This window comes from Kosakonia sp. S57, assembly GCF_016516575.1.
Classification (GTDB): Bacteria; Pseudomonadota; Gammaproteobacteria; order Enterobacterales; family Enterobacteriaceae; genus Kosakonia; species Kosakonia cowanii.
In genome coordinates this window covers 171743-285124 of sequence record NZ_JACVUL010000002.1, presented here as the reverse complement: position 1 = coordinate 285124, position 113382 = coordinate 171743, and the positions used below count along the sequence as shown (strand labels likewise).

Here is a 113382-nt window from a genome sequence, read left to right as displayed (position 1 = left end):
GTGCCGCGCTTCCTTGATTTCTTCACCGCATCCGGTTTTCGCGGCGGCTTCGAAGATAAAGGGCGCTTCAAAGCCTATGTGCAGGATATTCCGGTCTACCTGATTGTTCACGATAACCCAGGCCTGCTGGGCTCCGGCGCACATTTGCGCCAGACGCTGGGTTATGTCCTCTAAAGATTCATCAGTTGCCTGAATTCTTTTACCTTGCTGCGGCTGACGGGCACCTGAAAGTCCAGGTCCCGCAGTCGCAGAATATAGGTGTTGTTAAACCAGGGTTCGATCTCGCGGATCTTGTCCAGATTAACGCAGTATGAGCGGTGGCAGCGGAAGAAGTGCGCCGTTGGCAGCTTGCTGCAAAACTCGGTAATATTCATCGGCATCACGTACGATTCCCGCCTGGTATAGACAAACGTCATCTTCTCGTGCGCTTCTGCGTAATAGATGTCGTGAATACTGGTGACAATAATCCGCTCATCTTTTACCAGGTTAATGGTGGCGTTTTCCCGCGATTGCGGGCTGCTCGCGGTACCAGCCTGCTGCTGCCAGGCGCTCTCCAGCTTCTGCAACATATTGACGATGCGTGACTCCTGATAGGGTTTCAGGATGTAGTCAAACGCTTCCAGTTCAAACGCCTCCACCGCATGCTCTTTCCACGCGGTGATAAAGACAATAAAGGGTTTATGAGCGAACTGGCTGATATTCTGCGCCAGTAACACGCCATCCAGCGACGGGATGTTGATATCGAGAAAAATGGCGTCCACGCGGTTGTGCTGTAAATACTTCAGCACGTCGAGACCATCATCGAACGTGCCGACAATCTCCATCTGGCTGTGTTCACGAATAAGCCAGCTTAGCTCCTGCTGCGCCAGGAATTCATCTTCTACAATGATGACTTTCATCTTCTCTCCGGTCAGGGCAACAGCGTCGCGCGCGACGTCTGGCGGGGCACATAAAAGGCGATTTCGGTGCCCGGCGTCAGGCGGCGAATATGCAGCCCTTCGCCATACAGTAGTTTCACCCGCTGATGAACATTCAGCAGACCAATTTTATTCCCCGGCATTTCGTCTGCTTCGACGCGGGCGATCATTTCAGGGGCAATGCCGTTGCCGGTATCGCGCACCGCAATGCGCACCCGGTTGCCGCACTCTTCCACGCTAATGGTGACTACGCCTTTGCCTTTGCAGGGCTGAATACCGTGAACAATCGCATTCTCTACCAGCGGCTGGATCAGCAGGCTCGGGATCACGCAGCTCACCTCTTCATCGATATCGTAGATAACCGTCAGCTTATCGCCGAAGCGCGCCTGCTCAATGGCGATATAGTCCTTGATTTGGTAAAGCTCTTTTTTAATGTCGATCTGCTCATCATCTTTTAATTCAATGTTATAGCGCAGATAGCGCGACAGATTGTAAATCAGCTGGCGCGCGGTATCGGGATTGAGGCGAATGGATGAGGAGATAGCATTCAGGGCGTTAAAGAGAAAGTGGGGGTTAATTTTACTTTGCAGTGCGCGCAGCTCCGCTTTATTGGCCATCTCGCGCAGCTGTTCGGCGCGGGAGACTTCTAACTGCGTTGAGATAATCTGCGATAAGCCGACCGCCATATCCTGCAACGCCGAGGTAATCTGATGCGCGTGGCAGTAGTAGATTTTCAGCGTTCCGGTGACGATGCCCTGTTCGCGCAGCGGGATCACCAGCATGGAGTGGATCTCCGGCGTGCGGTGCGCTTCATCATTGTTTTTAATGATAATTTCACCGGTGGTAATCGCCTGCTGGGTGGTCGGGCTAATAATATCATCGTTGTCGAGGTAGTTATTTTCGCCCACCCCGACATACGCCAGCACGTGATCAACGTTGGTGATCGCCACCGCATCGGCGTCAATATCGCGGCGAATGATGTCGCACACCTGGCGCAATGACTCGCTGTTCACATTGCGAAATAGCGGCAGCGTTTTATTGGCAATATCCAGCGCCAGCCGCGCCTGCCGCCCGGCAATTGCCTCTTTTTCCCCCTCGACGCTCTGCACCAGCAGCACAATAAAGCCGATACAGACGGTGCCGAAGATCATCGGCGCACCGATTTTCGCCACAATATCCAGCCCCAGCGCGGTAGAAGGCGCCCAGATCACCACCAGCAGCATGGTCAGGCTTTCGCAAATCATCCCGCCGATGATCCCGGCGCGCCAGTGCTGGGCTTTGGGAAACTTTCGGTTAATCAGCCCCGACATCACGCCGGCGATAATACTGGTGATAAAACAGGGCACGGCGGTCACCCCGCCGATATCAATCAGGTAGCGGTGTGTACCGGCGATAATGCCGGTAATAATGCCGACCCAGGGCCCGAAGAGGATGCCGCCGGACATCACGGCAATAATGCGCACGTTGACCAGCGATCCCTCCACCGGCACGCCGGACCAGGTGCTGAACAGCGCAAACAGAGAGAAGATCGCCGTTACGCCGAGCAGCTCTTTCGGTGAGTGGGCGGTTTTATGCAGCAGCTCGCGAAACAGGCGGATGCGGATCAGAAAGAAGAGGCAGATCAGCATCAACGCCGCGCGGTCAAAAACCGCCAGCAACATGTCGAATATTTCGTGCACGGGGGACTCATGTGATAGAGGTCAAAGGGCTATGATAAAAAACCCGGCGGCAGATCACCAGTTAACCATTGATTAGATGAATGGGGAAAAACCATTTTTTAAAAAGGGGATTAAAAGATATCCGACGCAGGGCCGGAATTACGATAACCCGGCTGGGTGTAAGGTAATTTTCTTTTTATCATCTTGTTAATGAGAAGCTACTCTCATGCTTTTAAGCGGCAATCACTTTTCGGTTGCTCAAATTGCGTTTCCTCTTTTTTCGCTCCCTCACTATTTTTTCGTTTCCCTCTCGACAGCGGGAATTTAATCAGGCTATGTTCTGAACAGGCTGCACATGCAGCGACGTCGCTCGGACGGTCCGGGCGCTAACGTAACTTCGAGGAATCTATGGCTGACTCCAGTCCTGAACGCCGTTTCACGCGTATCGATCGTCTTCCCCCCTATGTTTTCAATATCACTGCTGAACTGAAAATGGCTGCGCGACGCCGCGGCGAGGACATTATCGATTTCAGTATGGGCAACCCGGATGGCGCCACTCCGCCGCATATCGTGGAAAAACTCTGCACCGTGGCGCAGCGCCCCGATACGCACGGGTACTCCACCTCGCGCGGTATTCCGCGACTGCGCCGGGCTATTTCACGCTGGTATCAGGATCGCTACCAGGTGGATATCGACCCCGAAACGGAGGCGATTGTCACCATTGGCTCGAAAGAAGGGCTGGCGCACCTGATGCTGGCAACGCTGGATCACGGTGATACCGTGCTGGTGCCCAACCCGAGCTATCCGATCCATATCTACGGCGCGGTGATCGCCGGTGCGCAGGTGCGATCGGTGCCGCTAGTGGAAGGGGTCGACTTCTTTAACGAGCTGGAGCGGGCGATCCGCGAAAGTTACCCGAAGCCGAAGATGATGATTTTAGGCTTCCCGTCGAACCCGACCGCGCAGTGCGTTGAGCTGGAGTTTTTCGAGAAAGTGGTGGCGCTGGCGAAGCGTTACGATGTGCTGGTGGTGCACGATCTGGCCTACGCCGATATCGTGTTTGATGGCTGGAAAGCGCCGTCTATTATGCAGGTACCCGGCGCGCGGGATGTCGCCGTTGAGTTCTTCACCCTGTCGAAAAGTTACAATATGGCGGGCTGGCGCATTGGCTTTATGGTCGGTAACCCGACGCTGGTCAACGCGCTGGCGCGTATCAAAAGCTACCACGATTACGGCACCTTCACGCCGCTACAGGTTGCGGCAATTGCCGCGCTGGAAGGGGATCAGCAGTGCGTGCGCGATATCGCCGCGCAGTATAAGCGCCGCCGCGATGTGCTGGTCAAAGGGCTGCATGAAGCGGGCTGGATGGTGGAGATGCCGAAAGCATCGATGTACGTCTGGGCGAAAATCCCGGAGCAGTATGCGGCGATGGGCTCGCTGGAGTTTGCGAAAAAGCTGCTGAAAGAGGCGAAAGTGTGCGTCTCGCCCGGCGTCGGCTTTGGTGATTATGGCGATACCCATGTGCGCTTTGCGCTGATTGAGAACCGCGATCGTATCCGCCAGGCGGTGCGCGGCATCAAAGCGATGTTCCGCGCTGACGGCCTGCTTCCCGTAACGCCAAAAGGGGCAGCGGAAGAGACCCAGCCATAACAATCAGCCATAAAAAAAGGAGCCGCATGGCTCCTTATTTTTTTCTGCGCTATGGCTCAGGCTAGATCATCAGGGCGAATGTGCCGGCCCACACGATAACCATCACCGATATGCCCATAAAGAAATATTTCACGTTCATCGCTCCGCACACAAAGTATGCATTAATGATCTGTCAGGACTGAGTATAGAGAGGTGAAACTACGCCAAAACGAAAATGAGAATTTTCTCCCTTTCGGCCACAGCGCCATCTCAGAATTTCGGGTGATTTCATCACCAAACGGGGGCTAATGTACGCTTAATTTTTTGCCCTTACAAGAGCCTTTTTTCTATTTAATTTTAGCAACTTACAGAGTGTCGGGCTTTGGCGACACAATACTTTCACTGCTAAATAAATTGCCCTTGGGCGACGATTTTTTTGCCCTGCTGAAACGCTTCATTTGCGGTTGAAATATAAGGCGAATTTTATGTGGTGCGTCACAGTTTGCTGCTTGCAGCCATGTTATTGGCGGCACTGCCCGCAGCAAACGCGCCGCAGAGTTGACAAGCGAATCATTATGCAAATAAATGTCTATACAACACATGACAAGAGAACCATATGATTGAGCTGACCTCTGACGATCGTCTGTGGCGTAACGCAACGCTTGCGACCATGGATCCCACGCGAGCAGAACCCTATGGCCTGCTTGAGCGCCATGCCATCGTGGTGCGCAACGGGCAGATCCGGGCAATCGTGCCGGAGAGTGAATTGCCCGCGCACGCGCCGCAGAGCAGCGATCTGCAGGGCCGTCTGGTGACGCCCGGTTTAATCGACTGTCATACTCATCTTGTTTTTGCCGGAAACCGCGCCCAGGAGTGGGAGCAGCGGTTAAACGGTGTTTCGTATCAACAGATTAGCGCCGAAGGCGGCGGGATCAGCTCAACTGTGCGGGCGACGCGAGAGTGTCACGAAGACGAACTGCTTAATCTTGCGCAGTCACGGCTTGTGCGGCTGATGCGCGAAGGCGTCACCACGATTGAGATCAAATCGGGCTACGGGCTGGATGTCGCCAGCGAAGAGAAGATGCTGCGCGTGGCCGGTACGCTGGCGCAAAACAACGCGGTGGAGGTGAGCCGCACGCTGCTCGCCGCGCACGCTGCGCCGCCGGAGTATAAAACGGACCCGCAGGCCTACATTGATTTGGTCTGCAACACCATTTTGCCCACCCTGGCGGACAAAGGGCTGTTTGAAGCGGTAGATGCGTTTTGTGAAAACGTCGGCTTTACTCCGTCGCAAACCGAGCAGGTGTTTCGCGCCGCGCAGGCGCTCGGTATTCCGGTGAAAGGTCATGTTGAGCAGCTCTCCTCGTTGGGCGGCGCGGAGCTGGTCAGCCGCTTTAAGGGCTTATCTGCCGATCATATTGAGTACCTGAGCGAATCGGGCGTGATGGCGATGCGCGCCAGCGGGACCGTTGCTGTTCTGCTGCCCGGTGCCTTCTATTTTCTTAATGAAACGCAAAAACCGCCGGTCGCCCTGCTGCGCCAGCAGGGGGTGCCGATGGCGGTGGCGACGGATTTCAACCCTGGCACCAGCCCGTTTGCCAGCCTGCATCTGGCGATGAATATGGCCTGCGTGAAGTTTGGCCTGACGCCGGAAGAGGCCTGGGCGGGCGTCACGCGTCATGCCGCGCAGGCGCTTGGTCGTAAGCAAACCCATGGTCAGTTGGCCGCCGGGTTTGTCGCCAATTTTGTCGTATGGGACGCTAATCATCCGGTGGAGATGATCTACGAACCGGGACGTAATCCGCTTTATCAACGTATTTTCCGTGGCGAGGTCACTGCATGAATTTATGGAAGCCGGTAGCGCCTGCGTGCTGGCAGGGCAGGGATGACAGCGGCGAAGCGGCAAATGCCCTGCGCCTGTTTCAGACCGTCACTCAGGCGGCGATGTTTGCGCCCGAGCAGCACTGCGGCAAGACGGCGCTGCTCGGCTTTGCCTGTGATGAGGGCGTGAAGCGCAATCAGGGACGCGCGGGGGCCGCGAAGGGGCCGTTTGCCCTGCGTACAGCACTGGCGAATATGGCCAGCCACGCCGGGCATCAACATCTTGTTGATCTGGGGAATATTGTCGCCAGGCCGGAGGCGCTGGAGCAGGCGCAGCAGGCGCTGCATGATGCGGTACTCGCCTGCCAGCAGGCGCAGATGCGCACGCTGGTGTTTGGCGGCGGGCATGAAACGGCGTTTGGTCACGGCTCGGCAATCCTTGATGCTTTCCCCGATGAGCAGGTTGCGATTATCAATCTCGATGCGCACCTCGATTTACGCCACGCGGCGCGCGCCAGCTCCGGCACGCCGTTTCGCCAGCTGGCCCAGCAGTGCGACACTCAGCAGCGCGGCTTTCACTACACCTGTTTCGGTGCCAGCCTGGCGGCCAATACCCAGGCGCTGTGGGATGAGGCAACGCGCCGTAACGTGACGGTAGTTGAGGATCTGGCGCTGTTAAACGCCTTTGAAACCGAAGCGCTACCCGAAATTAAACGCATCATTGAGCAGTACGACAGGATCTATCTGACCATCGATCTCGACGTGCTGCCCGCCTGGGAGATGCCCGCCGTCTCCGCGCCAGCGGCGCTGGGTGTGCCGATGCATCTGCTGCTGCGCATTATCGAACCGCTGTGTCGCAGCGGCAAAGTGCAGGCGGTGGATTTAGTGGAGTTTAATCCGACGTTTGATCACGCAGGGCAGGGCGCGAAAGCCGCTGCCCGGCTGGCCTGGCAAATCCTGCACTGGTGGCAGTGATATACTCGCCTGACAAATAACAATAAGGAATTGCCGCGCTATGTATTCCCCCCGCCCCCGGGTGGCTCCGGCCACCGCGCCCGTGCCCTTTTACGAGAAGGTTAAGCAGGCCATCAGCGAGAAGATCGCCGCCGGTATCTGGCGCCCGCACGATCGCATCCCCTCTGAAGCGGAGCTGGTGGCGCAGTTTGGTTTTAGCCGCATGACCATCAACCGCGCGGTGCGCGCCCTGACCGATGAGGGGTTACTGGTACGCTTGCAGGGCGTCGGCACCTTTGTTGCCGAGCCGAAAGGGCAATCGGCGCTGTTCGAGGTGCGCAGCATTGCCGATGAGATTGCCGATCGCCACCATCAGCACCGCTGCGAAGTGCTGCTGCTGGAGGCGCGCGCCGCCGACGCAACTCAGGCCGCGGCGTTAAACGTGGCGGAAGGGACACGCATTTTTCACTCGCGCATGGTGCATTTTGAGAATGGCACCCCGGTGCAGATTGAGGAGCGCTGGGTCAATGCCGATGTGGTGCCGGAGTATCTGCAACAGGATTACACGCAGACCACCGCTCATGCTTATCTGTCGCTGATTGCGCCGCTCACTGAAGGGGAGCACATTGTGGAAGCGGTGCACGCATCGGCTGAAGAGTGCCGCTTGTTGCAAATCCAGGAGCACGATCCCTGCCTGTTGATCCGCCGCCGCACCTGGTCGACATCGCAGATTGTCTCCCACGCCAGCCTGCTTTACCCCGGCTCCCGCTACCGTTTACAGGGCCATTTCGGCTCCTGAGCGCTGTCAGCAGCAAAAGCGTGATTGTTAGCGCACTATCAGAAAAATGTATCTTAAGTGTTAAATCCTGCCTTGCGCGCAATTGTATAGACAAGTATATGTGTTTACACACTCATCGCGTGATTTCAGGAGAACAACGATGTCGCATACCCCCTCTCGCCCGCAGGCGATCCGCGCCCCGCGAGGCACGGCGCTGACGGCCAAAAGCTGGCTGACCGAAGCGCCGCTGCGCATGTTAATGAACAACCTCGACCCGGAGGTGGCGGAAAACCCGCAGGCGCTGGTGGTGTATGGCGGTATCGGGCGCGCGGCGCGCAACTGGGAGTGCTACGACGCCATCGTTCAGGCGCTGACGAATCTGGAGAACGATGAAACGCTGCTGGTGCAGTCCGGCAAGCCGGTCGGCGTGTTTAAAACCCATGAAAATGCACCGCGCGTACTGATTGCCAACTCTAACCTCGTGCCGCACTGGGCCACCTGGGAGCACTTTAACGAACTGGATGCGAAAGGGCTGGCGATGTATGGCCAGATGACCGCCGGGAGCTGGATCTATATCGGCAGCCAGGGGATCATCCAGGGCACCTATGAAACCTTTGTTGAAGCCGGGCGTCAGCACTACGGCGGTGATTTAACCGGGCGTTGGGTGTTAACCGCCGGGCTGGGCGGCATGGGCGGCGCACAGCCGCTGGCGGCGACGCTGGCCGGTGCCTGCTCGCTGGTGATTGAGTGCCAGCAGAGCCGCATCGATTTCCGCCTGCGCACCTGCTATATCGACGAGCAGGCCAGCTCCCTCGACGACGCGCTGGCGAGAATTAAACGCTACACCGCCGAGGGCAGGGCGGTTTCCGTGGCGCTCTGCGCCAACGCCGCCGACGTGTTGCCGCAGCTGGCGCAGCGCGGCGTGCGCCCGGACATGGTCACCGATCAAACCAGCGCCCACGATCCGCTGCATGGCTACCTGCCGAAGGGCTGGACATGGGAAGAGTATCAACGCAAAGCCGAATCCGATCCGCAGCAGACCGTGCAGGCAGCAAAAGCGAGCATGGCGGAACACGTCAACGCGATGCTGGCGTTTCAGCAGATGGGCGTGCCGACTTTTGATTACGGCAATAACATTCGCCAGATGGCGAAAGAGATGGGCGTCACCAACGCCTTTGATTTCCCCGGATTTGTCCCGGCGTATATTCGCCCGCTCTTCTGCCGCGGCATTGGCCCGTTCCGCTGGGTGGCGCTCTCCGGCGATGCCGAGGATATCTACAAAACCGATGCCAAAGTGAAAGCGATGATTAACGATCCGCACCTGCACCGCTGGCTCGATATGGCGCGCGAGCGCATCAGCTTCCAGGGCTTACCGGCGCGCATCTGCTGGGTGGGGCTGGAGTGGCGGCAAAAACTGGGTCTGGCGTTTAACGAAATGGTACGCAGCGGCGAGGTCTCCGCGCCGATTGTGATTGGCCGTGACCACCTTGATTCCGGCTCGGTTGCCAGCCCGAACCGCGAAACCGAAGCGATGCGCGACGGCTCTGATGCCGTCTCTGACTGGCCTTTGCTCAACGCGCTTCTTAACACCGCCAGCGGCGCCACCTGGGTCTCGCTGCACCACGGAGGCGGCGTCGGCATGGGCTTTTCACAGCATGCGGGGATGGTGATTGTCTGCGACGGCAGCGATGAAGCGGCGGCGCGAATTGCCCGCGTACTGCATAACGATCCGGCCACCGGCGTAATGCGCCACGCCGATGCCGGGTATGAGAGCGCCATTGAGTGCGCGGTTGAACAGGGGCTTAACTTACCGATGGTGGCCGCCACCCAGGGGAAACGTTCATGAACATCACGCTACACCTTATTCCCGGCCAGTTGACGCTGGCGCAGCTGCGCGACGCCTGGTGTCAGCCGCTGCACGTCACCCTGGATGAAAGCGCTTTTGCTGATATTGCGCAGAGCGTCGCCTGCGTAAACGCCATTATGGCTGAGGGGCGCACGGCCTACGGTATCAACACCGGCTTCGGCCTGCTGGCGCAGACGCGTATCGCCACCGAAGACCTGGAAAACCTGCAACGCTCGCTGGTGCTCTCCCATGCTGCGGGCGTTGGCGAGCCGCTGGATGAGGCGATGGTGCGCCTGATAATGCTGCTGAAAATCAACAGCCTCGCGCGCGGCTTCTCTGGCATCCGTTTGCGGGTGATCCAACTGCTTATAGATATGCTCAACGCCGGTGTTTATCCGTGGATCCCGACGAAAGGCTCCGTGGGTGCCTCCGGCGATCTCGCGCCGCTGGCGCATCTCTCCCTGACGCTGCTCGGCGAAGGTAAAGCGCGTTTTCAGGGGGAATGGCTGCCCTCCGGCGAGGCGCTGAACCGCGCCGGTCTGGTGCCGCTGAAGCTGGCGGCAAAAGAGGGGCTTGCCCTGCTGAACGGCACGCAAACGTCGACCGCTTTTGCGCTGCGCGGGCTGTTTGAAGCCGAAGATCTCTTCGCTTCGGCGGTAGTATGTGGGGCGCTGACCACCGAAGCGGCGCTCGGCTCCCGTCGGCCTTTCGATGCGCGTATTCACGACGTGCGCGGGCAGCGCGGGCAGATAGACGCCGCTGCGCTCTACCGCCATCTGCTTACCGATGACAGCGCGATTGCGCAGTCCCATCACAACTGCAATAAGGTGCAGGATCCCTACTCATTACGCTGCCAGCCGCAGGTGATGGGCGCCTGTTTAACGCAACTGCGCTTTGCCGCTGAAGTGCTGTTAACCGAAGCAAACGCCGTTTCCGATAATCCGCTGGTCTTCGCTGCACAAAATGACGTTATCTCCGGCGGCAACTTCCATGCTGAGCCGGTAGCGATGGCGGCCGATAACCTCGCGCTGGCGATTGCCGAAATTGGTGCGCTGGCAGAGCGGCGCATTGCGCTGCTGATGGACAGCCATATGTCGCAACTGCCGCCCTTCCTGGTGAAAAACGGCGGCGTCAACTCCGGGTTTATGATTGCCCAGGTGACGGCGGCGGCGCTGGCAAGTGAAAACAAAGCGCTGGCGCACCCGCACAGCGTCGACAGCCTGCCGACCTCCGCTAATCAGGAGGATCACGTCTCGATGGCACCCGCCGCCGGTCGCCGCCTGTGGGAGATGGCAGCCAATACCCGCGGCGTGATTGCCGTCGAGTGGCTGGCCGCCTGTCAGGGGTTGGATCTGCGCGAAGGTTTAACCACCAGCCCGCTGCTGGAGCAGGCCCGTAGCCTGCTGCGCGAGCAGGTCACGCACTATGCGCAGGACCGCTTCTTCGCCCCCGATATCGAGGCCGCCATGACGCTGCTCAGCGCAGGCCATCTGCGGCGACTGCTGCCGAAAATACTTTCACCTGCAAATTGAAAACCAGGCCCGGCACCTACGCCGGGCTTTTTATTGCATTGCTTAAGAGAGCTAATTTGAAGCGTGAGTGGAGGCTGGTTTTCTGATAAATAGGATTTTTTTTAATATTCACCGCTAGAGTGAAAAGCCATCACCCTTTAATGTGCCTGGTCAGTATTGTTAAAGGAGAACAGACGGAAGCAGAGGAATGCGGGATACAAAGAGGGCACGTTACGGCTGATGACGTTGGGTGAAATTGCAATGGCTCGGCGGATCTTCGGCGACAGCATCGTTTATAGCCGTGTATGGGTTCATTGCGACAGTTATTTCCCTTTTGGATTGCAGACACCAGGCACAGCGATGGCACCAAATGGCGAACTCTCGTTTCGTAAAGAGGACTATCACGCAGACTTCTCACGTGCAGATGTTTCGGTGGAAGACAAACATATTTTTATTCATGAGCTGGGGCATGTGTGGCAACACCAGCATGGACAATGGGTAAGAGTGCGGGGGCTGGTGAGCAAATTTGCGAATTACTATTATCAGCTCGATAGGGAAAAATTGACGGATTACCCTCTGGAACAGCAAGCATCTATTATCGCTGATTATTGGCTTCTTCTGGTGTATGGGTTAAATAAATGGATATCTTTTCTTTCTTCGGATAGTCAGGGTAAATACAGCGGGAAGGATCCTATAAGTGAAATTCCGCGCTTATATCGCAAAATTGTTACCGGGCGGGAATAAATGATGAATAAAACGCTGTGGTTAATCCCTCTGTTTCTTCTCACTGGTTGCCCGGGTCCTGGCGATCGTATGGTTAAGAAAATACCGGCTGAGGTAACGACAAAAGAGAATCATCTCTGTATTACCTATGCGGTAAAGCCGGGCGATCGCATCACCTCCCTGCAAATTGGCAGTGAAAGCGGGGAGACATGGTATGAGGTGTTTAATGACAAGCCGGTGCTGCCGCGCAGCGGCGAATGTTTGCCGACCTGGAATTATCCTTTCGCTAAGAGTAAAACCTATACGCTATTTTATGGCCTGAGCAATGACAGCCAGCCCCATAAACAGCTTATCCAGGCCTCATTCACCTTCGCGCCATGACGGCTATCACGGCGCGGTGATAGCGGCTTCCGGTTAGGTCACGGAGTTGGTAAATTGAGCCACGGAGAGTGACTTCATACAGAAGGGAAGGCCGGGTGAGCGGAAAAATTGATTATCAGATTGAGAAATATAGCTTTGCCGACGTCGCCGGTACGCCGCGTCTGGCGCAGCAGTGGCGTGATGTGCTGGATGAGTGCCGCCAGCTTAACGCCGGAGCCGAAGAGCGGCTGCGCATTGCGCTGCTCAATGTTGATTATGTCACCAGCTTTGAGCTTCCCTTCCGTTTACTGCTGACCCGCGCGCCGCAGCTGATTGCTGCGCTGCGCGATGAATTCAGCCTGGCGCAGAAAAATGTCGTGTTTAATGGCAAGCGTTTTGGCTGCGTCTACAGTCTGAAAACTGATTTAAACGACATTCCCGATACCTTCCAGTACCGTCTTGCGACGCGTATCCGGCGCACCGATCCGAGCGGTGCGACGGCCGCGCCCTACCAGCAGATCGCCAAAGAGATAAAAGCCCCGCGCGAGCGGCTGAAACAGGCGCTGGAGTCTGGTTTGCAGGTCACCGCGCTGGATGGGCTGTTCTGGTTTGGGCTACAGCGCATAGCGGCAGATGTGCTGCGGCTGCGCAAAAGCGGGATGGCGATCGCCACCGCTGAAACCGAAGTGTTCGACGATCTCACCGGCACCACGCGGCTGATGCCCATTTACCGCCTCGTCGATAAATAACCTCCGTCGGCGATGAATTTATCAAAGTGATACTCCTTTTCCCGGCTTGATAAGGGCCGGGCGCGCATCTGCCTGCTTTTTATCCGTTATTGCCGCTTTTCGCCCTGTTTCGTCTGTTTTTTACCCAAATTGAAAGTGGCATAGCCATTGCTTATAGCAATCATCCTTTTGCTAGTGGAGAGCGCATAACAATGGAGACGGTGCTGGTTGGCAGTGAAGTAGCCCGCGTAGACGGGCTGGCCAAAGTCAGGGGAACAGCGATTTATGGCGACGATATCCGGCTGAAAAACATGCTTTACGGCGTCTGTCGCTATGTTGATATCGCTGCGGGACGCGTTGATTCAGTCGATATCAGTGAAGCGGAAAAGGTGCCTGGCGTGGTGCGTATCGCCACCTGGAAAGATATCCCCGGCCAGCGCAAGCTGGGAGTGATCATCCCCGATTACCCGCCGATTATCGACAATGAGGTGGCCTATCGCGGCGACGTGATTGCCGTTGTGGCCGCCGAGAGCTATCAGGCCGCCTGCCTGGCGGTAGACAAAATTAAGCTTACCTACTCGCCCTGCGAGCCGATCACCTCCCCGGAAGAGGCCCTGAAACCGGGCGCGCGGCTGATCCACAGCGCGCTTGAGAGCAATGTGATCAACCGCCATCACACGGTAAAAGGGGATATTGAGGCCGGGTTTGCCGCCTCGACCAAGATCATTGAGCGCGACTATGAGGTAGGGTTCCAGGAGCACGCCTATATCGAGCCGGAGTCGATCACCGCGTGGCTGAATGATGACCAGCAGATTATGACCATCGCCGGATCGATTCAGAATGCCCACCGTATTCGCGGCATTGTCGCTAAATACCTCGATCTGCCGCAGAGCAAGGTGAATGTAAAACGCTCGGTGCTCGGCGGCTCGTTTGGCGGCAAAGATGACATTATTGATAATCTCGCCTGCCGCGCGGCGCTACTGGTACAGCTGACGGGGCGTCCGGTCAAGATGACCTATAACCGCGAGCAGTCGATGCGCGAGAGCTATAAGCGCCACCCCTATAAATTGCATTACCGCATTGGCCTTGATGATGATGCCCGCATTCAGGCGATGCAGATCAATATCATCGCCGACGGCGGCAGCTACGCCGGGCAGACGATGTTCGTCACCTGGCGCAGCTCGGTGCAGGCGGCGGGCCCCTATAACATTCCCAACGTGCGCGTCGATATCACCGGCGTCTACACCAACAATAATTACACCTCGGCTTATCGCGGTTACGGCGCGCCGCAAATCATCTTCGCCAATGAATCCCTGATGGATGAAGTGGCAGAGATAGTGGGTCTCTCACCGGTGGAGTTGCGGCTGCGCAATATTCTGCGCCAGGGCGATACCAGCATGGCCGGTCAACGGATGTGCGATCACACCGTCTCGGCGCAGGAGGTGCTGGAAACCTCGGTGCTGAAAGCCGAATTCGAGGCACGGCGGGCGCACTACCAGCAACTGAATGCCGAGGGTGGCCCGGTGCGTTACGGTATCGGCCTGGCGCTCAGCCACCGCGGCTGCTCGCTCGGTGCGGAGGGGCTGGATGCGTCATCCGCGCTGATGCAGGTCAATGCCGACGGCAGTATTAACATCTCCACTTCAGTCTCGGAGAACGGGCAGGGGTTGCAGACCACCATGTCGTTGCTGGCGGCGGAAGCTTTCGGCATTCCGCTTGCGCACGTCACCTTTAGCGAACCGGCGACGGCGATGATTGCCGATGGCGGCTCTACCGTCGCCTCGCGCGGCACGTTGATGGGCGGGCAGGCAATCCTCAGCGCCGCCAACACCATTAAAAATCGGATGGCCGCCGCCATCCTGGCAACCCTGCACGCCAGTGAGATAGCGGATCTGGTATGGCGCGACGGGCACGTCTACAACCGCCATCAGCCGCAACGCCGTCTCACCTTTCAGCAGGTGGTCGATATGACCCGCGCCACTGGCGCGAACTTATCCGCCTACGGCTGGCATGTGGCACCGCCGATTCACTGGGATGAGGAGAAGGGGAGCGGCAGCCCCTATTTCACCTGGGTCTACGGCTGCCAGATTGCCGATGTGGCAGTCGATCTGCGCACCGGCAAAGTGACGGTTAACAGCGTGGTTGCGACCCACGATGTCGGCAAAGTGATCAACCCGGTCGGCTTTAATGGCCAGGTTTACGGCGGCGTGCTGCAAGGGATGATTGGCTACGGCATGCTGGAGGACTTCAATACCGAGCAGGGGGTGGTGAAGTCGGAGAATTTCGACACCTACTTGCTGCCGACCATCAAAGATATGCCGCCAATTATCATCAACGCCATCGAAAATGCCGATAAAGCAGGCCCAATGGGAGGGAAAGTGATTGGCGAGCCGGTGCTTGAACTTGGCGCTGCGGCGCTCAATAACGCGGTCAGTTTCGCCATCGGCCGCTTTAACCGCACGCTACCGCTGACCCTTGAGCAGGTCAGGCTTGGTTATAACCTGAAAAAACCGGCGCGCCAGAGCGAGCGGCTGTTCGATTGCGGCCCTAAAAAAGAGGTGCACCGGCTCAATACGGTGTCGCTGAAAGTGGCGCATACCTTAAAAGAAGCGTTAACCCTGATGGCGGAAAACGCAGCGCAGCCGATTGCCGGCGGCACAGATGTGCTGGTGCAGGCGCGCCTGCGCTGTGACGCGGTGCCGCTGGTCAATATTGCCGGGCTGGCTGAACTGAAAGAGATCTTCGATCTCGACGGCGGGCTGTCGATTGGTGCCGGGGTCTGCTTCAGCGATTTGATTAAACATCCGCTGGTGCAGCAGCGCTATCCCTTGCTTATCACTGCCTGCAAAACCATCGGCTCGTTACAGCTTCGCAACCGCGCCACGCTCGGCGGCAATGTAGTCAATGCCGCGCCCTGCGCCGACTCCCTGCCGCCGCTGATTATCTATGACGCACAGGTGGAACTGCGCAGCCTGCGCGGTACGCGCCGTCTGCCGGTGAGCGAGTTTGTCACCGATGGCTATCGCACCGGTATCGCTGCCGATGAACTGGTCACGCGCTTTATTCTGCCGGTGCCGATGACCCAGCCGCTGGTGGAGTGCTACCTGCAACTGGGGCGGCGCAATGCGCTCAACATCACCAGGCAAAGCCTGAGCGGACAATTTCATGTCGATAGGCGAGGCACCATCCGCATCTGTCGGCTGGTCGACGGCGCGCTGATGCGAAAACCGCAGCGCCTAAGCCCGGTAGAAGAGGCCTTAGTCGGCCAGCCGCTGAACGCCGCCTCGATTGATAAAGCGGCGCAGGTGCTGAAAGGGCTGGTGGATGAAGCCATCGGCGGGCGCTGGTCTGCACCGTACAAAATCCCGGTATTTGTCGATATGTTCCGCCTGATGATGCAGGACGTAATAACCGAGCAGAGCAACTAAGGAGCGCGAAGATGCACCCAATCGAACTGAAAGTGAATGGCATCCGTATTCGCCGCGAGGTGGACGATAACCTGCGGCTTATCGATCTGCTGCGCGACGACTTACGCCTGACCGGCACCAAAGAGGGGTGTTCCGTGGGTGAGTGCGGTGCCTGTACCGTAATGCTTGATGGCAAGGCGGTCTGCTCATGCCTGCTGCTCGCCGCCCAGTGTCACGGTGCGGAGGTGACCACTATCGAAGCCCTGCATCACGACCCGGTGGGCAAACGGCTGCAAAATGCGTTTGTGCGCCACGGCGGCGTCCAGTGCGGCTTCTGCACGCCGGGCGTGTTGATGAGCACTAAAGCACTTTTAGCGGTGAACCACACGCCGGATGACGACGCACTGAAAGAGGCGCTGGAGGGGAATTTGTGCCGCTGTACCGGCTATCAGCCGATCATCACCTCCATCAAAGCGGTGCTGAAGGGCGAGGCGTGAAGAGGGGCAAGCGATGAGTGAAAAGGCGTTGATTGAGTGCGTAATGCTGGCGGCCGGGTTATCCAGCCGGATGGGTGACTGGAAAATGATGCTGCCCTGGGGGGCGGGCACGCTGCTCGACAGTGCGCTTCGCAGCGCCTTCTCGCTCTGCGACCGGGTGATCCTGGTTACCGGGCATCGTGGCGATGAGCTGGCGCGCTACTATCACGGTCAGCCCGCCATTACGCTTGTCCACAACCCTGATTACGCCTCAGGGATGTTCTCTTCAGTAAAGTGTGGCGCGGCGGCGGTCACCTCGCGGCGTTTTTTTCTGGCGCTGGGCGATATGCCAGAAGTGTCGCCCTCGGTTTACAGCGCGTTATGGCAGCATGCGGATCATGACCACTGCCTGGTTCCCGGTTATGACCAGGGCCAGGGCCATCCGGTGCTGCTCCCGGCGCAGGCGCTTGCGCTTATCAGCAACGCGCCCGCCAACAGCAGCTTAAAGACGATTGTTCGCCAGATCGGCACCTGTACGGTTGCCGTCGATGAGCCGGGGATCCACTGCGATATCGATACGCCAGCGCAGTATCGCCAGCGAACCGAGCTTAACCGCTTGCTTGATACGCTGCCGCGGCGGCGCATAAACCCGCGTGGCGGCGAGTAATGTTCTTCAGGCCATGTTTGCCCGGGCGAGGAGAGTCATTAAAAATTCCGCCACCGCTTTGATGCGTGCCGAGGCGATAAGATCGGCATGGGTCACCAGCCAGAGATCTTCGCTCAGCACCTGGCCGGGTGGGATCACTTCGACTAATCCCGGCTGCTGCGCGGCGATAAAGCAGGGCAGCACTGCCAGCCCAAGCCCGGCGTTGACGGCAGAGAGCTGAGTCACCAGGCTGGTGGTGGCAAGCGCAGAGGTTTTATCTTCAACCTGCTCATTAAACCAACGGGCGGCGGGAAGATGGCTGAACGAACTGTCCCAGGTAATAAAGCGCCGTCCGCTCAAGGGGGCATCTTCTGGCGCAGGGTGAGTGCGCAGATAGCGCTCTGCTGCGTAGACCGCCGAGGCCATCACCCCGGCTTTGCGGATCTTCAGCGTGTTTTGCTCCGGGCGCACCAGGCGCAGCGCGATATCGGCATCGTTTCGTACCACCGAGACGGTGTTGACCCCGGTAATCAGCTCGAGGTGGATCGCCGGGTAATCGGCCTGGAACTGCGGCAGGGCCGGGATAATCAGGTGGTTGGCAAGTGTCTCTGCCGTCGCCAGGCGCACGGTTCCCGCCGCTTCGCCATCGCCTCCGGCAAAGGCGTGCTCCAGCGCGCCAATCCGGCTCTCCACCTCTTCGGCATAACTCAGCAGCGCCTGCCCGGCATCGGTAAGAAAGTAGCCGGTCTGATGATGCAGAAACAGGCTGGTCCGCAGGCTGCTTTCCAGTGCGCTAATTCTGCGCGACACCGTCGACTGGCTCACCTTTAGCGTGGCCGCAGTTTTAGTCAGGCTGTTGGTGCGCGCAACGGCCAAAAAGAAGCGTAAATCGTTCCAGTCCATGCTCTCTGTTTTCTGTTTATGCAAAATGATTCGCCGATTTTATCCGTAGTTTTCAAAATATGGAAAAAATAGACTTCTGTTACGGCATTACTATTCGAAAAACAGGAGTGAGCAGATGGAAGTCACAGCGAAGCAGGTCGTGGAAACCTACCTTGCGGCGTTCGCCGCGGGCAGGGTGGATGAGATTGTCAGCCTGCTGGCCGACGATGTGGTGTGGCATATTGACGGCGAGCCAGGCGTCTCGACAGTTGGATTGTTGCAGGGGCCTGAGCAGGTCCGGCGCTGGTTAATGGCTTTCCCGCAGAACTTCAGGCCGCGGGAATTTGTCATTAATGAGATTATCGCGCAGCACGACAGCGTGCTGGTGCTGGGGCGTTTTCGCCACACGGTGGTGAGCACGCAGCACACCGTTGGCAGCGATATGATCATTCACTTCACGGTCACGAACGGGAAGATTCGCCGTTATCAAATCTTTGAAGATTCGGCGCTGCTGGCAAGAGCCTTTAACGAGGATGATGAGTGGTCGCTGCAGCAGGTACGCATCAATGGCACGCTCTACCGTTACCGCGATATCGGCGAAGGGCCAGTGCTGCTTTTTGCCCACTGGCTTTTCGCCAGCCATCACATTTTCGCCGCACAGGTTCAGGCCCTGAGCCACGCTTATCGCTGCATCGTTGTTGATATGCCGGGACACGGCCTGAGCGGGTACGATCCCACCGGCTGGATGCTTGATGATCTGAGCCGCGATCTGGCGCTGATGATTGAGGAACTGGCGCTCGGCAAGGTCACCATCGTTGGGCAGAGCCAGGGCGCGATGGTGGCGCTGCGGCTGGCGGCGAATTATCCGCAGCTTCTGGCAGGCCTTGTGCTGATTGGCACCAGCGCGCGTGCGGAGTTGCCTGAACGGCTGGAGATGTGGCGCAGGCAGCGCGAAATCCTGCTCAGTGGTTCCGATGCGGCGCGGGAGGCGCTTTTTACCACCCTTCAGGCCTATGTAAACAGTGAGGAATGGCTGCAAAACCACCCTCATGAGGCCGCCGAAGAGCGTGCCATGATGCATGCTCACAACCGCGAAGGATTAGCGCTGGCGCTGGATGCCGCCGTGTTTGACCGGGGCGATATCACCCACCTTTTGCCGACGATCGCTGCGCCGACGCTGGTGATTGTCGGGGAAGAGGACAGGGCAACCCCGGTTGAGTTAAGCAAAGAGATCGCCGCGCTTCTGCCCAATGCTCAACTGCTCACGCTGGCAAAAACTGGCCACCATCCGCCAACGGAAGCCGCCGATGCGGTGACGGCGGCGATTGCCGGGTTTATTGCAGCTAAATAGCGGAGATAAAAAAGCCCCATCAGGGGCTTTTTATGCGGTGTCATATCGCGGGTTTAGAAGCGATATTGCAGACCGGCGGTGATGGTGTAGTTTTTGTTGGCAATACCCGCAGCATCGCCACCGATGAATTCCGATCCGCCGTTGGTGGTGTCAATAACCTGCGTCCCGCCTTTGCCCTCTTTATATTTGCTGTAAGTGAACTCAGCAAACACTTTCGCGTGTGGCGTGACGTAGTAGCCGGCATCAAGTGACGCACCGTAATAGCGCGAGTTACTGGTCTTCTCACGGAAGGTGAGGTCGCGCATATAGTGTTCATCGTTATCATGCGCGCGCACCCAGTCACTGAACTTCAGCAGCGCATTGAATTCGAAGTTATCAATGCGGTACTGACCCGCCAGCCCAACATAGGGCATGGTGAAGCGCTGGCTGTAACCAATCCCGCGTTCGCCTGCCGGGAAGTTACCCACTGAGGCGCCGTTGTCATAATCGTAAGCGCCGCCGAGCGCCGTCCAGCTGAATCGCGTCTCCTGATAGCCTGCCACCACGCCCGCTTTATAATTCGCGTCCTGGAAAATCCAGCCTTTCAGGTTGAGATCGAACTCATTGGCGTAATTGACATCCGAGTCAGGATGGGTGGAGTGATCGGTCCAGCCTGACTGGCTTTCATTCAGCCAGTCGTAATCATCCATATGGCCTGCCCCGGAGGCGAGTGACGTCCAGCCGCGGGCGTTGAGGGTTAAAAAGGAGTAGGGGGTCCAGGAGAGATCGCCTTTCACAATGGCGACATTCTTTATCTTCCAGTTAAGCTGGCTGATTTTTCTCCCTGTTATTTCGTCATAGACTAGCTCATTCGATTTACCGCTCAGCATCCCGGCAGAGGCGGAGGCGGAAAAGCTTTCGGGGGAAAAATCGGGGATTAACTGCTCTGAGTCTGCGTACGCGGTACCTGAAATAGCGCCTATCATCATCACTACAATACGAGTTTTTTTCATTTTTCTTTGCTCATATCACAACGGTAATAATGATTTTTGCTACGGGTATAAAGTTCCGCAATGGAAAGGGGTTTTTCTTTTTTTATTTTTTGATAAAGATCCTAAGTGTGAAATATATCTTTTTTTGTCCTTTTCTTTTTTTGTTTATGAATTACGCGCATGCACATTGCGTCGGGAAAATATATTTTCCCGACGCAATGTGTGATGTTTATCTGAGGTAAGGCGCGGGAGGTGACCCGCGCTGCTGTGACCCGCTAAGCTTGTCAGCCTTCGCTGGATGGCGCGCTTTTCTCTATCGCGTGCTGCTGCGATAAACGCCAGAAATCGTGGCCGGCGGGATACTGATATAAGCGCAGGGAGAATTGTCCTGCTACCGCGGTGATATATTCAAATATCGCCGATTGCGTATTCTCATAATCTGCCCACAGAGTTGACGTGGTGAAGCAGTAAATTTCCAGTGGAATACCGGCCGGTGACGGCTTTAGTGTCCTGACGACAATGTACATCTCTTTGACAATATCCTGCCGCTCGGCGAGATAAGCCATTAAGTAGTGGCGGAAAAGCGTCAAATTCGTCAGGCCATTATCAATAAACCAGCTGTCCGCCACGCCCATCGGATCGCGGCCATCAAGCAGTTTTGACAGCGGTTCACTCACGCCGCGTATTGCCAGCATGGGAGCCAGCATCTCCTGTGAGAGAAAGGTCACCGAGTGCTGATCGATATTGGTGCTGCGCATAATGCGGCGCGCGCCGGAGGAAAACATCGCCTGCCAGTTGGTATAGGTTTCGGTGAGGAAGTTTTTTGTCGGAATACGGGAGATGGTGTTATCCCAGTTCCGGATAGTAATGGTGTGCAGCGCGATATCGGTCACTTCACCGCTGAGGTTTTTATCCGGCATCTCAATCCAGTCTCCGAGTTGCAGGACATCATTTGAGGAGACCTGCACGTTGGCGACCAGCGAAAGCAGGGTGTGTTGAAACACTAGCATCAGCACCGCCGCCACCGCACCGAGGCTGGAGATAATAATGGCTGGTGATTTGTTCGACATCACCGCGAGGATCATGATCGCGGCAATAACGTGAATTAAGATTTTACCTATCTGGATATAGCCCTTAATCGAGTGATTTTTACGCTTCGTCTTGCGCAAATAGGAGCTATTAACGATATCCAGCATCTCGTTGAAGAATACCGACAGAAAAATAAAGAACAAAATTCCACAGATGGTATTTATTGCCGTTACCAGCGAGGCTGGCATATTTTCCATAAATTGCAGCAGGTAATAGACCGTAAGAACCGGTACGAAGTTGGATAACTTTTCAGCGATACGGCGATCTTTTTCCAGCGGCACATCTTTTTTATGGCTGGCAAAGAAGACTTTACGCACCACCTTAATCAGCAGGAATTTGCACATCAGGTGCGCAAACATGCCAGAGACGATCAGCAGAATAATATTTAAAACAATGGCCAGCGCCGGCCTGCCTTCGATAAACGTCAATAAAGAATTCAAATACGCCATTACTTATCGCCTGAACGAGTATGCCATCTGTATAAGCCCTGGCTGGCGGGCATATATACAAAAATTTAACCAATTAGCATCATGGCATAACAAGGGGATATAAGTCCACGCCGGGGGCGGTGTGTGCCGGGTCACAAAAACGCTCGCCTTTAACAAAGTGATCCTATGATTTAGGCTGGTTAACGCAAATTTACGCTGTAACAGGAGAAGCATGATGAAAGCAGTCACACTTAACGCGCCGGGCGGCCTGGAAAACATTACCGTCTCAGATATCGCCGATCCGGGCAGACCCGGCAAGGGTGAAATTCGGGTTGCGATTAAAGCCAGCTCGCTGAACTTTCATGATTTGATTGTTGCTAGCGGCCAGTTCCCGACTGAGTATGGCCGTATTCTGCTCTCCGACGGCGCGGGCGTGGTCGAAGAGGTGGGCGAGGGCGTTGAGGAGTTTGCCGTCGGCGATAATGTAGTCTCTACCTTTTTCCCCATCTGGCTGGCAGGTAAGCCAGGCCCTGAGGTGAGCGGCTTTGCTCATACCCCCGGTGACGGCGTTGATGGTATGGCAAGTGAGTACGTTGTGCGCTCGCAAAATGCCTTTACCCATGCGCCGCAGGGATGGAGCCACAAAGAGGCCGCGACCATCACTACCTCAGCACTGACCGCCTGGCGGGCGCTGGTGGTGGATGGCAACCTGAAAGCGGGCGAAACGGTGCTGGTCCAGGGCACTGGCGGTGTCTCCATCGCGGCGCTGCAAATTGCGAAAGCGATGGGCGCGAAAGTTATCGCCACCTCCTCTTCCGATAAGAAGCTCGACGTTGTGCGCGAGCTGGGCGCGGATGAGACCATCAACTACAAAACCACGCCGGAATGGGGAGATAAAGTGCTTGAACTGACCCAGGGGTTCGGCGTCGATCACGTCGTGGAAGTGGGCGGCCCGGCTACCCTGAAAGAGTCGCTGAAAGCGGTGAAAGTCGGCGGGCATATCGCGCAGATTGGTATCCTGTCTGGCGATGAAGCCAGCGTATCGGTGCTCTCCCTGCTGGCGAAACAGGTGCAGATCAAAGGGGTGATTGTGGCAAGCCGCCAGGATCAGATCGATTTTGTGAAAGCGCTGGAAGTAATGAAGCAGAAGCCAGTCATCGATCGCACCTTCAGCTATGAGGCGCTGAGCGAAGCCTTTGCTCATCTGCAAAGCGGTTCCCACTTGGGGAAAATCTGCGTCGAGTGGTAACAGGCACGGCGGTAGGGGCGTGCGCCCTTACCGCCACGTTTTAACGCGCTGTGGCGCTTTTCTTCAGCCGAGCAGGCTTTCCAGCGTCACCGATGCTCCGCCGCAGACAATTACCAGCACATTATCGCTGGGAGCAAAGCGGAGTTTGTTGTCATAGAGCAGCGAGAGCGACACGCCGCAGGCAGGCTCGGTCAGTACGCGATGATCGTCCAGCAACAGGCGGCAGGCGCGCACGGCCTCAGCGTCAGAAACAACCTGGCTTCTCACCTCAAAACGGCTGGCGACGTTAAACGCATTTTCACACACCTGGCTTGCGGCAAGGGTCGTTGCGATGCCGCTCAGCTTCTCCAGACGCACCAGCTTACCGGCATTAACCGAGGCGTTCAGCGACGCGGTGCCCTCGGTTTCAACGGCATAGATCGGGATATGGCTCAACTGATGTTTTTCCAGCCCCTGAGCGATGCCGGAGAGCAGGCTGCCGCCGCCGACCGAGAGGATCACGGCATCCGGGATCACGCCTGCGGCGATCACCTCATCCACCAGCGTGCTGATGCCCGCCCACAGAAGTGGGTTATCAAAGGGGTGAATATAAATGACCTCATCGGTGGCTAAAGAGAGGGCATAGTCGTTCGCCTCACTCCAGACGTTGCCGTGCACCACAAGAGTGGCTCCCTCCTGCTCAATCAGCTCTCTCGCCCGCAGGGAGGTGGTTTCAGGCACTACGACGGTGACCGGCAGGCCGAGTTTGCGACAGCTGTGCGCCACCGCGATGCCCGCATTGCCGCCCGACGAACTGATAAAGCCTTTTGCGCTCTGTTCTGCATAATAGCGGCAGGCATGTGCCGCGCTGCGAAGTTTGAACGAGCCGGTGGGCTGGGCAGACTCCATTTTCAGCCACACATTGCATCCGCTGCGCTGGCTTAACGGCAGTGAGTGCAGCAGTGGGGTCTGAATGCTGATTTCCATGACATCGAATCCTTATGCATAAGCCCTTAGGATAAAGGCCGTTCTGGACAGGTTTTTAAGCCTGACCAGTAATAACACAAGAACTATCAGGTTGGGTTATCTATTTCCGGGTGCCACGGATGGCATACGCAGGCCAGCTTGTGCCCCTCTGGATCCCGCAAATAGGCGACATAGAAATCCGGCCCGTAGTCTTCTCTGAGACCAGGCGCACCCTCATCGCTGCCGCCATTTTCCAGCCCTGCGGCATGAAATTGCCTTACTTGCTCTGCGCTGCTTGCCCGGAAGGAGAACATCGTCCCGTTACCCGGCGTCGCCCTTTTTTTATCGAACGGCGGGCAGATGCAAAAACTGAATCCCTGGTCTGGCGGCTCGCCCCACATCGCCCAGGACTCACTCCACGCAGGAGTGCGCGGCACGCCCAGCACCGTGAAAATCGCGTCATAGAAACGCGTCATCGACGGTAAATCGTTGCTGCCTATGGTGGTGTACATCAGCATGGTTTGGCTCCTTAAATGCTCGATATTGTATGGATCTGCCTTGAAATGCGAACCTAATACATCAGCCTTAACTATTAGTCAGTTTCTCTCTTCTACATCTCCATAGGAACACACCGCTTTTAATCCGCAGGGCGTTTTTCTGATTTTATTTTCCTTCCGGGAGGGCGCGCAGTTTGCCTCTTCGTGAACGGTATTATGCAGGGATCGTTTTAAATATCGCGGTGACGATATTGGCTGAGCAACATGTTAACAATCACGAGTACAAGATTAGGCGAAAGATTATGAGCAAACGGACTGACATAATTGATCCTGCAACAGAACTGAGCGCACCTGTTGGTTTGGTCTATTCGCAAATATTGGGTTGGATAGATCTGGGGCATGCTCTGGGTCGGGATATCAAAAGGATTCTGGAACAGATGGCTGAGGGGGAAAAGGGGAGTGCACCTTACTATGAGGTGGTTTATTCACAATCGATGTACCAGCGAAACCATACGCTAGGCACCGGCGTCTATCTTCTTTGGATGGTAAAAAAGGGAACCCCTCTGCATGTCAGGCATAGTATCGTATTGGCGATGATGATGATTACAGCTGGCCGTTTTGAAAGCCGGCAGGCGTCGGTACCTTTTTCATGGGCTACCAACAGTGGATTTAGCGCAGAGGATCTTGTATCAGATTTGCTTGGTTTCTACCGGGTGATACGTCCTATGAATTACTTCGCTCAGCTAAAACTCGTTAGTAAGGCGGAGGCGCTTAAACGATGGGATCACTACGGGGAAATTGGGCGCTACAAAAATCGGCTATTCCAGCCGCTTCTGTTCCCTGATCCTGATAAGAATAAAGGTGCCCGCCCCTGGTACGGTGAACTGCCGGGCTTTATGAAGTGTGTTCAGCCCTGGAGTGATTTTTCGCGTGATACCGTGCGGGTAATTTCAAACAATGGTGTGCTTATGAATGTTGGTCGAAAGCCTCAGGACAAATTCCGATGAGCAGAGTGACTAAATATGCATTGGTATTGATCGTTCTGCTGTTGTCAGCCGTTTGTTATAAATTCGCGTCGGTCTATATGTCTGACAGTGTGGATTACACGTCATCAGACTGGCTGGCATACCGACTGTTGACCCCTGATGAGATAAAAAATGCCCCTCATTTCGGTAAAGTGGTCATGCTCCATTTCAGAGCGGCAGACGGTCCGGCACCTCAGACAAATCAGATTGAGTACGATGGGCAGGCTGATGTTGATGCTATCAAGCATTATCTGGTCTCGCTTGGCTATCGCGAAGCCACCGACCCTGTAATGGGCAAAATGTGGATCGAGGATAACAGTGGCAGAGGTGCTTTTATCACCCACTCTGACGATGCTACTAAGCTGACTTTTGTAGAGTAAAACCCTTTCAGGAGTACGCGCAGGTCGCTGCGCGTACTTATTATGCTTAATGGCGGCTGAATGCCCTGCAAACCTTCAGACAAGTTAGTGATTATGATCGCGCAGAAAAACCGTCAGCACATCCTTCGGCGCGACGCTGCCGCACTCTGAAATCATCCAGCCGACCGCGCCGCGATGATAGGTGCCATGAAACAGTACATGGTTGAGCATATCGATGGCGCGCATCTCGCCGTGACCACCGTCGACAAAACGGAAGGTGATGACTTTTTCCAGATCGCTCGAGGAGAGGGCGTCAACATGCTGGATATACCACGCGGCGCAGTCGGCCATCTTCACTTCAAGCTCTTCAAGCGTAGGTGTTTCCGGGGTATTTAGCGCGGTGTAACCATGCTGCTGACCGGTGAGATTGGCTCTGAAAATCATGTCGACGACATAAATATGGTTCATCAACCTTATCATCAGGTGGCGCTTTTGCGGGTGCGCCGGTTCGTCGATCGCCTTGATGGCTTTCAGGGTTTCGCCATCCATCCAACGCTTAAATTTCACCAGGGTAACCAGTGTATCCTTATCCATCTTCTGCTCCGCATGTGACTGAAGCGATATCATACCTCGCGTCGGCTGTTTAGCTGAGTAGATCCTTAAGCAAAAACCAGGGGGGTGGCATCGGCATATTTCAGCGAGCGGCGCTGGTTAACATCTCGAAAAAGGCCGGGGCGTTAAGGTTTTTCTAAGCTTTCTCCGTCACACTGGGATTATAAAGCGCACAAGGTTACGGTGCCGTTGTCGGATTATAGTCGGCAGGAGATGATGTCCCCTGCCACTTTTTTAACGTCTGATGGCCCGCCAGATTATTTTCATAAAACCCCTTTTCATTTTTTATTGTCATAAAACCTTCAGCAGTATCAATATCTAACATCTTCTTTAAAATCGAAAAAATATTTAACTCACCTTCAGACAATCCTCATAAAACAGTGATGATTTTGCGGGTAAATTACTTTATAAATATATCGGACAACATCGACATACCTTGCTCACTTAACTGCTCGGGCAGCGAGTAATTACGGGTGTGGCATCTACGCGGGAGGGAAGTGAATGGATATCATAAGTTCAGAACGTGTAAGTGAAGTCTATATGGTTATCGGGCACGCGGTATCCTCATTAATTACAGCGGGGAAACGCGTTGAAAAAGAGGGGATTCTCGAGCAGTTGAAAAAGGGGAAAGCGCAGGCGGTGGATGGGATGAACGAAGTTTATGAATCCGCTATCAGCCTCGTTGCGCGTGAGGGCGTTGCCGTCAGCGAGCAGTAACTGGCGCCAATGCTTCTTTCCTCACATTTCCCGCTCGCCTCAGGTAGAGAACCAGCCAGCGGGATAGTATTCGCAGATAAACTCTACAAAGGCCTTCACTTTAGGGCTCTGAAGCCGACGTGAGGTGTGCAGCACCCACAGCTCGGTAAGCGTATCGGCCTCTCCCCAGCTCATCAGTTCCCCACTCGCAAGATAAGCGCTGACGATCGACTTCGGCACCATCGCCGCACCAGCACCGGACAACACTGCATCGCGGACGGTCAGCAGTGAGGAGAGGCGCATCACCGGCTGCGGAGTAAAGCGGCGCTGCCCCTTATCTACGATCCAGTCACTCCCTTCGATATGCGTTGACATCACTACCGCCGGGATCGACGGCACGCTTTGCCCATCCACTTCGGGCAGGCTGATAGCAGGCGCGGCGACCAGCACTAGCGTGTCCCTGGCGAAGCATCGGCCAACCAGCGAACTGTTTGCCTGCGGGTTGATGCGGATCGCCACATCAAACTGCTCCTCCACTAAATCGCTCATGCGGTTTTCCGAGACAATCTCAATATGGATCTGCGGATAGCGCTGGCGAAATTCCGCCATCAGCCGCCCCAGCGCCAGCTGCGAAAAGAGCAGCGGGGCAGCAACGCGCAGCCACCCTGCGGGCGCGGCGTTATCTTCCCGCGCCGCTTCAGCCGCTTCATCAATTTCACGGATCGCGCCCAGCGTGCGCGCCAATAGACGTTCGCCCGCTTCGGTGATCTTCAGCTTCTGGCCGCCGCGCTCCACCAGCCGCACGCCCAGCGCCTCTTCGAGATCGGTCAGCCTGCGAGAAAGGGTGGCTTTAGGTTTACCGCTGGCACGGCTGGCAGCGCCAATCCCGCCCGCTGCCGCGATAAGGTGAAACTCTCTTAAAGCGTTGATATCCATTAGCTGTCTCATTTTTGGAACGGAGTGTGCAAATAATAGCCTCTTCCGGGCAAAAATGGATCGGCATAGTCTCTGGTTACACCCACCAGAAAGTACGGAGTAAACATCATGACCATTCTTGTTACCGGAGCGACCGGCCGCGTTGGCCGCCACGTTGTTGACCAGCTGCTTCGCCGCGGCGCTGATGTCCGCGTATTGACCCGCGATCCCGCAAAAGCCGGTTTTGCTGACAATGTGGAGGTAGTTAAGGGCGATCTGCTGGATATCGACGCCCTGCGCGCTGCTTTTAGCGGCATCAGGACCCTGTTTTTACTCAATGCGGTTGCCGCCGATGAATTTACCCAGACGCTGATTACGCTCAACATCGCACGGGAAGCGGGCGTTGAGCGCGTGGTTTATCTCTCGGTTTTTGGCGCGGATGCCGCCGTCAATGTGCCGCATTTCGCGGTTAAATATGGCGCCGAGCGCATGCTTACCGAGATGAACTTCAGCGCCACCATTCTGCGCCCTACCTACTTTATCGATAATGAGGCGATGATTAAGGAGGTGGTCGTTAACCACGGCGTTTACCCGATGCCGATTGGCAGCCGCGGGCTGGCGATGGTGGATACGCGTGATATCGCCGAGGTAGCGGCTATTGAGCTGCTTCGGCGCGACCAGGCGAGCGAGAAGCTGCCCGTCGAGACCATTAATCTCGTTGGCCCCGATACGCTGACGGGTAATGATGCGGCGGCAATCTGGCGCGATGTGCTCGGGCGCGAGGTGATGTATGGCGGTGACAGCCCGGACGCCTTTGAAGCTGGCATGACGGAATTTATGCCGAAATGGATGGCCTATGAAATGCGCCTGATGGCCGAGCGCTACGTCAGCCACGGCATGATCCCAAATGGGGGCGATCGGGAGCGGCTGGTGGCACTGCTTGGGCGCCCGCTGCACACCTACCGCGACTTTGTGGCGGCACTTGCCGCACAGTAAAAACAATAAGGCCGGTGCATCAGCACCGGCCTTACTGGTTAGCGCTTAAAGCGCAACGGCGCGCAACATGCTCGGTGTCAGATCGGTAAAGTGCGGTACATCGCCCGTCACTTCCGGCGCTTCTGGCGAGTTAAACGCCGCTTTCATCGCCTCCTCATCGCGGAAAACGCACTCGGCGATGGCGACGGTTCCCGTCTGCTCAACGGCCGGGAAGAGGGCGGCTGCGCTGAGCAGGCCATAGGGCTGGAACGCTTTGATCACCAGCGGAATATGACTGTTGACGTAATAGTCCCGGTCAAAACGGCTCTGCGGATCGCCGTAATAGGTGACGTATAGCGTGACGGTTGAAGTGCTCATTGTGTGACCTCTTTAATAACTGGTTTCTATTCGTTTAAGCCGCTGAAAGTGTAGCTGGCATTCGAGGCTGCTAATATGCATTCCGCGCTGTTAAGCCATTACGGAGAGGAAGATGATGATAACGATTGAAGCGGGCAGGCCCGCTCACTACGCGACATTACTGGACATCTGGGAGTCATCGGTGCGTGCCACCCACGAGTTCTTACCGGAGGAGGATATTGAGGCGCTGCGCCCGCTGTTAGAAAATCTCTATTTCCCTGCCGTCACGCTGTCGATTGCCCGGCTGGTTGAAGATGGCTCCATCGTCGGCTTTGTCGGTGTCAGTGACAACAGGATCGAGATGCTGTTTGTCGATGCCGCCCGGCGCGGAAAAGGCACCGGCAAAGTGCTCCTGCAACACGCCATCGCGCAGGGCGCGGATGAGCTGGACGTCAATGAACAGAATCCGCAAGCGGTGGGGTTTTATCAACAGCAGGGCTTTGAGGTGGTGGGCCGCTCTGAGCATGATGGCCAGAGGCGGCCCTATCCGCTTTTGCATATGAAATTGCAGAAAACCTGATGCTGCCCATTTTTATATTTGCGCCAGGTATTGTGCCCCGGCTGTCGCGCAAAATTTCTGCAATTTATCGGTGTTACTTAATCCTCGCTTAAGAATACTCCGATAATGTAAGTGCTACGCTAGCCCATCCCGGGCTATTCCGGAGCCTCCCTTATGCAAAATAAGTCCGCACATCAAACCGTCGCCAGCAAAGTTCCCGCTGTGACGCTGACGTTCTGGTTAACCAAGATTGCTGCGACAACGCTGGGTGAGACCGGTGGTGATGCAGTGACCATGTCGATGAATCTGGGCTACCTCACCGGGACGCTGATTTTCGCCATCATCTTTTTGATTGCCGTGGTGGTGCAGATTGAACGCCACAGCTTTAATAAGTGGATCTATTGGTTTACGGTAGTTGCCACCACGACCGTTGGCACGACGCTTGCGGACTTTGCCGATCGCTCACTCGGGATAGGTTATCTGGGCGGCACGCTGCTGCTGAGTTCGCTGCTGTTGCTTTCACTGCTTGTCTGGCGCCTGACCTGCGGCACCATCGCTGTCAGCTCAGTCAACAATGGCGTCACGGAGAGCTTTTACTGGGTCACCATTATGTTTTCACAGACTCTCGGCACCGCGCTGGGTGACTGGACCGCAGACAGCGAAGGGCTGGGCTATGATGGCGGCATCCTGCTGTTTGTCGGCGCGCTGGCGATTATCTGGGCCGCCAGCCGCTTTACCTCGCTGTCGCGCACCGCACTCTTCTGGGCCGCGTTTATTCTGACTCGCCCACTGGGTGCGGTAGTCGGTGATTTCCTCGATAAACCTGTCGCAGATGGCGGCCTTGCGTTGAGCCGCTATAGCGCGTCACTGACGCTGGCGCTGATTATCATGGCGTTTCTCTGGCTACTGCCGCAGCGCCCGGCAATGAAAGTTGCGGTGACGAACTAAGCGTGTGGTAACCGCAAAGGGGGAGCAGGCCAGGCGTGGCTGCTCCCTCTCGCTGCAGAAGTTATGCCCGCCCGGACGCTTGAGGATTACTGACAAAATTCAGGATCGCACTCAGGGTGGCACTCGCTGGATGGTTCACTTCACTCAGGTGATCACCTTTACCGGCGAAAAGCGGTATATCATAGCGCGTGGCTAACGCAGCCATTGCGGCGTAATAGGGGTCATCAGCGCCCGCCCAAAACCGCAGCGGGACAGGGCTGGGGAAAAAGCCCTCCGCGTCCTGAGCATGTTTTCTCAGTTCATTGAAAAAGTGCTCCGCCCCTTTTTCATCCTCAGGGGTGAGCGAGGCGGTGAGTTCCGGCGCGACTTGCCGGGCATAAGCAATAAACATCTCAAACGTCAGCTTGCCAACAGGCGTTTCAGGCAGGCCAGCTTCACAATCCCATCCCCCCAACACCACAGAGTGCAGGCGATCTGCGTGAGCGTTTATCAGCTCCATCGCCAGCCAGGAACCGGCAGAGTAGCCGATGATATGCGCTTTTTCAGACCCCAGTTCATCCATCAGATTGACGATGGCTAACGCCTGGCGCTGTTGGGTGTAGGCAGCCTGATTATCAGGTTTATCGCTCGCCCCGTGGCCGGGCAGATCCGGACACACCACCTGAAAATGGGGACTCAACGCAGAGATGAAGCCGTTATCCACCCAGCATCTGCTATCCATCAACAGACCATGAAGCATGATGACTAACGGGCCTTCTCCCTGCGTGCGGTAAAAGAGCCGCGGCGTTGCTGATGTATATGGCATAGCGATTCCTGTAATTTGAGCATTTGTTCAATCAATGATTAACGCTATGTTCTAACATGGATAATCCTTTGAAGGACAACAACAGGCGCGCAACCCCTAATATTGGCGAGGCCATTGATCTGCAAACAGGGAGTAATGATGGCAAGACGACGTGAGCTTAAGGGCATCGCTAATGCGCTCAATTCGAGCTTTGTGAGCCGCAATAATGATTTTCATGGCTACTGGTCTCTGGGGCTGCTAAAGCACTTTGCGATCAGGCACCGATTCACCTCCGTAGGGATTGCATTGCCCGAAACCCGGCTCGAGGCGCGCGAGGCATTGATAAATCATCTGGTGCGCTATTACATGAGTATGCTGACAAAGCTGCTGAACAGACAGCGTATTCGACCGGATTGGGTGAATAACGTCGAGATCATCGTCGATTTTAGTCCCCGGGGAGTCGATACGGCATTAATTGAAGGCGCTGCCTCCGTTGAGCCTTTTGCCTGCCACTGCAAGATTACTGACGATCGCGGTCGCCACTACGCGTCAACCCTCTATGGCCGCTGCTGGATGCACTCGGCTAAGAAGGAGAGTCGCTCGACCCGCTATCATGATGAGTAATGCATTTGCGTTGACGTTATTTGCGCGCGATCAGCCGCAGCCCTCGGCTCACCAGTTTTTTGAACGACGCACACTCGGTATGCTCCGGGGCCGGGCAGCGGGCGGCATGCTTTAGCCCCTCGCTGAATAACTGCAACTTACAAATCGTCTCGTCAATTGCCTGCGCGCGCTGCTGAAGTTGCTCGCGGTTGATAGCGACCCTGCCCTGCGGGTTTAACATTGCCGCCATCTCATCCAGCGAGAAGCCTGCCGCCTGGCCGAGCACGATCAGCTGCAACTTATTCAGCACGCTTTGCGGATACTGCCTTCGCAGCCCGTTGCGGCCAATCGGTTTGATTAAGCCCCTCTTTTCGTAAAACCGCAGCGCGGAGGGCTTTATGCCGGAAAGCGCCGCCACTTCCCCAATATCCAGCTCTTTCACCGTTGACTTAAACCTCACTTCACGTTGCACACTCGCCGACACCTTAGCATCTCTTTATCAGGGGAAGGAAAAATGGATAACACTCTTGTGCTTCAGATTATCGTCACCGGCACTGGCGCAACGCTGCTGATGGATGGCTGGTCGATGTGTCAGAAAAAGCTGCTTCGCGTGCCGCCGCTGAACTATGGGCTGGTGGGGCGCTGGCTGTTGTGGCTCATGCGGGGAAAGGGGCGGCATAACACCATCCTCTCAACGCCTTATATCAGAGGCGAGGGTTTTACCGGCTGGGCATTCCATTACCTCACCGGCATCCTGTTTGCGGCGATCCCATTTTTGCTCCAGGGTTCGTCATGGCTGCGCGAACCGCTTCTGCTGACGGGGGTGCTGACAGGCGTGTTTACGCTGCCTGCACCCTGGCTGATTATGCAGCCGGCGCTGGGTTTTGGCATTGCGGCCTCGCGCACGCCCAGGCCATGGCGGGCGCGGGTATTCAGCCTGCTGACGCATCTGGCCTATGGCCTCGGGCTGTATGGCGCGGCGCTGCTTTACCCTGTTTAATGCTATTTGCGCGACGGGTCAGGCGGGCAAACGCAGGCCGAAAATGTTCTTGCCCTGCGCGTGGCGATAATAGGCGCTGCCGCCGTGTAGCGCGGCGATGGCGCTCACCAGCGATAACCCCAGCCCGCTGCCGGCGGTGTGACGGACATTATCTCCCCGCCAGAAGCGCTCGAAGGCTTTCTCCGGCTCGGCAAGCGGCTCCCCGTCGTTCGCCACTTCAATTTCAACCGAGTTACCGCCCTGAATTGTGCTGACGGCAATGGTGCCGTTTCCTGGCGCATAGCGAATGGCGTTGGTCAGCAGGTTGGTTATCGCCCGCTGAAACAACATTTTATCGGCGGTGAGGCTGCCCTGCGCATTCAGCTCGATCGCCATTTCACGCTCTTCCGCCAGCGGTTCGAGAAAATCGACCACCATCTCCAGCGCCTCACTGAGCGAGAAGGTTTCCTGATTGAGCCTGATATTGTGATGCGTGGCGCGCGCAAGGAAGAGAATGTTTTCCGTCAGCCGCGACAGCGCTTCCAGCTCCTCAATGTTCCCTTCGAGCAGCGCCTGGTACTCGGCAACGGAACGCTGATGACCCAGCGCCACCTGATTCTGGCCTAACATAACGTTGATCGGGGTGCGGATCTCATGGGCCAGATCGTCAGCAAACTGGGTGAGGCGGATAAAGTCTGTCGACAGGCTCTGACGCATAGCGTTAAGCGCCTTGCCAAGGGGGAGCAACTCCTGCGGGATCGCCTGCAATGGCACGGGCTGATTTAACCGGTCACTGGCGGTCTCGGCCACAATCTGGCTTAAGCGGCCAATGGCCCGCAGCCCACGGCGAATCAGCAGCGGGCTAAGGGCGGCGCAGAGCAGAATGGCCGCCAGTGACACCAGAATGCTTTGCTGGCGGTAGCGCTCAAGCATCATCGCCCGCTCGCGCGCCACACGGGCAAGCGTGACGGTGACAGTCCCGTGCGGCGAGTTGGCCTGCAGGCTGAGCGCTGAGGCGTCCATATCATCCGCGCTGCGCCAGCGGTGCAGCTGCTGCGCGCTGGGCGGAGTGTTAACCGGGGTTGGTGCGATATCCGGCAACGCGACGCCGGTATGGTTAATGGTGACGTTTTGCGCCTGCTGCGGGTGGATGCTGAGAATATCCTGGCGAATATCGACCATGCGGTTGAAGTAGAGCGGCAGCGACTCCGGCTGAGCGCCATCTTGCAGCAGCTGGCGCAGCTGCGCGGCGCGGTTGATCAGCGTCTGGTCGTCGCGCCACACCAGCTCACTGCGCAGGGCGTTATAGAGGATCAGGCTGATGCCGCCGCAGGCCAGCGCCATGATCAGCGTAAAAATCGCCGTCAACCTGAGCGTCAGGGAGGGGCTATGCATCGCCTGGCTCCTGCACGGAGAGGCAGTACCCCATGCCCCGGACGGTGGTGATCAGCTTTTGCGCAAATGGATCATCGACTTTGCGGCGCAGGCGGCGAATGGCGACATCAACAATGTTGGTTTCGCTATCAAAATTGACGCCCCAAATCTCACTTGCCAGCAGCGTGCGCGGCAGGATCTCGCCGTGACGGCTGGCGAGTAGCCACAGCAGCATAAACTCTTTGCGCGTCAGCGCGATGGGCATGCCATCTCGTGTCACCTGAAAACGCGCCGAATCCATCACCAGATCGGCGACGCGTAGCGTCGTGCTGTGCGGCTGGTGCTGACGAAGCTGATTCTTGACGCGCGCCAGCAGTTCGGCAAAGGAGAAGGGTTTGACCAGGTAATCGTTCGCACCCAGCTCCAGCCCTTTAACCCGATCCTCTACCGAGTCGCGGGCGGTAAGGCAGATCACCGGCATCTGACTTGCGGTACGCAGGGTTTTCAGCACCTGCCAGCCATCCATGCCCGGCAGCATAATATCGAGGATCACCAGGCTATACGGGTGCGCCAGCGCCAGATGCAGGCCATCGCGCCCGTCCGCTGCGTAATCGACGATATAGCCCGCCTCTTCAAGCCCTTTGCGCACCCAGGCGCTGGCTTTCAGGTTGTCTTCAATCAGTAACAGTTTCATCGGCGCAGTGTGCCACGAAATATTGAGACGCCCCAGCCTTTCAGCGCCAGATGACAATATGGTCATCTTTCTGACAGGCAATTGCGGCAAGCGTGAAGGTATAAATACCGGGTCATCAACACAGGAGAATCCAACATGAAAAAGTCTATCGCTGCGTTAACCCTGGCTGCACTGCTTGCCGCGCCCGCTCTCACTTTCGCGGCCGATAAAAACCCGCTGAGCGTCCATGTGCTGAATCAGCAAACCGGGCTGCCGGCCGCCAATGTTACGGTGACGCTTGAGCAGAAGCAGGGGGATAACTGGACGGTGCTCAACACCGCCAGCACCAATCAGGACGGGCGCATCAGTGCTCTGTGGCCGGAAAAACCGTTTGCCGCGGGCGACTATCGGGTGATCTTCAAAACCGGTAAATACTTCGCCGACCAGAAACAGCCGAGCTTCTTCCCGGAAATTCCGGTCGAGTTCCATATCGATAATACAAAGACCACCTATCACGTTCCGCTGCTGCTGAGCCAGTATGGCTACTCCACCTACCGTGGGAGCTAACAGCAGATGAAACGTCTTATGCTCGCGCTGCTGCTGGCGGCAGGTCCCGCGACGACGCTGGCTGCGACGCCCGCCACCGTTTATGAGATGACGCAGGCGCTTGCCACGCAGCTGGCAACCGAAGCGTTATCGGTTTGTCATGACATGCATCGCCAGGGCGTGGTGGCAGTGGTCGATCGCGGTGGCAATCTTGTCACGCTGATACGCGATGACAACATCGGGCCGCACAATACGCAGGCTGCCTGGCGCAAAGCGTTTACGGCGCTGTCGACCAAAACGCCGACCCGGCAGTTTGCGAAGCAAGCGCAGGCTTCGCCAGAGACCGCCAACCTCAACACGGTGCATGAGTTATTGCTGCTCGGCGGCGGCGTGCCGGTGAAATATCAAGGTCAGTTGATCGGTGCTATCGGCATGGCGGGCACCGGCGGTGCAGAGTCCGACGAACGTTGTGGGATGGAAGCGATCAATAAGTTTCCCGATCTCAGTGCCGCATTGGCAACGACTAAAACAGCCTCAGATGAGGGGACAGGAAAAATGCAGAGCCGTTGAAGTCGTCTGATGGCCGGATCGGCTCATAGCTGATTTAGCCGCCGCAAGCAGGAAACTACCTGTGGTTTTTACATACTGATTAAATGTCTGGCGAACGTCCCGGTCGCCAGACAGATTTTATTATTTTCGTCGTGCGTCAGATTTATTTATTCAGAATCTCGCGGCGAATAATATCCGCGCCTGCGCTTAAAGCATTAAGCTTGCCGGTGGCGACCTGACGCGACAACGGAGCCATTCCGCAGTTGGTGGAGGGATAGAGCTTATCGGCATCGACGAACTGCAGCGCCTTACGCAGCGTCTCAGCAACCTCCTCTGGGGTTTCAACCGTACTGGTCGCCACATCAATGGCCCCAACCATCACTTTTTTGCCACGAATCAGTTCAAGGAGATCCATCGGTACACGGGAGTTATGGCACTCCAGCGAGATAATATCGATACCTGAAGTTTGCAGTTTCGGGAACGCCTGTTCGTACTGACGCCATTCTGAACCCAGCGTCTTTTTCCAGTCGGTGTTAGCTTTGATCCCGTAGCCATAGCAGATGTGCACGGCGGTTTCGCACTTAAGCCCTTCGATAGCTCTTTCCAGAGCGGCAATACCCCAGTCGTTGACCTCATCGAAAAAGACATTAAACGCCGGTTCGTCAAACTGGATAATATCCACGCCTGCCGCCTCTAATTCACGGGCTTCTTGATTGAGAATTTTAGCAAACTCCCAGGCGAGCTTTTCACGGCTTTTATAGTGATTATCGTAAAGCGTATCGATCATCGTCATCGGTCCCGGTAGCGCCCATTTGATTGGCTGCTTCGTCAACTGACGTAAATAGCGGGCATCTTCAACAAATACCGGTTTCTGACGCTCCACGGCACCCACAACGGTCGGGACGCTGGCATCGTAACGGTTACGAATTCTCACGGTTTCGCGTTTCTCGAAATCGACGCCGCTCAGATGTTCGATAAAAGTGGTGACAAAGTGCTGACGGGTTTGCTCACCGTCGCTGACAATATCAATTCCGGCCCGTAACTGTTCGTCGAGGGACAAGCGCAGCGCATCCTGTTTCCCGGCGATAAGTTCTGCGTCCTGCAGTTTCCACGGCGACCAGAGCGTTTCAGGCTGGGCCAGCCAGGATGGTTTAGGCAAGCTACCGGCGGTAGAAGTGGGGAGCAATGTTTTCATAGCAGGTGACCTTATATTTTAATAAATCAAAGCGGGTAGCGGGCAGACCATTGCTCAAGAATATCCCTGTAGGGTTCGATAAAATGTTTTTCCGTAAACTTCCCCTGCTCAATCGCCAGCTGGCTACGCTCTTCGCGATCGTAAATAATTTTGGTTAATGAGTGATCCTGATTATTCAGGTCGGGCTGATAATGCAGGCCCGCTGCGGCATTTGCGTTGTAAATCTCCGGGCGATAGATCTTCTGGAACGTCTCCATGGTGCTGATAGTGCTAATGAGTTCCAGATTGCTGTAATCACTCAGCAGATCGCCAATAAAAAAGAAGGCGAACGGCGCAACGCTACCTGACGGCATGAAGTACCGGACCTGCAGGCCCATTTTTTTGAAATAGGTTTCAGTCAGCGATGTGCCATCCTGCTGGTATTCGTATCCTAAAACAGGGTGCTGATTGCCGGTGCGATAATAGGCGTTTTTATTGGACACACTCAGGCAGATCACCGGTGGTTTTTTAAATGCATTTTTGTATTCATCGGAGCGGACAAAATGCTTAAAAATATTGCCGTGCAGTTCGCCAAAATCATCCGGAATAGTGAATGCTGACTGGTTTTTATTGTGGTCCAACAGACGCACGCTAAAGTCATAATCGCGCACGTATGAGGAGAAATTATTACCGGTAATTCCGGCGATGCGTCGATCGGTTTTTTTATCGATGATCGTGGTGTTTAATATTTCTATTGCCGGAAAGGCATTACCACTGCCGTCGATATTCATCGTCACAGAAATAATATCCAGTTCAACGGCATAACGATCGCCTTCAGGATTATCCCAACAGGCTAAGCTGTTAAAACGATTGTTGATCATCGCCAGAGTATTACGCAGATTCTGCTGGCGGTTCTCACCTCTTGCCAGATTGGCAAAGTTAGTAGTAATACGCGTACTTTCGGAGGGGTTATAATGTTCGTCAAAACGCCCGCTCTTAATCGTGAAGGTAAATTGTGTAGTCATAGAAACCGCATCCGACGTCTGATATGAAATTTTATCGCCTCTGTACTCTACATAATTCGAGTTGCGCAAAGGCGGCAAGTAAGCGGATCCCCGGTGCGTACAGGAGTACGTGACCGGAGGGGAGCGAGCGCTGCTAATGCATGTGCAACCTGAAGTGTTACCGTTACAGTTCCGCTATAGTTTTGCCAGAAACGCGGAGCAAGAGGAAGTGACCATATCTCACGGTAATATGAATCCCTTTCATGATCGGGTGCAGTGCAGGTCAGACGTTGAGTTCTATCCATGTCGAACAGAATCTGATTAGCACTCTGGTCATGTTGTATGCGGCTGCGGATGATAAAGATACCCCCCAGACTTTTCGCTAGCGGTCAATCTCCGCTGTTCGCTCAACGCAGATCTTCTTTGAATTGTTATCTGCTTTCATTGCGTAAATCCTGCACCCGTTGTTTACGCGGGAAAATTACCCCTCTTCTTCCGTGGCACGCCGCGCGTCGTAAACCTCTTGTGCCTGCTCAATCGCCACGCCGTATTGCCTCGCCCAGCTCACCAAGGCCACAAATGGGTCCTGTAAAGAGCGGCCCAGGGGGGTGATGGAGTATTCGACCGCCACCGGTGATGAGGCGATGACGCGGCGGTTAACCAGCCCGTTACGCTCAAGGCGGCGCAGCGCCTCAGTCAATGCTTTATGGGTAATGGGATCGAGCCGGCGTTTAATGGCGTTAAAGCGCGAGGGTTCGCTGCACAGCACGGTCAGGATCAATACCGACCATTTGTTGGCAACCTGTTCAAGGATCGGGCGTGTGCTGTTGATTTCAGCCAGCAGGGCAGGGATATCGGTCGACATAAGGTTACCTTCTCTATATCTGGTGTATATCAGGTGCGTAATTGACGGTAAATATACGAAATGTATCATCAGGCGTCCATCCCACGTTCTGGAGTAGCCATGTTGAAACTTGAAGGTAAGACCGCCCTGGTGACCGGCGGTAACAGCGGTATCGGCCTTGCGATTGCTCAGCGATTTGCGCAAGAGGGCGCCCATGTTTTCATCACCGGCCGACGCGAAGCGCAGCTGGCAGAAGCGGTGACGCGTATTGGCGGTAACGTTGAAGCGATTGCGGCGGACATCACAAATACCCAGGACCGCACCCGGCTGTTTGACGCCATTCATGCCAAAGCCGGAGGCCTCGACATTCTCGTCTACTCGTCAGGTGTTTCCGAACCGGCGAGCCTTGAGGAGAGCACGGAAGAGCATATCGACCGCGCTTTTGGCCTTAACGTGCGCGCAATGGTGCTCACGGTGCAGCAGGCCATCACGCAGATGGGTGAGGGCGGCACCATCGTGCTGCTTGGCTCGATTGCCGGCAGCATGGCGGTTTCCGGGTATGGCACTTACGCCGCCAGCAAAGCCGCGGTGCGATCTTATGCGCGAACCTGGACCAGCGAGCTGGCTCCGCGCGGCATCCGAGTCAACACCCTCAGCCCTGGACCCACGGATACGCCGATGTTCAGCCAGGCGAGCGATGAGGTCAGGCAGACGCTGAGCGCGCAGATCCCGGCGAAGCGGCTGGGACACCCTGATGAAGTGGCGGCGGCGGCGTTGTTCCTCGCCTCGGACGAAAGCAGTTACGTCAGCGGTGCTGAACTGGTGATTGATGGCGGCATGTCTGCATAAGCGGCGTTTTTAATATCACCCGGCGCTGGCACTGGCGGCGGCCGGGTGCGTGCTTTTCGCTCGCAGGAAAGAAAAACGCCTCATAACAACTCATTGCGCGGTGAATTATTTCAGGTGTGACATTGCAGTTCTGAATGAGTGGGACTATAGTAGCAACTTGTACAAGTTTGCATGGGTAAGTTGTACAACTTACCTCGCTACCAGGCTGCCGGCCCAACCATGCGTAATCCGGGCCCACTTAATGAGTGAATAAAATGAATAATCCGACCGCAACACTCCCGCAGACCCTCCAGTCAGTTTTTTCGGTCTTTGAGGCAGAAAAAGAGATCATTGACGAGGTGACTCGTGAGCTTCAGGCCGTGAAAGCGACGGTAGCGAATAAAGACATCATGCTGGCGCTTATCGCCCGCGTAGAGACTGAAACGGATGTGATCCGTAAAGATGTCCTGCGTAACGCCCTTGAGCTGGTGGTGCTTCGCACGCTGGACGTTTAATTTTTGCCAGCGCCTCTGCTCAGCCACAGGCGCTTGTATTGCTCAAATCAGTGACAAGCGCGCCTCGTTCAACCCATGACGCAGCCATAAAACTCGCTGCCATTCCAATGCCTGCGCCTGCCGCTACGGTGGTCAGCACACCTTCGCTGGCATCAACGACGAGTGCGGCGGGGAGCACTGACTCAATCTCCCGATCCCCTACGTTGAACGACCAGCGAAACAGCTGCCCGCTGCTTTTATAGCGCAGATTCACCGTCTCATGATCCACCCGTTCATCGGGATGCTGCGGCATACCGTGCTTGTCCAGATAGTCAGGCGAGGCGTAACAACAGAGACGATAGGGCGAGAGGCGGCAACCCGCACGCTTTTCGCGCGGGTGATGAGAGGTGAGATTTCCGCAGGATCTGATGAAAGGCAGCGGAGCTTATGCCGAGTACATCGCGGTGCCTGCCGCCGCGCATCAGCGCGCTTCGCAGGGCGGTATTCAGGGCAAGATTGTGCTTCGCATTAACTGAGGGGATTCACATTGCCAGGCGCTTTTATGCTGACAGCGTTCACCAGGCGCTTTATTGTGAATGCCGATAACTCAGGGCGGCGATGCGTATCCCGCTTTAATAAAAGGAATACCGATGATTACATTGCGTCCCATGCGTGAGGATGAATACCCGGCTTATCTGGACTATTTCATTGCGGATTATGCGCAAGAGATTGCCGCAAACTATCGCCTTTCTGAGGCAGAGGCGCTGGCCAGAGCCACGCAGGAGATCGCAGACGATCTCCCCGCAGGCGTTAATACGCCGGGCCACGTTCTGGTCTGCCTGCTGGCGGAGGGCGAGAAGCATGTCGGTTACCTCTGGTATAAACCCGATGCTTCGATGCAAACCGTCTTTATTTATGATTTTCATATCTTCGACGCCTGTCAGGGGCAGGGCCTTGGGAAAGGCGCACTGCGGGCTTTTGAGGATGAGATGCGGGCGAAAGGCGTTGAGCAGATCCGCCTTCGCGTGGCGGGTGATAACGCGCGGGCGCGCCATGTTTATGAAGCCATCGGCTTTGGCGTAACCGGCATCAATATGAGTAAGAACTTAAAAGACGAGTAGGGTACGGTGCGTCAGCCGAAGGCAAAGAAAATCCACGCAAGCGCGTGGATTTTAGAGAGTGGCTTTTCTTCTGTTTAGTCAGGTTTATCAGGCGGTGACGGTCACCACTGACGTGTTGGTTGTCACCTGGTTGGTGGTTACAGAGGAGTCCACTGCCCCAACTTGCCCTTTGATCACGCAGCGATACTGTCCTGCATCGCCCGAGGCAACAGCATCCTTACTGTATGTCGCCTTGTTCGCACCGGAGATATTGCTCCAGCTGGTGCCGTTGGGGGATTTCTGCCACTGATAGCTGGCGGCATCATTGGCGTCCACGGTCAGGCTCAGCGTAGCGCCTGTGGCAACAGAAACGGTTGCCGCCGGCTGGGTCTTAATCTGCGGCGTAAAGGCGTAGTAAGGCATCGCATACTCAACGCCGTTGATATTTACCCGCATCCACTGGCGCGGCTTGGACTGCTCAACCGGTACGCTGGATGAGGCCTGCGAACGGGTACTGATTGCCGCGACATCTCTTTGCGCACCGAAGCCCGCTTTACCGTTGTGCATTGACGCGCGGGGTTCGGCATCCACGCCGTTCGGTGCTTCAGCCTGCACTTGACCATCCGGCGTAAAGATTGCCCATTGCCCGGCATTCTGGCGGGTTTCACCGGTGCCGCGAACGTGCACCGCATACTCGCCAATGGTCGCCGGAAGTTTGATCCACAGGCCCGGTAGTACCTTGTTGAACTCCTGAGCAATATACTTCACCTCGGTAATGCCCGGCGCACCCTCCATCCAGTAGGTCACGGCCGGAACATCCGCAGCACCGCGCGCAACGTGAATATGCAGCGTTCCCGCCGAGCGATCGTTATTTACCGGCATTGGGCCGCTTCCGCCCAGGCTGCCGTAACTGCTGCGGCAATCGACCTCAATCTTCCAGTGGGTGCCGGTTTGCGGCATCTGGAACGAACCGATATTTAGCCACAGTTTTTTGCTGTCGATGGTGCCGCGCAGCACGCCGCTCAGCCACTTAGCGCGTAGCGGGTTGTCCAGATAAGTGCCGCTGTTCTGAAACAGCGACATGCCCATTTCATAGCCGGAAAGCTTGGCGGTGATCGCACTGCCGTCCGGGTTTTTCGGGTAGCTGAACCACTTATCGCTGCCAGGCTCGGTAGTACGGTCATAATTGACGCCGGTTGGGTTTGACCATTGCGACATCACCACGCGTGAGTTGAAGAACACGGCGTCATACGTCGATGATTCAATGCTCAGCGCCTCAATCAGCCACTGACCATTGTTGATATCCATCGGCACCGCGCTGTGCTCAATCCAGCCGTTGCGGATCAGCCCCTGGCCGTGACGCGGGATCCAGATTGCCGGTGCATAGCAGTACTGGAAGTTAAATTCAGAAAGCTCAATCGCCGTGGAGTGATCCCAGGAGCCTGCTGGGCGGTTACTCCAGCCAACTTTGATCACCGGGCCCGCCACCTTGCTGCAGTAGATCTGGTTAAATTTACTGTCGAGGCTGTCGAGATAGTAAATCGCCGCTTCGCCGGTATTGCTGGCCTTGAAATAAGAGACGTTAGCAAAGGTGCCGCCTACGCATTCGTTGGTAATAAACGGCTGCTTGTTGGAAGCGGTATCGTTGAACACCCCAAGCGTGGCGCCAATCAGCAGGTTACTCTTCTCATCCTGCTTGACGGTTTGCTGCCCCTCCCACTCAATGCCGTAAATGGAGAAATAACGGTGGTTGAGCGCCAGCACGGCTGAATTCGATTTATCGGAAACAATGCGGGTCGCAATCTGTTTACCGAAACTGGTGGTCACACCGCGCAGGACAAAGTCGCCCGCGGCAAAGTAACCGCTTGGGTTATAAGGCAGTTCAGCGTCGTTGGCTGCGATCTTGTTGCCGTAACGGCGCATATCGAGCGGCTTAATCAGATAGGTGCCTGCACCGAAACGGACGCCAACTTTGCTGGAGAGATTGTTGGTTGCGCCACGGGCAAAAGCGCCATTCATAAATTCGTACATCGCTTTGACGGCAGGAGCACAGTCAACGGTGCCGCCCGGTACGGCACCAAAATCGTGAACGGTGAGTGCGTCAATATCCGCATCGCGTCGCCAGTGGTATGCCCCGCCGTTGCTGGCGATAAAACCGCCATCGTCACTGCCCGCCACCAGGTTTCCGATAAACCATCCGTCGCCATAATTGATCGATCGATCGGTGGCTGCCCGCGCATTCCATGAGGTCAGAAAAACACGTTCACCCTCGGTGGCAGGTTTACGTGCACGCAGTGCTGCAAAAGAGGCGACTTCCGTAATGGCGGTGCTGTTTTCATTAGTAGCCATGATATGTGATCTCCTTTAAGTGATGTTTAATACTGTATTTATATACAGTGTTTTTACTGTACGCCGACACCTCAGGCATTTCAATAGCGATTTTTACTTTTAAATCAGTTGCATTTTTGTAGTGGTTCGTAATAAGGAAATCGCGCTCCGCCTATTAAAACATAAGAAAAATTAATCTATTTTTTGTTAAGGGAAAAAGGTAAACGAAGCGGGTGTTAACGCTGGAGAGAGGCAGAAACGCGCCAACGGAACCGTGCGCGCGACATAAAAACCGGCAATGTTAGCTCGCCGAAGTGACATTGAATTTGTCACTGAAAGCGCGGGCATTCATAAGGCTGTCTCGTGATAGCTTTTTGCGAAAAGGTCGAGACAGGGAGTGATAAAAAAGAGAATGGGTAGCGAATTTTTATCCCTCGTTAGCTTCAGAGGGTGAGGAAGGAGAAGATAAATGCCTGGCGCAGCGGCATAACGTCCCTGCCCGCCAGCCAGGCAATCTACTTATTTTTCAGCGTAATCAATACGGTAGCCACTCCCATCCCGGAAAACGCGGGCAAACCCTGTCTGATTTAAATGCATACCTGCAATAAGCAGTTTCTCGCTGGCCGCTTGTTCCATTATTTTTTTCCGGGTTTCCTCGGCCTGCGCGGGATCGACGTCGAACAGAATAGAAACAGCCGGTTGCGCTGACTGAATATGCGGGTAATGGACAATATCGCCCCATATCAATAAGCATTCACTCTCTGAATCGATACGAAAACCGCTATGCCCGGGGGTATGGCCCGGCAACCATACTGGAAGAATGTCTTCAGCTATCTTCTCGCCGTTGAAAAAACGTGTTTTCGGGGCATAAGCGTCTAAGGTTTGCCGCGCCAGCAAAAAATTACGCTGCCCGCGCTCATTCGCCATTTCGCGTTTTTGATCATCCCGCCAGTGCTGCGCTTCGAGAGGGTGCAGGATAATTTCAGCGCGTTTCAAAACCGGCTTTTGTTCCGCGTCGAGCAGGCCTCCAATATGATCCGGATGGCAGTGCGTTAATAAAACGGTATCGACCTCGTCAGGGCTGACACCCGCTGCGGCAAGATTGGCGGTGAGCTGCCCCGGCGCGCCTGCGCCAGCATCGACCAGAATAACCCGCCCCCGGCCGCGAATAAGGTAACTGTTTATATGAATATCGCCGGGCTTATCGATGCCGGCACCGCACTGAATAGCATCCGCATCAGCGGTTTCAATACCTGATAACAGTTCCAGACTGGCTGACATTGTGCCGTCACTCAGCGCGGTTATCTGGAAATCGCCAATCTGGCGGAACGGAAAAGGGTGGCTCATTACGACCTCGGGGTTAGTTGCGGGCAAAAAGGTGTTCTGCTTGCGATCCAAAGCAGCGAATACGGGTCGTCAGGCCCGAGGCCTGTTGCGTGGCAAGATCCAGTTCACGCATAAACTTCTCCATCACTTCGGGGCTTCGCAATGGGGTGAGACGGAAAAATAGCTCGGCATAGACCGGTTGCCCGCAGCCCGGCTTTACATTGATGAAAATGATATGCACATTTTTACGTTCTGCGCCGAGGATGTCACAGCAGAGGGCGCTGCATCTGTCGGTTAACGCATCAAGGTTTTGAAACTTGTCAGCATGATTTTCAGAAAGATAAAAAGTCAGATTAGGCATGACGTTATGGCGTTCTTTTTTCAGTGCTCCGCAACTGCGGTGTAAAAGCCTCGTAGAGCCAGACACCGGGCATATCCGTAAAGGGCGAAGCAACTTCAGCAGGCAAAACATAGGCAACGCGCCGGGCAGGGCTTTTATCCAGCGCCACCGCAGCCATTTTCAGGCCTCGATATCCCAGTTCTGATTCTAAAAAGCCGATTGGTGTTGCGCTCAATAGCAAAATTTCATTGCAAGCGAGGGCTGGAGCAAGGCCGTCACCGGTATAGAGGTTACGGTGCCAGTCAGTAATGCAGGCCTGCCAACGGGAAAAATTACCGCCTCCTTTTAAACGGTACTCCTCACTGCTGAGCACATCCGCATCATCGACGGTGTGAATGGCAAGATAAGTCGGGCAGCCAGATTGAAGAGCACGAAAGCGTTGAGAGGTGGTAAAGCCAGTAACAGATATTAACGCGGGTAGCTTTTGCTGGCTGTAAAACGCATTCCATTCAGCCTCGCTTTCAGCATCGGTATAGGAGCACTCCACGGTATAAAACATCAGCCCATCTCCACATGAGTCATAAACGCAAGCAAACAGGTTTGCTCAATGATTTTTCATCATGCTACAAGCTGGTTTAACCGCTTGAAATCGATAATATGTCACGTATCAGTGACATTTAGTCATTAAAGGCGAGAGCAAGGAGCCTCTTCTATGCGCAGAAAAATACCCAGTAGTGCATCGCTGCAGGCTTTTGATGCCGCCGCGCGGCACGGAAATTTTGCCCGGGCGGCAGAGGAGCTATCGTTAACGGAAGGGGCGATTAGCCGCCAGATTGCGCGCCTTGAAGCGCTACTGAACTGTAAACTCTTTGACCGCGTGGGAAGCCGGGTAAAGCTTAATCCGGTCGGCACGCGCTACGCGCATCATGTGCGTGAAACCCTCGATCGGCTGGAAAGAGACACGCAATACATAATGGGCATGCCGCAAGGCAGTAAAAGCCTCGATATCGCTGTCCTGCCGACCTTTTCCAGCCGCTGGCTGATTCCCCGCCTGAACAGCTTTAACGCGTTGTTCCCGCATATAACCTTAAATATTGCCGCCCGAACGGATCCTTTTATTTTGCCGGGCAGCGGTTTTGACGCCGTTATTCATTTTGAACACTCCGCGTGGGCAGGCATGCGGATGCAGTTTCTGTTTCAGGAAAATCTGCTGCCGGTTTGCCATCCTGCACTCTTGACTCATGATGACGTTAATCAGCAGTTAAACGCACTTCCGCGTATTCACCGCCGACAGAATCCCGATGCATGGCATCGCTATGCGCAGGAGAGCGGAATAGATCTCTATAACCCGGCGCAGGGCGCGCGCTATGATCTGCATGAAATGGCCATCGCGGCCGTGATGGCGGGGCAGGGCGTCGCATTGGTTCCGCGTATGTATATCGAGAATGAGTTGCGCTGCGGTACGCTTGTTTCACCGTGGCCTGCATCAGAAAGCCTGAGCAAAAGATTCTGTTTAGTAAAACCGACGGAGACGGGAATCAATGAAGCCGCGCTGGAGAGTTTTGAAGGCTGGTTGCTGGCGGAAATGAAGACGCTCGGCAGCAGCGATTGAGAATGAACTGAAACATTACATTTGTTGTTTTTACTGAAATTAATTGCACTTTTTATTACCGGCGAAGATCCTACCGCCAAAACTCTGGAGAAGAGTATGCGCGAAGTTTTATCTGTTTTAGTGGGGCTCATTCCTTTCATTCTGCTTTTAACTTTGATGAGATATTTCTATAGAGCGCTACGTCATCCGAAAAAAATTATTACCGAGAGCAACGGGCTAAGAAAAATTTCCACGCCACCGTCATTGTTCGGTTTATTCGCATCCCGCACGCTCTATTACTACGACGATGCGTTTTTTTATCAGATTAAGGAAACGGTGAAGCTTAAAGTTCCGCTTGCAAAAATAGTACGGGTGAAGCCGGGCTACATGAGAGTCAATAACAGACGAAACTGGGTGGTGACATGGCAGAGCGATGGCGCGGAAAAACAGGTCAGCTTTTATCACAACATTACCCTCTTCAACCATAATTTCGCTGATTTTTTACGCGCGGTTAAAGAAGCGAATCCTCAAGCAGAAGTGAAAGAAATCTCCTCTTCTTCTCTCTGAATAAATATCCGCTTTCTCTGTTCCTGGCGGGCATTACGCCCGCTTTGCTTGAGGCTCGACAGATTATTGCTTTGCAGTGTTTAGTCCGGTTTCAGCCAGGTATTTTGCCAGCCCTGCAATTACCTCAGGGAAGTCTGCGCTGATGCCTTCGCCGAAAGCCTGCGCATTCGGGCCTTCTGTGCTGATGGCATAGACAACCCGGCTCTGGTCGCCGCTTAAGGGTTCAATACGGTGTTCCACAACGACGCGGGTTTGATCCACCCAGGTCTCATCAATAAAGTATTTTTCGTCGCAGACATCCACGAGCTGGCTGCGGATGCTGTCACCTTCCGGCAGTTCCATCGTGAACCAGCTTCCTGTTACAAATGGCCCCTCGACGTGAATGGCTTTCACGCCTGGATTCCAGCGCTTCCAGTTCGCTGTATCGGTAAATGCCTGCCATATCGCTTCAGGGCTGCTGTCGATGGTGAGCGTATAGGCGTGGTTCCAGACATTATCTGTGCTCATATTTTTCTCGTTAGATTCAGGAAATGAATAGTACCCGCTATACCTATAATCCAGTGCCGCTCACCAGGTCAAACCACCTGTCGCTGTCAGGCGCTGTTATCACAAAAATCACCGCAGCGGAGTGAGACTTTATGTCCGTCACGCTGCTGCGGTATGCGCCATTTATTCAGCAAACTTCAGTAGCGCGTCGCCATCAAGGCGGTAGCGTACCCATTCAGATTGCGGCAGCGCGCCGATGCTCAGGTAGAAATCAATGGCCGGCTGGTTCCAGTCGAGCACGCTCCACTCAAGGCGGCCGCAGCGGCGCTGCACGGCATATTGCGCAATCTGTTTCAGCATCGCTCTGCCCGCGCCCTGGCCGCGATAATCCGGGGAGATATAGAGATCTTCCATATAGATACCGTTGCGGCCAAGCCAGGTGGAGTAGCTGGTGAAGAAGACGGCATAACCGATGGTTTTACCCGCGATTTCACAGATTAACGCTTCGGTATTGCTGCCCGCGCCAAAAAGCGTCTCGCGGATCTCATCGGGGGTGGTGACCACCTCTTGCGGCGCTTTTTCATACACGGCCAGCTCATAAATCATGTCGTAAATAGCGGATGCGTCTTCCGGGCAGGCCGGGCGAATGGTAAGGCTCATCGGTTTTCCTGTTGGTTTGGTCAAGAGGTGAGATTGCTGGCGCTAAGCATAAGGGGTATCGTCAGAAGAATTAAGTGCAATGAAATCACACAATGATGAATATTATGCATCCGGCGCTACGGCGTCTTGATCTCAATCTGCTGCCGGTTTTTGATGCCGTGTACCGTTACCGTTCGGTGCGCCTTGCGGCGGATGAACTGGCGATGAGCACCTCGGCGCTAAGCCATGCGCTCTCACGGCTGCGCACCGCGCTCAACGATCCGCTCTTTTACCGGGAAGGGCACCGCATGTGCCCCAGCGTCTATGCCACCCAGCTCGCGCCCTCGATCGCCTCGGCGCTGAAATTCCTTAATCAGGAGCTGACGCCGCAGCCGGAGTTCTCACCCGCTACTACGACGGAGCGTTTGCAGATCGCCATCACCGATTTCACCGCCTTCTGCATCTTCCCCGCGCTGATGGAAAAACTGCAATACGACGCGCCCGGTCTCGGTTTTGACCTGATCTATCTCCCGCACAGCCCGGCGCTCACTGAATTACTGGCCGGAGAGATCGATCTGGCGCTGGGCTTCAGCACGCCGGATGAGGTTCGCCATCCCGAGCTGGATGAGATCGACTGGTTCAGGGATGAGTATGTCGTCATCAGTAATAAGAGCCGCTCCGCGCTGACCCTTGAGGATTATCTTGCGGCGCGGCATCTGGTGGTGACGCCGTGGAATGAGAAGCAGGGGGTGATTGATTTACAGCTTGAGCAGATGGGGTACACGCGGCAGATAGCGCTTAAAACGCCGTCGATGCTGAGCGCGCCGTTTATCGTCGCCCGGAGCGACTTGCTGATGGCGATCCCGCGTTTTGCCGCCGAGAAAGTGATGCCCGCCGTGGATATCACGCTCTTTGCCCTACCTTTCGACATCGCGCCGTTTGAAGTGAAGATTTACTCCCATAAACGCAGCGGCAAGCGAGGCGCGACAAGCTGGTTGCAGGCGACGCTGCAAACCCTGGCGCAGGAGATAAAAAGCGGGCGGTGAAACAGGAGGAGGAGAGGACGCCGCCAGGCGATGCGGGCGGCGTCGGAGTCGACGGCTCAGAACGGGTTCATTCTGAGCAGCAGACGGTTACTGCGTTTTGAAGACGGCAACCAGCTGGCGCAGGCGCGCCGCGCGCTCGGCGAGATCGTCTGCCGAAGAGGCTGACTGCTGAACCAGCCCGGCGTTCTGTTGCGTCACCTGATCCATCTGGCTTACCGCGATATTAATCTGCGACACCCCGGAGCTCTGTTCGGCAGAAGAGGCGGAGACTTCGTTGATCAGCATTGAGGTCTGCTCGATTGCGCTGACGCTCTGCTTCACTTTGTCACCGGCGTTTTCCGCCATCTTAATGCCCGACTGCGCATCGCTCACCGAGTTTTCAATCAGCTCTTTGATCTCTTTTGCTGCCACAGCCGAACGCTGCGCCAGGGCTCTCACCTCGGAGGCGACAACGGCAAACCCTTTACCGTGCTCGCCCGCGCGGGCCGCTTCAACTGCGGCGTTCAGCGCCAGGATATTGGTCTGGAAGGCGATACCATCAATCACCGCGATGATCTCTTCAATCTGACCGGCGCTGTTGCTGATCTTGTGCATCGAGGCCAGCACAGACTCCATCGCTTCACCGCCAAGCAGCGCGGCACTGGTCGCCGAGCCTGCCATCGACGCGGCATGGCGGGTGTTGTCCGCATTCTGCTGAATAATCGAGGCGAGTTGCTCCATACTGGCGGCAGTCTGCGCCAGCGAAGCGGCCTGCTCCTCGGTGCGTGAGGAGAGATCGCTGTTGCCGCTGGCGATCTCTTCAGAGGAGGTCGCAATGGTCACGGCGTTGTTCTTAATATCATTTACCAGCGATGAGAGGTGTTCGCTCATCTTCATCAGGGACTGCAACAGCGCGCTCATCTCATTACTGCCGGTGACGGCAATACGGGAGGTGAGATCGCCCGTTGCCACTTCCTGCGCGATGCGCGCCGCTTCATTAACCGGGCCAGTAATCGAGCGAATGATAAATACCGTCAGGGCAATACCCAGCAGAGCGCTAAAGATCAGCACCGCCAGCAGGGTGATCTGTGCGCTACGCTGCGCCGAAATCTGTTTAGTTAACTGCTGCGAGAGCTCATCGCTCATGCCGTTACCCAGCACGGTGAAGTTGTTAATGGCTTCGGTAAAGATCGCCACATACTCCGTCGGTGCCATCGCCGGGCGCGAATGGGTAATAAAGATTTCGCGGGCAGTAGAGAGCGCCTGCGCAGCGCCCTGAACGGCACCTTCCGTTTTACGGCCAAACAGGTTGCGAATCTCTTCGTTACCGCCCAGGTATTTCTTCATGCCGACGTCAAACAGCTGCAGCGCTTTTTCGCCGTTGCCAATCTGAAACTCCATACGGGCATTGTCGGTCTCGCTGATGCCATCTTTCTTCGCCAGCAGGGAGGTGCCGCTGGCGCGGATTTGGCCCAGGGTCTCGGTCAGCTCCGGCAGGTGAAAGAGCGCCGCCGTAATCAGTTGCGAGGTATCTAAATCAGGATCCAGCGACAGGCCATAAAAATCCAGCACGTCGATATTAAAGTCCAGCAGGCTGCGGATAAGCGCAGCATGAGAGACCAGGCTTTCCGGCGCGGTCAGGCTGCGGCTGTCGATCTGGTTTTGCAGCGCCTGCCACTGCTGATTGACCTTATCGAGCTGCTGTAAAGGGTGTGCCTCCGGGCTTTCAGCGGCGATATCTTTTCTGATCTCATCAGCCAGCACATTGATCTGGTCACGCAGCGCAATACGCGGCGGATAAGCAGGGTTCCCTTGCGTAACCGCAATAGCGGACTCGGCGCGGTGGCGCTGGATCAGGTTAAGCAGCTTCAACAGTTTTTTCTCAACCGGAATCGCCTTCAATTCAACCTGTTTGGCCTGCACTTTCTGGCTGCTTTCATTTACAAATAAAGCAGTCGGCAGTGCAAAGAGGAGAAGCGAAATGATACCCAGCACCATAAACTTCGTGGAGAGGTTAATTTTATTTAAGAGGTTTTTCATTTTTACCCTGGTGATTGTAATGTTTTAAATGGCATCAATAAAATGGTTAATGCGCTCACGATAAAAATTACCCCCCTATATTTCGGGGGTTTTAATTTAAAGAAATCTGGCGACAGGTGAATTATAGGTACACATTGTTAATTGTCCATGAAGTAAATTGTTTAAATTTTCTAATTAAAATGAATATTTAATTTTTATTAAAATCAGTTAGTTGTGCCTGTTGATTGGCAAGGGTTGACCGAAAGGGTTCACTTCGCTTAATGGTTTATTTTTATTTGGCAAAAAGCATAAAGTTTTCATTTCTCTTGCCGATAATCATCCCTTTAATTTTATTTTCTGGGTTTTAATAATTGAATAATAAGCCGGGTGGTGATTATATTTATGATAATGAGTCGCAATTAGAAAATAAGCTTACGCAAAGTAATGCTATTTAATAATAATTACTAAATTATTTTTCTATATTAGCCACAATAAATTATAGCCCCATTATTAATGGGGCTATAGAGTGTGTAAAAGATTTTATGGCGGTAGATTAAGTAAACGCCGCGCAATGCGGCGTCATTCAAACACACTCAACGACTTCAAACTCTTCCGCCACCAGCTCCATCTCTTCAGAGAAGATCCCGGCTGCGCTGAAAAAGCGCTGATGCTCTTTGCGCCAGTATTCGAGGCTTAAGTCGCCTTCACCCTCTTTACGGGCAAACGCTTCGGTGACATCACAAAAGCGCGTCAGGCGCAGCGAGATGATGCGGATCACGCACACCGGCTCATCCTGGCCGTTAAGAATAATATTGTAACTGCCCAGTTTGGGCGCGGGATCTTCTGCCTGCCAGCAAGAGAATGCACCGCAGGAGGCGGTTTTGATGCCGCTGGCGACTAACGTTGCCAGTTCATCAGCCAGCGCCGGGCTGTCGCCGATCTGCCACGCCTGCGCGCCGGGGTACTTTGCTTTTAATTGTTCGAGCGTGCTCATCATAAAACCTTTTTTAACAGTCTGTTAACGGTTGACGATAGCACGTCTTGATGCGCAATGAATGCGCCGAAAATTGGGGGGGGCAGGGAACGCGCCGACGGATTAAGCCAGCGCGTTCAGGAAAGAGAGAAGAGTGAAGTTATTTCAGCTCAGCCCAAGAAAATACTGGGCAATTTTGAAGTAGATAATCAGGCCGGTGCCGTCTATCAGCGTGGCAATAAACGGCGCGGAGACCACCGCCGGATCGATACCGACGCGTTTAATCACCATCGGGATCACGGAGGAGACTACCGCGCTCCAGAGCGTAATGCATAGCAGCGTCAGGCTGACAATTAAGGTGATCTCCGGGCCGATGCCCATCATCCATGCGCGCAGGCATCCGGCAGCGGCAAGGGTGACGGCAATCATCAGCGCGGTAGTCATCTCTTTACGGATCACCCGGCCCATGTCGGCCATCCTGACTTCGCCCAGCGCCATCGCACGCACCAGCGTAGAGGTGATTTGCGTTCCGCTATTGCCCCCCGTACCGATCAGCAGCGGAATGAAGAACGCCAGCGCAATCGCCGACTCCAGCGCCTCTTCAAAGTGCTGGATCACGCTGCTGGTATAGGCTTCCGCGACAAACAGCAGTAACAGCCAGAGCGCGCGTTTTTTCCATAATCCGACCGGGCTTATCTCCAGATACGACTTTTCCAGCGGCAAGGTTGCACCCTGGCGCTGGGCATCCTCTGTCGCTTCATCGGCGAGCAGGTGCGCAATCTCTTTCTCTGCCAGACAGCCAACCAGCCTGCCGTGCTCTGTGACCGGAATCAGTGTCATCCCCCGGCTTTCGATCAGCCGGGCGGTTTCATGGCGCGTATCATCAGGCGCGGCGTGAACCAGATCGCTGGTCATTAAAGAGGTGATGGGCTTCGCGACATTCTCCTCCTGCAATAACGCTCTGATGGGCAGAGCGCCGCGCAGCATCGCACCGCATACGATAAACACGTATGTCGGAAAATAGTCATCGCTAATCTGTTGCAGAAATGTCGAGCGACCCTCTTCAACGGTCAAATCGTCAGAGAGTGCAATAAAGTCGGCAGACATATAGTGGGCAAGCTTATCGCTAGCCTGATGCGCCTCTGGATAGTGTGCGCCGTGAGTATAAATATGTGACATACAACGTTCCCTATAGAAAACTGCTTACAGGGCGAACAAAACAGGAAGATATAGAAGAAGATCCCTACGTCCCGGTTTTAGCACTGAGCAACGTATCCGCGATAAACACGCCGGAAGTTACCTTGGCAACACCTTGATTCGATGGATGCCTGTATTTCCCTGTGTGGTCTCTCTCGACACCATCAGGGCGGTAACTTGTTTTTGCTCAGGAGCCTCGCCATAACAAGATCGAACTGCGGGCGGGAGTATACCCCTATATTTAAGGGGGGATAATGTGAACATGCAGATGATTGAGGGAGCGTTTAAGTTCGCAAAAACGTTCCTGAATGAGACGATAAATACCAAAAGTTTGCCGTTTGGCTTAAGCGGCTGAAGCCGCGCCACTCAAGCCTTCCGGCTCCTGCAGACAGCCGTCCAGGTGTGTAAGCGTTTAAAATAATTAAACTTAAACGTTGCCAAAAGAAATTTGCTGTGTCTTAATAGCGCCATCGGTTTGGAAGACAGACCTTATGAAAGCAGTTTTAGTAAAGCAGTCCTCAGTTCAAGAGTTATCCAAAGATACCCTTCTTCGTGAGCCTCCTCCTAAGTGCCAAATAAGATACTCTCTAATTACAGGCCATTATCGCCGCGCTAAGTGGCTCATCTATCAAGGAATTATCTATGTCTAATAAAATGACTGGTTTAGTAAAATGGTTCAACTCTGATAAAGGTTTTGGCTTTATCACTCCGGACGACGGCAGCAAAGATGTATTCGTACACTTCTCTGCAATCCAGAGCGACAGCTACAAAACCCTGGATGAAGGTCAGAAAGTTTCCTTCACCATCGAAAACGGCGCTAAAGGCCCTGCAGCTGGCAACGTTACTGCCCTGTAAGCCGCGCTGATTATCAGCAAGCCTTACAACCGCGATGACGGCGATAGCCTGAGCAGTAAGCGCAACTGATAATGAAAAAAACCCGCCATGTGCGGGTTTTTTTATGCCTTCGTTTTACTCAACCTTACTTCTTCTTGCCCAGCATCGACTTTAAATCCGCAAACGGATTGTAGGTCGCCGCGCCCACATCTTTTTGCGCATCCTCTCCCGCAATTACGTTAGTGCCATACTGATCCGCTTCGGTGTATTTCGAGTGCTCATGATCGTGGCAAAACAGACACAACAGCTCCCAGTTGCTGCCATCTTCCGGGTTATTGGTGTGATCGTGATCGATATGATGAACCGTCAATTCACGCAGGTTGGAGTAAACAAACTCCCGCGAGCAGCGCCCGCATACCCACGGATAGATTTTGAGTGCTTTCTCACGATAGCCGCTTTCCAGCCGCGCGTAGTTTTTAGGGATTAAAGCCATTACCGACATTACCTGTGTTTTAGAAGAGGGTATTTGTTGACGCAGGCTAGCCTGCCAGGCCTGCGAGTTCAACCTATTCTCTTCGCCTGGGCGCAACCTTCTTACCCGCGATAGCTTCCGCCATACTCTACCGGCACCAGATCGCCGCGCGCCGCGCCGCTTTTTATCAGCGCCAGGATCTCGTGGGCGACCTGTTCCGGCGCGTGGATAAACGACGCGCTCTGCGCTTCCTGCGCGCTGGCCTGCCCTTGGCCCGTCTTCACCGCGTGGTAAAATTCGCTGCGCGTCATAAAGGGTAGCAGGGTGGAAACGGCGATCCCCGCGTCTGCTAGCTCAAGGCGCGCAACGTCGGAGAGCATATTGAGCGCCGCTTTCGAACTGGTGTAGGCCGCTGAACCAGGCCATGCCGCCAGCGTTGCGCCGGAACTGATATTAATAATGCTGCCCGCGCCCTGCTGGCGCATAGCAGGGATCACGGCCTGCATCATCATCAGCGGGGCGACGAGATTGAGATCCAGCAGTGCCTTAAAATCCGTCTCCGTAATCTCATCAATCGCGGCGTACAATCCTTGCCCGGCGTTATTCACCAGCACATCAATTCTGCCGAAAGTGGCAAGCGTGCTCTCAATTGCCCGCTTTACCTCCTCCGGGCGCGTTACGTCACACGCCACAGCGAGCGCATTACCGCACTCCGCCGCCAGCGCATCTAATCGCGATTTGCGCCGCGCGAGCAGCACCATGCGGGCACCCGCCTGCGCCGCAGCGCACGCGGTCGCTTCACCAATCCCGGAGGATGCGCCGGTAATAACCACAACTGCGTTCTTAATCTCCATCGATCCCGTCCTCTTTTGCGAACATTGCCAAAAGAGTAGCCACTCAGCGTTTGCCCTGCGGCCACAATCCTGTCTACTATTTGCCTGATTATGCTTTTATGCTGCCAGTCTCAGGGTGCGGAAAATGAAGAGGGGTGAGATGAACGCGTTACTCAATGCGCTGCGCCATCAGGTGGCAGAGCAAGCAGGGGAGGGGATGACAAGCACCCTGATTCCCCGTGTCGACCTCTTTAAAGTCACGCGGCCTTCAGCGCTGCCCGCCGAGGTCTATCCCCCCTTTATTAGCCTGATTGTGCAGGGAGAAAAAACGCTGCGCGTAGGTGATCGGCTTCTTACTTATTCAGCCGGGCAGGCCTTTAGCGCCTCTTTTGATCTGCCCGCAACGGGTTATATCCCTGCGGCAAGTGAGGCAGAGCCCTATCTGGCGGTGCGCCTGACCCTCGATTTCACTCTTCTTGGCGACCTGCTGCACCAGATGCCGCTTAGCGCAGAAGTTCCTACCGCCCCGGCATTTGCTATCGGCACAGTTAGTGAGGCACTGTTAGATGCCTGGCTGCGCATGGTGCGCCTCAGCGATCGGCCAGAGGAGATAAAGGTGATGGCCCCGTTGCTGGAGCGCGAAATCCTTTTTCGCACTCTGAAAGGGCCGCAGGGAGAGAGCCTGCGCCAGGCGGTGGATATTCAGAGCCATTTCTCGAAGCTGCGTGCGGCAATCGCTTTTATACGAGCCCACTCTGCTTCGCCGCTGCGTATTGCCGAGCTGGCGCGTCTTGCGGGAATGAGTCTTTCTGTTTTTCACCGGCGCTTCAAAGCCAGCACCGGCCTGACGCCGTTGCAGTACCAGAAGCAGCTACGGCTATATGAAGCGCGGAGCTTGCTGTTATACCGACCCGGCAACGTCGCCGCAGTTGCCGCGCAGGTTGGCTATCAAAGCCTGACGCAGTTTACCCGTGAATACGCGCGCCTTTTCGGCAAGCCGCCAGCGCGCGATAGCAAAAATCTCAGGCAAGCAGCAGGGGCAAATTAGCGCCTTCCCGGGGGATGAGAAGGCGCTTGCCGTTACTTAAACACTTTCTGCACAAACTCGGCGTAGGCCGGGCGCCAGACATCCATCTCATGATTGAGGCCCGGGTACATTTTGTAGTCGAAGTGGACGCCTTTGCTCTCCAGCTCCGTTTTCAGCCCGGCGATATCCTTGCCGGTAACGGAGTCTTTTTCGCCGACCACCACGGTGAAGTTGTGCAGCTGCTTATTCACCGCCTGCGCGTTATCAAGCTGGCGGGTAATTCCGGCATCCGGCACCGTTGCGGTGGTCACGCCGCTGAAGGTTGCCAGCCAGCCAAAGTGCTCAAGATGGTGCATACCGGAGTAGAGCGCCTGGAAACCGCCCTGCGATAAGCCCGCCAGCGCGCGCCCGTCGGCATCTTTGCGCACGTTAAAGCGGCTATCAACCAGCGGAATAATGTCCTGCATCAGTTCACGGTCAGCGGCCTGCGCATTCAACGGATAGAACGCCTTACGCCGCTCTTTCGGCGGGAAGTTCTCCGGGATCGCCGCAGCAATATCCGTCTCCGTATCCGGCACTACCACCAGCATCGGTTTGATTTTCCCCTCCGCCAGCAGGTTATCCATGATTTGCGGCAGGCGACCCTGGTCAATCGCCGACAGGCCGGTATCACCAAAGCCATGATAGAAGTAGAGCACCGGCAGCGGCTCGCCTTTGCCGTCATAACCCGGCGGTGTCCAGACATACATCCGGCGCTCGGCCCCCAGCGCTTTCGCGTGGTAGGTAACCGTCCGCAAATCGCCATGCGCCACCGCGCGATCGTCAAGCATCGAGCCCGGCACCAGAATCAAACTGGTGTTTACCTGGCGCTGTGGCTTCTGAAAACGGCTGCCGGTATCCACCGAGCGGAAGCCGTCAACGTCGAAGTAATACTCATAGAGGTTGGGTGTCAGCACCTCGCTTTTCCACGACCAGACGCCGCGCTCATCTTTACGCATATCATGTGAAACATAGCTGTCCGGGCTGGAGCCGGTTACCACCGAGACGCGCTTTGCGCCCGGTGCAAAAAGGCGAAAGGTGACGCTCTTATCAGCGTTGAGCTGCGTAATGTAGTGACTGACCGGCACCGATTGATCCGGCGTGACCGGAAGCGGCGCAGCCAACGCGGGCAGCGTCGAGGCACCGAGCAGGGCGGAAATAGCGAGTGTCAGGCAGGCGAGGTTTCGTTGCATTGTTGATCCTTTTTATCGTTATAGGGAGCATTCACCGGGCATCATGCGCTAAGCCCGGCGAACATCCGGTAAGGGATAAAAACAATACCATCTCCTGGGGCTGCGAACAGCCCGCTTAATCCGGAATGCAAACCCGGATGCGGTGGCCGTCCGGATCGCGGGCGACAAAGGTCCGGCCGAAAACCGCCTGCGCGGGCGGCAGCTCGATCTCAACGCCCAGCGCCAGCCACTGCTGGTAAAGCGCATCAACTGCCGCGCTATCCTGCACCATAAAACTCATCTCCATGCGGTTGCCTTCGCCACCGGAGAGAAAATCCGCGGCGTGGGTGGACCACAATCCGAGATTCAGCCCGTTGGCAAAAGAGAACGCCGCCCAGGTGGGCAGCACCACATCGGGCGCTTGCTGGAACAGCGTCTGGTAAAAATCGCTGCTGCGCTGTGGGTCGGAAACATAGAGGATGAATAAATTCGGTATCATTGGGCACTTCTCTCCTCAAGGTAATGGGGAGATGACTATCGCAGGGAGGAGTGACAAAACATGTCAGCATCAGGACCCGCGCGTGCCGGAAGATTGCTCGCGCTTTTGCAAATCCTTGCCCGCCACCGCTATCCGGTGAGCGGCGCAAGCCTGGCGGAGGAGCTGTCCATCAGCCTGCGCACGCTCTATCGCGATATCGCCTCGCTGCGCGCGCAGGGTGCGGATATTCAGGGCGAAGCGGGCACCGGTTATGTGCTTGCTCCGGGCTATCTTCTGCCGCCAATGATGTTTACCCCGGAGCAGCTGGATGCGCTGGCGCTCGGCCTGCGCTGGGTGGCGACCTATGGCGATGCGGAGATTGGTAAGGCGGCCAACGAGGTGGCGGGCAAAGTGATGCAGAGCATCCCGCCGCCGATGCAATCGCTGTTTGAACACGCCACGCTGCTGGTGGGAAGGGCAGAAACGGCGGTGGAAAGCGAGCACGTTGCCGGGCTGCGTGCTGCCATCCGGCGACAGTTGAAAGTGAGCATTCGCTATACCGACCGCCAGGGAAACACCAGTGAGCGGGTGATCTGGCCTTTCGCCCTCGGCTACTTATCCCGCGATCTGCTGCTCGCCGCATGGTGCGAAACCCGCGGCGATTTTCGCCACTTCGCCGTCGCGCAGATTGAGAGCGTGCAGCAGCTTGCGTGCGCCGCTCCTCATTCGCGCCAGCGCCTGCTGCGCATGTGGCGCGAGGCGGGGCGCGATACGCTTGATGAGATCAGTGGCGCAGCGCCTGCGTTGCGCCTTGATAGTACGCCGTAAGCTTATCGAGAAACTGGCACAGAATATCGTTCATCTCGCGGTAATCATGGGCGCGCAGCGCGTCAGCCGTTTCGACAAAACGGAACTGCGCGGCGCGGCTCAGATCCGCTTCGGAGTGGGCGATAAGCTGCTCGACCACCTCAGGTGTTAGCTCCATATGGCACTGGAAGCCGAACACGCGATCGCTGTAGGCGACAATCTGGCGCGGGCACCCTTCACTGAAAGCGAGCACCTGCGCGTCTGCCGTCAGGCCCGGCATATCGTTATGCCAGTGCCCGACCGCCAGCGTTTCAGGGAAATGGGCAAACAGCGGGTGATTTTTGCCCGCCGCCGTCAGCGTAATGGGGAATTTACCGATCTCTTTCTCGGGGCTATGTGCGAAAGCTGCGCCCAGCGCCTCGCCAATTAATTGCGACCCCAGGCAGATGCCGATCACCGCTTTTCCGCCCGCGATCGCCGCAGCAATAAGCGCCTGCTCGGCACGGGCATCAAAATGGGGACACTCCGCCTGCGTGGTATGCGGATCCTGAGGGCCGCCCATAACAATGAGCAGGTCAAAGGCGTCAGCCGTGGCCGGAAGCGCATCGCCCGCATAGACGCGGGAGTAGCTAACCGGGTAACCGCGCTGCTGCGCCCAGCTTTCATAGGCGCCGGGCGCTTCAAAACTTTCATGAACGATAAAATGAACCCGCATTGATGTTTGCTCCAGATTGCGATGGGGTGATATAACCCGGCCAATCATAAATGCAGGTTTTGAATCTCAAATGCCAAACAGCATAGATAAAGCGCCAAGACATGACGACGCCATTGGCTGGTCAAACCTTGCCAGAGGTTATCAACGCGGAGAGATCGATCCGCCCCATTACCATCTGGAAGGACAACTGCTGTTTGCCACCCGTGGCGTGTTGCTGGTAGAAACCGGTGAGCGGCGCTGGGTGATCCCGCCGCAGCGCGCATTATGGCTGCCGCCGTTACAGGAGCATAGCTATACGCTGCTCTCGCAGACTGACCTGCGCACCCTCTACTTCAGCCGCTCGCTGATTGCGGAATGCAGCAACTTCACCAAGAGCGAACTGGTGCATGTGATTGGCGCGACGCCACTGGTGAAAGAGCTGATTGCGGGGCTGTTCAGCCATGAGTATAAAGCGCCAAGCCAGCGGAGAATGGCGCTGCTGTTGCTGGAGATCCTCAGCGAAACAGAACACCTTGCCGCTGAGCTGCCTCTGCCGCAGGACGAACGCCTCGCCCGCGCCGCCAATGAATTACTGATCGGTCAGCGCTGGGACGCGTCGCTAAGCGATCTGGCCCATATTGCAGCGATGTCGGAACGCACCTTTTCGCGCCAGTTTATCCGCGACACCGGTTTTAGCTTCAGAAGCTGGAAGCAGCGGGCACGCATCTGCGCCTCGCTGGATCTGCTCTCTAACGGCATTCCGGTGAAGCAGGTCGCTTACCAGCTCGGCTTTTCCTGTCCCGCCGCTTTCACCGCGGCCTTCCGGGCGATTCTTGGCGCGACGCCGCACGAGTTTTTGCCCTGAACTGATTCCCGTTATTCGCTACCCGGCTTCTTGCTGGTGTTGGGCATAAACCACCAGCCGCAGGTGGCGATCTTCGTCGATAATCAGCGTGGTGTGCTCGAATGGCACGGAATGCTGATCAATCCACAAATGGCGCACGCCGTTGCACGGGGCGTGGACATCATGCTGCCGCCACCAGCCGCTGAACTCAGGCGACACGCGCTCCAGCTCCTCTACCAGTTCGACAATATTGGTGCTCTGGCTGGCGCGGGCGAAGTCGCGGCGAAAGCTCGACAGCATCAGCGGAGCCTGCTGATGCCAGGCGACAAAACGCTCCTGCAGCAGCGGATCGGTGAACAGCAGCCAGAGCAGGTTACGCCGCTCGGGCGCGTGGCGACTGAAGCCGAAAAGCCTATCCGCCGGGGCGTTAAAGCCCAGCACATCCCAGCGCAGGTTGAGCACAAAGGCGGGGTGGGGGAGATCGTGCATCAGGCGGCGCACCAGCGGCGGCAGTACGCACCAGGTTTTGCCCGGTTCGGCCGGTGGGCGCGCGTGGGTGAGCATAAAGAGATGACGGCGCTCGGCCGCATCGAGTTTCAGTACCCGCGCGAGGTTGTCGAGAAACTGCGCCGAGACGCCAATATCGCGCCCCTGTTCAAGCCAGGTGTACCAGGTTAAACCGACACCGGCCAGCGCCGCCACCTCTTCGCGACGCAGCCCCGGCGTGCGGCGTCGGTTGCCGCTCGGCAGGCCGACATCGGCGGGCGACAGGCGCTGGCGGTGCGCGCGTAAAAAGGCTGCCAGATCGGGGCGGGTTCGTTCCAGAGTTCGCATCTCGGCTCTCGTTGCTAAAAGTAATAGTATAAATGGTTAAATTGTAACGGCTTAATGAAGCAGGGAGAATCGTTGCACACTCCGCTGATAATGGAAATGCGTTATGAAATCCTCTTCTTGTGCTGCGATCCCCTGCGATCGCACTCCCGCCGCCGCGCCGCCGTGGGCAGGCTTAGCCGTACTGCTGCTGGCGGGCTTTGTCACCATTTTCGATCTGTTTGTGGTTAACGTCGCCATCCCGAGTATGCAGACCGGGCTGGGTGCCAGCTTCGCGCAAATCAGCTTTATCATCGCAGGCTACGAGTTGGCCTTCGGCGTACTGCTGATCACCGGCGGGCGGCTCGGCGATCGCTTTGGTCGCCGTCGCCTCTTTGTCTTCGGTATGGCGGGCTTTACCCTCGCCTCGGCACTCTGTGGCCTGGCACCAGGCAGTGAAACGCTGATCGCCGCCCGCGTGTTGCAGGGGCTCGCAGCGGCGCTGCTCTTCCCGCAGGTCTACGCCTCGATTCGCGTTAACTTTGACGGTAATGACCGACGCCGCGCGTTTGGCCTGCTCGGCATGACGCTGGGGCTGGCGGCGATTGCCGGGCAAGTGTTGGGTGGCGGGCTGATTCACGCCAATCTCTTTGGCCTGGGCTGGCGCACTATCTTTCTGATTAATATCCCGGTTGGCGTGATTGCCATCGTTGCGGCTCGCGCGATCCCCGAATCTTTCGCGCCGCAAAAACCGCTGCTCGACGGGCGCGGCGTGCTGCTAATTAGCACCGCGCTCGCACTGTTACTGGTGCCATTGATCGAAGGGCCAACCCAGGGCTGGCCCGCGTGGACGCTCTGCTCACTGGGTGCGGCAGCGGTGCTGCTGGTGCTCTTTTATCGCCAGTAGGAGCAGCGTCGGATTGCAGGCTTATGGCCGCTGGTGGATATGCGCCTGCTGGCGCAACGCCATGTCGCGCTCGGCGTGGTGCTGGTGCTGCTGGTCTACTCCACTTCCAGCTCCTTCTTTCTCTGCTTTGCCCTGCTGGTGCAAAACGGGTTTGGGCTGGACCCGTTACAGGCGGGGCTGATTTTTGCTCCCTGTAGCGTCGGCTTTGTGCTGGCATCACTCGCCGCACCGCGGCTGGTGGCGCGCTGGGGGATCCGGGCGATTATCGGCGGGGCGCTGATCTACGCGCTGTTTATTGCCGCGCTGATTGCCCAGGTGGCGATGGCGGGGGCGCAGCTGAACCCCGTTACCCTGATCCCGGTGCTGGTGATTGTCGGCGCCGGGCAGGGGGCGATCATGACGCCGCTGCTCAATCTGGTGCTCGGCTACGTTGACGAAGCGCAATCCGGCATGGCATCCGGCATCATCTCTACCGTCCAGCAGGTCGGTGCCGCGCTGGGCGTAGCGGTAGTGGCGATGCTGTTCAATGCTGCCCTGAGCGATGCCGGGTCAGTTGTGCAGGCGGGGCAGTACGCATCGGCGTTTGTCGCGGGCATGCTCTGTAATCTGGCCGTCTCGGTGGCGATCTGCCTGCTGTTACTGGCCCTGGGCACGCAGCGGCGGGCGGTGTAGGGCAGCCCGCCGGGGCGAGCGCATCACGCTTTCTCCTGCCGCTCTTTTTGCACTTTGCGCAGCAGCAGCCACATTCTGACGGTGCGCACCGCCACATTACGCGCGGCGGCGCTGGGCGGCAGCGGATCGGGGGAGGGAGCGTGTTGGGAGAATTTAAACGGCGCGCTGCCGTTGAGGGTCAGATTGGCGACAATCGCCGTCAGCGTGCCGATGGTGATGCCGCTATGCAGAAACAGCTGCACCGTTGGTGGAAACTGGATAAACAGCGTCGGCACCAGCACCGGCATCATCCCCAGCCCGAGCGTCAGCGCCACCACCATACCGTTATTGTTGTTGCGATAATCGACCTGCCCAAGGGTACGAATGCCCGAGACGGCAACCATGCCGAACATCACAATCCCCGCGCCGCCCAGCACCGGTTTGGGGATTAACACCACCAGCGCCGCCAGTTTGGCAAACAGCCCCATCAGCATCAGAATCACCCCCGACATGGCAACGACAAAACGGCTGCGCACGCCGGTGAGGCCAATAAGCCCGACGTTTTGCGCAAAGGCGGCATAGGGGAAGAGGTTAAACAGCCCGCAGATCATGGTTGCCAGCCCGCAGGTGTTAAGGCCGTTACGCAGCATCCGCGCATCGACGTTTTTGCCGACAATATCGCCGGTCGCCATCATCGACGACATGGTCTCCACCATCACCACCACCATTACCATCGACAGCAGGGCGACGGGCAGCAGGTGAAACTCCGGTTTCGCAAACGGCAGCGCCTGCGGCAGATGCAGCCAGGGCGTCGCCTGCACCAGCTGAAAATCGAGCGGTTTAAACACGCTCCACAGTAGCGTGCCGACCACCAGCCCAATCAGCACCGAGGTGTTTTTAATCACCCCGGAGGCGAAGGTGTAGATATTGAGGATCACCACCAGCGTCACGGCAGCCATCAGGAGCGAAATCAGGTCGCCAAAGCCATGCATATCGCTTGCGCCGCCGCCGACCCAGCCACCGGCGACGGGCAGAATCGACAGGCCGATAAGCGTGACGATACTGCCCATCACCACTCTGGGAAAAAAGCGGATCAGCTTACTGATCCACGGCGCGCAGCAGAGGATAAAGATCCCCGAGATAATCACCGCCCCGGAGATGCCGCCGAGGCCATACTCCTTCCCAATCAGCACCATTGGGATTAGTGCTGCGAAGGTGCAGCCCTGGATCAGCGGCAGCCGACAGCCAAGCCACTGCGTCACCCCCAGCGACTGCATCAGCGTTGCGCCGCCGCAAATAAACAGATCGGCGCTGATGAGCAAAATAATCTGTTCTGCCGGCAGCCCGACCGCGTTGCCCACCACTAGCGGCACCGCCACCGCACCGGCATACATCACCAGCACATGTTGCAGGCCATAAAAAAACATCTGCGTAACGGGCAGAACCTCATCAACGGACGCGGCCGAAGCCGCCATAGCACTCTCTTTCATGAGTTCTCTCTCCTGTGCGGATCGGGCAAACCACTCAACCCTACCGTGTAGCGCCTGCCCGCCCGGCTTGCACCAACGGGCGGGCAGGCGGGGTCAGTTCAGGGCATCCATTCTTGCCCATAGCCGTTTCGCCACCGCCTGCGCCTCGGCAAACAGCGGCGCGCAGTCGAGGGTAAAGCGGCGATCCTGGTAAATCATCCTGCCGTTCACCATCACGCTGTGCACGCTGTTGGAACTGAGGCCAAACGCCAGATGCCCGGCGACATTCGCATCAACCAGCGGCGTCGGCGGCAGATAGTCGCAGATGGTCAAATCCGCTTTATACCCCGCTTCGATACGGCCAAAGCGGGCGTTGAAGTTGCGGTTCAGCACTTCGTTGCCGTTATAGAGCGCACGGGCGAAGCTGTCGGGCCACAGCGCGCCGCCCGCATCGCGGTGCTTGAAGAAGGCGAACTTTAGCTCTTCAAACATATCGGAGCCGATGCCGTCAGTGCCGAGGGCAAGGTGGCGGAACTGCGCCAGCCGGTGGTTATAGCCGACGTGGTTATTCATGTTTGAACGGGCGTTATGGATCAGAAAACCGTCGTGGGCATTGAGCAGCGAGATGTCGATGTCGGAGAGATAGAGCCCGTGGGCGACAAGGGTTTTGTCATCAAGCAGGTCATACTCAGCCAGCCGCTCCAGCGGATCTTTTCCATAGTGGTGATGGCTATGGGCGACATCATAGCGATCCTCGGCGACATGAATATGCAGCCCGCGCCCGGTCGCTTTTCGCGCCTCACTGAGCATCACCAACCCTTCGTGCGGCACGGTGAAGGGCGCATGCGCGCCAATACAGGCCTCGACCAGATAAGGTTCCTGCTCTTTTTGCCGCGCGGCGTCGATCTCTTTGGCAAAGCGGATATTCTCCTCCACGCCTTTACACACCTCGCGCAGCCCCTCGTTGCGGTCGGTGGTCTCAAAGCAGGTCATACCGCGCAGCCCGACGGTGAGAAAAGCGCGGCGCAGCTGGCTGAGCGAACCGGCGATATACCCCGGTGAAGCGTGATGATCAATCACTGCCGTGCAGCCGCTGCGTACCGCTTCCAGCGCACAGATAAGCGCGCTGTAGTAGAGCGACTCGGCGTCGATGGCCCGGTCGAGCCGCCACCAGAGGTTTTTCAGCGTCGAGATAAAATCGGGGCTGGGGGCGATTTTCGCCTGAATCCCGCGCGATAAACCGGAGTAGAAGTGGTTATGGGCGCAGACCAGGCCGGGCATCACCAGCCGACCCTGCATCTCAATCACCTGCGCGCCCATATAGCGCTGCTCCAGCCCGCTATCGACCGCGAGGATCAGGTCATCTTTAATCGCGATATCGACCTGCTGCCACACTTTCGCCGGGAAGAGCTGCGCGGCGGTGGCATTTTTCAGGATGGTGAGACTCATTGTTCTACCTCGCTAAGCAGATAGTGATAGTGCTCATGGACGTGGCCGATAATGCGGCACATCGCCTCCAGCTGCGGCGGCACATGATCGAAATGGCCATCCGCATCGATATCCAGCTGCCACTGCTGATCATGCTGGCGGATAGAGACGCGCTGGTTGTCGATGAAAAAGCCGGGATTGTGGCTGTTGAGGAAATCCTCTTCGAGGCTGAAGAGGGTCACTTTGTCCTGATAGGGTTTCCCCTGCCACGGGCAGAACTGCGCGCAGTTGCCGCACTCGTTGCACCAGGCATCCAGATGCAGGGTCTGGAAACGGTTGTTGAAGCCGGGGATCGGCAGCGAGATATTCGCCCGGTTCGGGCAGACATCGACGCATTTGCTGCAAATGTAGCTACAGGCCAGGCAGCGGCTCGCCTCCTGAGCGACAAAGCTCTCGCGATCTGCCTTATCCGCCTGCGCCAGAGCGATGTCGCCTTTGCGCTGATAAATCTCCGCCGGGTCGACATTGCTCCAGTATTTGCTCTGCTGATGGCTGGCGAGACTTTCGCGTGCAAGGATCGCCTCCGCTGCCCGCCGGGCATTGCCGATGGCAGCGACAATCGACGCCGGGCCATGTTGCACATCGCCAATTAAAAAGACGTTAGCGAGGCGCGTTTCACCCTCGGCATTGACTGCCACGCGGCCCTGTTCATCAACGGGCAGGCCGAATGCCGACAGCGCCGCGTTATCCTGCTGCTCGCCGATGGCGGTAATGACACTATCGACCTGCATGGTGCGCGTTTTGTCTGTGGCCAGCGGCTGGCGTCGCCCTGCGGCATCAGCCTCACCGAGCTGCATCACGCGCAGGGTCAGCGTGCCGTCTGGCGCAAACTGCTCCGGGTTGCTCAGCCACGCAAACTCCACCCCTGCACGGCGCGCCTCTTCATACTCTTCACGCCAGGCGGGCATCTCTTTGCGCGAGCGGCGATAAACCACGGTGGCACGCTCAACGCCCGGTATGCGCAGCGCCGCGCGGGCGCAATCCATCGCCGTGTTGCCCGCGCCGATAATCGCCACATGTTTACCCGGCTGCAAAGGCTCGCCGCGATGAAAGGCGCGCAGAAACGTCAGCGATGAGTGAATATTCGGGTTATCGCCGCCCAGCGCCACCGCGCGGCTCTGATCCGCGCCGGTCGCCACCAGCACATAGTGAAAACCCTGCTTTTGTAACTGCCCGATGGTCAGGTGCGGATCGCAGCCATAGACGATCTTCACGCCGTGCTGCACCACGAAATCAATATCGTGCTCAATCAGCTCAGCCGGAATACGAAATGGCGGAATGATATTTTTCACCACGCCACCGGCGCTCGCTTCGCGCTCAAACAGCGTCACCGGATGCCCGGCGCGGGCGAGAAAGTAGCCGGCCGCCAGCCCGGAAGGCCCGGCACCGATCACCGCTACCGGATGGCGTGAACCGGAGCCTGCCGGTTTATGCCAGCGCAGTTGATACTCTTCCCACCCCTTTTCCAGCGCCACCTTCTTCAGCTCACGAATATTTACCGCGCTCTCATAATCCAGCCGCGTGCAGTTGTACTGACATTGGTGATCGCAGATATGACCCGTCATCGCCGGGAGCGCATTACGCTGGTAAATCAACGCCAGCGCATCGGCGTAGCGCCCCTCACCAAGCAGGCGAATATACTCCGGGATATCCTGTTTGATGGCGCAGGCACTGACGCACGGCGCAACATAGCAGTCGGTGGCGGGCAGCGGGCTGGCGACCTCGATGCGATCGTCCGGCTTCCACCCTTTCTGCGTGTACGCCATGGTGATGGCGCGCTCCGCCAGCGCGTCGAGGCGCGCGACATCAATAGCGGTCATCTCCCAGCCCCGCGCCTGCTCCAGCTCGCGCAGGCAGGCGGTGAGGCGCAGATAGCCGCCCGGTTTCAGCAGATCCGTTGCCAGCGTGATCGGGCGAATGCCGGTCTCGAAGATGTCGCGAATGGTGAGCTGACTGGCACCGCCGGAGTAGGAGATCGGCAGCTTGCCGTCGAAGGCGCGCGACAGCCGGGCGGCAACATTGATGGCGAGCGGGAAGAGGGCGCGCCCGGACATATACATCTCGCCGCCCGGCAACACGCCGCGGGTATTGACCGTGCCGAGGGTGTTGGTCAGCTTGACGCCGAAGCTGCGCTGCTGCCCGGCCGCCAGCGCCATCAGCCGGGTCAGCATCGCCACCGCCGGGGCAAACTGTAAGTCGTGGGCGAAGGACTCCTCATTAAGCACAATCTCCTCAAAGCCGCAGCGGTCAAGGATCTCGCGTACGCGCCCGTAGCCCAGCAGGGTCGGGTTGAGTTTGACGAAGGTGTTGAGCCGCTTCTCCACCAGCATATAGCGGCAGATGGCTTCAATCTCATCCGGCGGGCAGCCGTGCATGGTGGAGAGCGTCACACCCTGCACCAGCGTGGCGGGAATGCGTTCAGAAAGGGATTGCAGCCTGGCCGAGCGGGCATGATTTGGCAGGCGGGCGAGGAAGTCGGCGTTATTCAGGCAGTGATGCAGAGTGGTGCGATAGAGGTGAAATTTTGGCTCTGCCGAGGCGTCCATCATGCGGGCGATAAAGGTCTGCATCGGCGGCTGCTTGATCCCCTCAAGGTTGTAGCCGACGCTCATATTGAAAATAAACGATTTATCTTCTGTTCTCGGCGTCTGCGGGAACACCGCATCGAGCAGATGCAGCACAAACCAGGCTTTCAGGTACTCATCCCAGGCCTTTGCCAGGGTGAACTCCGTCGACCACTCGGTATTAAACCCGGCATCAGCGGCATCAATACAGGGTTTTTCAATCTCAAGGCGATCGAGGATCTGCACGGTTTTTAATTCGATAAAACGCCCGCCTGTCAGCCAGGCGGTAATAATATTTTGCGCCAGCTGCGTATGCGGTCCGGCGGCGGGGCCAAGCGGGGTGGCGCAGGTTTCACCAAATACCGTAATGGGCCGCGAACGATCGGTTGAATAAAATTGCTGTTCGGGAATGCCAAATATTGACCGCTGGCTCTGATACTCCGCAAAAATACGCGTCAGCAGCGCCTCAAACGGCACGGGGCGCATAATATCTCCCATAACCCTCTCCTCTGGCTTATTCAGATAAACGACATTGCCGCACTATTTTTCATCGCAGCGGCGAGGGGAGAGAAAGCAACAATCACACCACTCCTGGTTTAAGTGGTTGAAAGAGCGTGAAAGTGTGAGATGTCTCTAAAGTTATGCCGGTTGCGGGTGTTCATGTAAGCGGTTATCAGGCAGGCGTGATTTTCATTTTCTCAAAAAGCGCAAAGAAACTATCAGAGTGATAATTTCCCGCCTGCCGCTACGTATTAGCGTGGTTATTACTGATTAATCTTCAGGCAAATATCAGGTTCGTTTACGACGCGGCTCACGCTTTAAAAAATAAAACGGCAGACGAGTATAAATATTGCATTACTCAAAGATGAAAAAGCGTGCCACGCGCGGACTAAATAACCTTGAGGATGTTATGACGATTTTTGCAGAAGCAGCAAAACTTGAAGAGCAGAATCGGCCTTTTGCCCTGGCGCAGATTATTGACAGCCGTGGGTCAGCCCCCCGGCACACTGCGCAGATGTTGATTCGCGATGACGGCACGATCATCGGCACCATCGGCGGCGGCGTGATTGAACGCCACGTTATTAACGAGGCGCTGGAGGCGCTGCGGGAGAAAACCGCCCGCGTTTTTCATGGCCGTATGGCGCGCAGCGGGCAGAATGCGGTCGGTGCGGACTGCGGCGGCGCAATGACGGTGCATATCAGCGTGCATGGCCTGCGCCCCCGGCTGGTGCTGGTTGGCGCAGGCCATGTTAACCGCGCGATGGCGCACGCGGCGGTGCCGCTCGGGTTTGATATCGCCGTTGGCGACACCTATCTACAGAGCCTCACCTCTGATGCCTTCCTCCCCTCCATTCGGCTGGTGTATGGGCAAAACTTTGTCGATGTGATCGACAACCTCGCGATTCAGCCGCAGGACTACGTGCTGATCGCCACCCATAACCAGGATCGTGAGGCGCTGGAGCTGCTGATTGACCAGCCGGTCGCGTGGCTCGGGCTGCTGTCGAGTCGGCGTAAGGTGCAATCCTTTCTGCGCCAACTGCGCGATGCGGGCGTCAGCGACAGCGCGCTTGCCCGCCTGCGCGCGCCGGTAGGGTATGACATTGGCGCCGAGACGCCGCAGGAGATCGCCATCAGCATACTGGCGGAGATCCTGCAGGTGAAAAACCGCGCGGCGGGCGGGCTGCTCGGTCTCAACATGCCCGCACACCAACAGAGCGAAACGGAGATCGCGTGAGCAGCCCGGCCGCCGGTTACTGGCTAATCAGCGTGCCGGTTTTGCCCTCAATGCCCGCTTTCGCCTGGCGTAGCCCGGTGATCAGCGCCTGGCGGCCAGGCCGCGAGCGGGCAAAGGCGAGGGCAGCCTCCACCTTCGGCAGCATTGAACCCGCGGCGAAGTGGCCTTCGGCGATAAAACGCTCCGCATCCCTGACGGAGAGCGTATCGAGCAACTGCTGGTTGGCCTTGCCGAAGTGCAGCGCCACTTTCTCCACGGCGGTGAGAATGATCAACATATCGGCATCGATCGTGTCGGCGAGCGTGGCGCTGGCCCAGTCTTTATCGATCACCGCGCTGACGCCGCGCAGATGCTGCCCCTCACGTACCACCGGAATACCGCCACCGCCGCAGGTGATCACCACCTGATCGGCGGCCATCAGCGCTTTTACTGTCTCTTTTTCAATGATATCGACAGGTTTTGGCGAGGCGACAACCCGCCGGTAGCCGCGCCCGGCATCCTCCTTCATGGTGTAGCCCTGGCGGATAAGCGCCTGCGCTTCAGCTGCTGAAAAGAAGGAGCCAATCGGTTTGTCCGGCTGGCTGAAGGCGGCATCGCCCGCCGCCACTTCCACCTGGGTTATCACCGTGGCGACGGGAATATCGAGGTTGCGGGCGAGCAGAGCTTCACGCAGGGTATTTTGCAGATCGTAGCCAATATAGCCCTGGCTCAGGGCAACGCAGACCGACATCGGCAGCATCGGCGTGTGCGCCTCGGTTCTGGCGGCGGCCTCGAAGGCGAGGGTGATCATGCCGACCTGCGGGCCGTTACCGTGGGTGATCACCACCTGGTGCCCCAGGGCGACCAGTTCGGCGATAGTTTGTGCGGTCTGCTGTAGCGCCTGCATCTGCCCGGCGAGATCGCACCCGAGCGCATTTCCGCCGAGGGCGAGAACAATCTTTTTCTTCATAGCACACTCTCTTGTAGCAACGGTTCCGCTGACGGCAGCGTAAGCGGCTGAAAGGGTTGGCGGCGTAAAAAGCGCCCCTGGCCGGCAACGCCGGTGAATACGCCGTTATCGAAGATCACCCGCCCGCGCGACAGGGTCTGGCGGATCGCCCCCTGGCAGATAAACCCCTCCCACGGCGAATAGTCCGCATTGTCATGCAGCCGATCGTGGCGAATGGTGGTGGTGCGCTGCGGATCGATAATCACCACATCGCCATCCGCACCGGGAGCCAATAGCCCTTTTTGCGGCCACATGCCGAACAGTTTGGCCGGGTTGGCGCTGGTGAGCGCCACAAAGCGCTCGGGCGAAATACGCCCGGTCATCACTCCATAGGAGAAGAGCAGCAACAGGCGATTTTCCACCCCTGGTAGCCCGTTCGGGCAGCGGCTGAAATCGCCGCCGGAGAGGGTCTGGCGCTGAGTCAGCGAAAAGGCGCAGTGATCGGTGGCGACGGTATCGATCGCGCCATCGGCAATGCCGCCCCACAGCGCATCATTGTGGCGGGCATTACGCAGCGGCGGGCTGAGCAGATACTTCAGCGCGTCCTGGCGTTCGTAGCAGCGTTCGTCGAGCAGCAGATACTGCGGGCAGGTCTCCACCCATACCGGCTGCTGCTGCGCGCGGGCCAGACGCAGGTACTCCAGCCCCAGCTGATTGGAGAGGTGCACGATATAGAGCGGCGCATCGCCAGCCAGCCGCGCGAGATTAATCACTCTGGCGATCGCTTCTGCTTCGCACTCCGGCGGGCGGCTCAGAGCGTGGTAGCGCGGCGCGGTTTTCCCGGCATTAAGAAACGCCGCGCGGCGCTGGGCGATGGCGGCATCGTTCTCCGGGTGGACGGTGGTCAGCGCACCCGCCAGATGCAGATGGCGCATCGCCTGCAAAATCTCATCATCGTTCAGCTTGTACTGATAAGTGAGATAGAGCTTAAAACTGCTGATGCCGCTCTCCACCATCATCGGGATCTCATCCAGAATGCCGTGGTTCACATGCTGGATCACGCCGTGAAAGCTGTAGTCGATCACTGCTTTATAGGCGGCATAGTTATGGTAAACGCCGAGCTGGTGGCGCAGATGGCAGCCGGGCGGGCCAAAGCCCATATGATCGACCACCGTGGTGGTGCCGCCGCAGGCCGCCGCGCGGGTGCCGGTAAAGAAGTCGTCGCAGCTGCGGGCAAGCCCGGTATCAATGTTGAAATGGGTATGAACATCGACGCCGCCGGGCATCACATAACAGCCCGCAGCATCAATCACCTTGCAGGAGGCATCGGCCTCAATCGTGCTGGTAATCTGCTTAACCCGCCCGGCATCGATAAGCAGATCCGCGCAGGCTCTCTTGTCAGCGTTGACGATAAGGCCATTTTTAATCAGTACGCGCATAGAGACTCCAGAACGCCCGCCGCCAAATCAAGCGGGCGTGACATCGACAAACTACGCAGTCGCCAGCCAGCTCAGCGGGATCGCGGCATACATCGCCGCGCAGGTGACCAGATGCGACTTCCAGGTCTTCTCATTCGGTGCATGGGCTTCCGGCTCCTTACCGGGGCCAAAACCGATAACCGGAATGCCGTGCCGCCCCATAATCGAGACGCCGTTGGTGGAGAAGGTCCACTTATCCACCACCGGCGCGCTGCCGAACAGCCCCTCATAGGCGTTGTAGAGCGCGCGCACCGTGAAGTGATCCTCCTCCACTTTCCACGTCGGGAAATAGCACTCGGTAGGGTAGATAAGCCCGGTCCACGACGGGCGGTCATAGCTGTACATCGACACCACCGCTTCGGCCTTTTTCACCGCTGGCAGCGCGCGGATCTCCTCCAGCGCCCCCTCCCAGCTTTCGCCCCAGGTGAGGCGGCGATCGATAGAGATGGCGCAGCTATCCGCTACCGCACAGCGGCTTGGCGAGGTAAAGAAGATCTCCGAGACGGTGAGCGTGCCTTTGCCGAGAAAATCATCATTTCCCAGACGTTGCGACAGGCGCTCCAGCTCGCCGAGAATCGGAGCCATTTTGAAGATGGCGTTATCGCCGCGCTCCGGCGCGGAGCCATGACAGCTGACGCCATGCACATCGACGCGGATCTCCATGCGCCCGCGATGGCCGCGATAGATCTGGCAATCGGTCGGCTCAGTGCTGACGACAAACTCCGGGCGAATGCCGGACTGCTCAATGATGTACTGCCAGCAAAGGCCATCACAATCCTCCTCCTGCACGGTGCCGGTCACCAGCAGGGTGTACTCATCCTCAAGGCCGAGATCTTTGATGATCTTCCCGGCATAGACCATCGAGGCCATGCCGCCCTCCTGATCGGAGGCGCCGCGCCCGCCGATCAGCTCATCGGTTTCAATCCCGTGATAGGGATCAAAGCCCCAGTTCTTGATATTGCCGACGCCGACCGTATCAATATGCGCATCCATAGCCAGCAGCCGTGGGCCGTGGCCGATATAGCCGAGCACGTTGCCCATCGGGTCGATCTCCACTTTGTCGAAGCCGACGCGCTCCATCTCCTCTTTGATGCGGTGAACGACGCGCTTCTCATCACAGCTTTCGCTGGGGATGGCGATCATATCGCGCAGGAAGCGTGTCATCTCCGCTTCGTAGTGGTGTGCTTTTTCAACAATCTGTTTAAACGGGATAGCTTTAGCCATCGCTCTCTTCTCCTGTTATGACGCTTGCCGCCTGGCGGTAACGCCGGGGAAATTATTCAGCCGCCGGATGCTTGCCTGCCCACACCACCTCGCGGTAGTGCTGCGCATCGGTATCGCCTTCGGTGCTGATCAGCAGCACCACCGAGTCGCGATTAAGCTGTAAGCTTTTTCTCAGCGACTCGCCCTGCGGGTGCAGCGGGATGGCGGCGAGCAGGCCCGCGCCGACGGCACCGGATTCGCCGGAGATGATGCGCGGATCGTCGCCCAGCGGATGGCCAAGCACGCGCATGCCCAGCGCGGCGACGGCATCTTCACAGGCGATAAACTGGCTGGCGCAGTTGCGCAGGATCGTCCAGCCGAGCGGGTTGGGTTCGCCGCAGGCGAGGCCCGCCATAATGGTCTCCATCTCGCCGCCCACCTTGACGATCTCCCCCTTCACGGCGGAGCGGTAGAGGCAGTCGGCATGCTCCGGCTCAATAATCACGCTGTGGAGACGCCGGGCGTCGAAGGTTTCTGCCAGGTAGTTGAGGACGCTGGCCGCCATTGCGCCGACGCCTGCTTGCAGGAAAACGTGAGTGGGGCGGGGGGAGCCCATCTCGGCCATCTGTTCGATTGCCTCATCGATCAGCGTGGCGTAGCCCTGCATGATCCAGGTGGGGACTTTGGTGTAGCCAGGCCACGCGGTATCCTGCACCACCTCCCAGCCATTCTTTTGCGCCCGTTGCAGGGTAAAGCGCACGGTATCGTCGTAATTCATATCGGTGACGATGCACTCCGCCCCGAGGCGCAGAATGGCATCGACCCGCGCCTGCGCAGAGCCTTTCGGCATATAGATCACGGCGTTCTGCCCAAGCTGCTGCGCCGCCCAGGCGACGCCGCGCCCGTGGTTGCCATCGGTGCAGGTGGCGAAGGTGAGCTTCTCTTTGCTGCTTGCTTTGAAGTGCTCAAACGAGAAGGCGTTGATATCAAAATGATATTTCTCGCACAACAGCTGGGCGATGGCGTACACGCCGCCGAGCATTTTGAAGGCGTTAAGGCCGAAGCGCTGCGACTCATCTTTCACCAGAATCGTATCCACACCGACGCACGCCGCCAGCGCGTTCAGGGCATAGAGCGGGGTGGGCTGATAGCCCGCCAGTTTTTGATGGAACTGGCGCGCCTGCTGCGCCTGCTGGCGGGTGAAGCGCGGCGAGGCTTCGCCGGTAAAGAAGTGGTTTTCTGCAATATTGATACGCAATGGAAGTGCGGACATGTTCTAACCTTCTCCATAATGTCAGAAACAGTAAGTGGCCGACCGGGCTGCCGGACGGTTACAAAATGCGTTTTTGCGCGTCGGTAAACAGCTGTTCCAGCAGCTGGCCCGGCTCGGCATATTTGCGACAGAGGATCATCGAGGCGATGATGTAGGGCTTCCAGCTCGCCTCTTTGTAGGTGGCAATGCGGTATTTTTCGAACACCTCCGCCGCGACTTCGCCTTCGTCGCAGGAGACGCCGCTGATATCTGCCGGCAGACAGTGCATATAGAGCGCTTCGCCGTTGCGGGTGGTCGCCATCAGCGCTTCGGTACACTCCCACTCTTTATGGCGGGCATTCTGCGCCAGGCACTGCTGCTCCAGCGCTTTAAGCCCCTGATGATCGCTGGCGCGCAGCAGGTCCGTGCGCTGCTCCATCACCGTGTAGGGCGCCCAGGATTTCGGGTAGACGATATCGGCATCTTTAAACGCTTCTGCCATATCATTGACCTGGCGGAAGCTGCCGCCCGAGGCTGCGGCATTGCTTTTTGCAACTTCAATCACATCCGGGATCAGGTCGTAGCCGTCGGGGTGCGCGAGGGTGACATCCATTCCAAAACGCGTCATCAGCCCGATGATCCCCTGCGGCACCGAGAGGGGTTTGCCATAGCTTGGCGAGTAGGCCCAGGTCATGGCGATTTTTTTGCCCTTCAGCGCCTCCAGCGAGCCGAAGTGTTCGCGCAGCCAGGCGAGATCCGCCATCGACTGGGTCGGGTGGTCAATGTCGCACTGTAAGTTAATCAGCGCCGGACGCTGCGGCAGCACGCCCTGTTTATGGCCGTCATCCAGCGCTTCGCCCACTTCCCGCATCCAGGCGTTACCGGCACCGAGATACATGTCGTCACGAATGCCGATGGCGTCTGCGCAGAAGGCGATCATATTGGCGGTTTCGCGTACCGTTTCGCCGTGGGCGATCTGCGATTTCCCCTCATCAAGATCCTGTTGCGCGAGGCCGAGCAGATTGAGTGCCGAGGCATAGGAGAAGCGGGTACGGGTAGAGTTATCGCGGAACACCGAAATGCCCAGCCCGCTGTTGAACACGCGGGTGGCAATATTCTCTGCACGCAGCGCCTTCAGTGCCGCGGCGACATCAAGTACCTGCTTCAGCTCATCCGGCGACTGCTCCCACGTCAGCAGAAAATCTTTCTCATGCAGATGCGAGTGAAGGGTGCGGATCTCCTTGATTAATTCATTAACAGTTTTCATTTTGCAATCCTGATTAAGAATGACGGGCTTACGCGTGGCGGTGCGGTTGCAGGGGGAGTGTGACGCGCGACGGCCAGCGTGTAGTGGCACCCTAACAATAAGTGTGCCACTTCCCGCCGGCTGCGCTGGATGGCGGGTAAAGGGCCGGGATTATGCGAGCCATATCACGGATTCTTACAAGATTGCGCAGAAAAGAAGCAATACGCTGAGGCGTGTGAACAGACGATGCGGAGGCGATATAAAGGCGAAACGGGAAATGCGGGAAAAATAACCGGGAAATAACCGCTAAATTGATAAACTGCGCAGCGTAATTATCATATTGATAGCGAAATGTGATAGCTATTACATATTTACCATTCGTCACAAAGCGGTCGGGTGTGGTTATTCCGTAATACGCGAAGGGGAGTGTTATCCTGCAACGACGGAAAGCAGAGCGGAAAGATGCTGTTAAAAGTTTGTGAGCAATAAATAAGGACGATTATGATTCCATCCACCACGCCCTCCATTTTGATGCAGATTCAACCTAAGATACAAAAATTCGCCGGAATGCTGGCGAGCGTTCTGCAACTGGAAGTGGAAATTGTTGATAATTCATTATGCAGGGTCGCCGGAACGGGAATTTTTGATACGCAAATTGGGCGTAAATTAAATACAAGTTCACAACTATTGCGCCACATTGTTGAGACAAAAAAGGAAAAAGTGGTTACCCACTCCCGCTTTGATCCCTTCTGTAATGGTTGCCACAGCAAAGCGAACTGCAAAGAGAAAGCCTTTATCGGCACCCTGGTTATCTATCATGGGCAGTGTGTTGGAGTGATTAGCCTGGTGGCATTAACCCATGAGCAGCAAGTTCGCATCAACGATAATATTCAGGCCTTCTCAGATTATGTTCGTCATGTCTCGTCGATATTTGTCTCGCGCTTTCTTCAGGATCTCTCCAGCAACGATAATATTCAGAAAGTCTTTTTGACCATGATTGAATTTATGGATCAGGGCGTGCTGGTGGTCGGCCACGATCATAAAATTAAATTCGCTAACCCTTCGGCGCTGAAAATTATCGGTGCGTCAGCGGGAAATATGATCGGCAAGAGTATTCACTTTCGCCCGCTAACCTTTGAAGACCATTTCCGCCACGGCCATATGCTGCACGTCGTTTCATTCGATGATAAGAAAGAGCTTATTATCGGTCAGCTGCATGCGGTTCAGGATCAGTGGTTATTTTTAATGGCCTTTCACCAGTCCCACTCATCAGCAGAATTAAGCGCCGCCCACGAGGAGCCCTTAATTGAGAGCCTGATCGGGGAGTGCCGCCCGATGCGGCAGTTGAAAAAGCTGATTCACCGCGTCGCGCCCGTCCCCTCAAGCGTGATGATTGTTGGCGAGAGCGGTACCGGCAAAGAGGTGGTCGCCAGAGCGATCCATAAACTGAGCGACCGCAGCGTCAAACCTTTTGTCGCTATCAACTGCGCGGCGATCCCTGAGCATCTGCTGGAGAGCGAGCTGTTCGGCTACGTTAAAGGCGCGTTTACCGGCGCATCGGCCAATGGCAAAACGGGACTTATTCAGGCGGCAAATCATGGCACCCTGTTTCTCGATGAGATTGGCGATATGCCATTAACTCTGCAGGTGAAGCTGCTGCGCGCCATTGAGTCGCGGGAAGTGCAGCCGGTGGGCGCCTGTCACCCGGTGCCGGTGGATATTCGTATTATCTCCGCGACCAATCAAAACCTTGCACAGGTTATCGCCGAGGGTAAATTCCGCGAAGATCTCTACTATCGCCTGAATGTGATCCCGCTGCGCTTACCGCCTCTGCGCGAGCGCCAGCAGGATATTGAGCTGCTGATCCACTACTTCCTTCATCTGCATACGCACCGGCTGGATCTGGTCTATCCAGGCGTTGCGCCGGAGGTGGTGGCCTTTCTGCAACGCTACCGCTGGCCGGGCAATATTCGTGAGCTGAGCAATCTGATGGAGTATCTGGTCAACGTCGTCCCCTCCGGGGAGGTTATCGATATCTCGCTTTTGCCGCCCAATCTGTTGAGCAGCGACAACGTCAGCGCAACCTGCGCGCACGTTACAGCAGCTGCCGAAGGGCGGGCAGAGAGCGTTACGGCGCTGGAGGAGATGGAACGGCAGATGATCTGTGACGCGCTCTCGCGCTACGGCAATAAAAAGCAGGCGGCGGATGTGCTGGGGATTGGTATTGCCACGCTCTATCGCAAAATTAAAAAGTATGCGCTGGAGGGGGTGTGAAAAAAGGGGGGGATGGTCGGGGGCAGAATATCAGTGTGTCCCCTGCAGGAATCGAATACAGAACAGGGCGAACCCAGACAAGCCTTCGCATACCATCAGCCCCAGCGCGCTGAAGGGAAAGGGGAGGGTTAAGGAACTGATTGATGCCTTACCTGAGCACGATCGCGAAAAAGCGCTGGCGCTTCTGCTTGAGGCAAAAAATCGCGCCTGAATGCAAGTGGCCGGGAGTGCAGCAGCATACCCGGCACTGCTCATAAGTGATGAAAATTTTTCAGTTCCTGTCTTGTTTAACCTGCTGAATTCAAATAAGAAAAATCCCCGCAATGTAACCCTGCATGACCTCCGGTAGTGACATAAAATTAAAAATCCCTTCTGTTACAGTCACTTGAAGAAAATAGCGGCAGTTCTGAAACTGTAAAAACTGAAAATAACTGAAATCTGTTTCATTGATTTCAGTCCGGGTTTTCTGACTGACAGCCAGCACTGGCGCGGTCTAGGGGATGAGTTGTAGAAAAAGAAAACAGAAACATTTTACTGCTACAGAAACGGCAGGCGGGTGCGGTGTAGTGCCAATTTTGTCTCCAGTCGGTTTTTTTCAGTGCTAACTTGACTGGAGTGCCTAGCTGATTTTGGCATGCATTTCTTTTGACTTAAGTGAAATAAAAATGTTTCGTGTTCATAATATATTTCGTGAGTTAAACCCCATTGTGGAAAAGTTATAAATATCAGTAGGTTAATTATAAAAGGCTGTCGTAATAACTTACATATTCCAATAATAAGTCAATGAAAGATTGTTAAATCTAAGAGTGAATAAAAATACATTTTATTAAAATATAACTTATGTATAATCATTGGTATTAAATGCTTATTTAATTTGAATTATCCTATTGCTATTCGTACCTTGGTTAAATCCCAAAAGAGACACAAAAATGTTTAAAGTTTCTAAAAAAAATTTTACTGCATTCATATTGCGAATCGCAAAATATACCCCATTTGTCTTTCCTGACGGGGTGGTATTCTTTTCAAAGGACTCAGGGGCGGGGCGTGATGTTCCCTACTCATCGAAAAAAGACAAAAAAATAAAGAGAATTAGTTATTTTAGCGGGGATTTCAAGTGGAAGGCAATAACGTTATCATCAATAGTAACTAAAAAAGAAGTCTCAATATTAGAGAAAAACTTGGATAATTTGGAATTCCATAGTTTTTTGCGTGAGCATGCCAAGTTATCAAAAACCTCTATTGAAGATCATGGCTGTTTTAATTATGGCATAGGTTCATTTAATATAAATAGGCAGGCTAATTATGATGCTCTTGGCTCTTTATTTGTAAAAAATGATTTATTTTCTGGGGTATATGTTTCGCTTTTTAAATCGCCATCTGGGTTATTTGTGTTAACATATTATTTTTTCATGACCGATAAGGCTACCGATCTGATTAAGAGTGTAGATGTCAGTGACTTAGTTTGCTTCCGAGAGTTTGTTGGCTTTAATATATATAAGAGAAAGAATATGGCCCTGAGGACGGTTGATAGAAAAAGTCAGGCAGCATATCGCATTGAACTCAATAATATGAAGGTAATTAATGAAGCAAAATCAATTGTTGGCAAATTAGGTGATAAGTTAGGACTGGTGCCAACAGAGTTTGTTATTGGTTCAGAGTATTACAAAGATCAAGAAGAGCCATATTTTAATGATGCATATATTTCAGAAAGTTTTAGTGGCGAGGAGATATATTATATCAGCTCAAGTCGGCATGATGAATTAAATTACAGTGATGATCCCTCGGAGCATTATTTTAGAACACCTTCATTTAGAAAACAGCTCTTCGATTTTTCGTATCTTCTTTGTAAAAAAAATAACCAATTTGAGCAATTCGATAACTTTCAAAAACGGTATTACCAGTGTTACGAGGATCACTTGGTATTTGTGCCGCTCTATATATTGCATAAAGAAATTTCGAGAATCATTGAAACAATAAGCAATGTTATATCAAGCGAAAGAATAAAAGATTTAGCAAAACATCATGACATTGTTTACGATTGTCTATCACAAACTGAGACTTTTAAAAAATGGATTGGTGAAATAGAGGCTGATTACAAATTCCATGCTGATGAAAAATATCATAGAGTGCTTGGTGCTTTCATTAAAAGACAGAAAGCAAGGGTCGGAGATTTATATACATCTACCAAGACTTTTTACTCTTTGTCGGAAAATAGAGTGCAAGTGGAAAATATAAGATATAGTAAAAGAAATTCTAAGTTTATTTTATGGTTAGTAATAATTCAGATTATTTTAGCGTCGATTACAATTGATTTGTACAAGAAGGCACAGTGGTATAGCCCAATAGTTAATTTTATATTGTCAAATTGATTTTATATCGCCATTTTAGGGGGGGCTTAGTCAATATTTCCGCATAACTTTGCATCATCTTTGCTCTTTGCTGTAAATGTTGTGCATGGTTGTATGTACCTCTGATAGAGTTCTTATCAACATGTGCGAGTTGCATTTCAATCCAGGCACTTTCAAAACCGTGTTCATGCAAAATTGTGCTCATGGTATGCCTGAAACTGTGGCCTGTTAAACTACCATGATAGCCAAGCAGCTTAATTACTTTATTGATGCTGGCCTCACTCATTGGCTTTCTGGCGTCGTTGCGGCCAGGGAAAACGAGGCCGTAATTACCTATGATCACCTGAAGTTTTTTCAGAATGTCGATTGCTTGGGTGGATAACGGAACCAGGTGCGGACGGCGTTTTTTCATATGCTCTTTTGGGATTTCCCATAATGCATTGTCGAGATCAAATTCTTTCCACTCTGCCGTGCGTAACTCAATAGTGCGAACGCCGGTAAGCATCAGCAGCTGCGTGGCGTATTTCGTTACCACACTCCCTTCATAGTTATCCAAAGCTTTAACAAAGGCAGGTAGCTCACTTTCTGTCAGAAAGGGAAAATGCTGCGTTTTAGGCTTGCTAAGGGCGATAGCCAGATCGTGAGCGAAATTGTATTTTGCCCAGCCAGTGACAACGGCATAACGAAGCACTTCACCGCAACGGCGACGAATTTTGCTGGTTTGTTCCAGTGCGCCTCGTTTCTTAATTTTTTGCAGGACTGTTAGCAGTTCTAAAGGTTAGATTTGTTCAATGGGACGCTGGCCGATATAGGGGAAAATATCCTTCTCAAGGCAGTTCAGAACCTCTTTCGCATAGCCGTCTGACCATGTTGCGACTTTAGATGAGTGCCACTCTCTGGCGACGGCCTCAAAGCTGTTTTCATGGGCGAATTGCAGCGCTATTTTTCTGCTTTGCGAGCTTCGCTGGGGTTAATACCCTTTGCCAGCATAGAACGGCATTCCTCGCGCTTTTGTCGTGCCTCAGCTGGTGATACCTCACCATACACACCAAACGAAATCATCTTTGGTTTACCGGCGAAATGGTAACGAAAGCGCCAGCCCTTTCCGCCAGCCGTATCTACAAGCCGTGACAGCCCCATCCCGTCATTGAGGGGGTAGGGTTTTTCTTTAGGTTTGGCGCGTTTTATTTGGATGTCAGATAGCAGCAGGTGTATAGAAAAAATTGCGCCGTGTTATGAGCAATCCTAAACGCAAGGATGTATAGATTCCATTAGAAAATATGGAACTTATCTGGAGGTGATTTTTTGAGAATAGCTTCGATTCTAGGCGATTTATTGGGTTTATCGGACTGCGTGAGGCTAGGTACTGGTGTCCCCTGCAGGAATCGAACCTGCAACTAGCCCTTAGGAGGGGCTCGTTATATCCATTTAACTAAGGGGACGCAGAGCGGGGCCGTGAAATGGCGTGCGTATGCTACCGTAACTGTTTGCTGCGCTTCAAGGTTTTTGTTCTTTTGTTTTAGCGTGGGGCGATATGGCGTAGGGGCAGGATGCCATCCTGAGATGGCATCCTTCTGTTCAGGCTTTTTTTAATAAGTACTTTCTGAACAGAGAGCTGAGCTTTTTCTCTAACAAATAGTGAGAGATGACGGCAAAGATAAATGAGAGGATCACCGCGAGCACAAACAGCATTAAACCGCCCCAGGCAGATTGATTATGGTGCAGCGCTTTGCTGAGCAGTGATTTCGCACGGTAATGCACAAGGTAAAGAGAGAAAGAAATTTTCCCGGTATAGAGCACCGGCTTCGGTGCCCAAAAAGCGTACTGCGCTTCGTGATTGGTCAGAGAAAATACCAGTGCAAAAGCGGCGAGAATATAACCGAGGCCGCCAATCTTGCTGTAATGGGTTAACAGAATAAAGAGGAACAGCGCGAAGCTAAGCACGATTAAGGCAATGCTGACGCCTTTGCTGTAGGTGATCTTTTTATTCACTACCAGCCAGCCGATAAAGGTGCCGACAAGAAATTCGAGCATCAAACTATTAGTGAGGGTGGCGAGATAGCCCGGGTAGTTATAGTGGTTTGAGGGTGAAATCGCCACGTTATGCAGCCAGGCAGGGATGGCGACCGCCAGAGCCACAATCACAAACAGCACACTGTTTTTACGCGTTTTGAACAACATGCAGAGGGTAAACAAAGTGTAGAAAATAAATTCGTAATTGAGCGTCCAGCCAACAAACAGTTTGGCGACGCCAAACCAGGGCGCGATTCGCGTCGTGTCTAACGGAATAAACAGCAGTGAAGTGGCGGTTTGCATCCATGACTCAACGCTACTGCCAGCCACCAACAGCGTAATAGCGAAATAGGGTGGGAAGACACGGCAAAAACGCTTAATGAAAAAGATCTTTGCAGAAGCTAAACCGCCGTTATCGTCGCGGGTAATGTAGTAAATAATAAACCCGCTAATGACGAAAAAGAGATCGACACCGATATCACCGTTGAGAAAAAGTCGATCGCCCCAGCCTTGAAATGACTGATTAATAAAGCTTTTAAAATGAAAGCACATCACTATTACCGCAGCGAAGGCCCTCAATGCCTGTATTGAATAGAAATTTCTATCAGTCATCACATCATCCATATTTTATGAGTTTTTACTGCCACGTGTTTTTTATTGTGATGTCGCTAACACGCATTTTAAGAGTTATTAAGTCAATCTAAAACCAGGCTAAATGCCCGAAGAGAAGCAAACCTCCCCACCATTACCGCGTAGGGAGGCTAAAAATTACAATGAGACCTTTTCTACATGACCGTCAGGAATATGGCTGTAATACCAGTGCTCGCCATTGATTTCCGTTGATTTCAGTTTCTCTGCCGCGAGCGTACGGTGCGTGTGACCCACTTCAACGGTGACCGGCTGAGTAATCGGCTGCGGGCTAATGATAATTAAATCACCCTGCGCGTTGCTGTAGGCGGTGATGTTGTCTGCAACCCGGATAACTTCACCATTGGCGATAGCGGAGTAATCAAAGTCCACCGTTTCGGGGTAAATATTATCGACACCAAAATATTGGCCATAGATTTCAGGATCGTGGAACAGGCCAAACTGACCGCCGCTGTTCTGCATTTTAATAAAGTGGTAATCAGGAATGGTGATCTCTCTGTTTCCCTGCGCGGACTCTTTTTCGATAATGCTCATCCGCACCTGCTCTTGCAGCGCAATACGCGTGTAGCTTTTATGCATCAACGTCCATGACCAGGCAAAAGTGCCTGCGCACAGCAGTGTGACAATTGCCGTGCAGATAACGGCTTTTCTGACACCGCTCATTAAAATGCCGTAGGCGATAAAAGCGATGGTCAACAGGAAAAACATAAAGGTGCCGTTGACGACCCGGTCCGGATAGGAGGGCGAGGCGAACATAATCAGCACCGTGCCGACGCCAAAAATCGCCGTCAGGATAGCGGGCAGCACCGTGCGGCGGGTAATTTTCGCTTTCACCTCTTTATTAAAGAGAATAACCAGCACCAACAGCAGCAGCACAACGTAGCTAATCCAGATTAGCGCCAGATGGTTGTGTACTCGTTCGGTTAAGTGAATGGCAATACGCTCCAGCAGCGGTTTGCCGTACCAGTAGGTTTTACTGGCCGCACGCACAAAATTACCCGGCGAGAAGATCAGCGTACAGGAGCCCGCCAGCGCTGAAAGGGCATAGATAATTTTGTTTTTGGCCACCGATTTCGCTGTGACCATTTCATAAATAATGGCGACCAGCGCGAGAAGCACGACAAAAGGTGACACGCTCTCATTCGAGCAGCCCGCCATAAAAGCGAGCACCATCAGTAATGGATTAATGGTTTTAATATTATCGACGGTGATGCGGTAGAGATAAAAAATCCATGCGGCGACAAACAGGTTTGTCCAGAGATAGTTGGCCGCACCGACCAGCCAGAAGGTGGTTTGCCCTAAATTGGGGTTGGCGATCCAGTAAGTGCAGAAAACCAGCGGCAGCAAAATATTATCGCTTTTTTGCCAGCGCAGGGTTTTGCCCGGCGTTTTGGCAATGAAATAACAGAAGGCCAAAGCCGCAAACGCGGTTGAAAAAGCGTAGACAAATTGCGACTGGGTGATGAGGATCAGTGAGCTGGCGTAATCTGCCACGATCCTGCCGCTCCAGGTCATATAGTGATGATAATGGCTGGCAGGGGAGATACCCAACAGATAGTAGCGGTAATCATCTGAGTGAATCGGCGTCAGCCACTCAATGGCGAACAGGCTCGCAAAGGCGAGCGCAATAAGCAGAACTTTATAAGATTTCTCTAACATAATAATTAACGTTCCAGGGTTCTTTTTCTGTTCTTAATAAGATAACGCGGTCTCTCTTTCACTTCGGTATAAACGCGTCCCATATATTCGCCAAGAATACCGATGCCGATAAGCTGAATACCGCCTAAAAAGAGGATCGCCGTCATCAAAGAGGGATAACCGGGTACCGGATTTCCCCATAACAATTTGTCGATCACCATCCAGATGGCGTAGAAAAAGGAGAGCAACGAGACGCTAAGACCGATATAGGTCCAGATACGCAGCGGGAAAGTGGAGAAACTGGTGATGCCATCAAGCGCAAGATTCCACAGCTTCCAGCCATTGAATTTTGACTTACCGGCCACGCGGTCAGCGCGAATATATTCAACAATATCGGTGTTACCGCCAACCCACGAAAGGATGCCTTTCATAAACAGATTACGTTCAGTAAGCAGTTTGATATTTTCAACGACTTCCCGCGACATCAGGCGAAAATCACCCACGTTCTCTTCTATCTGCGGATAGCTGATTTTATTGTGTAGCTTATAAAACCACTCTGCTGATTTGCGCTTCATGCGGCCATCGGTTGAGCGATCGCTACGCTTCGCCAGCACCATATCGGCACCCGCTTGCCACTTCGCAATCAGATGAGGGATGACCTCAACCGGATCCTGCAAATCGACATCCATCGGAATAATGGCCTCTCCCGTCGCGTGCTCAAGCCCGGCAAATAACGCCGGCTCTTTGCCGAAATTACGCGTGAAAGACAACGGCACGACCAGCGGATCGGAGAGCGCGAGAGTATTAATAATGGTTTCAGTAGCATCTTTGCTGCCATCATTAATAAAAACCAGCTCAACGGTATAGGGCTTTAACGCGTCAAAGCCGCGCACCGTTTTATAAAAGATGGGTATCGCCTCTTCTTCATTAAAGACGGGCACCACCAAAGAGATTTTCATTTCGCATCCCTGAAAACAATTAACTTTGACCAGGCGAAGCCGCACACCAGGCTGATAGCGGAAAAGAGAATCAGCGTTACGATGGGCGGCATGCCGGAACGATCGGCAAGCCAGCCAACGGCGACACTCAGTATGCCCATAAATCCGACATACATCAGATAACGCCCGGTAGTGGTTGATGATTTGAAGGTGAATTTCGCATTAGCGAAAAAGCTGAAACTGACCGCAACAATAAAGCCGGCAAGGTTAGCCAGCGCCTGGCGCGTCGATAAACCATAAACGCACAGACAAAAAATAAGCCAGTGCAGCGCGGTATTTAATAAACCAATAGAGGCGTAGGTAGAAAATCGTTTAAACATAATTCTGAGCAATGAGTCGCTGATGCCGCGAGTGTAGCAGACAACCCCTGGAAGGTCATTAGAGGGTGCCAGTCCGCGATAATCAGCGCTCACTGCTCAATGTGATATATCACCGCAATTTATCAGTTGCTGACAAATTACGCTTCGCCTCGCGCCTGTTTCTCCTCTTTCGCTTTGGCTTTCGCCTCCGCTTTGCGGGCGTTGCTCATATCATTGCGGATCTGCGCATGGCTGAGCAGGGCGAAAATAAAGGTGCCGCCGCAAATATTCCCGGCGAGCGTCGGCAGGGCGAAGGGCCAGAGGAATTCGCTCCAGTGCAGCGTACCGTTAAATACCAGGTAGAAGATCTCTACGGCACCGACCACGATATGGGTGGTGTCGCCGAGTGCTATCAGCCAGGTCATTAAAATAATCACCACCAGTTTTGACGCACCCGCCGCCGGGAACATCCAGACCATGGTGGCGATGATCCAGCCGGAGATAATCGCATTGGAGAACATCTCCAGCGGCGTATTTTTCATCACGTCCATGCCGATTTTGACAAAGGCATCGCGGGTTGGCTCATCGAAGATCGGCATATACTCAAAGGCAAAGGCTGCCACGGCGGTGCCGACCAGGTTACCCAGCAGCACCACGCCCCATAGCCGCCCGAGCAGACCCATGTTTTTCCAGCTTGGGTTTTGCATCACTGGCAGAACGGCGGTAACGGTGTTCTCGGTAAAGAGCTGCTGACGCGCCATGATGACGATGATAAAGCCGAAGGTGTAACCGAGGTTCTCCAGCAAAAATCCGCCGGGAATCCCCTCCAGCTGGACATGAAAAATGCCCTTTGCCAGTAACGATGCGCCCATTGATAAGCCTGCGGCAATCGCCGACCAGAAGAGCGCCATCGCGTCACGCTCCATCTCTTTTTCGCCATCCTGACGAATATGTTCATGGATCGCCATCGCCCGTGAAGGCAAACGCTCCTCATCAACCTCTATCTCCTCGCCGCGCTGCTTCTCTTCGCTTTCGACTTTCATCTCATCGCTGTGCTGGTCGATCTTCTCTTCTTCTATTTTGTCCACGAAGGCCTCACTTTATTGATTTTTGTGCGTTAAGCGTAGCGGCTTTCTCCCCGTATTCAGGGCGGTATCCTCCGAAATTATAGTGAAGAGCAAAAAAGGCGATAGATTGCCTGGAAACAATGTATAAGATTATTAACACGCCGCGCCGGCAACTGCGGCTATGCTGAAGTGAATCACACAGTCCACGACATAGACATCATAAGACGCGCTGTTACAATGCGTTGCATTTTGATGAATGGCCTCGAAGAAGGCCGTATTCTGCAGGGAGAGAATGATGAAATACCGCCTGTCGGCGCTTGCGCTGGCCACCACTGTGCTGGTCGGCTGCGCCAGCTCGAACGAGACGCAAGGGCGCTCGGACCCGTTAGAAGGGTTTAACCGCACCATGTATAACTTCAACTTCAATGTGCTGGATCCCTATGTTGTCAGACCGGTTGCCGTTGCCTGGCGTGATTATGTGCCGCAGCCGGCGCGTAACGGCCTGAGCAACTTTACCAGTAACCTTGAAGAGCCGGCAGTGATGGCGAACTACTTCCTGCAGGGCAACCCTTATCAGGGGATGGTTCACTTCACCCGCTTCTTCCTTAATACCGTACTGGGGATGGGCGGCTTAATGGATGTGGCCGGAATGTCCAACCCGAAACTGCAGCGCGAAGAGCCGCACCGGTTTGGTAGCACGCTGGGTCACTACGGCATGGGTTATGGCCCGTATGTGCAACTGCCGTTCTATGGCAGCTTCACCCTGCGTGAAGATGGCGGCGATATGGCGGATACGCTCTATCCGGTGCTCTCCTGGCTTACCTGGCCGCTCTCCGTCGGTAAATGGACGGTTGAAGGCATCGAATCGCGCGCACAGCTGCTCGACTCCGACGGCCTGCTGCGCCAGTCCTCCGATCCCTACATCCTTGTGCGTGAAGCCTACTTCCAGCGCCATGACTTTATCGCCAACGGCGGTAAGCTGAAGCCGCAGGAGAACCCGAATGCGCAGGCGATTGAAGGTGATTTAAAAGATATCGACTCGGAATAAGAGCCAATAAAAAAGGTGAGCCAAAAGCTCACCTTTTTTTATCCCTACGCGCTTATCAGAAGGCGTAGTTGAAGTTGGCACCATACAGCCAGGCGCGACCTTCAGATTTGAAAGTATATTGCCCTTCGGTGAACTTCACTTTCTGACCGTGCATATAGGAGACACCGACGTCCACTGATGCATCTTTATTAAATGCATAGGTGGCACCGGTGCTCAGCCAGAAGCGATCCTGGTCCGGAATGGAGATAGAGCGTTTATCGGCAGGAACCGGGCTGTCATCAAAGGCGATACCGCCACGGAAGGTCCAGTTATCATCCATGTAATAGGTGGTACCGAGCGCGATACGGTAGGCGTCTTTAAAGCCCTCTTCTTTATAGAAGAGCTGCTGACCCTGGCTACCCGTCGCTTTCAGCTGCTGGAACTGGCTCCAGCTGGTGTAAGCCAGGCTGTAGTGGATCGCCCACTGCGGATCGACACGGTTATAACCCGACACTTCCCACATTTCCGGCAGATTCAGCGTCAGCGAGCCAGGAATGGTTGCGCCAGCGGTTGCGACAGGCAGGCCATTCAGACCCAGTCTCGGGCCGAGTGTGTTAACAGCCAGCGGCAGGTTGCTCTTATAGTCGCCATCGAAGTCAACTTTCACTTCTGAACGGTAGGTCAGACCCCAGCGGTTATTTTTATCCAGTTCATACAGGATACCGGCGTTCCAGCCGAAGCCCCACTCGTCACCTTTCAGATGCGCAATCTGCGTATCTGGCGGAATCAGTCTGCTCAGGCCAAATGCACTGCCGGTAGCGGCATCAACCTGCTGCGGCAGATCGCCCGCGTAGCGTTCAATTTTCGCGCGTGCATAGACCGCATCAAAACCGAGGCCGAAGCTCCAGTTGTTATTAAGACGGTATGCGCCGCTGAGGTTCAGGTTCAGCGTTTCGAGGTCGGTTTTACCACCCACGGAGCCAGCTGAGTAGTTGTTGTTGAACTCTGTCGCCAGACCATAGTTGGAGGTGACGGAGGCGCCCCAGCCAAACTGATCGTTAATCGGCGCAACAAAGTGCAGGTTTGGCACCCATGCCGTCGGTGCGATGTTATCCTGGCTGGCATTATTTAAACGGGAGCTGCCGGTAACATCCACACCCGGGTCTACAAACACCGCGCCGCCAGAGAAAGTCGGGCGATCAAACATGGTGATCAGGGCCGGGTTACGGCTGGCATTGCCTGCATCATCAGCAATTGCGCCTTCACCAGAGTAAGCGCGACCGAGGCCGGAGGCGGAGAATTCGTTGAGTTGAAAGCCTGCGGACCAGGCCTGGGTAGAAACGAGTGCCACTGCGACTGCCAGAGCAGACTTGGTAAAACGGGTTTTCTGGCTCATGACCATAACCTCATTCGAAGCGAGTTATTTTTATACAAACTTTCTTACGCCTTGTTAAAGAAGCGCGAAGTGTAGGGTCTGAGCTACCACAGAGAAATCAGACCAGTGGCGAGAGTATAGGTCTGACCAGAACTAATGTTGCAAGTATGTAATCAAGATTTTTCAATTGTGATCTCCGAAACGGGATCTGCGTGGCAAATTTGGCCGTAGCACGGATCCCCGTTTTCGGTAGTTTTTGTTTTAGATCATTTTTAATTGTGATTTCGGTCACTTAAGGCCGTTCCGGCGATTAACGACTGGAGCGACCCTGCGCGGCGGCGTAAAATATGTTCAATCTTGACCTGGCACCCAGGGTGCGAATTTAGAGGAAATCTTCTATGAGTAAATGCAGTGCTGATGAAACCCCGGTTTGCTGCTGTATGGATGTCGGAACCATTATGGATAACTCCGACTGCACCGCCTCTTACAGCCGCGTATTCGCTAACCGCGCCGACGCCGAAGAGACGCTGGCGGCGCTGACCGCTAAAGCACGCAGCGTCGAGTCTGAACCGTGTGAAATCACGCCGACTTTCACCGAGGTGGCAGACGGCGTACAACTTGATATCGATTTTGTTTTCGCCTGCGAAGCAGAAACCCTCATTTTCCAGCTCGGTCTGCGCTAAACCGCCTCTCAACGCTCCCCCCTGCGGGAGCGTTTTTTTATCCGTTTATCTGTGCCTTAGCTCCCATTTTTTCCTCCCTGCCATTGGCTAAATGTAAAAGATTGGTTAAGACTGTTATCAGGTCAGACCACTTTATTGATTCCGTTGTTAACAGGGGAGTGTTATGAGTCAGGCGTTACCGCTTGTCACCCGTCAGGGCGACCGCATTGCCATTGTCTGCGGGTTACGAACCCCATTTGTCCGTCAGGCGACCGCGTTTCACGGCGTGCCGGCGATCGATCTCGGCAAAATGGTGGTGGGGGAGATGCTGGCGCGCAACGAAATTCCCCCCGAAGTGATTGAACAACTGGTCTTCGGCCAGGTGGTGCAGATGCCGGAAGCGCCAAATATCGCGCGTGAAATTGTGCTCGGCACCGGCATGAGTGTGCACACCGACGCCTACAGCGTTAGCCGCGCCTGTGCGACCAGCTTTCAGGCGGTGGCGAACGTAACGGAAAGCCTGCTGGCGGGCACCATCCGCGCGGGTATCGCCGGTGGCGCGGACTCCTCTTCTGTGCTGCCTATTGGCGTCAGTAAAAAACTGGCGCGCGTGCTGGTGGATGCCAACAAAGCGCGCACCGTCGGGCAGAAACTCAAACTCTTCTCACGCCTGCGTCTGCGCGATCTGCTGCCCGTCCCGCCTGCGGTCGCTGAGTACTCGACCGGCCTGCGCATGGGCGACACCGCTGAGCAGATGGCGAAAACCTACGCCATTAGCCGTCAGGAGCAGGATGCGCTGGCGCACCGCTCTCACCAGTTCGCCGCTCAGGCCTGGGCCGAGGGCAAGCTGGCTGAGGAGGTGATGACCGCCTACGCACCACCGTTCCGCGATCCCATCGGGCAGGACAATAACGTGCGCGGCAACTCCAGCCTCGCCGATTATGCCAAACTGCGCCCGGCCTTTGACCGTAAACATGGCACCGTCACCGCAGCCAACAGCACGCCGCTCACCGATGGCGCGGCGGCGGTGATTTTAATGACCGAATCACGCGCCAGAGAGCTGGGCCTCGTGCCGCTGGGCTATCTGCGCAGCTACGCCTTTACGGCAATTGGCGTGCAGAAAGATATGCTGCTCGGCCCGGCCTGGGCAACGCCGCTGGCGCTGGATCGTGCCGGGTTAACCATGGCCGATCTGACCCTGTTTGATATGCATGAAGCCTTTGCCGCCCAGACCTTAACCAACCTGAAACTGATGGCCAGCGATCGTTTCGCGCGCGAGGTGCTGGGGCGCTCGCAGGCCACCGGTGAGGTGGATGAGAGCAAATTTAACGTGCTTGGCGGCTCAATTGCCTATGGTCACCCCTTTGCCGCCACCGGCGCGCGGATGATCACGCAAACCCTGCATGAGCTGCGGCGTCGCGGCGGCGGTTTCGGTCTGGTCACCGCCTGCGCGGCGGGAGGATTAGGCGCGGCAATGGTTCTGGAGGCGGAATAATGACGGTTTCTGCATTTACCCTTACTGTGCGCCCCGACAATGTCGCGGTCGTTACCATCGATGTACCCAATGAAAAGATGAACACCCTGAAAGCGGAGTTTGGCGCACAGGTGCGCGCCATCTTAAAAGAGATCCGTGATAACCGCGCTCTGCGCGGCGTGGTGTTTATTTCGGCGAAGGCGGACAACTTTATTGCCGGTGCCGATATCAATATGATTGGCCGCTGCCAGAGCGCGAAAGAGGCGGAAGAGCTGGCCCTGCAGGGGCAGAAGATCATGGCGGAGATCCATGCTCTGTCGATCCCGGTTGTTGCCGCCATCCACGGTGCCTGTCTTGGCGGCGGGCTGGAGCTGGCGCTGGCCTGTCATCGCCGCGTCTGCTCGGACGATGGCAAAACTATTCTCGGTCTGCCGGAAGTGCAGCTCGGCTTGCTGCCCGGCTCCGGCGGCACCCAGCGTTTGCCGCGGCTGGTGGGCGTCAGCACTGCGCTTGAGATGATCCTGACCGGCAAACAGCTTCGTGCGCGGCAGGCGCTGAAAGTGGGGCTGGTGGATGATGTGGTGCCGCACGATATTCTGCTGGAAACCGCAGTCGAAATGGCGCAGCAGGAGCGCCCGCTCAGCCGCCGTTTGCCGGTGCGCGAACGCATTCTCGCCGGGCCGCTCGGCCGCACGCTGCTGTTTAAGATGGCAGCGAAGCGCACCGAACAGAAAACCCACGGTAACTATCCTGCCGCACCACGAATTTTATCGGTGATTGAGACCGGTCTGGCGCAGGGGCGCAGCAGCGGCTATGAAGCGGAAGCGCGCGCCTTCGGTCAACTGGCGATGACGCCGCAGTCGCAGGCACTGCGTAATATCTTCTTTGCTTCAACCGACATCAAAAAAGATCCCGGCAGCACGGTTGCTGCCGCGCCGCTGCACTCCGTCGGCATTCTTGGCGGCGGGCTAATGGGCGGCGGTATCGCTTATGTCACTGCCAGCAAGGGCGGGTTGCCGGTTCGCATTAAAGATATTAATGCGAAAGGCATTAACCACGCGCTGAAGTACAGCTGGCAGGAATTAGATAAAAAAGTACGTCGCCGCTTTATCAAACCCGGCGAGCGTGACAGCCAGATGGCGAAGATCTCCGGCTCGCTTGATTACCGCGGCTTTGCGCATCGCGATGTGGTAATCGAAGCGGTGTTTGAAGATCTCTCTCTTAAACAGAAGATGGTCAGCGAAGTGGAGGCGCACTGCGCGCCGCACACCATTTTTGCTTCTAACACCTCCTCGCTGCCCATTGCGGATATTGCCGAAAACGCGGCGCGTCCGGGAAAGGTGATCGGATTACATTTTTTCAGCCCGGTGGAGAAGATGCCGCTGGTGGAAGTGATCCCGCACGCCGGTACCGATGAGCAGACTATCGCTACTACCGTGAAGCTGGCGAAGAAGCAGGGCAAAACGCCGATTGTGGTCGCCGATAAAGCGGGCTTTTACGTTAACCGCATTTTGGCACCCTACATCAGTGAAGCGATGCGCATGCTGAGCGAGGGCGAGCCGATTGAGGCCATCGACCGGGCGCTGGTGAAGTTTGGTTTCCCTGTCGGCCCCATCCAGTTGCTTGATGAAGTGGGCATCGATACCGGCACGAAGATCATTCCGGTGCTTGAGGCCGCTTACGGCGAGCGTTTTAGCGCGCCTGCAACGCTTGTCTCCGCGATTTTGAATGACGATCGCAAAGGGAGAAAAAATGGTCGTGGTTTCTATCTTTACCCGACAAAAGGGCGTAAAAGCAAAAAACAGCCCGACGCCTCGATCTACCGCTTAATCGGCGTGTCGGCGAAAGGGCACTCCTCGGCGCAGCAGATTGCCGAGCGCTGCGTTCTGCTGATGCTTAACGAAGCGGCGCGCTGTTTTGATGAGCAGGTGATTCGTAGCGCGCGCGATGGCGATATTGGTGCCGTTTTCGGCATTGGCTTCCCGCCATTTTTAGGGGGGCCTTTCCACTATATGGATACGCTGGGCGCGGCAAGCGTCGTGGCGTCGCTGCAGCAGATGGAGGCGCGTTATGGGGCACGATTTGCACCGTGTGAAGCCCTGGTACGCATGGCTCAGGAGGGGAAACGCTTCTGGCCGACAGCGGAAAGTGAGCCTGTAAGTTAAGGTCGAAAAAAGTAAATGTGTTATACCTCATGGCCTTTGCGGTTATTTCATAAACAGTGATTGACTATACTTGCGCCATTGAGGTAAAAAACAGCGTTTCATTCAACGAATGAATAAGGCAAAATGCCCGGCCATCCCGTTTTTTTGCCAGCGTGATCTCTTTTCACCGGCAAAAGCGCGATGCTTCTGGTTAACAAAAGCGGTGCAATATGCAAGTTTTTATCATGCGTCACGGCGATGCTGCCCTCGATGCAGCCAGTGACTCCGTTCGTCCGCTTACCCCTTGCGGCTGCGACGAATCGCGTCAAATGGCAACGTGGTTGAAAGGCCAAAAAGTGGATATCGATCGTGTTCTGGTTAGCCCGTTTTTACGCGCTGAACAGACGCTGGAGAAGGTAGGGGAGTGCATGAACCTGCCTGACAACGTGGATGTCCTGCCGGAGTTGACGCCCTGCGGCGATGTCGGTCTGGTAAGCGCTTATCTGCAGGCGCTGGCCAATGAAGGCACCGAAACGGCGCTGGTGATCTCGCACCTGCCGCTGGTAGGCTACCTGGTTGCCGAGCTCTGTCCCGGCGAAACGCCACCCATGTTCACCACCTCGGCTATCGCCAGCGTCACGCTGGATAAAGAGGGCAAAGGGGTGTTCAACTGGCAAATGAGTCCCTGCAACCTGAAGATGCCGAAAGCCATCTGATTCATCGGACCGATGCAAAAAAAGAGCCGCACAGTGCGGCTCTTCTCATTTCTGCCTCACGGCAACTCCGGCGGCTGCCACTCTTCGACTTCAATCAGCACCAGCACTGCCGCATCGCCGCCGTACTCTTTCGGGGCCTGGTGAAACGCCATCACATGCGGATGTTGTGCCAGCCAGAGCGGCGTTTGTTGCTTAAGAATGTGTTTGCCGTGGCCGTGCATCACGCAGGCGCAAAAGACGTGCTCGCGCCGACAGGCGGCAATCAGCGCGCCAAGCTCCTGTTTGGCCTGCATCTGCGTTAAACCGTGCAGATCGAGAAACAGCTCCGGGGAGTAATCACCGCGGCGCAGTTTTTTCAACTCAAAATGGCTGACATCGCTGCGGACATATTTTACCGGGCCATCGGTGTTGAGCAGCGGCTGAAACTCGTCGGAAAAGTAGTGGCTGTTATCCGCCTGCTCCTGCAACAGGCGCTTGACCGGCACTTCGGCGATCTTCTTGCGCGCCGGGCGGTGAACAACGGTGTCCTGCTTCATCTGGCGCGTCCCGGTCATCAGCTGCCGGAACAGGGCCTGCTCCTCCTCGCTAAGCGATGGTTTCTTTTTCATTTGCGCATCCTGTTTTTCTTTGCGCCAGTGTACCCGACTGCAGGCGGCTGCGGTGCAGCAAAATGCATTTTTACGCCGCGCAGATGCGCGTGGATGCTGATTTATCCCCATCTTCATGGCAAACTAGCCGCCGAATTTATTGCGAGCATGCCCTGGGGGATAGTATGGATAAAATTTTCGTCGACGAAGCAGTGAACGAGCTGCACACCATTCAGGACATGTTGCGCTGGTCGGTCAGCCGATTTAGCGCCGCCAACATCTGGTACGGCCACGGCACCGACAACCCCTGGGATGAAGCGGTGCAACTGGTGCTGCCAACTCTCTATTTACCGCTGGATATTCCCGAAGAGATGCGTAACGCGCGCCTCACCTCCAGCGAGCGCCACCGCATCGTTGAGCGCGTGATCCGCCGCGTTAACGAGCGCATTCCGGTGGCTTATCTCACCAATAAAGCCTGGTTCTGCGGCCACGAATTTTATGTCGATGAGCGCGTGCTGGTGCCGCGTTCGCCGATTGGCGAGCTGATTAACAACCACTTCGCCGGGCTTATCGATCAGCAACCGCAGCACATTCTTGATATGTGCACCGGCAGCGGCTGTATCGCTATCGCCTGCGCGTACGCCTTCCCGGAAGCGGAAGTGGACGCGGTGGATATCTCCGCCGATGCGCTGGCGGTAACGGAACACAATATTGAAGAGCATGGCCTTATTCACCATGTCACGCCGATCCGCTCCGATCTCTTCCGCGATCTGCCGAAAGTGCAGTATGACCTGATTGTCACCAACCCGCCGTACGTTGATGAAGAGGATATGTCCGACCTGCCGTCGGAATACCGCCATGAACCGGAGCTGGGTCTTGCCTCCGGCAGCGATGGTCTGAAATTGACGCGCCGCATTCTCGCCTGTGCTCCGCAGTACCTCTCTGATAACGGCATCCTGATTTGTGAAGTCGGCAACAGCATGGTACATCTGATGGACCAGTACCCCGATGTGCCGTTCACCTGGCTGGAGTTCGACAATGGCGGGGACGGTGTCTTTATGCTGACCAAAGCGCAACTGATTGCCGCACAAGAACATTTCAGCATCTACAAAGACTGATCAACGCGCAAACACACAACGAATAACGGAGCCGTGATGGCAGGAAACACGATTGGACAACTCTTTCGCGTCACCACTTTCGGTGAATCGCACGGGCTGGCGCTGGGCTGTATTGTTGATGGCGTGCCGCCGGGCATTCCGCTGACGGAAGCGGATTTACAACACGATCTCGACCGCCGCCGTCCTGGCACCTCGCGCTACACCACCCAGCGCCGCGAGCCGGACCAGGTCAAAATCCTCTCCGGCGTGTTTGAGGGTGTGACTACCGGCACCAGCATCGGCCTGCTGATTGAAAACACCGATCAGCGCTCGCAGGACTACGGTGCGATCAAAGATCTCTTCCGCCCCGGTCATGCGGATTACACCTACGAACAGAAATATGGCGTGCGCGACTATCGCGGCGGCGGTCGCTCTTCCGCCCGTGAAACGGCGATGCGCGTCGCGGCTGGCGCAATTGCGAAAAAATACCTCGCACAGAAATTCGGCATCGTCATTCGCGGCTGTTTAAGCCAGATGGGCGACATTCCGCTGGAGATCAAAGCGTGGGATCAGGTTGAGCTTAACCCCTTCTTCTGCCCGGATCCGGACAAGATCGAGGCGCTGGACGAGCTGATGCGCGGCCTGAAGAAAGAGGGCGACTCTATCGGCGCGAAAGTGACGGTGGTGGCTGACAACGTTCCGCCAGGCCTTGGTGAGCCGGTATTTGACCGTCTGGATGCCGATATTGCCCACGCCATGATGAGCATCAATGCGGTGAAAGGCGTTGAGATTGGCGACGGCTTTGAAGTGGTGAAACTGCGCGGCAGCCAGAACCGCGATGAACTGACCCGCGACGGCTTCCAGAGCAACCATGCTGGTGGCATTCTCGGCGGTATCAGCAGCGGTCAGCAGATCGTTGCCAATATCGCGCTGAAGCCTACCTCCAGCATCACTGTGCCGGGTAAAACCGTGACGCGTTCTGGCGATGAGGTGGAGATGATCACCAAAGGGCGTCACGATCCCTGCGTTGGTATTCGCGCGGTGCCGATCGCCGAGGCGATGATGGCAATCGTATTAATGGATCACTTCCTGCGTCAGCGCGGTCAAAACGCTGATGTCACTCCTACACTTCCACGCTGGTAACTGATGAAAAAAACGGCAATCGCGCTGTGTGCGCTGCTGCTGAGCGCCGCCGCTACGGCGGCGACACCGTGGCAAAAACTGACCCATCCGGTGCCCGGCAGCCCGCAGTCGATTGGCGCATTCTCGAATGGCTGCATCGTCGGCGCGCAGGAGCTGCCGCTGCAATCTGACACTTATCAGGTGATGCGCACCGATCAGCGCCGCTATTTCGGCCACCCGGATCTGGTGCTGTTTATTCAGCGCCTCAGCACCCAGGTGCATAACCTGGGTCTTGGCACCGTGCTGGTGGGCGATATGGGTATGCCAGCGGGCGGGCGCTTTAACGGCGGTCACGCCAGCCATCAGTCGGGGCTGGATGTGGATATCTTCCTGCAACTGCCGACCACGCGCTGGAGCGCGGCGCAGCTGCTAAAACCGCAGGCGCTGGATCTGGTCTCACAGGATGGAAAAAGCGTGGTGCCTTCGCTGTGGAAGCCGGAAATCAGCAGCCTGATTAAGCTTGCCGCGCAGGATGATGAGGTGACGCGTATTTTCGTTAACCCGGCGATCAAACAGCAGCTCTGCCTCGATGCCGGCACGGATCGCGACTGGCTGCGCAAGGTGCGTCCATGGTTCCAGCATCGCGCGCATATGCACGTGCGCCTGCGCTGCCCGGCCGACAGCCTTGAATGTGTCGATCAGCCAGCGCCGCCACCGGGCGACGGCTGCGGCGCGGAGCTGCAAAGCTGGTTTGAACCGGCGAAACCGGGCAGCAGCACGCCTGAGAAAAAGACGCCGCCACCATTGCCGCCTTCCTGTCAGGCTCTACTGGATGAACACGCCCTCTGATGGAACTCTTTGATTCGCTGTTTATGATGACACCGCTGATGCTGGCGGTGCTCTTTTTTGTCGCGATACTGGCAGGCTTTATCGATGCGCTGGCAGGTGGTGGCGGGCTGTTAACCGTTCCGGCGCTATTAGCCGTGGGGATGAGCCCGGCGCAGGCGCTGGCAACCAACAAGCTGCAGGCCTGCGGTGGATCGCTTTCCGCCTCGCTCTACTTTATTCGCCGCAAAGTAGTCAATATCGCCGATCAGAAGCTCAATATTTTGATGACCTTTATCGGCTCTACCAGCGGTGCGCTGCTGGTGCAGTATGTGAAATCAGACGTGCTGCGCCAGATCCTGCCAATATTAGTCATTTGTATCGGTCTCTACTTTTTATTGATGCCGAAGCTTGGCGAAGAGGATCGGCAGCGTCGTCTGTATGGCCTGCCATTTGCGCTGGTCGCCGGTGGCTGCGTCGGTTTCTATGACGGCTTTTTCGGCCCCGGTGCCGGGTCGTTTTACGCGCTGGCGTTTGTCACCCTCTGCGGGTTCAACCTCGCGAAATCGACCGCGCACGCCAAAGTGCTTAACGCCACCTCCAACGTCGGCGGGCTGCTGCTGTTTATCATCGGCGGCAAAGTCGTATGGGGCACCGGTTTTGTGATGCTTATCGGCCAGTTTCTTGGCGCGCGCATGGGATCGCGGCTGGTGCTCAGTAAAGGGCAGAAGCTTATCCGTCCGATGATTGTGATTGTCTCGGCGGTAATGAGCGCAAAACTTCTCTATGACAGTCACGGCCAGGAGATCCTCCAGTTTCTGGGGGTGAATGTATGACGCACCACTATCAGCAATTAATTGATATTTTTGATGGCTGCTTTGCCATCGATTTTAATACCCGTCTGATTAAAGGCGATGACGAACCGATCTATCTTCCCGCTGATGCCGACGCGCCTTATAACCGTGTGGTGTTTGCCCACGGTTTTTACGCCAGCGCCCTGCATGAGATTTCGCACTGGTGCATTGCTGGAGCCGAGCGGCGCAAGCTGGTTGATTTCGGCTACTGGTACTGCCCGGACGGGCGTGATGCTGCAACCCAGGGGCAGTTTGAGGATGTCGAAGTGAAGCCGCAGGCGCTGGAGTGGCTCTTCTGCGCGGCAGCGGGCTTCCCGTTTAATGTCAGCTGCGACAACCTTGAAGGCGACGTCGAGCCGGATCGCGTGGCGTTTCAGCGCCGTGTACACGCCCAGGTGATGGTGTGGCTGGAGCAGGGGATCCCGGCGCGTCCGGCGCGCTTTATCAAGGCATTACAGGATTATTATCAGACGCCGCCGTTAGCGGCAGCACAGTTTCCGTGGCCGGAAGATCTGTAGGGCCACGTTTTTACGAGAGGAAGAGAGATGATCGCGGAGTTTGAATCACGCATTCTGGCGTTAATTGACAATATGGTGGATCACGCCAGTGATGATGAACTGTTTGCTGGCGGTTATCTGCGCGGGCACCTGACGCTGGCGGTGGCCGATCTGGAGAGCGGCGATGACCACTCGCCGGAAGCGGTATCCGCACGCGTGACCACCAGTGTGGAGCACGCCATTCAGGCCGGTGAGCTGTCGCCGCGTGACCAGGCGCTGGTGCTCAGCATGTGGGAAAATCTTTACCAGCAGGCGAAGGCGCACTAAGCCTGCTTTTACCTGTGGCGGAGTTGCCGGATGGCGGCTCCGCCTTATCCGGCCTACGGGTCAGGTATGCAAAAACGTGTATGGAGCGGCTGAAACGGCGTAGGCCGGATAAGCGTTTACGCGCCATCCGGCAATCGGTTTACGGCGATATACCTGCCGCCACCCCTTATTTGACCGCTTTTCCCTTCAACAACTTACGTACCCATAACCGATTCGGGTTCATCGCCGCCAGCGTTTCGCCATCCAGCGGAATGGGCTCGTTGCTCATCTGCGCGGCGAGAATTTCTGCCGCCAGCGGTGCGCTGCACAAGCCGCGCGAACCGAGCGCACCGATCATAAATAACCCCTCATGCACCGGCGCACTGACCGCCGTCTGCGGATCTTCTGCAAGCTTTGCATAGGCTGACAACGTGGCATCGTAATCCGCCACATTACCAACCATCGGCAGATGATCGCGCGTTGCGCAGCGCACGCCGCAACGCGCCTCTCCGGCACTGACATCTACCGTCTGCGCCCACTCAGCCTGCGGGAAGCAGTCAATCAGGCGCTGGCGGTTCTGCTGCTGATCCGCTTCGCTGTAGGTCGCTTCCTGCTGGCCGCGATGGTAGCTCGCGCCAATGCAGTGCTGCTGGTTATGCGGGTTGTGCGGCGTTAGATAGCCGTCATAACAGAGCACCTGGCGCAGGCGGGCCAGCGGCTCAGTGGTGGGAATATGGCTTACCTGACCGGCCACCGGATAAACCGGCAGTCTCTCCGTTTGGGAAAAGTGCTGAATGCGGTGACCGTTGGCCAGCACCACGCTCTCATGTCGGCACTCGCTGCCATTGGCAAAACGCAGCTGCCAGCCATCGCTATGGCGGACAAGCGCTGCAACCTCATGGCGATAGTGCACCTGCAAACCCTGTTCGATTCCCAGTGCGATAGCGCCCGCGGTTAATTGCGCCGGGCACAACCAGCCGCCGGCAGGGTAGGTGATGCCGCCGCAGCCGGTCTCCACGCCGCTCTGTGCCAGCACCTCATCCGCATTGATATGTTGCGCCAGCTCGTGGGGCAGCTCCAGCGTCAGCATCTGCTCGATCTTATGCTGGCTCTTCTCATCCCAGCCAAGTTGCGTGACGCCGCACCACTGGTGATCAAACGCCACCGGCAGCCCATCATAAAGCCTGCGGGCAAAGATAAACGCGGCGCTGAAAAAGCGCGCCAGCGCCGGATCGTGCGCGCTAAGTAGCGGGTAGAGTGCGCCCTGGCGGTTGCCGGATGCGCCCTCTGCCGGGGCGTCATCCGCGCAGTAGAGCGTGACCTGCCAGCCACGGCGCAGCAGCGCAAGGGCAAGCAACGCGCTCGCCACGCCGCCGCCGACCAGCGCGACCTCCCGCGTCTCTGTTCCGCTGCGGGCAAACCACGGCGCGCGCGGCGCGCAGATAACACCCTTTTCCATCACACCGCTTAGCATCTCGCGCTTACGGCCAAAGCCTTTGCGCTTCTGCATGGTAAAGCCCGCTTCCTGTAAACCGCGGCGCACAAACCCGGCGGAGGTAAAGGTCGCCAGCGTCCCGCCAGCACGGGTGAGGCGCGCCATCGCCTGAAAAAGCGCGGGCGTCCACATATCGGGGTTTTTCGACGGTGCAAAGCCATCAAGGAACCAGGCATCAACTTGCTGGTTCAGGCTCTCATCAAGGGTGTCGGTCAGCTGGTTAATATCGCCGAACCAGAGATCGAGCGTCACACGCCCCTCATCCAGTAACAGCCGGTGACACCCGGCAAACGCCTGCGGCCACTGCGCCTGCAACTGCCCGGCGAAGGGCGCCAGTTCCGGCCAGTGGGCGTGGGCTTTTTGCAGGTCATCACGGGTAAGCGGAAATTTTTCGAAACTGATGAAATGTAATCTTTCCAGGGTAGCGTCAGGATGTTCGGCGCGAAAAGCGGCGAAAGCCTGCCACAGCGTCAGGAAGTTGAGGCCGGTACCAAAGCCGCTTTCCGCAACAATGAATAGCTTCCTTGAATGTTCTGGAAAACGCGTCTGGAGGCTGTTACCGCCGAGAAAAACATAGCGGGTCTCTTCAAGCCCGTTATCATTAGAGAAGTAGACATCGTCAAAATCTCGGGAAACAGGTGTACCCTCAGCGTTGAATTCGAGGTTGGCAGTCTGTATAGCGGTGTGTTTCACGTAAGTTACTCGTCCGGCAAGCAGTGCGTCGATCTTAACGAGGGTCAAAGAAAGGCGCAAATTTCTCTGTGAAATGTCTGATCGGACTTGTTCGGCGTACAAGTGTACGCTATCTTGCGACACGAAACTTAATTAGTGCGACTTAGGGGTATTGAATGAAGCGTGCAGTAATTACTGGCCTGGGCATCGTTTCCAGCATTGGTAGTAACCAGCAGGAAGTCCTGGCATCTCTGCGTGAAGGACGCTCAGGGATCACATTTTCTCAGGAGTTCAAAGATTCCGGCATGCGCAGCCACGTCTGGGGTAACGTTAAACTGGACACTACGGGTTTGATCGACCGTAAAGTGGTTCGTTTCATGAACGATGCCTCTATCTATTCCTACCTCTCCATGCAGCAGGCTATTGAAGATGCCGGCCTGAAAGAAGAGGTTTATCAGAACAACCCGCGCGTGGGCCTGATTGCAGGTTCAGGTGGGTCGTCTAAAGCGCAGGTTTTCGGCGCGGACGCGATGCGCACCCCGCGCGGCCTGAAAGCCGTTGGTCCTTATGTGGTGACCAAAGCGATGGCCTCTGCGGTTTCCGCCTGCCTCGCCACGCCGTTCAAAATTCATGGCGTTAACTACTCCATCAGCTCCGCGTGTGCCACTTCCGCACACTGTATCGGTAACGCGGTAGAACAGATTCAACTGGGCAAACAGGACATCGTTTTTGCCGGCGGCGGCGAAGAGCTGTGCTGGGAAATGGCCTGTGAGTTCGACGCGATGGGCGCGCTCTCCACCAAATACAACGAAACGCCGGACAAAGCGTCCCGTACCTACGATAAAGAGCGTGATGGCTTTGTTATCGCTGGCGGCGGCGGCATGGTCGTGGTTGAAGAGCTGGAGCACGCGCTGGCGCGCGGTGCGCACATCTACGCAGAGATCGTCGGCTATGGCGCGACCTCCGATGGCGCTGACATGGTTGCACCATCAGGCGAAGGCGCAGTGCGCTGCATGAAGATGGCAATGCACGGCGTTGATACGCCGATCGATTATCTCAATTCCCACGGCACCTCCACGCCGGTTGGCGATGTGAAAGAGCTGGGTGCGATTCGTGAAGTGTTTGGTGATAACACGCCTGCCATTTCCGCCACCAAAGCAATGACCGGCCACTCACTGGGTGCGGCTGGCGTGCAGGAAGCGATCTACTCTCTGCTTATGCTGGAACACGGCTTTATCGCGCCGAGCATTAACATTGACGATCTGGACGATCAGGCGGCGGGCATGAATATCGTGACCAAACCGACCGAGCAGACGCTGAACACGGTAATGTCCAACAGCTTCGGCTTCGGCGGCACCAACGCCACGCTGGTGATGCGCAAGCTGAAATAAGTGAGCGATTTCATTCATTGATGCCACGGCGTGACATGAATGATTGAGCAGCTGTATTAAAAAAGGGAGCCCTCGGCTCCCTTTTTTTGGTATTGACAAGCCGTTGTTACGGCAGGCAAACTCCAGCCCAACATTATCGTTTTGATAATGCGTAAGCGTTTAACGTCAACCAACGCACCCTAATCCTGACTGTCAGGCGGAGGGGGCGTGGTCAAAATCGTTGCCCGCCTTGCTCTGGCCTATGGAGTAATGCATGTCCGTTCAAGCAGACGCTGTTCATTCCCCTTCAGACACGCACTCGCTGTTTCGCATCGCCTTTGCGGTATTCCTGACCTATATGACGGTTGGCCTGTCACTGCCGGTCATTCCACTGTTTGTTCACCATGAGCTGGGATTTGGCAACACCATGGTCGGTATTGCTGTCGGCGCACAGTTTCTCGCCACGGTTTTAACCCGTAGCTACGCTGGTCGGCTGGCCGATCAATATGGCGCAAAACGCTCGGCGCTACAGGGCCTGTTTGCCTGCTCGCTGGCGGGTGTTGCCTTGTTGCTGGCAGCACTCTTGCCTGTTGATGTATGGGCCAGGTTCGCGCTGTTGATCGTCGGGCGATTGATCCTCGGCTTTGGTGAAAGCCAGTTGTTGACAGGCACGCTCACCTGGGGTGTTGGCCTTGTTGGCCCGTCGCGTTCTGGCAAAGTGATGTCATGGGTCGGTATGGCAATTTATGGCGCGCTGGCCGCCGGCGCACCGCTCGGGCTGCTGATCAATAGCCATTTTGGCTTCACAGCGCTGGGGGCGATCTCCCTTCTCTTACCGCTGTTCGCCTGCCTGTTTAACGGTGGCGTGCGTAAAGTTCCGGCCCATGCCGGAGAACGCCCGTCGCTCTGGAGCGTGGTTGGCCTTATCTGGCAACCGGGTTTAGGGCTGGCGCTACAGGGCGTTGGCTTTGCAGTGATTGGCACCTTTATTTCCCTCTATTTCGCCAGCGAAGGCTGGTCAATGGCAGGCTTTACGCTCACCGCGTTTGGCGGCGCATTCGTTTTGATGCGCATCCTGTTTGGCTGGACGCCGGACCGTTTTGGCGGTGTGCGGGTGGCGCTCGTTTCTCTGCTGGTGGAGATCGCCGGGCTGGTATTGCTGTGGCAGGCCAGCGGGGCGTGGATGGCGCTGTTCGGCGCGGCGTTAACCGGCTGTGGCTGCTCGCTAATCTTCCCGGCGTTAGGAGTGGAAGTGGTGAAACGCGTACCGCCGCAGGTTCGCGGGACGGCACTGGGCGGCTATGCGGCGTTTCAGGATATTGCCTATGCCGCCAGTGGCCCGCTGACCGGCTTTCTGGCCACCTCGCTCGGTTACGCCTCCGTCTTTCTTGCAGGGGCGATTTCAGCGGCGATCGGTATTCTCGTAACGCTGATCGCGTTTCGACCGCGCAATAAATAGCAGCAAATACTCTCTTTGCAACCGGTTTCACAAAACGCGACCGCGGCGATGTCATCTCTGCGCGGTCGCGTTTATGCTTTTCGCACTGATGAGCGAAAGGAGAGTGATATGTCCGGTTTTAAAGCGGATTTTCTGTGGGGCGGGGCGGTTGCTGCGCATCAACTGGAAGGCGGCTGGCAGGAGGGCGGTAAAGGCGTCAGCGTGGCGGATGTGATGACTGCAGGCGCGCATGGCGTACCGCGTGAGATCACCGATGGCGTGTTGCCGGGGAAAAACTACCCCAACCACGATGCTATCGACTTCTATCACCGCTACAAAGAGGACATCAAACTCTTTGCCGAGATGGGCTTCAAATGTTTTCGCACCTCGATCGCCTGGACGCGTATCTTCCCCAATGGGGATGAGCTGGAGCCAAACGAAGCCGGTTTGCAGTTCTACGACGATCTGTTCGACGAGTGCCTGAAGTACAACATTGAGCCGGTAATCACGCTCTCCCATTTCGAAATGCCTTATCACCTCGTCAAAAAGTATGGCGGCTGGCGCAACCGTGAAGTGATCACCTTCTTTGTGCGTTTTGCCAACGCCGTCTTCACCCGCTATCGCAGCAAGGTCAAATACTGGATGACCTTCAACGAAATCAACAACCAGGCCAACTACAACGAAGACTTCGCGCCGTTTACCAACTCCGGCGTGAAGTACCAGCCGGGCGAAGATCGTGAAGTGATCATGTACCAGGCCGCGCACTATGAGCTGGTAGCCAGCGCGCTGGCGGTGGAAGCGGGTCATAAAATTAACCCCGATTTCAAGATTGGTTGCATGATCGCCATGTGCCCGATCTACCCGCTCACCTGCGATCCAAACGACATGATGATGTCAGTGGTGGCGATGCATCGCCGCTACTGGTTCACCGATGTTCACGTGCGCGGTTACTACCCGCAGCACCTGCTCAACTACTTTGCCCGCCGGGATTTCAAGCTTGATATTACCGACGAAGACTTGCAGATCCTGACCCGCGGTTGCGTCGACTACATCGGCTTTAGCTACTACATGTCTTTTGCCACCAAAGCGACGGAAGATAACCCGCAGCTTGATTACGACGAAACCAAAAGCCTGGTGAAAAACCCGTACGTCAAGGCATCGGACTGGGGCTGGCAGATTGACCCGGTTGGCCTGCGCTACTCGCTGAACTACTTCTACGACCACTACCAGCTGCCGCTGTTTATTGTTGAAAACGGCTTTGGGGCTATCGATCAGTTGGGTAGCGACGGCGTGGTCGATGACCAGTACCGCATTGAGTACCTGCACAACCACATTCGCGAAATGAAAAAAGCGGTGGTGGAAGATGGGGTCGATTTGATGGGGTATACGCCGTGGGGCTGTATCGATCTGGTTTCTGCCGGCACCGGCGAGATGAAAAAACGCTACGGCTTTATCTACGTCGATAAGGACAACGAAGGCAACGGCACGCTGGCGCGCAGCCGTAAGAAATCCTTCTGGTGGTACCAGGATGTAATCAAACAGAACGGCGATAACATCAAGTAAGAGGATGATCCGTAGGTCACTAAAGCGCCATCAGGTCTTTGTCTGATGGCGCTTCACTTATCAGGCCTGCGGTTTTTTTACAGGCTTACAGAAAGCTAGATCACCAGCCACAGTACAAACATCACCACCAGCAGGGCAATAAAAAAGAGGCCCGGACGCATCGACATCGCCTTTACCGTATCGACTATCGGCGCGACGAAGGGGCTGTAAATCGGCTGCACGTCACGCACTTCGATCATTCCCGACGCGCGCTCGGTGCGTCGTAAAAAGACCTGGTTGAGAATATCCTGCACCTGGGCATTGGTCAGCACCGTCTGCGGCGTCACCTGGAATGTCTGCTGCGCATAGTCGCTGATGCCGCGCCACTCGGCGCTGTCCAGCGGCTGTTTCAGCGTGGCCTGCACCGTTTGCAGAGTCGGTGCCGTATGCGTCGCCAGCGTCTGGCGCGCCTGCAGCCAGGTCATCAGCGGCGTAAAATGTTTCGCCGGGATCAGCTCGCCGCTCTTCACGCCGGAGAGCTCCAGCATCGATTGCCAGATAAGCTTGCTCGACTCGCCGGTTGCCGCCGCCAGTTTCGTCACCGCCTGGTTGAGCGAGTTGTGCTCCGCCGCCACCAGTGGACGCTCGGTTGCCGGGCGCTGCTGCGGCTGCGGGATCGCAATCTGGTTGTTCTGCAACATCGTCAGCACCGTCTTTAGCTGCTGCGGCGTAAGCTGGCTGAGCGCCGTCTGGCCAAACTCCTGACGAATAAAATCGCTCACCGCCTGGCGATTGTTCCCCTTGCCGAGCAGCTCGGTCAACTGGGTCACCATCTGGCGCGTGGTGTGGTTCTGCGTTGCCGTTTCCATACGCTGAGTCAGATTCTGCTCAGCCGCAGGGAAGTGGCGCGAGAGCAGGGGCGCATCGTTTTTCAGCCCCAGGTCATGCTTTACGCCTGCCCAGACCTCAGCGCTCTGCTGTTGGGTCAGGGCGATCAAACGCGTCACCAGCCGCTCCAGCACCGTACGCTGCTGGGTGGATAATGGCTGCTCGCCGACTGGGTTAGCGGCTTGCGGTGGCTCTTGCCCGGGAGGACGCGCGGGTGCGCCCGGAATGGGTTGAATCATGGGTTTCCTCTTACTCTCGCATGGCGGTGGCCGGCATTGCGGGTATGCCTGGCGGCGAGATTATGGCACACTTGCGCGCTCAACTCCCGCTCTCAAACAGGTACTGTAGTGTGAAAATCCTTGTTGATGAAAATATGCCTTACGCCCGCGATCTTTTTAGCCGACTGGGCGAGGTTAAGGCCGTGCCCGGACGCCCAATTCCGCTGGCGGAACTGGCTGATGCAGAAGCATTAATGGTGCGGTCCGTCACCAGGGTGAATAACGATTTACTGCAAGGGACCGGGATCAAATTTGTCGGTACCGCCACGGCGGGGACCGATCATGTTGATGAGGCTTTTCTGAAACAGGCGGGCATCGCATTCTCCGCAGCACCAGGGTGTAACGCTATCGCCGTGGTGGAGTATGTTTTTTCCGCATTACTGATGCTGGCAGAGCGCGATGGTTTTGCACTCACCGATCGCACCGTGGGCATCATCGGTGTCGGTAACGTCGGCGGCCGCTTACAGGCGCGGCTGGAAGCACTGGGCATCCGCACGCTGTTGTGCGATCCGCCGCGCGCCGATCGCGGTGATGCGGGCGACTTCCGCTCGCTGGATGAACTGGTAAGTGAAGCGGATATCCTCACCTTCCATACCCCCCTGTTTAAAGAGGGGCCTTATAAAACCCTGCATCTGGTTGATGACGCGCTGCTTAGCCGCCTGAAACCTGGCACTATTCTGATTAACGCCTGTCGCGGGCCGGTGGTGGATAACGCCGCACTGCTGCAGCACCTGCAGGCCGGGCAGGATCTTAGCGTCGTGCTGGATGTCTGGGAGCCGGAGCCGGATCTCAACGTTGAGCTGCTGGCGAAGGTCGATATCGGCACGGCGCATATCGCGGGCTACACGCTGGAAGGGAAAGCGCGCGGCACCACGCAGGTGTTTGAAGCCTATAGTGAATTCCTCGGCCAGCCGCAGCAGGTAGCGCTGAATACGCTGCTTCCTGCGCCGGAGTGCAGTCGCATCTCCCTTCATGGTCTGGTCGGGCAGGCAATGTTAAAAAGGTTGGTGCATTTGGTGTATGATGTGCGCCGCGACGATGCCCTGCTGCGAAAAGCGGCGGGCACACCGGGTGAGTTCGATAAGTTGCGTAAGCACTATCTTGAGCGCCGTGAATGGTCGTCACTCACCGTTGAGTGCGACGACGCGGACGCCTCGGCGCTGCTGCAAAAACTGGGCTTCGACGCCGTTTATCACCCGGTACGTTAATTCATCTTTATGCTCCCCGTCGCCGACGGGGACGCTTTTTTCTGGAGTGAATCACCATGTCTGAAGGCTGGAATATTGCCGTTCTCGGCGCCACCGGCGCGGTCGGAGAAGCCTTGCTCGAAACGCTGGCGGAGCGCCAGTTCCCGGTTGGCGAACTCTATGCGCTGGCAAGGAGCGAAAGCGCCGGAGAAAACCTGCGTTATGCCGGTAAAACCGTACGCGTAGAAGATGCTGCCGAATTCGACTGGACGCAGGCGCAACTGGCGTTCTTTGTCGCTGGTGCGCAAGCCACTGCCACCTATATTGAAGAAGCAACCAACGCCGGTTGTCTGGTGATCGATACCAGCGGTCTGTTTGCCCTTGAGCCGGACGTGCCGCTGGTGATGCCGGACGTCAACCCGTTCGTGCTGGCGGACTACCGCAACCGCAACGTTATCGCTATTCCGGACAGTCTCACCAGCCAGCTGCTGGCAGGCCTCAAGCCGCTGATTGACGAAGGCGGCCTGTCGCGTATTGCCGTAACCAGCCTGCTCTCTGTTTCCCGCAGCGGTAAACAGGCGGTGGATGCGCTGGCAGGGCAGAGCGCCAAATTGCTGAACGGTATTCCCATTGATGATGATGACTTCTTCGGTCGCCAGCTGGCATTCAATATGCTGCCGCTGCTGCCGGACAGTGAAGGCAGCGTGCGCGAAGAGCGCGTCATCATCGATCAGATGCGTAAAATCCTGCAGGACGAGGGGCTGATGATCTCCGCTAACTGCGTGCAGTCGCCGGTCTTCTACGGTCACGCGCAGATGGTGAATTTCGAAGCGTTACGCCCGCTGGCAGCGGAAGAGGCGCGTGATGCATTTGCCCGCTTTGAGGATATTGCGCTTTCTGAAGCGAATGCGTTTCCGACCCAGGTGGCGGATGCTTCCGGTCAGGCGCATCTCTCCGTCGGCTGCATCCGCAACGACTACGGCATGCCGGAGCAGATCCAGTTCTGGTCGGTGGCCGATAACGTCCGCTTTGGCGGCGCGCTGATGGCAGTGAAAACCGCGGAGAAACTGGTGCAGGAGTATCTGTACTGATGCAGGAAGAAACCACCGCGCCGCGCTACAAAATCGCGCTGGGAATTGAGTATGACGGCAGCCACTACTATGGCTGGCAGCGTCAGCAGGAAGTGCGCAGCGTGCAGGAGAAGCTGGAAAAGGCGCTCTCGCAGGTCGCCAATGAGCCGATCTCGGTCTTTTGCGCCGGGCGCACCGATGCCGGCGTGCATGCAACAGGGCAGGTGGTCCATTTTGAGACGACTGCGCTGCGCAAAGACGCCGCCTGGACGCTGGGCGTAAATGCGAATTTGCCTAAAGACATCGCGGTGCGTTGGGTAAAAAATGTGCCCGATGATTTTCATGCGCGTTTTAGCGCGACGGCGCGCCGTTACCGCTACGTCATCTACAATCATCGCTTGCGTCCGGCGGTGCTCGGTCACGGTGTCACGCACTATCATCAGCCGCTGGATGCCGAACGCATGCACCGCGCGGCGCAGTGCCTGATTGGCGAAAACGACTTTACCTCGTTTCGCGCCGTGCAGTGCCAGTCGCGTACGCCCTGGCGCAATCTGATGCATATCAACGTCAGCCGCTACGGCGCCTATATTGTGGTCGATATCAAAGCCAATGCCTTTGTACATCATATGGTCAGGAATATTGTCGGCAGCCTGATGGAAGTAGGCGCCCACAACCAGCCGGAGAGCTGGATAGCAGAGCTGCTGGCGGCAAAGGACAGAACGCTTGCAGCAGCAACGGCGAAAGCGGAAGGGCTCTATCTGGTGTCGGTGGATTATCCATCCCACTTTGCGCTGCCCGCTGCGCCAATGGGCCCGCTGTTCCTGGCGGACTAGTCGCACATTAATAAGGCATAAGTAGATGGACTTAATACGCTTCCTGATTGACTTCATTCTTCATATTGACGTTCACCTCGCTGAGCTGGTGGCGCAGTATGGCGTCTGGGTCTATGCGATCCTGTTTATTATTCTCTTTTGCGAAACGGGTCTGGTGGTCACGCCGTTCCTGCCGGGCGACTCGCTGCTGTTTGTCGCGGGCGCGCTGGCGTCGCTTGAGACCAACGATCTCAATGTGCATATGATGGTGCTGCTGATGCTGGTGGCCGCTATTGCAGGCGATGCGGTGAACTACACCATCGGGCGGCTGTTCGGTGAGCGGTTATTCAGTAACCCCAACTCAAAGATTTTCCGTCGCAGCCATCTTGATAAAACGCATCAGTTTTATGAGAAACATGGCGGGAAAACGATTATCCTTGCGCGTTTTGTGCCGATAGTGCGTACTTTTGCACCTTTCGTCGCTGGCATGGGGCATATGTCCTATCGCCACTTTGCTCTCTATAATGTCGTGGGCGCGCTGCTGTGGGTGTTACTTTTCACCTACGCCGGATACTTCTTTGGCACCATCCCGATGATTCAGGACAATCTCAAGCTGATGATTGTCGGAATTATCGTAGTGTCTATACTTCCCGGGGTCTTTGAGATTATCCGCCATCGCCGCGCCGCGTCCCGGCAGACAAAATAATCACCTGTTGGCGGTTCGACCACTTTTTTATCCCAAGTTGCGAACCGTTATGTTTTAATGTGCCCCAGTCAAGGGCTACCAGGTTCATGTAGAAAGGTTATCAATGAGCTGGATTGAAAGAATTAAAAGCAACATCACCCCCACCCGTAAGGCGAGCATCCCTGAGGGCGTGTGGACAAAATGCGATAGCTGTGGTCAGGTGCTTTACCGCGCCGAACTGGAGCGTAACCTTGAAGTCTGCCCGAAATGTGATCACCACATGCGGAT

At 55.8% G+C, this 113382-nt stretch carries 109 protein-coding genes, 1 tRNA gene, 4 pseudogenes and 1 riboswitch (2 of these 115 only partly in view); of the genes and pseudogenes, 59 read left to right on the top strand and 55 right to left on the bottom strand.

Annotated features, from left to right (window positions below; all coding sequences use genetic code 11):
• On the top strand, window positions 1-174 hold the 3' portion of the coding sequence (gene glk, locus IAE48_RS03175; RefSeq protein WP_023479899.1) for a glucokinase. It extends 792 nt beyond the left edge of the window; 174 of the gene's 966 nt are visible here — the last part of the coding sequence; its start codon lies beyond the left edge, outside the window; its stop codon occupies window positions 172-174.
• Here the strand turns inward: glk and IAE48_RS03170 are convergent.
• Window positions 171-899, bottom strand: a complete 729-nt coding sequence (locus IAE48_RS03170) for a LytTR family DNA-binding domain-containing protein (protein WP_094421429.1) — start codon at window positions 897-899, stop codon at window positions 171-173. The genes glk and IAE48_RS03170 overlap by 4 nt on opposite strands.
• A gap of 11 nt (window positions 900-910) precedes the next feature.
• Complete coding sequence (locus tag IAE48_RS03165) at window positions 911-2596, bottom strand: sensor histidine kinase (protein ID WP_094421427.1); 1686 nt, start codon at window positions 2594-2596, stop codon at window positions 911-913.
• Window positions 2597-2983: 387 nt separating this feature from the next.
• Here IAE48_RS03165 and alaC point away from each other — a divergent pair, with 387 nt between their 5' ends.
• A complete protein-coding gene (gene alaC / locus IAE48_RS03160) occupies window positions 2984-4225 on the top strand; it encodes an alanine transaminase (protein WP_042716508.1) in 1242 nt (413 codons plus the stop codon).
• Between the two features lie 61 nt (window positions 4226-4286).
• Here the strand turns inward: alaC and ypdK are convergent, their stop codons facing one another.
• Window positions 4287-4358, bottom strand: a complete 72-nt coding sequence (gene ypdK / locus IAE48_RS03155; RefSeq protein ID WP_099458783.1) for a membrane protein YpdK — start codon at window positions 4356-4358, stop codon at window positions 4287-4289.
• A gap of 462 nt (window positions 4359-4820) precedes the next feature.
• Between ypdK and hutI the strand changes: the two genes are divergently transcribed.
• The 11 genes from hutI to IAE48_RS03100 all read left to right on the top strand — a co-directional run bounded on the left by hutI (window position 4821) and on the right by IAE48_RS03100 (window position 17475).
• Window positions 4821-6047, top strand: coding sequence for an imidazolonepropionase (hutI, locus tag IAE48_RS03150; protein WP_200133440.1), 1227 nt, complete (start codon window positions 4821-4823; stop codon window positions 6045-6047).
• Complete coding sequence (gene hutG, locus IAE48_RS03145; protein WP_200133439.1) at window positions 6044-7000, top strand: formimidoylglutamase; 957 nt, start codon at window positions 6044-6046, stop codon at window positions 6998-7000. The genes hutI and hutG overlap by 4 nt, the downstream gene beginning before the upstream one ends.
• Before the next feature lie 40 nt (window positions 7001-7040).
• Window positions 7041-7778 (top strand): histidine utilization repressor, encoded by a 738-nt coding sequence (locus IAE48_RS03140; RefSeq protein ID WP_054803852.1) that lies wholly within the window; start codon window positions 7041-7043, stop codon window positions 7776-7778.
• A 139-nt stretch (window positions 7779-7917) separates the two neighbouring features.
• A complete protein-coding gene (hutU, locus tag IAE48_RS03135) occupies window positions 7918-9603 on the top strand; it encodes a urocanate hydratase (protein WP_200133438.1) in 1686 nt (561 codons plus the stop codon).
• The gene (gene hutH / locus IAE48_RS03130) at window positions 9600-11135 is read left to right on the top strand and encodes a histidine ammonia-lyase (RefSeq protein ID WP_200133437.1); all 1536 of its coding nucleotides are present in this window, start codon (window positions 9600-9602) and stop codon (window positions 11133-11135) included. Before hutU ends, hutH begins: the two co-directional genes overlap by 4 nt.
• Window positions 11136-11354: 219 nt before the next feature.
• Entirely contained in the window at window positions 11355-11858 is a 504-nt protein-coding gene (locus tag IAE48_RS03125) for a type IV secretion protein Rhs (RefSeq protein ID WP_200133436.1), read from the top strand.
• Window positions 11859-12218: a putative T6SS immunity periplasmic lipoprotein gene (locus IAE48_RS03120; RefSeq protein WP_200133435.1), complete on the top strand. Its 360-nt coding sequence runs from the start codon at window positions 11859-11861 to the stop codon at window positions 12216-12218.
• Window positions 12219-12313: 95 nt separating this feature from the next.
• Complete coding sequence (locus IAE48_RS03115) at window positions 12314-12946, top strand: DNA-binding protein (protein WP_200133434.1); 633 nt, start codon at window positions 12314-12316, stop codon at window positions 12944-12946.
• 191 nt (window positions 12947-13137) lie between these two features.
• Entirely contained in the window at window positions 13138-16353 is a 3216-nt protein-coding gene (locus IAE48_RS03110; protein ID WP_200133433.1) for a molybdopterin cofactor-binding domain-containing protein, read from the top strand.
• A gap of 11 nt (window positions 16354-16364) precedes the next feature.
• Window positions 16365-16829: a (2Fe-2S)-binding protein gene (locus IAE48_RS03105; RefSeq protein ID WP_200133432.1), complete on the top strand. Its 465-nt coding sequence runs from the start codon at window positions 16365-16367 to the stop codon at window positions 16827-16829.
• Window positions 16830-16842: 13 nt separating this feature from the next.
• On the top strand, window positions 16843-17475 hold the full coding sequence (locus tag IAE48_RS03100; protein WP_200133431.1) for an NTP transferase domain-containing protein: 633 nt from the start codon (window positions 16843-16845) through the stop codon (window positions 17473-17475).
• A gap of 6 nt (window positions 17476-17481) precedes the next feature.
• On the opposite strand, the gene IAE48_RS03095 is transcribed toward IAE48_RS03100, so the two are convergent.
• Window positions 17482-18357, bottom strand: a complete 876-nt coding sequence (locus IAE48_RS03095) for a LysR family transcriptional regulator (protein WP_200133430.1) — start codon at window positions 18355-18357, stop codon at window positions 17482-17484.
• 115 nt (window positions 18358-18472) lie between these two features.
• On the opposite strand from IAE48_RS03095, the gene IAE48_RS03090 reads away from it, so the two are divergent.
• Window positions 18473-19687: an alpha/beta fold hydrolase gene (locus IAE48_RS03090; protein WP_200133429.1), complete on the top strand. Its 1215-nt coding sequence runs from the start codon at window positions 18473-18475 to the stop codon at window positions 19685-19687.
• 53 nt (window positions 19688-19740) lie between these two features.
• Here IAE48_RS03090 and IAE48_RS03085 read toward each other — a convergent pair whose 3' ends face one another.
• The 3 genes and pseudogenes from IAE48_RS03085 to IAE48_RS23985 all read right to left on the bottom strand — a co-directional run bounded on the left by IAE48_RS03085 (window position 19741) and on the right by IAE48_RS23985 (window position 22196).
• Window positions 19741-20679, bottom strand: coding sequence for an omptin family outer membrane protease (locus IAE48_RS03085; protein ID WP_200133428.1), 939 nt, complete (start codon window positions 20677-20679; stop codon window positions 19741-19743).
• A 263-nt stretch (window positions 20680-20942) separates the two neighbouring features.
• Window positions 20943-21668, bottom strand: coding sequence for a mechanosensitive ion channel family protein (locus IAE48_RS23990; RefSeq protein ID WP_370568937.1), 726 nt, complete (start codon window positions 21666-21668; stop codon window positions 20943-20945).
• Between the two features lie 107 nt (window positions 21669-21775).
• Window positions 21776-22196 (bottom strand): annotated as a pseudogene (locus tag IAE48_RS23985) (hypothetical protein).
• A gap of 214 nt (window positions 22197-22410) precedes the next feature.
• Here IAE48_RS23985 and IAE48_RS03075 point away from each other — a divergent pair.
• The gene (locus IAE48_RS03075; protein WP_200133465.1) at window positions 22411-23424 is read left to right on the top strand and encodes an NAD(P)-dependent alcohol dehydrogenase; all 1014 of its coding nucleotides are present in this window, start codon (window positions 22411-22413) and stop codon (window positions 23422-23424) included.
• A gap of 63 nt (window positions 23425-23487) precedes the next feature.
• On the opposite strand, the gene IAE48_RS03070 is transcribed toward IAE48_RS03075, so the two are convergent.
• Together IAE48_RS03070 and IAE48_RS03065 are read right to left on the bottom strand one after the other, a co-directional pair.
• Entirely contained in the window at window positions 23488-24390 is a 903-nt protein-coding gene (locus IAE48_RS03070; RefSeq protein WP_200133426.1) for a pyridoxal-phosphate dependent enzyme, read from the bottom strand.
• A gap of 86 nt (window positions 24391-24476) precedes the next feature.
• Window positions 24477-24887, bottom strand: coding sequence for a VOC family protein (locus IAE48_RS03065; RefSeq protein WP_200133425.1), 411 nt, complete (start codon window positions 24885-24887; stop codon window positions 24477-24479).
• A 173-nt stretch (window positions 24888-25060) separates the two neighbouring features.
• Between IAE48_RS03065 and IAE48_RS03060 the strand changes: the two genes are divergently transcribed.
• Both IAE48_RS03060 and IAE48_RS03055 read left to right on the top strand, forming a co-directional pair.
• Window positions 25061-25873: a hypothetical protein gene (locus tag IAE48_RS03060; protein ID WP_233631383.1), complete on the top strand. Its 813-nt coding sequence runs from the start codon at window positions 25061-25063 to the stop codon at window positions 25871-25873.
• Entirely contained in the window at window positions 25870-26271 is a 402-nt protein-coding gene (locus IAE48_RS03055) for a hypothetical protein (RefSeq protein WP_200133424.1), read from the top strand. The genes IAE48_RS03060 and IAE48_RS03055 overlap by 4 nt, the downstream gene beginning before the upstream one ends.
• An 84-nt stretch (window positions 26272-26355) precedes the next feature.
• Here the strand turns inward: IAE48_RS03055 and IAE48_RS03050 are convergent, their stop codons facing one another.
• Complete coding sequence (locus IAE48_RS03050; RefSeq protein WP_094421397.1) at window positions 26356-26844, bottom strand: DinB family protein; 489 nt, start codon at window positions 26842-26844, stop codon at window positions 26356-26358.
• Window positions 26845-27040: 196 nt separating this feature from the next.
• On the bottom strand, window positions 27041-27187 hold the full coding sequence (locus tag IAE48_RS03045; RefSeq protein ID WP_157737680.1) for a hypothetical protein: 147 nt from the start codon (window positions 27185-27187) through the stop codon (window positions 27041-27043).
• A gap of 176 nt (window positions 27188-27363) precedes the next feature.
• On the opposite strand from IAE48_RS03045, the gene IAE48_RS03040 reads away from it, so the two are divergent.
• Entirely contained in the window at window positions 27364-27579 is a 216-nt protein-coding gene (locus IAE48_RS03040) for a hypothetical protein (protein WP_094421395.1), read from the top strand.
• A 39-nt stretch (window positions 27580-27618) separates the two neighbouring features.
• On the opposite strand, the gene IAE48_RS03035 is transcribed toward IAE48_RS03040, so the two are convergent.
• A complete protein-coding gene (locus IAE48_RS03035; protein ID WP_200133423.1) occupies window positions 27619-28494 on the bottom strand; it encodes a LysR family transcriptional regulator in 876 nt (291 codons plus the stop codon).
• Between the two features lie 108 nt (window positions 28495-28602).
• Here IAE48_RS03035 and IAE48_RS03030 point away from each other — a divergent pair, with 108 nt between their 5' ends.
• Window positions 28603-29469, top strand: coding sequence for an SDR family oxidoreductase (locus IAE48_RS03030; protein WP_200133422.1), 867 nt, complete (start codon window positions 28603-28605; stop codon window positions 29467-29469).
• Between the two features lie 45 nt (window positions 29470-29514).
• Here IAE48_RS03030 and IAE48_RS03025 read toward each other — a convergent pair whose 3' ends face one another.
• Entirely contained in the window at window positions 29515-29826 is a 312-nt protein-coding gene (locus IAE48_RS03025; RefSeq protein WP_200133421.1) for an EthD family reductase, read from the bottom strand.
• Window positions 29827-29941: 115 nt separating this feature from the next.
• Between IAE48_RS03025 and IAE48_RS03020 the strand changes: the two genes are divergently transcribed.
• Together IAE48_RS03020 and IAE48_RS03015 are read left to right on the top strand one after the other, a co-directional pair.
• Window positions 29942-30385 (top strand): GNAT family N-acetyltransferase, encoded by a 444-nt coding sequence (locus IAE48_RS03020; RefSeq protein ID WP_200133463.1) that lies wholly within the window; start codon window positions 29942-29944, stop codon window positions 30383-30385.
• Between the two features lie 153 nt (window positions 30386-30538).
• Window positions 30539-31312, top strand: a complete 774-nt coding sequence (locus tag IAE48_RS03015) for a hypothetical protein (RefSeq protein ID WP_200133420.1) — start codon at window positions 30539-30541, stop codon at window positions 31310-31312.
• 61 nt (window positions 31313-31373) lie between these two features.
• Here IAE48_RS03015 and IAE48_RS03010 read toward each other — a convergent pair whose 3' ends face one another.
• A complete protein-coding gene (locus IAE48_RS03010; protein ID WP_200133419.1) occupies window positions 31374-32117 on the bottom strand; it encodes an alpha/beta fold hydrolase in 744 nt (247 codons plus the stop codon).
• Window positions 32118-32252: 135 nt separating this feature from the next.
• Here IAE48_RS03010 and IAE48_RS03005 point away from each other — a divergent pair, with 135 nt between their 5' ends.
• Complete coding sequence (locus tag IAE48_RS03005) at window positions 32253-32720, top strand: hypothetical protein (RefSeq protein ID WP_200133418.1); 468 nt, start codon at window positions 32253-32255, stop codon at window positions 32718-32720.
• Window positions 32721-32736: 16 nt separating this feature from the next.
• On the opposite strand, the gene IAE48_RS03000 is transcribed toward IAE48_RS03005, so the two are convergent.
• A complete protein-coding gene (locus tag IAE48_RS03000) occupies window positions 32737-33141 on the bottom strand; it encodes a helix-turn-helix domain-containing protein (RefSeq protein ID WP_200133462.1) in 405 nt (134 codons plus the stop codon).
• Window positions 33142-33213: 72 nt separating this feature from the next.
• On the opposite strand from IAE48_RS03000, the gene IAE48_RS02995 reads away from it, so the two are divergent.
• A complete protein-coding gene (locus IAE48_RS02995) occupies window positions 33214-33699 on the top strand; it encodes a DUF2938 domain-containing protein (protein WP_200133417.1) in 486 nt (161 codons plus the stop codon).
• Window positions 33700-33717: 18 nt separating this feature from the next.
• On the opposite strand, the gene IAE48_RS02990 is transcribed toward IAE48_RS02995, so the two are convergent.
• Entirely contained in the window at window positions 33718-35073 is a 1356-nt protein-coding gene (locus IAE48_RS02990) for a heavy metal sensor histidine kinase (protein ID WP_200133416.1), read from the bottom strand.
• A complete protein-coding gene (hprR, locus tag IAE48_RS02985) occupies window positions 35066-35746 on the bottom strand; it encodes a response regulator transcription factor HprR (RefSeq protein WP_200133415.1) in 681 nt (226 codons plus the stop codon). Before hprR ends, IAE48_RS02990 begins: the two co-directional genes overlap by 8 nt.
• A 135-nt stretch (window positions 35747-35881) precedes the next feature.
• Here hprR and uraH point away from each other — a divergent pair, with 135 nt between their 5' ends.
• Together uraH and IAE48_RS02975 are read left to right on the top strand one after the other, a co-directional pair.
• Window positions 35882-36292: a hydroxyisourate hydrolase gene (gene uraH / locus IAE48_RS02980; protein ID WP_042713806.1), complete on the top strand. Its 411-nt coding sequence runs from the start codon at window positions 35882-35884 to the stop codon at window positions 36290-36292.
• A 6-nt stretch (window positions 36293-36298) separates the two neighbouring features.
• Window positions 36299-36841 carry a heme-binding protein gene (locus tag IAE48_RS02975; RefSeq protein ID WP_200133414.1) on the top strand — a complete coding sequence of 181 codons (543 nt, stop codon included), beginning with the start codon at window positions 36299-36301 and terminating at the stop codon, window positions 36839-36841.
• 142 nt (window positions 36842-36983) lie between these two features.
• Here the strand turns inward: IAE48_RS02975 and IAE48_RS02970 are convergent, their stop codons facing one another.
• The 3 genes from IAE48_RS02970 to IAE48_RS02960 form a co-directional block, all read right to left on the bottom strand.
• A complete protein-coding gene (locus tag IAE48_RS02970; protein ID WP_042713804.1) occupies window positions 36984-38015 on the bottom strand; it encodes a methionine synthase in 1032 nt (343 codons plus the stop codon).
• A 26-nt stretch (window positions 38016-38041) separates the two neighbouring features.
• On the bottom strand, window positions 38042-39019 hold the full coding sequence (locus IAE48_RS02965) for a DUF1852 domain-containing protein (RefSeq protein WP_200133461.1): 978 nt from the start codon (window positions 39017-39019) through the stop codon (window positions 38042-38044).
• A gap of 460 nt (window positions 39020-39479) precedes the next feature.
• Window positions 39480-39863: a helix-turn-helix domain-containing protein gene (locus tag IAE48_RS02960; RefSeq protein WP_042713800.1), complete on the bottom strand. Its 384-nt coding sequence runs from the start codon at window positions 39861-39863 to the stop codon at window positions 39480-39482.
• A gap of 99 nt (window positions 39864-39962) precedes the next feature.
• Between IAE48_RS02960 and IAE48_RS02955 the strand changes: the two genes are divergently transcribed.
• Entirely contained in the window at window positions 39963-40691 is a 729-nt protein-coding gene (locus IAE48_RS02955; protein WP_200133413.1) for an SDR family NAD(P)-dependent oxidoreductase, read from the top strand.
• A 254-nt stretch (window positions 40692-40945) separates the two neighbouring features.
• Window positions 40946-41185 (top strand): biofilm development regulator YmgB/AriR family protein, encoded by a 240-nt coding sequence (locus tag IAE48_RS02950; protein ID WP_076770223.1) that lies wholly within the window; start codon window positions 40946-40948, stop codon window positions 41183-41185.
• 19 nt (window positions 41186-41204) lie between these two features.
• Here IAE48_RS02950 and IAE48_RS02945 read toward each other — a convergent pair whose 3' ends face one another.
• Complete coding sequence (locus tag IAE48_RS02945; RefSeq protein ID WP_370568936.1) at window positions 41205-41594, bottom strand: LysR substrate-binding domain-containing protein; 390 nt, start codon at window positions 41592-41594, stop codon at window positions 41205-41207.
• On the opposite strand from IAE48_RS02945, the gene IAE48_RS24205 reads away from it, so the two are divergent.
• Both IAE48_RS24205 and IAE48_RS02940 read left to right on the top strand, forming a co-directional pair.
• Window positions 41572-41700, top strand: a complete 129-nt coding sequence (locus IAE48_RS24205; protein WP_255568168.1) for a hypothetical protein — start codon at window positions 41572-41574, stop codon at window positions 41698-41700. The two genes, IAE48_RS02945 and IAE48_RS24205, sit on opposite strands and share 23 nt — an antisense overlap.
• A 114-nt stretch (window positions 41701-41814) precedes the next feature.
• On the top strand, window positions 41815-42285 hold the full coding sequence (locus tag IAE48_RS02940) for a GNAT family N-acetyltransferase (protein WP_200133412.1): 471 nt from the start codon (window positions 41815-41817) through the stop codon (window positions 42283-42285).
• Window positions 42286-42372: 87 nt separating this feature from the next.
• On the opposite strand, the gene IAE48_RS02935 is transcribed toward IAE48_RS02940, so the two are convergent.
• From IAE48_RS02935 to IAE48_RS02920, 4 genes are all read right to left on the bottom strand, one after another.
• Window positions 42373-44613 (bottom strand): immunoglobulin domain-containing protein, encoded by a 2241-nt coding sequence (locus IAE48_RS02935; RefSeq protein ID WP_200133411.1) that lies wholly within the window; start codon window positions 44611-44613, stop codon window positions 42373-42375.
• Window positions 44614-45111: 498 nt separating this feature from the next.
• Entirely contained in the window at window positions 45112-45939 is an 828-nt protein-coding gene (locus IAE48_RS02930; protein WP_200133410.1) for an MBL fold metallo-hydrolase, read from the bottom strand.
• A gap of 13 nt (window positions 45940-45952) precedes the next feature.
• Entirely contained in the window at window positions 45953-46279 is a 327-nt protein-coding gene (locus tag IAE48_RS02925; protein WP_200133409.1) for a hypothetical protein, read from the bottom strand.
• A gap of 4 nt (window positions 46280-46283) precedes the next feature.
• Entirely contained in the window at window positions 46284-46817 is a 534-nt protein-coding gene (locus tag IAE48_RS02920) for a sugar ABC transporter (protein WP_200133408.1), read from the bottom strand.
• Between the two features lie 153 nt (window positions 46818-46970).
• Between IAE48_RS02920 and IAE48_RS02915 the strand changes: the two genes are divergently transcribed.
• Both IAE48_RS02915 and IAE48_RS02910 read left to right on the top strand, forming a co-directional pair.
• Window positions 46971-47870, top strand: coding sequence for a LysR substrate-binding domain-containing protein (locus IAE48_RS02915; protein WP_200133407.1), 900 nt, complete (start codon window positions 46971-46973; stop codon window positions 47868-47870).
• Between the two features lie 96 nt (window positions 47871-47966).
• Window positions 47967-48416 (top strand): hypothetical protein, encoded by a 450-nt coding sequence (locus tag IAE48_RS02910; RefSeq protein ID WP_233631381.1) that lies wholly within the window; start codon window positions 47967-47969, stop codon window positions 48414-48416.
• Between the two features lie 63 nt (window positions 48417-48479).
• Here the strand turns inward: IAE48_RS02910 and IAE48_RS02905 are convergent, their stop codons facing one another.
• The gene (locus IAE48_RS02905; RefSeq protein ID WP_200133406.1) at window positions 48480-48923 is read right to left on the bottom strand and encodes an SRPBCC family protein; all 444 of its coding nucleotides are present in this window, start codon (window positions 48921-48923) and stop codon (window positions 48480-48482) included.
• Between the two features lie 162 nt (window positions 48924-49085).
• The gene (locus tag IAE48_RS02900; RefSeq protein ID WP_200133405.1) at window positions 49086-49562 is read right to left on the bottom strand and encodes a GNAT family N-acetyltransferase; all 477 of its coding nucleotides are present in this window, start codon (window positions 49560-49562) and stop codon (window positions 49086-49088) included.
• Window positions 49563-49654: 92 nt separating this feature from the next.
• Here IAE48_RS02900 and IAE48_RS02895 point away from each other — a divergent pair, with 92 nt between their 5' ends.
• Window positions 49655-50587, top strand: coding sequence for a LysR family transcriptional regulator (locus IAE48_RS02895; RefSeq protein ID WP_200133404.1), 933 nt, complete (start codon window positions 49655-49657; stop codon window positions 50585-50587).
• An 87-nt stretch (window positions 50588-50674) separates the two neighbouring features.
• Here the strand turns inward: IAE48_RS02895 and IAE48_RS02890 are convergent, their stop codons facing one another.
• The 3 genes from IAE48_RS02890 to IAE48_RS02880 form a co-directional block, all read right to left on the bottom strand.
• Entirely contained in the window at window positions 50675-52606 is a 1932-nt protein-coding gene (locus IAE48_RS02890) for a methyl-accepting chemotaxis protein (RefSeq protein ID WP_200133403.1), read from the bottom strand.
• Window positions 52607-53168: 562 nt separating this feature from the next.
• Window positions 53169-53579 (bottom strand): ASCH domain-containing protein, encoded by a 411-nt coding sequence (locus IAE48_RS02885; RefSeq protein WP_200133458.1) that lies wholly within the window; start codon window positions 53577-53579, stop codon window positions 53169-53171.
• Window positions 53580-53723: 144 nt separating this feature from the next.
• Window positions 53724-54737, bottom strand: coding sequence for a magnesium transporter (locus IAE48_RS02880; protein ID WP_232045305.1), 1014 nt, complete (start codon window positions 54735-54737; stop codon window positions 53724-53726).
• 55 nt (window positions 54738-54792) lie between these two features.
• A riboswitch (M-box (ykoK) riboswitch) is annotated at window positions 54793-54971 on the bottom strand.
• A 426-nt stretch (window positions 54972-55397) separates the two neighbouring features.
• On the opposite strand from IAE48_RS02880, the gene cspA reads away from it, so the two are divergent.
• Window positions 55398-55610 carry an RNA chaperone/antiterminator CspA gene (cspA, locus tag IAE48_RS02875; RefSeq protein WP_023479762.1) on the top strand — a complete coding sequence of 71 codons (213 nt, stop codon included), beginning with the start codon at window positions 55398-55400 and terminating at the stop codon, window positions 55608-55610.
• Between the two features lie 124 nt (window positions 55611-55734).
• On the opposite strand, the gene yajD is transcribed toward cspA, so the two are convergent.
• Together yajD and IAE48_RS02865 are read right to left on the bottom strand one after the other, a co-directional pair.
• Complete coding sequence (gene yajD, locus IAE48_RS02870; RefSeq protein ID WP_023479696.1) at window positions 55735-56082, bottom strand: HNH nuclease YajD; 348 nt, start codon at window positions 56080-56082, stop codon at window positions 55735-55737.
• 101 nt (window positions 56083-56183) lie between these two features.
• The gene (locus tag IAE48_RS02865) at window positions 56184-56915 is read right to left on the bottom strand and encodes an SDR family oxidoreductase (RefSeq protein WP_200133402.1); all 732 of its coding nucleotides are present in this window, start codon (window positions 56913-56915) and stop codon (window positions 56184-56186) included.
• Window positions 56916-57054: 139 nt separating this feature from the next.
• Here IAE48_RS02865 and IAE48_RS02860 point away from each other — a divergent pair, with 139 nt between their 5' ends.
• Window positions 57055-57942 (top strand): AraC family transcriptional regulator, encoded by an 888-nt coding sequence (locus tag IAE48_RS02860; protein WP_200133401.1) that lies wholly within the window; start codon window positions 57055-57057, stop codon window positions 57940-57942.
• Between the two features lie 32 nt (window positions 57943-57974).
• On the opposite strand, the gene IAE48_RS02855 is transcribed toward IAE48_RS02860, so the two are convergent.
• Together IAE48_RS02855 and IAE48_RS02850 are read right to left on the bottom strand one after the other, a co-directional pair.
• The gene (locus IAE48_RS02855) at window positions 57975-59153 is read right to left on the bottom strand and encodes an alpha/beta hydrolase-fold protein (RefSeq protein WP_200133400.1); all 1179 of its coding nucleotides are present in this window, start codon (window positions 59151-59153) and stop codon (window positions 57975-57977) included.
• 115 nt (window positions 59154-59268) lie between these two features.
• The gene (locus tag IAE48_RS02850; protein WP_200133399.1) at window positions 59269-59631 is read right to left on the bottom strand and encodes a VOC family protein; all 363 of its coding nucleotides are present in this window, start codon (window positions 59629-59631) and stop codon (window positions 59269-59271) included.
• A gap of 60 nt (window positions 59632-59691) precedes the next feature.
• Here IAE48_RS02850 and IAE48_RS02845 point away from each other — a divergent pair, with 60 nt between their 5' ends.
• Complete coding sequence (locus tag IAE48_RS02845; RefSeq protein ID WP_042716256.1) at window positions 59692-60438, top strand: YafY family protein; 747 nt, start codon at window positions 59692-59694, stop codon at window positions 60436-60438.
• Here the strand turns inward: IAE48_RS02845 and IAE48_RS02840 are convergent.
• A complete protein-coding gene (locus IAE48_RS02840) occupies window positions 60395-61132 on the bottom strand; it encodes a type 1 glutamine amidotransferase (RefSeq protein ID WP_200133398.1) in 738 nt (245 codons plus the stop codon). The two genes, IAE48_RS02845 and IAE48_RS02840, sit on opposite strands and share 44 nt — an antisense overlap.
• Before the next feature lie 70 nt (window positions 61133-61202).
• On the opposite strand from IAE48_RS02840, the gene IAE48_RS02835 reads away from it, so the two are divergent.
• On the top strand, window positions 61203-61976 hold the full coding sequence (locus IAE48_RS02835) for a helix-turn-helix transcriptional regulator (protein ID WP_128482459.1): 774 nt from the start codon (window positions 61203-61205) through the stop codon (window positions 61974-61976).
• 18 nt (window positions 61977-61994) lie between these two features.
• Here the strand turns inward: IAE48_RS02835 and IAE48_RS02830 are convergent, their stop codons facing one another.
• Complete coding sequence (locus IAE48_RS02830) at window positions 61995-62789, bottom strand: helix-turn-helix transcriptional regulator (protein WP_200133397.1); 795 nt, start codon at window positions 62787-62789, stop codon at window positions 61995-61997.
• Between the two features lie 103 nt (window positions 62790-62892).
• Between IAE48_RS02830 and IAE48_RS02825 the strand changes: the two are divergent.
• Window positions 62893-64344 (top strand): annotated as a pseudogene (locus IAE48_RS02825) (MFS transporter).
• A 23-nt stretch (window positions 64345-64367) separates the two neighbouring features.
• Here the strand turns inward: IAE48_RS02825 and IAE48_RS02820 are convergent.
• From IAE48_RS02820 to ygfK, 3 genes are all read right to left on the bottom strand, one after another.
• A complete protein-coding gene (locus IAE48_RS02820; protein ID WP_200133396.1) occupies window positions 64368-65813 on the bottom strand; it encodes a nucleobase:cation symporter-2 family protein in 1446 nt (481 codons plus the stop codon).
• Between the two features lie 93 nt (window positions 65814-65906).
• The gene (gene ssnA / locus IAE48_RS02815; protein WP_200133395.1) at window positions 65907-67241 is read right to left on the bottom strand and encodes a putative aminohydrolase SsnA; all 1335 of its coding nucleotides are present in this window, start codon (window positions 67239-67241) and stop codon (window positions 65907-65909) included.
• Complete coding sequence (gene ygfK, locus IAE48_RS02810; RefSeq protein ID WP_200133394.1) at window positions 67238-70342, bottom strand: putative selenate reductase subunit YgfK; 3105 nt, start codon at window positions 70340-70342, stop codon at window positions 67238-67240. The genes ssnA and ygfK overlap by 4 nt, the downstream gene beginning before the upstream one ends.
• A gap of 412 nt (window positions 70343-70754) precedes the next feature.
• Here ygfK and IAE48_RS02805 point away from each other — a divergent pair.
• Window positions 70755-71531 (top strand): annotated as a pseudogene (locus tag IAE48_RS02805) (XdhC family protein); the annotation flags it as partial.
• A gap of 64 nt (window positions 71532-71595) precedes the next feature.
• Here IAE48_RS02805 and arcC read toward each other — a convergent pair.
• Genes arcC through ygeW form a run of 5 tightly spaced genes read right to left on the bottom strand, consistent with a single transcriptional unit; the run spans window position 71596 to window position 77707 of the window.
• Complete coding sequence (gene arcC / locus IAE48_RS02800; protein WP_200133392.1) at window positions 71596-72528, bottom strand: carbamate kinase; 933 nt, start codon at window positions 72526-72528, stop codon at window positions 71596-71598.
• Window positions 72525-73946, bottom strand: coding sequence for a dihydropyrimidinase (gene hydA, locus IAE48_RS02795; RefSeq protein ID WP_200133391.1), 1422 nt, complete (start codon window positions 73944-73946; stop codon window positions 72525-72527). The genes arcC and hydA overlap by 4 nt, the downstream gene beginning before the upstream one ends.
• 51 nt (window positions 73947-73997) lie before the next feature.
• The gene (locus IAE48_RS02790; RefSeq protein WP_200133390.1) at window positions 73998-75209 is read right to left on the bottom strand and encodes a YgeY family selenium metabolism-linked hydrolase; all 1212 of its coding nucleotides are present in this window, start codon (window positions 75207-75209) and stop codon (window positions 73998-74000) included.
• 52 nt (window positions 75210-75261) lie between these two features.
• Window positions 75262-76461: a diaminopropionate ammonia-lyase gene (gene dpaL / locus IAE48_RS02785; RefSeq protein WP_200133389.1), complete on the bottom strand. Its 1200-nt coding sequence runs from the start codon at window positions 76459-76461 to the stop codon at window positions 75262-75264.
• A gap of 58 nt (window positions 76462-76519) precedes the next feature.
• Window positions 76520-77707 carry a knotted carbamoyltransferase YgeW gene (gene ygeW / locus IAE48_RS02780; protein ID WP_042716280.1) on the bottom strand — a complete coding sequence of 396 codons (1188 nt, stop codon included), beginning with the start codon at window positions 77705-77707 and terminating at the stop codon, window positions 76520-76522.
• 480 nt (window positions 77708-78187) lie between these two features.
• On the opposite strand from ygeW, the gene IAE48_RS02775 reads away from it, so the two are divergent.
• Window positions 78188-79960, top strand: coding sequence for a sigma-54-dependent Fis family transcriptional regulator (locus IAE48_RS02775; protein ID WP_200133388.1), 1773 nt, complete (start codon window positions 78188-78190; stop codon window positions 79958-79960).
• Window positions 79961-80889: 929 nt separating this feature from the next.
• Entirely contained in the window at window positions 80890-82329 is a 1440-nt protein-coding gene (locus tag IAE48_RS02770; RefSeq protein WP_200133387.1) for a hypothetical protein, read from the top strand.
• On the opposite strand, the pseudogene IAE48_RS02765 reads toward IAE48_RS02770, so the two are convergent.
• From IAE48_RS02765 to IAE48_RS02735, 7 genes and pseudogenes are all read right to left on the bottom strand, one after another.
• Window positions 82313-83517: pseudogene (locus tag IAE48_RS02765) on the bottom strand (tyrosine-type recombinase/integrase). The gene IAE48_RS02770 and the pseudogene IAE48_RS02765 sit on opposite strands and share 17 nt — an antisense overlap.
• 158 nt (window positions 83518-83675) lie before the next feature.
• A tRNA-Arg gene (locus IAE48_RS02760) sits at window positions 83676-83750 on the bottom strand.
• 136 nt (window positions 83751-83886) lie between these two features.
• The gene (locus tag IAE48_RS02755; protein ID WP_200133386.1) at window positions 83887-84933 is read right to left on the bottom strand and encodes an acyltransferase; all 1047 of its coding nucleotides are present in this window, start codon (window positions 84931-84933) and stop codon (window positions 83887-83889) included.
• A 156-nt stretch (window positions 84934-85089) separates the two neighbouring features.
• Entirely contained in the window at window positions 85090-86628 is a 1539-nt protein-coding gene (locus tag IAE48_RS02750) for a DUF6056 family protein (protein ID WP_200133385.1), read from the bottom strand.
• Window positions 86629-86633: 5 nt separating this feature from the next.
• On the bottom strand, window positions 86634-87566 hold the full coding sequence (locus tag IAE48_RS02745) for a glycosyltransferase family 2 protein (protein ID WP_200133384.1): 933 nt from the start codon (window positions 87564-87566) through the stop codon (window positions 86634-86636).
• Window positions 87563-87925 carry a GtrA family protein gene (locus IAE48_RS02740; protein ID WP_200133383.1) on the bottom strand — a complete coding sequence of 121 codons (363 nt, stop codon included), beginning with the start codon at window positions 87923-87925 and terminating at the stop codon, window positions 87563-87565. Before IAE48_RS02740 ends, IAE48_RS02745 begins: the two co-directional genes overlap by 4 nt.
• Window positions 87926-88062: 137 nt before the next feature.
• Window positions 88063-88992 (bottom strand): formate/nitrite transporter family protein, encoded by a 930-nt coding sequence (locus IAE48_RS02735; RefSeq protein ID WP_200133382.1) that lies wholly within the window; start codon window positions 88990-88992, stop codon window positions 88063-88065.
• 274 nt (window positions 88993-89266) lie between these two features.
• Between IAE48_RS02735 and mlaA the strand changes: the two genes are divergently transcribed.
• A complete protein-coding gene (mlaA, locus tag IAE48_RS02730) occupies window positions 89267-90019 on the top strand; it encodes a phospholipid-binding lipoprotein MlaA (RefSeq protein ID WP_023479799.1) in 753 nt (250 codons plus the stop codon).
• A 55-nt stretch (window positions 90020-90074) separates the two neighbouring features.
• Here the strand turns inward: mlaA and fadL are convergent, their stop codons facing one another.
• The gene (gene fadL, locus IAE48_RS02725) at window positions 90075-91394 is read right to left on the bottom strand and encodes a long-chain fatty acid transporter FadL (protein WP_200133381.1); all 1320 of its coding nucleotides are present in this window, start codon (window positions 91392-91394) and stop codon (window positions 90075-90077) included.
• A 377-nt stretch (window positions 91395-91771) separates the two neighbouring features.
• Here fadL and IAE48_RS02720 point away from each other — a divergent pair, with 377 nt between their 5' ends.
• The 4 genes from IAE48_RS02720 (at window position 91772) to sixA (ending at window position 96369) form a co-directional block, all read left to right on the top strand.
• The gene (locus IAE48_RS02720) at window positions 91772-92056 is read left to right on the top strand and encodes a YfcZ/YiiS family protein (protein WP_042717384.1); all 285 of its coding nucleotides are present in this window, start codon (window positions 91772-91774) and stop codon (window positions 92054-92056) included.
• 163 nt (window positions 92057-92219) lie between these two features.
• Window positions 92220-93530 (top strand): acetyl-CoA C-acyltransferase FadI, encoded by a 1311-nt coding sequence (fadI, locus tag IAE48_RS02715; protein ID WP_094421292.1) that lies wholly within the window; start codon window positions 92220-92222, stop codon window positions 93528-93530.
• Entirely contained in the window at window positions 93530-95674 is a 2145-nt protein-coding gene (fadJ, locus tag IAE48_RS02710) for a fatty acid oxidation complex subunit alpha FadJ (RefSeq protein WP_233631379.1), read from the top strand. The genes fadI and fadJ overlap by 1 nt, the downstream gene beginning before the upstream one ends.
• A 209-nt stretch (window positions 95675-95883) precedes the next feature.
• Window positions 95884-96369 (top strand): phosphohistidine phosphatase SixA, encoded by a 486-nt coding sequence (sixA, locus tag IAE48_RS02705; RefSeq protein WP_054804315.1) that lies wholly within the window; start codon window positions 95884-95886, stop codon window positions 96367-96369.
• A 56-nt stretch (window positions 96370-96425) separates the two neighbouring features.
• Here the strand turns inward: sixA and smrB are convergent, their stop codons facing one another.
• Entirely contained in the window at window positions 96426-96977 is a 552-nt protein-coding gene (gene smrB / locus IAE48_RS02700; protein ID WP_023479810.1) for an endonuclease SmrB, read from the bottom strand.
• Between the two features lie 164 nt (window positions 96978-97141).
• On the opposite strand from smrB, the gene prmB reads away from it, so the two are divergent.
• From prmB to IAE48_RS02670, 6 genes are read left to right on the top strand one after another with little or no spacing between them, the layout of a single operon-like run.
• On the top strand, window positions 97142-98074 hold the full coding sequence (gene prmB / locus IAE48_RS02695; protein WP_054804316.1) for a 50S ribosomal protein L3 N(5)-glutamine methyltransferase: 933 nt from the start codon (window positions 97142-97144) through the stop codon (window positions 98072-98074).
• Window positions 98075-98110: 36 nt separating this feature from the next.
• Window positions 98111-99196 carry a chorismate synthase gene (gene aroC / locus IAE48_RS02690; protein ID WP_200133380.1) on the top strand — a complete coding sequence of 362 codons (1086 nt, stop codon included), beginning with the start codon at window positions 98111-98113 and terminating at the stop codon, window positions 99194-99196.
• Window positions 99197-99199: 3 nt separating this feature from the next.
• Window positions 99200-100024, top strand: a complete 825-nt coding sequence (gene mepA, locus IAE48_RS02685) for a penicillin-insensitive murein endopeptidase (protein WP_200133379.1) — start codon at window positions 99200-99202, stop codon at window positions 100022-100024.
• Complete coding sequence (locus IAE48_RS02680) at window positions 100024-100836, top strand: sulfite exporter TauE/SafE family protein (RefSeq protein ID WP_094421290.1); 813 nt, start codon at window positions 100024-100026, stop codon at window positions 100834-100836. The genes mepA and IAE48_RS02680 overlap by 1 nt, the downstream gene beginning before the upstream one ends.
• Entirely contained in the window at window positions 100833-101372 is a 540-nt protein-coding gene (locus tag IAE48_RS02675) for an elongation factor P hydroxylase (RefSeq protein ID WP_042715295.1), read from the top strand. Before IAE48_RS02680 ends, IAE48_RS02675 begins: the two co-directional genes overlap by 4 nt.
• A gap of 27 nt (window positions 101373-101399) precedes the next feature.
• Window positions 101400-101678 carry a YfcL family protein gene (locus IAE48_RS02670; protein ID WP_023479659.1) on the top strand — a complete coding sequence of 93 codons (279 nt, stop codon included), beginning with the start codon at window positions 101400-101402 and terminating at the stop codon, window positions 101676-101678.
• 166 nt (window positions 101679-101844) lie between these two features.
• Here IAE48_RS02670 and mnmC read toward each other — a convergent pair whose 3' ends face one another.
• Complete coding sequence (gene mnmC / locus IAE48_RS02665) at window positions 101845-103845, bottom strand: bifunctional tRNA (5-methylaminomethyl-2-thiouridine)(34)-methyltransferase MnmD/FAD-dependent 5-carboxymethylaminomethyl-2-thiouridine(34) oxidoreductase MnmC (protein WP_200133378.1); 2001 nt, start codon at window positions 103843-103845, stop codon at window positions 101845-101847.
• Between the two features lie 155 nt (window positions 103846-104000).
• Between mnmC and fabB the strand changes: the two genes are divergently transcribed.
• From fabB to IAE48_RS02650, 3 genes are all read left to right on the top strand, one after another.
• The gene (gene fabB / locus IAE48_RS02660) at window positions 104001-105215 is read left to right on the top strand and encodes a beta-ketoacyl-ACP synthase I (protein WP_094421284.1); all 1215 of its coding nucleotides are present in this window, start codon (window positions 104001-104003) and stop codon (window positions 105213-105215) included.
• Window positions 105216-105468: 253 nt separating this feature from the next.
• Window positions 105469-106653 (top strand): MFS transporter, encoded by a 1185-nt coding sequence (locus IAE48_RS02655; RefSeq protein ID WP_200133377.1) that lies wholly within the window; start codon window positions 105469-105471, stop codon window positions 106651-106653.
• Window positions 106654-106761: 108 nt separating this feature from the next.
• Entirely contained in the window at window positions 106762-108195 is a 1434-nt protein-coding gene (locus IAE48_RS02650; protein ID WP_023479624.1) for a 6-phospho-beta-glucosidase, read from the top strand.
• Window positions 108196-108290: 95 nt separating this feature from the next.
• Here IAE48_RS02650 and flk read toward each other — a convergent pair whose 3' ends face one another.
• A complete protein-coding gene (flk, locus tag IAE48_RS02645) occupies window positions 108291-109298 on the bottom strand; it encodes a flagella biosynthesis regulator Flk (protein WP_042718481.1) in 1008 nt (335 codons plus the stop codon).
• A gap of 113 nt (window positions 109299-109411) precedes the next feature.
• Here flk and pdxB point away from each other — a divergent pair, with 113 nt between their 5' ends.
• The 5 genes from pdxB to accD form a co-directional block, all read left to right on the top strand.
• A complete protein-coding gene (gene pdxB / locus IAE48_RS02640) occupies window positions 109412-110548 on the top strand; it encodes a 4-phosphoerythronate dehydrogenase PdxB (protein WP_200133376.1) in 1137 nt (378 codons plus the stop codon).
• 56 nt (window positions 110549-110604) lie between these two features.
• Window positions 110605-111618, top strand: coding sequence for an aspartate-semialdehyde dehydrogenase (locus IAE48_RS02635; RefSeq protein WP_094421279.1), 1014 nt, complete (start codon window positions 110605-110607; stop codon window positions 111616-111618).
• Window positions 111618-112430 (top strand): tRNA pseudouridine(38-40) synthase TruA, encoded by an 813-nt coding sequence (truA, locus tag IAE48_RS02630; RefSeq protein WP_200133375.1) that lies wholly within the window; start codon window positions 111618-111620, stop codon window positions 112428-112430. Before IAE48_RS02635 ends, truA begins: the two co-directional genes overlap by 1 nt.
• Window positions 112431-112455: 25 nt before the next feature.
• A complete protein-coding gene (locus IAE48_RS02625; RefSeq protein ID WP_200133374.1) occupies window positions 112456-113115 on the top strand; it encodes a DedA family protein in 660 nt (219 codons plus the stop codon).
• A gap of 103 nt (window positions 113116-113218) precedes the next feature.
• A protein-coding gene (gene accD / locus IAE48_RS02620) for an acetyl-CoA carboxylase, carboxyltransferase subunit beta (protein ID WP_023479916.1) crosses the window boundary here: on the top strand, window positions 113219-113382 show its beginning. Its footprint extends 751 nt past the window's final position; 164 of the gene's 915 nt are visible here — the first part of the coding sequence; it begins with the start codon at window positions 113219-113221; its stop codon lies off the right edge, out of view.

Excerpts from the sequence above, each read along its gene's own strand:
- IAE48_RS02895 (WP_200133404.1), top strand. The coding sequence starts at position 49,655 with ATGATGAATATTATGCATCCGGCGCTACGGCGTCTTGATCTCAATCTG.
- IAE48_RS02835 (WP_128482459.1), top strand. The coding sequence starts at position 61,203 with ATGCCAAACAGCATAGATAAAGCGCCAAGACATGACGACGCCATTGGC.
- ygfK (WP_200133394.1), bottom strand. The coding sequence starts at position 70,342 with ATGGGAGATATTATGCGCCCCGTGCCGTTTGAGGCGCTGCTGACGCGT.
- IAE48_RS02890 (WP_200133403.1), bottom strand. The coding sequence starts at position 52,606 with ATGAAAAACCTCTTAAATAAAATTAACCTCTCCACGAAGTTTATGGTG.
- IAE48_RS02925 (WP_200133409.1), bottom strand. The coding sequence starts at position 46,279 with ATGCCTAATCTGACTTTTTATCTTTCTGAAAATCATGCTGACAAGTTT.
- IAE48_RS03035 (WP_200133423.1), bottom strand. The coding sequence starts at position 28,494 with ATGGATATCAACGCTTTAAGAGAGTTTCACCTTATCGCGGCAGCGGGC.
- IAE48_RS03100 (WP_200133431.1), top strand. The coding sequence starts at position 16,843 with ATGAGTGAAAAGGCGTTGATTGAGTGCGTAATGCTGGCGGCCGGGTTA.
- IAE48_RS02995 (WP_200133417.1), top strand. The coding sequence starts at position 33,214 with ATGGATAACACTCTTGTGCTTCAGATTATCGTCACCGGCACTGGCGCA.
- hutH (WP_200133437.1), top strand. The coding sequence starts at position 9,600 with ATGAACATCACGCTACACCTTATTCCCGGCCAGTTGACGCTGGCGCAG.
- aroC (WP_200133380.1), top strand. The coding sequence starts at position 98,111 with ATGGCAGGAAACACGATTGGACAACTCTTTCGCGTCACCACTTTCGGT.
- IAE48_RS03050 (WP_094421397.1), bottom strand. The coding sequence starts at position 26,844 with ATGGATAAGGATACACTGGTTACCCTGGTGAAATTTAAGCGTTGGATG.
- IAE48_RS03120 (WP_200133435.1), top strand. The coding sequence starts at position 11,859 with ATGATGAATAAAACGCTGTGGTTAATCCCTCTGTTTCTTCTCACTGGT.
- hprR (WP_200133415.1), bottom strand. The coding sequence starts at position 35,746 with ATGAAACTGTTACTGATTGAAGACAACCTGAAAGCCAGCGCCTGGGTG.
- hutG (WP_200133439.1), top strand. The coding sequence starts at position 6,044 with ATGAATTTATGGAAGCCGGTAGCGCCTGCGTGCTGGCAGGGCAGGGAT.
- fabB (WP_094421284.1), top strand. The coding sequence starts at position 104,001 with ATGAAGCGTGCAGTAATTACTGGCCTGGGCATCGTTTCCAGCATTGGT.
- IAE48_RS02865 (WP_200133402.1), bottom strand. The coding sequence starts at position 56,915 with ATGGAGATTAAGAACGCAGTTGTGGTTATTACCGGCGCATCCTCCGGG.
- IAE48_RS03105 (WP_200133432.1), top strand. The coding sequence starts at position 16,365 with ATGCACCCAATCGAACTGAAAGTGAATGGCATCCGTATTCGCCGCGAG.
- IAE48_RS02775 (WP_200133388.1), top strand. The coding sequence starts at position 78,188 with ATGATTCCATCCACCACGCCCTCCATTTTGATGCAGATTCAACCTAAG.
- IAE48_RS02655 (WP_200133377.1), top strand. The coding sequence starts at position 105,469 with ATGTCCGTTCAAGCAGACGCTGTTCATTCCCCTTCAGACACGCACTCG.
- IAE48_RS02970 (WP_042713804.1), bottom strand. The coding sequence starts at position 38,015 with ATGAAAACATTGCTCCCCACTTCTACCGCCGGTAGCTTGCCTAAACCA.
- IAE48_RS02790 (WP_200133390.1), bottom strand. The coding sequence starts at position 75,209 with ATGGCTAAAGCTATCCCGTTTAAACAGATTGTTGAAAAAGCACACCAC.
- IAE48_RS02840 (WP_200133398.1), bottom strand. The coding sequence starts at position 61,132 with ATGCGGGTTCATTTTATCGTTCATGAAAGTTTTGAAGCGCCCGGCGCC.
- hydA (WP_200133391.1), bottom strand. The coding sequence starts at position 73,946 with ATGCGCGTACTGATTAAAAATGGCCTTATCGTCAACGCTGACAAGAGA.
- IAE48_RS03140 (WP_054803852.1), top strand. The coding sequence starts at position 7,041 with ATGTATTCCCCCCGCCCCCGGGTGGCTCCGGCCACCGCGCCCGTGCCC.
- IAE48_RS02625 (WP_200133374.1), top strand. The coding sequence starts at position 112,456 with ATGGACTTAATACGCTTCCTGATTGACTTCATTCTTCATATTGACGTT.
- IAE48_RS02750 (WP_200133385.1), bottom strand. The coding sequence starts at position 86,628 with ATGTTAGAGAAATCTTATAAAGTTCTGCTTATTGCGCTCGCCTTTGCG.
- IAE48_RS02820 (WP_200133396.1), bottom strand. The coding sequence starts at position 65,813 with ATGAAAGAGAGTGCTATGGCGGCTTCGGCCGCGTCCGTTGATGAGGTT.
- ssnA (WP_200133395.1), bottom strand. The coding sequence starts at position 67,241 with ATGAGTCTCACCATCCTGAAAAATGCCACCGCCGCGCAGCTCTTCCCG.
- IAE48_RS02900 (WP_200133405.1), bottom strand. The coding sequence starts at position 49,562 with ATGAGCCTTACCATTCGCCCGGCCTGCCCGGAAGACGCATCCGCTATT.
- IAE48_RS03095 (WP_200133430.1), bottom strand. The coding sequence starts at position 18,357 with ATGGACTGGAACGATTTACGCTTCTTTTTGGCCGTTGCGCGCACCAAC.
- IAE48_RS02860 (WP_200133401.1), top strand. The coding sequence starts at position 57,055 with ATGAACGCGTTACTCAATGCGCTGCGCCATCAGGTGGCAGAGCAAGCA.
- IAE48_RS02720 (WP_042717384.1), top strand. The coding sequence starts at position 91,772 with ATGAGTAAATGCAGTGCTGATGAAACCCCGGTTTGCTGCTGTATGGAT.
- mepA (WP_200133379.1), top strand. The coding sequence starts at position 99,200 with ATGAAAAAAACGGCAATCGCGCTGTGTGCGCTGCTGCTGAGCGCCGCC.
- IAE48_RS02845 (WP_042716256.1), top strand. The coding sequence starts at position 59,692 with ATGTCAGCATCAGGACCCGCGCGTGCCGGAAGATTGCTCGCGCTTTTG.
- IAE48_RS02830 (WP_200133397.1), bottom strand. The coding sequence starts at position 62,789 with ATGCGAACTCTGGAACGAACCCGCCCCGATCTGGCAGCCTTTTTACGC.
- IAE48_RS03070 (WP_200133426.1), bottom strand. The coding sequence starts at position 24,390 with ATGGAAATCAGCATTCAGACCCCACTGCTGCACTCACTGCCGTTAAGC.
- fadI (WP_094421292.1), top strand. The coding sequence starts at position 92,220 with ATGAGTCAGGCGTTACCGCTTGTCACCCGTCAGGGCGACCGCATTGCC.
- smrB (WP_023479810.1), bottom strand. The coding sequence starts at position 96,977 with ATGAAAAAGAAACCATCGCTTAGCGAGGAGGAGCAGGCCCTGTTCCGG.
- IAE48_RS02680 (WP_094421290.1), top strand. The coding sequence starts at position 100,024 with ATGGAACTCTTTGATTCGCTGTTTATGATGACACCGCTGATGCTGGCG.
- IAE48_RS02670 (WP_023479659.1), top strand. The coding sequence starts at position 101,400 with ATGATCGCGGAGTTTGAATCACGCATTCTGGCGTTAATTGACAATATG.
- IAE48_RS02755 (WP_200133386.1), bottom strand. The coding sequence starts at position 84,933 with ATGACTGATAGAAATTTCTATTCAATACAGGCATTGAGGGCCTTCGCT.
- IAE48_RS03040 (WP_094421395.1), top strand. The coding sequence starts at position 27,364 with ATGGATATCATAAGTTCAGAACGTGTAAGTGAAGTCTATATGGTTATC.
- IAE48_RS02950 (WP_076770223.1), top strand. The coding sequence starts at position 40,946 with ATGAATAATCCGACCGCAACACTCCCGCAGACCCTCCAGTCAGTTTTT.
- IAE48_RS03030 (WP_200133422.1), top strand. The coding sequence starts at position 28,603 with ATGACCATTCTTGTTACCGGAGCGACCGGCCGCGTTGGCCGCCACGTT.
- alaC (WP_042716508.1), top strand. The coding sequence starts at position 2,984 with ATGGCTGACTCCAGTCCTGAACGCCGTTTCACGCGTATCGATCGTCTT.
- IAE48_RS02935 (WP_200133411.1), bottom strand. The coding sequence starts at position 44,613 with ATGGCTACTAATGAAAACAGCACCGCCATTACGGAAGTCGCCTCTTTT.
- IAE48_RS03005 (WP_200133418.1), top strand. The coding sequence starts at position 32,253 with ATGATGGCAAGACGACGTGAGCTTAAGGGCATCGCTAATGCGCTCAAT.
- mlaA (WP_023479799.1), top strand. The coding sequence starts at position 89,267 with ATGAAATACCGCCTGTCGGCGCTTGCGCTGGCCACCACTGTGCTGGTC.
- IAE48_RS02885 (WP_200133458.1), bottom strand. The coding sequence starts at position 53,579 with ATGAGCACGCTCGAACAATTAAAAGCAAAGTACCCCGGCGCGCAGGCG.
- IAE48_RS03015 (WP_200133420.1), top strand. The coding sequence starts at position 30,539 with ATGCAAAATAAGTCCGCACATCAAACCGTCGCCAGCAAAGTTCCCGCT.
- fadJ (WP_233631379.1), top strand. The coding sequence starts at position 93,530 with ATGACGGTTTCTGCATTTACCCTTACTGTGCGCCCCGACAATGTCGCG.
- IAE48_RS02675 (WP_042715295.1), top strand. The coding sequence starts at position 100,833 with ATGACGCACCACTATCAGCAATTAATTGATATTTTTGATGGCTGCTTT.
- yajD (WP_023479696.1), bottom strand. The coding sequence starts at position 56,082 with ATGGCTTTAATCCCTAAAAACTACGCGCGGCTGGAAAGCGGCTATCGT.
- arcC (WP_200133392.1), bottom strand. The coding sequence starts at position 72,528 with ATGAAGAAAAAGATTGTTCTCGCCCTCGGCGGAAATGCGCTCGGGTGC.
- sixA (WP_054804315.1), top strand. The coding sequence starts at position 95,884 with ATGCAAGTTTTTATCATGCGTCACGGCGATGCTGCCCTCGATGCAGCC.
- IAE48_RS02940 (WP_200133412.1), top strand. The coding sequence starts at position 41,815 with ATGATTACATTGCGTCCCATGCGTGAGGATGAATACCCGGCTTATCTG.
- IAE48_RS02915 (WP_200133407.1), top strand. The coding sequence starts at position 46,971 with ATGCGCAGAAAAATACCCAGTAGTGCATCGCTGCAGGCTTTTGATGCC.
- fadL (WP_200133381.1), bottom strand. The coding sequence starts at position 91,394 with ATGAGCCAGAAAACCCGTTTTACCAAGTCTGCTCTGGCAGTCGCAGTG.
- IAE48_RS03045 (WP_157737680.1), bottom strand. The coding sequence starts at position 27,187 with ATGTTAGATATTGATACTGCTGAAGGTTTTATGACAATAAAAAATGAA.
- IAE48_RS02960 (WP_042713800.1), bottom strand. The coding sequence starts at position 39,863 with ATGTCGACCGATATCCCTGCCCTGCTGGCTGAAATCAACAGCACACGC.
- ygeW (WP_042716280.1), bottom strand. The coding sequence starts at position 77,707 with ATGAAAACTGTTAATGAATTAATCAAGGAGATCCGCACCCTTCACTCG.
- IAE48_RS03090 (WP_200133429.1), top strand. The coding sequence starts at position 18,473 with ATGGAAGTCACAGCGAAGCAGGTCGTGGAAACCTACCTTGCGGCGTTC.
- IAE48_RS03025 (WP_200133421.1), bottom strand. The coding sequence starts at position 29,826 with ATGAGCACTTCAACCGTCACGCTATACGTCACCTATTACGGCGATCCG.
- IAE48_RS02930 (WP_200133410.1), bottom strand. The coding sequence starts at position 45,939 with ATGAGCCACCCTTTTCCGTTCCGCCAGATTGGCGATTTCCAGATAACC.
- IAE48_RS23990 (WP_370568937.1), bottom strand. The coding sequence starts at position 21,668 with ATGCTAGTGTTTCAACACACCCTGCTTTCGCTGGTCGCCAACGTGCAG.
- IAE48_RS03170 (WP_094421429.1), bottom strand. The coding sequence starts at position 899 with ATGAAAGTCATCATTGTAGAAGATGAATTCCTGGCGCAGCAGGAGCTA.
- IAE48_RS02855 (WP_200133400.1), bottom strand. The coding sequence starts at position 59,153 with ATGCAACGAAACCTCGCCTGCCTGACACTCGCTATTTCCGCCCTGCTC.
- IAE48_RS02770 (WP_200133387.1), top strand. The coding sequence starts at position 80,890 with ATGTTTAAAGTTTCTAAAAAAAATTTTACTGCATTCATATTGCGAATC.
- IAE48_RS02650 (WP_023479624.1), top strand. The coding sequence starts at position 106,762 with ATGTCCGGTTTTAAAGCGGATTTTCTGTGGGGCGGGGCGGTTGCTGCG.
- truA (WP_200133375.1), top strand. The coding sequence starts at position 111,618 with ATGCAGGAAGAAACCACCGCGCCGCGCTACAAAATCGCGCTGGGAATT.
- IAE48_RS02920 (WP_200133408.1), bottom strand. The coding sequence starts at position 46,817 with ATGTTTTATACCGTGGAGTGCTCCTATACCGATGCTGAAAGCGAGGCT.
- IAE48_RS02965 (WP_200133461.1), bottom strand. The coding sequence starts at position 39,019 with ATGACTACACAATTTACCTTCACGATTAAGAGCGGGCGTTTTGACGAA.
- IAE48_RS02880 (WP_232045305.1), bottom strand. The coding sequence starts at position 54,737 with ATGTCACATATTTATACTCACGGCGCACACTATCCAGAGGCGCATCAG.
- IAE48_RS03085 (WP_200133428.1), bottom strand. The coding sequence starts at position 20,679 with ATGAAAAAAACTCGTATTGTAGTGATGATGATAGGCGCTATTTCAGGT.
- IAE48_RS02635 (WP_094421279.1), top strand. The coding sequence starts at position 110,605 with ATGTCTGAAGGCTGGAATATTGCCGTTCTCGGCGCCACCGGCGCGGTC.
- dpaL (WP_200133389.1), bottom strand. The coding sequence starts at position 76,461 with ATGTCCGCACTTCCATTGCGTATCAATATTGCAGAAAACCACTTCTTT.
- IAE48_RS03125 (WP_200133436.1), top strand. The coding sequence starts at position 11,355 with ATGACGTTGGGTGAAATTGCAATGGCTCGGCGGATCTTCGGCGACAGC.
- IAE48_RS03055 (WP_200133424.1), top strand. The coding sequence starts at position 25,870 with ATGAGCAGAGTGACTAAATATGCATTGGTATTGATCGTTCTGCTGTTG.
- IAE48_RS03020 (WP_200133463.1), top strand. The coding sequence starts at position 29,942 with ATGATAACGATTGAAGCGGGCAGGCCCGCTCACTACGCGACATTACTG.
- IAE48_RS02850 (WP_200133399.1), bottom strand. The coding sequence starts at position 59,631 with ATGATACCGAATTTATTCATCCTCTATGTTTCCGACCCACAGCGCAGC.
- IAE48_RS03065 (WP_200133425.1), bottom strand. The coding sequence starts at position 24,887 with ATGCTGATGTACACCACCATAGGCAGCAACGATTTACCGTCGATGACG.
- IAE48_RS02740 (WP_200133383.1), bottom strand. The coding sequence starts at position 87,925 with ATGTTTAAACGATTTTCTACCTACGCCTCTATTGGTTTATTAAATACC.
- IAE48_RS02745 (WP_200133384.1), bottom strand. The coding sequence starts at position 87,566 with ATGAAAATCTCTTTGGTGGTGCCCGTCTTTAATGAAGAAGAGGCGATA.
- IAE48_RS02955 (WP_200133413.1), top strand. The coding sequence starts at position 39,963 with ATGTTGAAACTTGAAGGTAAGACCGCCCTGGTGACCGGCGGTAACAGC.
- IAE48_RS03075 (WP_200133465.1), top strand. The coding sequence starts at position 22,411 with ATGAAAGCAGTCACACTTAACGCGCCGGGCGGCCTGGAAAACATTACC.
- IAE48_RS02905 (WP_200133406.1), bottom strand. The coding sequence starts at position 48,923 with ATGAGCACAGATAATGTCTGGAACCACGCCTATACGCTCACCATCGAC.
- prmB (WP_054804316.1), top strand. The coding sequence starts at position 97,142 with ATGGATAAAATTTTCGTCGACGAAGCAGTGAACGAGCTGCACACCATT.
- uraH (WP_042713806.1), top strand. The coding sequence starts at position 35,882 with ATGAAAAAGTCTATCGCTGCGTTAACCCTGGCTGCACTGCTTGCCGCG.
- IAE48_RS02990 (WP_200133416.1), bottom strand. The coding sequence starts at position 35,073 with ATGCATAGCCCCTCCCTGACGCTCAGGTTGACGGCGATTTTTACGCTG.
- hutI (WP_200133440.1), top strand. The coding sequence starts at position 4,821 with ATGATTGAGCTGACCTCTGACGATCGTCTGTGGCGTAACGCAACGCTT.
- IAE48_RS03010 (WP_200133419.1), bottom strand. The coding sequence starts at position 32,117 with ATGCCATATACATCAGCAACGCCGCGGCTCTTTTACCGCACGCAGGGA.
- IAE48_RS03110 (WP_200133433.1), top strand. The coding sequence starts at position 13,138 with ATGGAGACGGTGCTGGTTGGCAGTGAAGTAGCCCGCGTAGACGGGCTG.
- cspA (WP_023479762.1), top strand. The coding sequence starts at position 55,398 with ATGTCTAATAAAATGACTGGTTTAGTAAAATGGTTCAACTCTGATAAA.
- IAE48_RS02910 (WP_233631381.1), top strand. The coding sequence starts at position 47,967 with ATGCGCGAAGTTTTATCTGTTTTAGTGGGGCTCATTCCTTTCATTCTG.
- hutU (WP_200133438.1), top strand. The coding sequence starts at position 7,918 with ATGTCGCATACCCCCTCTCGCCCGCAGGCGATCCGCGCCCCGCGAGGC.
- IAE48_RS02975 (WP_200133414.1), top strand. The coding sequence starts at position 36,299 with ATGAAACGTCTTATGCTCGCGCTGCTGCTGGCGGCAGGTCCCGCGACG.